This is a genomic window from Sulfitobacter sabulilitoris (genome assembly GCF_005887615.1).
Classification (GTDB): Bacteria; Pseudomonadota; Alphaproteobacteria; order Rhodobacterales; family Rhodobacteraceae; genus Sulfitobacter_E; species Sulfitobacter_E sabulilitoris.
Genome location: NZ_VANS01000005.1, coordinates 56,644 through 166,787 on the forward strand (window position 1 = coordinate 56,644; position 110,144 = coordinate 166,787).

General features: G+C 65.2%; 117 protein-coding genes and 1 riboswitch (2 of these 118 only partly in view). Of the genes, 60 read left to right on the top strand and 57 right to left on the bottom strand.

The window, feature by feature from the left end:
• Together FDT80_RS16125 and FDT80_RS16130 are read left to right on the top strand one after the other, a co-directional pair.
• A protein-coding gene (locus tag FDT80_RS16125) for a pyrimidine 5'-nucleotidase (RefSeq protein ID WP_138663356.1) crosses the window boundary here: on the top strand, positions 1-54 show its 3' end. The gene continues 594 nt to the left of window position 1, outside the view; 54 of the gene's 648 nt are visible here — the last part of the coding sequence; the start codon falls outside the window, past its left edge; its stop codon occupies positions 52-54.
• Positions 55-119: 65 nt separating this feature from the next.
• The gene (locus tag FDT80_RS16130; protein ID WP_138663357.1) at positions 120-1,319 is read left to right on the top strand and encodes a UbiH/UbiF family hydroxylase; all 1,200 of its coding nucleotides are present in this window, start codon (positions 120-122) and stop codon (positions 1,317-1,319) included.
• Between the two features lie 70 nt (positions 1,320-1,389).
• Here the strand turns inward: FDT80_RS16130 and FDT80_RS16135 are convergent, their stop codons facing one another.
• The gene (locus FDT80_RS16135; RefSeq protein ID WP_138663358.1) at positions 1,390-2,517 is read right to left on the bottom strand and encodes an aminotransferase class V-fold PLP-dependent enzyme; all 1,128 of its coding nucleotides are present in this window, start codon (positions 2,515-2,517) and stop codon (positions 1,390-1,392) included.
• Positions 2,518-2,715: 198 nt separating this feature from the next.
• Between FDT80_RS16135 and FDT80_RS16140 the strand changes: the two genes are divergently transcribed.
• Positions 2,716-3,816 carry a Hint domain-containing protein gene (locus FDT80_RS16140; RefSeq protein ID WP_138663359.1) on the top strand — a complete coding sequence of 367 codons (1,101 nt, stop codon included), beginning with the start codon at positions 2,716-2,718 and terminating at the stop codon, positions 3,814-3,816.
• On the opposite strand, the gene FDT80_RS16145 is transcribed toward FDT80_RS16140, so the two are convergent.
• On the bottom strand, positions 3,813-4,268 hold the full coding sequence (locus tag FDT80_RS16145) for an Lrp/AsnC family transcriptional regulator (protein ID WP_138663360.1): 456 nt from the start codon (positions 4,266-4,268) through the stop codon (positions 3,813-3,815). The genes FDT80_RS16140 and FDT80_RS16145 overlap by 4 nt on opposite strands.
• On the bottom strand, positions 4,265-4,720 hold the full coding sequence (locus FDT80_RS16150; protein WP_138663361.1) for an Lrp/AsnC family transcriptional regulator: 456 nt from the start codon (positions 4,718-4,720) through the stop codon (positions 4,265-4,267). Before FDT80_RS16150 ends, FDT80_RS16145 begins: the two co-directional genes overlap by 4 nt.
• Before the next feature lie 134 nt (positions 4,721-4,854).
• On the opposite strand from FDT80_RS16150, the gene ilvC reads away from it, so the two are divergent.
• Positions 4,855-5,877 carry a ketol-acid reductoisomerase gene (gene ilvC, locus FDT80_RS16155; RefSeq protein ID WP_138663362.1) on the top strand — a complete coding sequence of 341 codons (1,023 nt, stop codon included), beginning with the start codon at positions 4,855-4,857 and terminating at the stop codon, positions 5,875-5,877.
• Between the two features lie 130 nt (positions 5,878-6,007).
• Here ilvC and FDT80_RS18925 read toward each other — a convergent pair whose 3' ends face one another.
• Positions 6,008-6,178: a hypothetical protein gene (locus FDT80_RS18925; RefSeq protein ID WP_170311907.1), complete on the bottom strand. Its 171-nt coding sequence runs from the start codon at positions 6,176-6,178 to the stop codon at positions 6,008-6,010.
• 82 nt (positions 6,179-6,260) lie between these two features.
• On the opposite strand from FDT80_RS18925, the gene FDT80_RS16160 reads away from it, so the two are divergent.
• Positions 6,261-7,211: a DMT family transporter gene (locus tag FDT80_RS16160; RefSeq protein WP_138663363.1), complete on the top strand. Its 951-nt coding sequence runs from the start codon at positions 6,261-6,263 to the stop codon at positions 7,209-7,211.
• On the opposite strand, the gene folP is transcribed toward FDT80_RS16160, so the two are convergent.
• The 8 genes from folP to FDT80_RS16200 all read right to left on the bottom strand — a co-directional run bounded on the left by folP (position 7,198) and on the right by FDT80_RS16200 (position 17,377).
• Positions 7,198-8,208 carry a dihydropteroate synthase gene (gene folP / locus FDT80_RS16165; protein ID WP_138663364.1) on the bottom strand — a complete coding sequence of 337 codons (1,011 nt, stop codon included), beginning with the start codon at positions 8,206-8,208 and terminating at the stop codon, positions 7,198-7,200. The genes FDT80_RS16160 and folP overlap by 14 nt on opposite strands.
• A complete protein-coding gene (locus tag FDT80_RS16170) occupies positions 8,208-9,131 on the bottom strand; it encodes a dihydroneopterin aldolase (protein ID WP_138663497.1) in 924 nt (307 codons plus the stop codon). The genes folP and FDT80_RS16170 overlap by 1 nt, the downstream gene beginning before the upstream one ends.
• A 100-nt stretch (positions 9,132-9,231) precedes the next feature.
• The gene (locus tag FDT80_RS16175; RefSeq protein ID WP_138663365.1) at positions 9,232-9,879 is read right to left on the bottom strand and encodes a cell wall hydrolase; all 648 of its coding nucleotides are present in this window, start codon (positions 9,877-9,879) and stop codon (positions 9,232-9,234) included.
• Between the two features lie 155 nt (positions 9,880-10,034).
• Complete coding sequence (locus tag FDT80_RS16180; protein WP_170311908.1) at positions 10,035-12,572, bottom strand: putative PEP-binding protein; 2,538 nt, start codon at positions 12,570-12,572, stop codon at positions 10,035-10,037.
• 133 nt (positions 12,573-12,705) lie between these two features.
• Positions 12,706-14,901 carry a glycine--tRNA ligase subunit beta gene (gene glyS / locus FDT80_RS16185; RefSeq protein WP_138663367.1) on the bottom strand — a complete coding sequence of 732 codons (2,196 nt, stop codon included), beginning with the start codon at positions 14,899-14,901 and terminating at the stop codon, positions 12,706-12,708.
• A gap of 91 nt (positions 14,902-14,992) precedes the next feature.
• Positions 14,993-15,817, bottom strand: a complete 825-nt coding sequence (locus tag FDT80_RS16190) for a DUF1206 domain-containing protein (RefSeq protein WP_246039984.1) — start codon at positions 15,815-15,817, stop codon at positions 14,993-14,995.
• 79 nt (positions 15,818-15,896) lie between these two features.
• Positions 15,897-16,424 carry a DUF6446 family protein gene (locus FDT80_RS16195; protein ID WP_138663368.1) on the bottom strand — a complete coding sequence of 176 codons (528 nt, stop codon included), beginning with the start codon at positions 16,422-16,424 and terminating at the stop codon, positions 15,897-15,899.
• The gene (locus FDT80_RS16200) at positions 16,421-17,377 is read right to left on the bottom strand and encodes a glycine--tRNA ligase subunit alpha (RefSeq protein ID WP_138663369.1); all 957 of its coding nucleotides are present in this window, start codon (positions 17,375-17,377) and stop codon (positions 16,421-16,423) included. Before FDT80_RS16200 ends, FDT80_RS16195 begins: the two co-directional genes overlap by 4 nt.
• Before the next feature lie 161 nt (positions 17,378-17,538).
• Here FDT80_RS16200 and FDT80_RS16205 point away from each other — a divergent pair, with 161 nt between their 5' ends.
• Complete coding sequence (locus tag FDT80_RS16205; RefSeq protein WP_138663370.1) at positions 17,539-19,338, top strand: serine protease; 1,800 nt, start codon at positions 17,539-17,541, stop codon at positions 19,336-19,338.
• A 170-nt stretch (positions 19,339-19,508) separates the two neighbouring features.
• A complete protein-coding gene (locus FDT80_RS16210) occupies positions 19,509-19,796 on the top strand; it encodes a hypothetical protein (protein ID WP_138663371.1) in 288 nt (95 codons plus the stop codon).
• Positions 19,797-19,884: 88 nt separating this feature from the next.
• Here the strand turns inward: FDT80_RS16210 and FDT80_RS16215 are convergent, their stop codons facing one another.
• The 5 genes from FDT80_RS16215 to metZ form a co-directional block, all read right to left on the bottom strand.
• Complete coding sequence (locus tag FDT80_RS16215; RefSeq protein ID WP_425472037.1) at positions 19,885-21,426, bottom strand: thiamine pyrophosphate-binding protein; 1,542 nt, start codon at positions 21,424-21,426, stop codon at positions 19,885-19,887.
• Between the two features lie 41 nt (positions 21,427-21,467).
• Positions 21,468-22,916 (bottom strand): TrkH family potassium uptake protein, encoded by a 1,449-nt coding sequence (locus tag FDT80_RS16220; protein WP_138663373.1) that lies wholly within the window; start codon positions 22,914-22,916, stop codon positions 21,468-21,470.
• Between the two features lie 82 nt (positions 22,917-22,998).
• Positions 22,999-23,238 (bottom strand): hypothetical protein, encoded by a 240-nt coding sequence (locus tag FDT80_RS16225; RefSeq protein WP_138663374.1) that lies wholly within the window; start codon positions 23,236-23,238, stop codon positions 22,999-23,001.
• A gap of 192 nt (positions 23,239-23,430) precedes the next feature.
• The gene (gene folE2, locus FDT80_RS16230) at positions 23,431-24,534 is read right to left on the bottom strand and encodes a GTP cyclohydrolase FolE2 (RefSeq protein ID WP_138663375.1); all 1,104 of its coding nucleotides are present in this window, start codon (positions 24,532-24,534) and stop codon (positions 23,431-23,433) included.
• A gap of 150 nt (positions 24,535-24,684) precedes the next feature.
• Positions 24,685-25,866, bottom strand: coding sequence for an O-succinylhomoserine sulfhydrylase (gene metZ / locus FDT80_RS16235; protein WP_138663376.1), 1,182 nt, complete (start codon positions 25,864-25,866; stop codon positions 24,685-24,687).
• A 69-nt stretch (positions 25,867-25,935) separates the two neighbouring features.
• A riboswitch (SAM riboswitch) is annotated at positions 25,936-26,012 on the bottom strand.
• 182 nt (positions 26,013-26,194) lie between these two features.
• On the opposite strand from metZ, the gene FDT80_RS16240 reads away from it, so the two are divergent.
• Complete coding sequence (locus tag FDT80_RS16240) at positions 26,195-26,899, top strand: glutathione S-transferase N-terminal domain-containing protein (protein ID WP_138663377.1); 705 nt, start codon at positions 26,195-26,197, stop codon at positions 26,897-26,899.
• 82 nt (positions 26,900-26,981) lie between these two features.
• Positions 26,982-27,719, top strand: a complete 738-nt coding sequence (locus tag FDT80_RS16245; protein ID WP_138663378.1) for a cyclic nucleotide-binding domain-containing protein — start codon at positions 26,982-26,984, stop codon at positions 27,717-27,719.
• Here the strand turns inward: FDT80_RS16245 and FDT80_RS16250 are convergent.
• Positions 27,704-28,324: an inner membrane-spanning protein YciB gene (locus FDT80_RS16250; RefSeq protein WP_138663379.1), complete on the bottom strand. Its 621-nt coding sequence runs from the start codon at positions 28,322-28,324 to the stop codon at positions 27,704-27,706. The two genes, FDT80_RS16245 and FDT80_RS16250, sit on opposite strands and share 16 nt — an antisense overlap.
• 11 nt (positions 28,325-28,335) lie before the next feature.
• Complete coding sequence (locus tag FDT80_RS16255; RefSeq protein WP_138663380.1) at positions 28,336-29,238, bottom strand: DMT family transporter; 903 nt, start codon at positions 29,236-29,238, stop codon at positions 28,336-28,338.
• Positions 29,239-29,304: 66 nt separating this feature from the next.
• Here FDT80_RS16255 and FDT80_RS16260 point away from each other — a divergent pair, with 66 nt between their 5' ends.
• Positions 29,305-29,799: an MgtC/SapB family protein gene (locus FDT80_RS16260; protein ID WP_138663381.1), complete on the top strand. Its 495-nt coding sequence runs from the start codon at positions 29,305-29,307 to the stop codon at positions 29,797-29,799.
• Positions 29,800-29,821: 22 nt separating this feature from the next.
• On the opposite strand, the gene ftsY is transcribed toward FDT80_RS16260, so the two are convergent.
• Both ftsY and FDT80_RS16270 read right to left on the bottom strand, forming a co-directional pair.
• A complete protein-coding gene (gene ftsY / locus FDT80_RS16265) occupies positions 29,822-31,171 on the bottom strand; it encodes a signal recognition particle-docking protein FtsY (protein ID WP_138663382.1) in 1,350 nt (449 codons plus the stop codon).
• 106 nt (positions 31,172-31,277) lie between these two features.
• Positions 31,278-32,978, bottom strand: a complete 1,701-nt coding sequence (locus FDT80_RS16270) for an NAD(P)H-dependent oxidoreductase subunit E (RefSeq protein ID WP_138663383.1) — start codon at positions 32,976-32,978, stop codon at positions 31,278-31,280.
• Positions 32,979-33,178: 200 nt separating this feature from the next.
• Between FDT80_RS16270 and FDT80_RS16275 the strand changes: the two genes are divergently transcribed.
• Both FDT80_RS16275 and FDT80_RS16280 read left to right on the top strand, forming a co-directional pair.
• Positions 33,179-34,237: an alkane 1-monooxygenase gene (locus tag FDT80_RS16275; protein WP_138663384.1), complete on the top strand. Its 1,059-nt coding sequence runs from the start codon at positions 33,179-33,181 to the stop codon at positions 34,235-34,237.
• A gap of 32 nt (positions 34,238-34,269) precedes the next feature.
• A complete protein-coding gene (locus tag FDT80_RS16280; protein WP_138663385.1) occupies positions 34,270-34,674 on the top strand; it encodes a hypothetical protein in 405 nt (134 codons plus the stop codon).
• A gap of 19 nt (positions 34,675-34,693) precedes the next feature.
• On the opposite strand, the gene xseA is transcribed toward FDT80_RS16280, so the two are convergent.
• The gene (xseA, locus tag FDT80_RS16285) at positions 34,694-36,277 is read right to left on the bottom strand and encodes an exodeoxyribonuclease VII large subunit (RefSeq protein ID WP_138663386.1); all 1,584 of its coding nucleotides are present in this window, start codon (positions 36,275-36,277) and stop codon (positions 34,694-34,696) included.
• Between the two features lie 80 nt (positions 36,278-36,357).
• On the opposite strand from xseA, the gene purD reads away from it, so the two are divergent.
• Both purD and FDT80_RS16295 read left to right on the top strand, forming a co-directional pair.
• On the top strand, positions 36,358-37,623 hold the full coding sequence (gene purD / locus FDT80_RS16290; protein WP_138663387.1) for a phosphoribosylamine--glycine ligase: 1,266 nt from the start codon (positions 36,358-36,360) through the stop codon (positions 37,621-37,623).
• A 577-nt stretch (positions 37,624-38,200) separates the two neighbouring features.
• Positions 38,201-39,628: a hypothetical protein gene (locus FDT80_RS16295; protein ID WP_170311909.1), complete on the top strand. Its 1,428-nt coding sequence runs from the start codon at positions 38,201-38,203 to the stop codon at positions 39,626-39,628.
• Between the two features lie 176 nt (positions 39,629-39,804).
• Here FDT80_RS16295 and FDT80_RS16300 read toward each other — a convergent pair whose 3' ends face one another.
• The gene (locus FDT80_RS16300) at positions 39,805-40,551 is read right to left on the bottom strand and encodes an FG-GAP repeat domain-containing protein (RefSeq protein WP_138663389.1); all 747 of its coding nucleotides are present in this window, start codon (positions 40,549-40,551) and stop codon (positions 39,805-39,807) included.
• Positions 40,551-40,874 carry a 2Fe-2S iron-sulfur cluster-binding protein gene (locus tag FDT80_RS16305; RefSeq protein WP_138663390.1) on the bottom strand — a complete coding sequence of 108 codons (324 nt, stop codon included), beginning with the start codon at positions 40,872-40,874 and terminating at the stop codon, positions 40,551-40,553. The genes FDT80_RS16300 and FDT80_RS16305 overlap by 1 nt, the downstream gene beginning before the upstream one ends.
• Positions 40,875-41,015: 141 nt before the next feature.
• Between FDT80_RS16305 and FDT80_RS16310 the strand changes: the two genes are divergently transcribed.
• Together FDT80_RS16310 and FDT80_RS16315 are read left to right on the top strand one after the other, a co-directional pair.
• Positions 41,016-41,399, top strand: a complete 384-nt coding sequence (locus FDT80_RS16310) for an OB-fold nucleic acid binding domain-containing protein (protein ID WP_138663391.1) — start codon at positions 41,016-41,018, stop codon at positions 41,397-41,399.
• Between the two features lie 63 nt (positions 41,400-41,462).
• Positions 41,463-42,014: a peptidoglycan-binding domain-containing protein gene (locus FDT80_RS16315; protein WP_246039985.1), complete on the top strand. Its 552-nt coding sequence runs from the start codon at positions 41,463-41,465 to the stop codon at positions 42,012-42,014.
• 239 nt (positions 42,015-42,253) lie between these two features.
• On the opposite strand, the gene FDT80_RS16320 is transcribed toward FDT80_RS16315, so the two are convergent.
• The 8 genes from FDT80_RS16320 to FDT80_RS18930 all read right to left on the bottom strand — a co-directional run bounded on the left by FDT80_RS16320 (position 42,254) and on the right by FDT80_RS18930 (position 49,543).
• A complete protein-coding gene (locus FDT80_RS16320; RefSeq protein WP_138663392.1) occupies positions 42,254-43,735 on the bottom strand; it encodes a Do family serine endopeptidase in 1,482 nt (493 codons plus the stop codon).
• A 262-nt stretch (positions 43,736-43,997) separates the two neighbouring features.
• Entirely contained in the window at positions 43,998-44,195 is a 198-nt protein-coding gene (locus FDT80_RS16325) for a DUF2065 domain-containing protein (protein WP_138663393.1), read from the bottom strand.
• On the bottom strand, positions 44,192-45,082 hold the full coding sequence (hflC, locus tag FDT80_RS16330; protein WP_138663394.1) for a protease modulator HflC: 891 nt from the start codon (positions 45,080-45,082) through the stop codon (positions 44,192-44,194). The genes FDT80_RS16325 and hflC overlap by 4 nt, the downstream gene beginning before the upstream one ends.
• 2 nt (positions 45,083-45,084) lie before the next feature.
• A complete protein-coding gene (hflK, locus tag FDT80_RS16335) occupies positions 45,085-46,278 on the bottom strand; it encodes an FtsH protease activity modulator HflK (protein WP_138663395.1) in 1,194 nt (397 codons plus the stop codon).
• Between the two features lie 77 nt (positions 46,279-46,355).
• Positions 46,356-47,831: an FAD-dependent oxidoreductase gene (locus tag FDT80_RS16340; protein ID WP_138663396.1), complete on the bottom strand. Its 1,476-nt coding sequence runs from the start codon at positions 47,829-47,831 to the stop codon at positions 46,356-46,358.
• Positions 47,832-47,915: 84 nt separating this feature from the next.
• Positions 47,916-48,485: a hypothetical protein gene (locus FDT80_RS16345; protein ID WP_138663397.1), complete on the bottom strand. Its 570-nt coding sequence runs from the start codon at positions 48,483-48,485 to the stop codon at positions 47,916-47,918.
• 13 nt (positions 48,486-48,498) lie between these two features.
• Positions 48,499-49,287, bottom strand: a complete 789-nt coding sequence (gene rpiA, locus FDT80_RS16350; RefSeq protein WP_138663398.1) for a ribose-5-phosphate isomerase RpiA — start codon at positions 49,285-49,287, stop codon at positions 48,499-48,501.
• A 100-nt stretch (positions 49,288-49,387) separates the two neighbouring features.
• Positions 49,388-49,543, bottom strand: a complete 156-nt coding sequence (locus FDT80_RS18930) for a hypothetical protein (RefSeq protein WP_170311910.1) — start codon at positions 49,541-49,543, stop codon at positions 49,388-49,390.
• Positions 49,544-49,944: 401 nt separating this feature from the next.
• Here FDT80_RS18930 and FDT80_RS16355 point away from each other — a divergent pair, with 401 nt between their 5' ends.
• Positions 49,945-51,318: an L-serine ammonia-lyase gene (locus FDT80_RS16355; protein ID WP_138663399.1), complete on the top strand. Its 1,374-nt coding sequence runs from the start codon at positions 49,945-49,947 to the stop codon at positions 51,316-51,318.
• A 6-nt stretch (positions 51,319-51,324) separates the two neighbouring features.
• Here FDT80_RS16355 and FDT80_RS16360 read toward each other — a convergent pair whose 3' ends face one another.
• Entirely contained in the window at positions 51,325-52,023 is a 699-nt protein-coding gene (locus FDT80_RS16360; RefSeq protein WP_138663400.1) for a thiamine diphosphokinase, read from the bottom strand.
• A 138-nt stretch (positions 52,024-52,161) separates the two neighbouring features.
• On the opposite strand from FDT80_RS16360, the gene FDT80_RS18935 reads away from it, so the two are divergent.
• Positions 52,162-54,588: a coiled-coil domain-containing protein gene (locus FDT80_RS18935; RefSeq protein WP_170311911.1), complete on the top strand. Its 2,427-nt coding sequence runs from the start codon at positions 52,162-52,164 to the stop codon at positions 54,586-54,588.
• A 105-nt stretch (positions 54,589-54,693) separates the two neighbouring features.
• Here the strand turns inward: FDT80_RS18935 and FDT80_RS16370 are convergent, their stop codons facing one another.
• Both FDT80_RS16370 and FDT80_RS16375 read right to left on the bottom strand, forming a co-directional pair.
• A complete protein-coding gene (locus tag FDT80_RS16370; RefSeq protein WP_138663401.1) occupies positions 54,694-54,915 on the bottom strand; it encodes a DUF2842 domain-containing protein in 222 nt (73 codons plus the stop codon).
• Between the two features lie 31 nt (positions 54,916-54,946).
• A complete protein-coding gene (locus tag FDT80_RS16375; RefSeq protein WP_138663402.1) occupies positions 54,947-56,239 on the bottom strand; it encodes an adenylosuccinate synthase in 1,293 nt (430 codons plus the stop codon).
• 210 nt (positions 56,240-56,449) lie between these two features.
• Between FDT80_RS16375 and FDT80_RS16380 the strand changes: the two genes are divergently transcribed.
• Both FDT80_RS16380 and FDT80_RS16385 read left to right on the top strand, forming a co-directional pair.
• On the top strand, positions 56,450-56,845 hold the full coding sequence (locus tag FDT80_RS16380; RefSeq protein ID WP_138663403.1) for a DUF6524 family protein: 396 nt from the start codon (positions 56,450-56,452) through the stop codon (positions 56,843-56,845).
• Positions 56,846-56,891: 46 nt separating this feature from the next.
• Positions 56,892-57,110: a hypothetical protein gene (locus tag FDT80_RS16385; RefSeq protein ID WP_138663404.1), complete on the top strand. Its 219-nt coding sequence runs from the start codon at positions 56,892-56,894 to the stop codon at positions 57,108-57,110.
• Here the strand turns inward: FDT80_RS16385 and FDT80_RS16390 are convergent.
• From FDT80_RS16390 to nthA, 3 genes are read right to left on the bottom strand one after another with little or no spacing between them, the layout of a single operon-like run.
• Positions 57,107-57,436, bottom strand: coding sequence for a nitrile hydratase accessory protein (locus FDT80_RS16390; RefSeq protein ID WP_246039986.1), 330 nt, complete (start codon positions 57,434-57,436; stop codon positions 57,107-57,109). The genes FDT80_RS16385 and FDT80_RS16390 overlap by 4 nt on opposite strands.
• Positions 57,433-58,110 (bottom strand): nitrile hydratase subunit beta, encoded by a 678-nt coding sequence (gene nthB, locus FDT80_RS16395; RefSeq protein WP_138663406.1) that lies wholly within the window; start codon positions 58,108-58,110, stop codon positions 57,433-57,435. The genes FDT80_RS16390 and nthB overlap by 4 nt, the downstream gene beginning before the upstream one ends.
• Complete coding sequence (gene nthA / locus FDT80_RS16400; protein ID WP_138663407.1) at positions 58,107-58,730, bottom strand: nitrile hydratase subunit alpha; 624 nt, start codon at positions 58,728-58,730, stop codon at positions 58,107-58,109. The genes nthB and nthA overlap by 4 nt, the downstream gene beginning before the upstream one ends.
• Positions 58,731-58,862: 132 nt before the next feature.
• Here nthA and secG point away from each other — a divergent pair, with 132 nt between their 5' ends.
• The 17 genes from secG (at position 58,863) to FDT80_RS16485 (ending at position 74,378) form a co-directional block, all read left to right on the top strand.
• Positions 58,863-59,231, top strand: coding sequence for a preprotein translocase subunit SecG (gene secG / locus FDT80_RS16405; protein ID WP_138663408.1), 369 nt, complete (start codon positions 58,863-58,865; stop codon positions 59,229-59,231).
• Positions 59,232-59,421: 190 nt separating this feature from the next.
• Entirely contained in the window at positions 59,422-61,065 is a 1,644-nt protein-coding gene (locus tag FDT80_RS16410; RefSeq protein WP_138663409.1) for a CTP synthase, read from the top strand.
• A 138-nt stretch (positions 61,066-61,203) separates the two neighbouring features.
• A complete protein-coding gene (gene rlmJ / locus FDT80_RS16415; protein ID WP_138663410.1) occupies positions 61,204-61,983 on the top strand; it encodes a 23S rRNA (adenine(2030)-N(6))-methyltransferase RlmJ in 780 nt (259 codons plus the stop codon).
• Between the two features lie 29 nt (positions 61,984-62,012).
• Positions 62,013-62,306: a DUF1330 domain-containing protein gene (locus FDT80_RS16420; RefSeq protein WP_138663411.1), complete on the top strand. Its 294-nt coding sequence runs from the start codon at positions 62,013-62,015 to the stop codon at positions 62,304-62,306.
• A gap of 22 nt (positions 62,307-62,328) precedes the next feature.
• The gene (locus FDT80_RS16425) at positions 62,329-62,979 is read left to right on the top strand and encodes a hypothetical protein (RefSeq protein WP_138663412.1); all 651 of its coding nucleotides are present in this window, start codon (positions 62,329-62,331) and stop codon (positions 62,977-62,979) included.
• A gap of 21 nt (positions 62,980-63,000) precedes the next feature.
• Positions 63,001-63,438 carry a tellurite resistance TerB family protein gene (locus FDT80_RS16430; RefSeq protein ID WP_138663413.1) on the top strand — a complete coding sequence of 146 codons (438 nt, stop codon included), beginning with the start codon at positions 63,001-63,003 and terminating at the stop codon, positions 63,436-63,438.
• Between the two features lie 49 nt (positions 63,439-63,487).
• Positions 63,488-63,928 carry a tellurite resistance TerB family protein gene (locus FDT80_RS16435; protein ID WP_138663414.1) on the top strand — a complete coding sequence of 147 codons (441 nt, stop codon included), beginning with the start codon at positions 63,488-63,490 and terminating at the stop codon, positions 63,926-63,928.
• Complete coding sequence (locus tag FDT80_RS16440) at positions 63,925-64,680, top strand: phosphate/phosphite/phosphonate ABC transporter substrate-binding protein (RefSeq protein ID WP_138663415.1); 756 nt, start codon at positions 63,925-63,927, stop codon at positions 64,678-64,680. The genes FDT80_RS16435 and FDT80_RS16440 overlap by 4 nt, the downstream gene beginning before the upstream one ends.
• Positions 64,681-64,800: 120 nt before the next feature.
• Entirely contained in the window at positions 64,801-65,580 is a 780-nt protein-coding gene (locus FDT80_RS16445) for an ABC transporter ATP-binding protein (protein WP_138663416.1), read from the top strand.
• Between the two features lie 29 nt (positions 65,581-65,609).
• Entirely contained in the window at positions 65,610-66,344 is a 735-nt protein-coding gene (locus FDT80_RS16450; RefSeq protein WP_138663417.1) for a transporter substrate-binding domain-containing protein, read from the top strand.
• A 96-nt stretch (positions 66,345-66,440) separates the two neighbouring features.
• A complete protein-coding gene (locus FDT80_RS16455; protein ID WP_138663418.1) occupies positions 66,441-67,328 on the top strand; it encodes an ABC transporter permease in 888 nt (295 codons plus the stop codon).
• The gene (locus FDT80_RS16460) at positions 67,325-68,131 is read left to right on the top strand and encodes an ABC transporter permease (protein WP_138663419.1); all 807 of its coding nucleotides are present in this window, start codon (positions 67,325-67,327) and stop codon (positions 68,129-68,131) included. The genes FDT80_RS16455 and FDT80_RS16460 overlap by 4 nt, the downstream gene beginning before the upstream one ends.
• 172 nt (positions 68,132-68,303) lie before the next feature.
• Positions 68,304-69,638 carry a glutamine synthetase family protein gene (locus FDT80_RS16465; RefSeq protein ID WP_138663420.1) on the top strand — a complete coding sequence of 445 codons (1,335 nt, stop codon included), beginning with the start codon at positions 68,304-68,306 and terminating at the stop codon, positions 69,636-69,638.
• Between the two features lie 21 nt (positions 69,639-69,659).
• On the top strand, positions 69,660-70,340 hold the full coding sequence (locus FDT80_RS16470; RefSeq protein ID WP_138663421.1) for a type 1 glutamine amidotransferase: 681 nt from the start codon (positions 69,660-69,662) through the stop codon (positions 70,338-70,340).
• A complete protein-coding gene (locus FDT80_RS16475) occupies positions 70,340-71,698 on the top strand; it encodes a glutamine synthetase family protein (RefSeq protein ID WP_138663422.1) in 1,359 nt (452 codons plus the stop codon). The genes FDT80_RS16470 and FDT80_RS16475 overlap by 1 nt, the downstream gene beginning before the upstream one ends.
• A gap of 69 nt (positions 71,699-71,767) precedes the next feature.
• Complete coding sequence (locus FDT80_RS16480) at positions 71,768-73,072, top strand: NAD(P)/FAD-dependent oxidoreductase (RefSeq protein WP_138663423.1); 1,305 nt, start codon at positions 71,768-71,770, stop codon at positions 73,070-73,072.
• 118 nt (positions 73,073-73,190) lie between these two features.
• Entirely contained in the window at positions 73,191-74,378 is a 1,188-nt protein-coding gene (locus tag FDT80_RS16485) for a DegT/DnrJ/EryC1/StrS family aminotransferase (RefSeq protein ID WP_138663424.1), read from the top strand.
• Between the two features lie 47 nt (positions 74,379-74,425).
• On the opposite strand, the gene phaR is transcribed toward FDT80_RS16485, so the two are convergent.
• The 3 genes from phaR to FDT80_RS16500 form a co-directional block, all read right to left on the bottom strand.
• Positions 74,426-74,995, bottom strand: coding sequence for a polyhydroxyalkanoate synthesis repressor PhaR (phaR, locus tag FDT80_RS16490; protein ID WP_138663425.1), 570 nt, complete (start codon positions 74,993-74,995; stop codon positions 74,426-74,428).
• Between the two features lie 133 nt (positions 74,996-75,128).
• Complete coding sequence (locus FDT80_RS16495; protein ID WP_138663426.1) at positions 75,129-75,572, bottom strand: phasin family protein; 444 nt, start codon at positions 75,570-75,572, stop codon at positions 75,129-75,131.
• 140 nt (positions 75,573-75,712) lie between these two features.
• Positions 75,713-77,518: a PHA/PHB synthase family protein gene (locus FDT80_RS16500; RefSeq protein WP_138663427.1), complete on the bottom strand. Its 1,806-nt coding sequence runs from the start codon at positions 77,516-77,518 to the stop codon at positions 75,713-75,715.
• A gap of 106 nt (positions 77,519-77,624) precedes the next feature.
• Between FDT80_RS16500 and phaZ the strand changes: the two genes are divergently transcribed.
• Both phaZ and FDT80_RS16510 read left to right on the top strand, forming a co-directional pair.
• On the top strand, positions 77,625-78,932 hold the full coding sequence (gene phaZ / locus FDT80_RS16505) for a polyhydroxyalkanoate depolymerase (protein WP_138663428.1): 1,308 nt from the start codon (positions 77,625-77,627) through the stop codon (positions 78,930-78,932).
• Between the two features lie 4 nt (positions 78,933-78,936).
• A complete protein-coding gene (locus FDT80_RS16510) occupies positions 78,937-79,515 on the top strand; it encodes a DUF6151 family protein (protein ID WP_138663429.1) in 579 nt (192 codons plus the stop codon).
• Positions 79,516-79,546: 31 nt separating this feature from the next.
• Here the strand turns inward: FDT80_RS16510 and FDT80_RS16515 are convergent, their stop codons facing one another.
• The 5 genes from FDT80_RS16515 to FDT80_RS16535 form a co-directional block, all read right to left on the bottom strand.
• A complete protein-coding gene (locus FDT80_RS16515; RefSeq protein WP_138663430.1) occupies positions 79,547-80,257 on the bottom strand; it encodes an alpha/beta fold hydrolase in 711 nt (236 codons plus the stop codon).
• A 144-nt stretch (positions 80,258-80,401) separates the two neighbouring features.
• Positions 80,402-81,016 carry a hypothetical protein gene (locus FDT80_RS16520; protein ID WP_138663500.1) on the bottom strand — a complete coding sequence of 205 codons (615 nt, stop codon included), beginning with the start codon at positions 81,014-81,016 and terminating at the stop codon, positions 80,402-80,404.
• A gap of 22 nt (positions 81,017-81,038) precedes the next feature.
• Positions 81,039-82,019, bottom strand: coding sequence for an alpha/beta hydrolase (locus FDT80_RS16525; protein WP_138663431.1), 981 nt, complete (start codon positions 82,017-82,019; stop codon positions 81,039-81,041).
• Positions 82,016-82,771: an alpha/beta hydrolase gene (locus FDT80_RS16530; protein ID WP_138663432.1), complete on the bottom strand. Its 756-nt coding sequence runs from the start codon at positions 82,769-82,771 to the stop codon at positions 82,016-82,018. The genes FDT80_RS16525 and FDT80_RS16530 overlap by 4 nt, the downstream gene beginning before the upstream one ends.
• A 152-nt stretch (positions 82,772-82,923) precedes the next feature.
• Complete coding sequence (locus FDT80_RS16535) at positions 82,924-83,157, bottom strand: hypothetical protein (RefSeq protein WP_138663433.1); 234 nt, start codon at positions 83,155-83,157, stop codon at positions 82,924-82,926.
• Positions 83,158-83,284: 127 nt separating this feature from the next.
• Between FDT80_RS16535 and FDT80_RS16540 the strand changes: the two genes are divergently transcribed.
• Complete coding sequence (locus FDT80_RS16540) at positions 83,285-84,460, top strand: MFS transporter (RefSeq protein WP_170311912.1); 1,176 nt, start codon at positions 83,285-83,287, stop codon at positions 84,458-84,460.
• Between the two features lie 4 nt (positions 84,461-84,464).
• On the opposite strand, the gene FDT80_RS16545 is transcribed toward FDT80_RS16540, so the two are convergent.
• Entirely contained in the window at positions 84,465-85,754 is a 1,290-nt protein-coding gene (locus FDT80_RS16545; RefSeq protein WP_138663435.1) for an MFS transporter, read from the bottom strand.
• 119 nt (positions 85,755-85,873) lie between these two features.
• Here FDT80_RS16545 and thrS point away from each other — a divergent pair, with 119 nt between their 5' ends.
• The 5 genes from thrS to FDT80_RS16570 all read left to right on the top strand — a co-directional run bounded on the left by thrS (position 85,874) and on the right by FDT80_RS16570 (position 90,609).
• The gene (thrS, locus tag FDT80_RS16550) at positions 85,874-87,820 is read left to right on the top strand and encodes a threonine--tRNA ligase (RefSeq protein ID WP_138663436.1); all 1,947 of its coding nucleotides are present in this window, start codon (positions 85,874-85,876) and stop codon (positions 87,818-87,820) included.
• 194 nt (positions 87,821-88,014) lie between these two features.
• Entirely contained in the window at positions 88,015-88,317 is a 303-nt protein-coding gene (locus FDT80_RS16555; protein WP_138663437.1) for a BufA1 family periplasmic bufferin-type metallophore, read from the top strand.
• A 129-nt stretch (positions 88,318-88,446) separates the two neighbouring features.
• Positions 88,447-89,304 (top strand): MNIO family bufferin maturase, encoded by an 858-nt coding sequence (gene bufB / locus FDT80_RS16560; protein WP_138663438.1) that lies wholly within the window; start codon positions 88,447-88,449, stop codon positions 89,302-89,304.
• Positions 89,301-90,068 carry an HvfC/BufC N-terminal domain-containing protein gene (locus FDT80_RS16565; RefSeq protein ID WP_138663439.1) on the top strand — a complete coding sequence of 256 codons (768 nt, stop codon included), beginning with the start codon at positions 89,301-89,303 and terminating at the stop codon, positions 90,066-90,068. The genes bufB and FDT80_RS16565 overlap by 4 nt, the downstream gene beginning before the upstream one ends.
• Positions 90,061-90,609 (top strand): DoxX family protein, encoded by a 549-nt coding sequence (locus FDT80_RS16570; RefSeq protein ID WP_138663440.1) that lies wholly within the window; start codon positions 90,061-90,063, stop codon positions 90,607-90,609. The genes FDT80_RS16565 and FDT80_RS16570 overlap by 8 nt, the downstream gene beginning before the upstream one ends.
• Here the strand turns inward: FDT80_RS16570 and FDT80_RS16575 are convergent.
• Positions 90,606-90,917, bottom strand: a complete 312-nt coding sequence (locus FDT80_RS16575; RefSeq protein ID WP_138663441.1) for an arsenate reductase family protein — start codon at positions 90,915-90,917, stop codon at positions 90,606-90,608. The two genes, FDT80_RS16570 and FDT80_RS16575, sit on opposite strands and share 4 nt — an antisense overlap.
• Positions 90,918-91,114: 197 nt before the next feature.
• Here FDT80_RS16575 and FDT80_RS16580 point away from each other — a divergent pair, with 197 nt between their 5' ends.
• Positions 91,115-91,321, top strand: coding sequence for a cold-shock protein (locus tag FDT80_RS16580; protein WP_138663442.1), 207 nt, complete (start codon positions 91,115-91,117; stop codon positions 91,319-91,321).
• An 87-nt stretch (positions 91,322-91,408) separates the two neighbouring features.
• Here FDT80_RS16580 and FDT80_RS16585 read toward each other — a convergent pair whose 3' ends face one another.
• Positions 91,409-91,690 (bottom strand): hypothetical protein, encoded by a 282-nt coding sequence (locus FDT80_RS16585; protein ID WP_170311913.1) that lies wholly within the window; start codon positions 91,688-91,690, stop codon positions 91,409-91,411.
• Between the two features lie 107 nt (positions 91,691-91,797).
• A complete protein-coding gene (locus FDT80_RS16590) occupies positions 91,798-92,991 on the bottom strand; it encodes a cytochrome P450 (protein WP_138663443.1) in 1,194 nt (397 codons plus the stop codon).
• A 651-nt stretch (positions 92,992-93,642) separates the two neighbouring features.
• Between FDT80_RS16590 and FDT80_RS16595 the strand changes: the two genes are divergently transcribed.
• The gene (locus FDT80_RS16595) at positions 93,643-93,810 is read left to right on the top strand and encodes a YodC family protein (protein ID WP_281278399.1); all 168 of its coding nucleotides are present in this window, start codon (positions 93,643-93,645) and stop codon (positions 93,808-93,810) included.
• Positions 93,811-93,846: 36 nt separating this feature from the next.
• On the opposite strand, the gene FDT80_RS16600 is transcribed toward FDT80_RS16595, so the two are convergent.
• Both FDT80_RS16600 and thyX read right to left on the bottom strand, forming a co-directional pair.
• Positions 93,847-94,653 (bottom strand): hypothetical protein, encoded by an 807-nt coding sequence (locus FDT80_RS16600; protein ID WP_138663444.1) that lies wholly within the window; start codon positions 94,651-94,653, stop codon positions 93,847-93,849.
• Positions 94,650-95,570, bottom strand: a complete 921-nt coding sequence (thyX, locus tag FDT80_RS16605; RefSeq protein ID WP_138663445.1) for an FAD-dependent thymidylate synthase — start codon at positions 95,568-95,570, stop codon at positions 94,650-94,652. Before thyX ends, FDT80_RS16600 begins: the two co-directional genes overlap by 4 nt.
• 190 nt (positions 95,571-95,760) lie before the next feature.
• On the opposite strand from thyX, the gene FDT80_RS16610 reads away from it, so the two are divergent.
• From FDT80_RS16610 to FDT80_RS16630, 5 genes are all read left to right on the top strand, one after another.
• On the top strand, positions 95,761-96,852 hold the full coding sequence (locus tag FDT80_RS16610) for a hypothetical protein (protein ID WP_138663446.1): 1,092 nt from the start codon (positions 95,761-95,763) through the stop codon (positions 96,850-96,852).
• Entirely contained in the window at positions 96,849-98,243 is a 1,395-nt protein-coding gene (locus FDT80_RS16615; protein WP_138663447.1) for a surface lipoprotein assembly modifier, read from the top strand. Before FDT80_RS16610 ends, FDT80_RS16615 begins: the two co-directional genes overlap by 4 nt.
• Before the next feature lie 97 nt (positions 98,244-98,340).
• Positions 98,341-98,775: a VOC family protein gene (locus FDT80_RS16620; protein WP_138663448.1), complete on the top strand. Its 435-nt coding sequence runs from the start codon at positions 98,341-98,343 to the stop codon at positions 98,773-98,775.
• A 9-nt stretch (positions 98,776-98,784) separates the two neighbouring features.
• Positions 98,785-99,510, top strand: coding sequence for a DUF1194 domain-containing protein (locus FDT80_RS16625; RefSeq protein ID WP_425472035.1), 726 nt, complete (start codon positions 98,785-98,787; stop codon positions 99,508-99,510).
• Complete coding sequence (locus FDT80_RS16630) at positions 99,507-100,226, top strand: DUF1194 domain-containing protein (protein WP_138663449.1); 720 nt, start codon at positions 99,507-99,509, stop codon at positions 100,224-100,226. Before FDT80_RS16625 ends, FDT80_RS16630 begins: the two co-directional genes overlap by 4 nt.
• A 35-nt stretch (positions 100,227-100,261) precedes the next feature.
• On the opposite strand, the gene FDT80_RS16635 is transcribed toward FDT80_RS16630, so the two are convergent.
• From FDT80_RS16635 to FDT80_RS16645, 3 genes are all read right to left on the bottom strand, one after another.
• Positions 100,262-100,759 carry a MarR family winged helix-turn-helix transcriptional regulator gene (locus FDT80_RS16635; protein ID WP_138663450.1) on the bottom strand — a complete coding sequence of 166 codons (498 nt, stop codon included), beginning with the start codon at positions 100,757-100,759 and terminating at the stop codon, positions 100,262-100,264.
• A gap of 66 nt (positions 100,760-100,825) precedes the next feature.
• Complete coding sequence (locus FDT80_RS16640) at positions 100,826-101,101, bottom strand: succinate dehydrogenase assembly factor 2 (RefSeq protein ID WP_138663451.1); 276 nt, start codon at positions 101,099-101,101, stop codon at positions 100,826-100,828.
• A complete protein-coding gene (locus FDT80_RS16645) occupies positions 101,098-101,493 on the bottom strand; it encodes a helix-turn-helix domain-containing protein (RefSeq protein ID WP_138663504.1) in 396 nt (131 codons plus the stop codon). Before FDT80_RS16645 ends, FDT80_RS16640 begins: the two co-directional genes overlap by 4 nt.
• A 93-nt stretch (positions 101,494-101,586) precedes the next feature.
• Between FDT80_RS16645 and FDT80_RS16650 the strand changes: the two genes are divergently transcribed.
• Positions 101,587-102,789, top strand: a complete 1,203-nt coding sequence (locus FDT80_RS16650; protein ID WP_138663452.1) for a pyridoxal phosphate-dependent aminotransferase — start codon at positions 101,587-101,589, stop codon at positions 102,787-102,789.
• Between the two features lie 16 nt (positions 102,790-102,805).
• Positions 102,806-103,210: a hypothetical protein gene (locus tag FDT80_RS16655; protein WP_138663453.1), complete on the top strand. Its 405-nt coding sequence runs from the start codon at positions 102,806-102,808 to the stop codon at positions 103,208-103,210.
• On the opposite strand, the gene FDT80_RS16660 is transcribed toward FDT80_RS16655, so the two are convergent.
• Entirely contained in the window at positions 103,207-104,580 is a 1,374-nt protein-coding gene (locus FDT80_RS16660; RefSeq protein WP_138663454.1) for an MATE family efflux transporter, read from the bottom strand. The genes FDT80_RS16655 and FDT80_RS16660 overlap by 4 nt on opposite strands.
• A 51-nt stretch (positions 104,581-104,631) precedes the next feature.
• Positions 104,632-105,036 carry a DUF4260 domain-containing protein gene (locus FDT80_RS16665; protein WP_138663455.1) on the bottom strand — a complete coding sequence of 135 codons (405 nt, stop codon included), beginning with the start codon at positions 105,034-105,036 and terminating at the stop codon, positions 104,632-104,634.
• Between the two features lie 95 nt (positions 105,037-105,131).
• Here FDT80_RS16665 and FDT80_RS16670 point away from each other — a divergent pair, with 95 nt between their 5' ends.
• The 6 genes from FDT80_RS16670 to FDT80_RS16695 form a co-directional block, all read left to right on the top strand.
• Positions 105,132-105,998 (top strand): LysR family transcriptional regulator, encoded by an 867-nt coding sequence (locus FDT80_RS16670; protein ID WP_138663456.1) that lies wholly within the window; start codon positions 105,132-105,134, stop codon positions 105,996-105,998.
• Positions 105,999-106,107: 109 nt separating this feature from the next.
• A complete protein-coding gene (locus tag FDT80_RS16675) occupies positions 106,108-107,400 on the top strand; it encodes an alpha/beta hydrolase family protein (protein WP_138663457.1) in 1,293 nt (430 codons plus the stop codon).
• A 55-nt stretch (positions 107,401-107,455) separates the two neighbouring features.
• Positions 107,456-107,827 carry a hypothetical protein gene (locus FDT80_RS16680; RefSeq protein WP_138663458.1) on the top strand — a complete coding sequence of 124 codons (372 nt, stop codon included), beginning with the start codon at positions 107,456-107,458 and terminating at the stop codon, positions 107,825-107,827.
• Positions 107,828-107,853: 26 nt separating this feature from the next.
• A complete protein-coding gene (locus FDT80_RS16685) occupies positions 107,854-108,720 on the top strand; it encodes an alpha/beta fold hydrolase (protein WP_138663459.1) in 867 nt (288 codons plus the stop codon).
• A 169-nt stretch (positions 108,721-108,889) separates the two neighbouring features.
• On the top strand, positions 108,890-109,585 hold the full coding sequence (locus tag FDT80_RS16690; protein ID WP_138663460.1) for a hypothetical protein: 696 nt from the start codon (positions 108,890-108,892) through the stop codon (positions 109,583-109,585).
• Between the two features lie 136 nt (positions 109,586-109,721).
• On the top strand, positions 109,722-110,144 hold the 5' portion of the coding sequence (locus FDT80_RS16695) for a dimethylsulfonioproprionate lyase family protein (RefSeq protein ID WP_138663461.1). It continues 303 nt past the right edge of the window; 423 of the gene's 726 nt are visible here — the first part of the coding sequence; its start codon is at positions 109,722-109,724; its stop codon lies beyond the right edge, outside the window.

Genomic DNA, 110,144 nt, shown 5'->3' on the forward strand with positions numbered 1-110,144 from the left:
ATCCATCACCACACCGACGACCTGAGCGGTTTTCTGGCCCGGATCACGGCCTAGGACGGTTTGACGCTTGGACAGCGGGGCCCCCTGCCCCTACATCACTGTCAAAGGCGAGGTGAGAGATGAGCGATCAAACCTGTGATATCCTGATTTCGGGCGGCGGCATTGCCGGGCTGACGGCGGCGGCGGCCTTTGGCACGGCGGGCTTTCGCGTGATCTGTGTCGATCCCGCCTCCCCCATCACGGACCGCGATGTGGACGGCTCCGACATGCGCTCGACCGCGATGCTGCAACCGGCGCGCGCGGTGCTTGAGGCCGCCGGTCTGTGGGACCGCCTGGCGCCCCACGCCGCGCCGTTGCAGGTGATGCGCATCGTGGACGCGGGCGGCGAAGTTGCCGAGCCGCGGCTGACACGCGATTTCAACGCCGCCGACATCTCGGACCTGCCGTTTGGCTGGAACCTGCCGAACTGGCTCTTGCGGCGCGAAATGGTGGCGCGTCTGGGCGATCTGCCCACGGTCGATTTCCGCCCCGGCACCGGCACAAGGTCGCTGTTCACCCGCGAGGCGGAGGCACGCGTCGGGCTGAGCGACGGCAGCCGCGTCAGTGCGAGGTTGGTCATCGCCGCCGACGGGCGCGCATCGCCGATGCGGCAGGCCGCAGGGATCGGCGTGCAGACGCGGCGCTATGGGCAAAAGGCGCTGGCCTTTGCCGTGACGCATCCCATTCCGCATGACAATATCTCGACCGAAGTTCACCGCACCGGCGGGCCGTTCACGCTTGTGCCGCTGCCCGATCACGACGGGCTGCCGTCCTCCGCCGTGGTGTGGATGGACGACGGCCCCAAGGCGCAAGCCCGCCACGACTTGGACGTGGCGGCCTTCGAGGCAGAGATGTCGGAGCGCAGTTGCCATCTCTTCGGCCCGCTCACGCTGGCCTCGCGGCGCACGATCTGGCCCATCATCAGCCAGAAGGCCGACCGGTTGTCGGGCGAACGGATCGCATTGATCGCCGAGGCCGCGCATGTCGTACCGCCCATCGGCGCGCAGGGCCTGAACATGAGCCTTGCCGACACCGCCACCCTGCTGGATCTGGCCACCGCGCAGCCAGAGGATCTGGGCAGTCGGACGATGCTCGACGCCTATCACCGCGCGCGTCACAGCGACATTGCGCTGCGCGTCAGGGGCATCGACATGCTCAATCGCGCCAGCCAGGTGCGCGCACCGCTGCTGCGCGACGCGCGGGCCACGGCGCTCTCTGCGCTGTATGCGATGGGACCGGTGCGCAAGACGCTGATGCAGATGGGCCTGGGCGTCAAATAACGCAACGCCCAAGCCGCGTGGTGGCGGAAGTGTCAAAAAACCCCGGCCCGTTTTCTTTGCAAGACACCGGTTACAGTACCTTGTCGATCACCCGGGCCAACCGCGACAGCGTGCCGTCGACGTCATAAAGCTTGTCGAGCCCGAACAACCCCAGCCGGAACGTCCGGAAATCCGCGGGCTCGTCGCATTGCAGGGGCACCCCGGCCGCGATCTGCATGCCTTCGGCCATGAATTTCTTGCCGTTCTGGATATCCGGGTCATCGGTATAAGCCACCACGACGCCCGGCGCGCCGAAACCATCCGCCGCCACCGACTGCACGCCCCTGTCTTTCAGCATCGCGCGCACACCGTCGCCCAGCCGCCACTGCGCCATCTTGAGCCGCTCGAACCCATATTCCCGGGTCTCGAGCATCGTATCGCGGAAATCGCGCAGCGCGTCGGTCGGCATGGTCGCATGATAGGCATGCCCGCCGTCCTCGTAGGCCTTCATGATGCTGCGCCACTTGCCCAGGTCGATGGCGAAACTGTCCGATCGGGTCTCCGCCAGCCGCGCCTCGGCGCGTTCCGACAGCATCACGAGCCCCGCGCAGGGCGAGGCCGACCACCCCTTTTGCGGGGCCGAGATCAGAACATCGACGCCCGTCGCCTTCATGTCGACCCACGCGCAGCCCGACGCGATGCAATCGAGCACCATCAGCGCGCCCACCTCATGCGCGGCACTGGCCAGCGACACCAGGTAGTCGTCCGGCAGGATGACGCCAGCACTTGTTTCCACGTGCGGGGCAAAAACGACATCGGGTTTCTGGGTGCGGATCGCCTCCACCACCTCCTCGATCGGGGCGGGCGCAAAGGGCGACGGGCTGGCGTTGCCGGTCTGACGCGCCTTAAGAACGGTGGTGTTTCCGGTCAGGCCGCCGGTCTCGAAGATCTGCGACCAACGGTAGGAAAACCAGCCGTTGCGCACCACCAGCACCTCTGCCCCGCGCCCGAACTGGCGCGCGACAGCTTCCATGCCAAAGGTGCCGCCGCCCGGGATGATCGTCACGGCATCCGCGGCGTAGACCTCTTTCAGCATGGCCGAGATGTCGGTCATCACCGTCTGAAATGCAGCACTCATGGAATTGAGCGACCGGTCGGTGAAGACCACCGAAAATTCTTCCAATCCATTCGGATCAACAGTGTCGAGCAAGGCGGCCATAGGACTCTCCCAAAAGGTTCGCGCGATAGATAGCGCGTCTGCACGAGGCTGGCAAAGCCTCTGTGCCCGTGGCGGCAGGGTGGCCAAAGCGCCACGCACGCAGCGGGTTCGCGCAGGGTCTCTATCATTTGGCGAAAAATCGTCATAGCTTTGACATATTGAAGCAATGACGGGGACAACCCCGCACAGCGAGCAGACATGGCACAAACGACCCTGTTGCTGAACGGGTTCAGCATCATTGGCGATCCACAGACCAATTCCAACGCCGCAAACGGCGGAAATCTGTTCGTGCACAACGGCACCGCCGTGTTCGAAGCCGATGATATCATCGTCTTCACTGTCGAAGGCGCAACCGTCGATGGCGTCTTGACCGACGACAGCGTCATCACCGGCATCACCGTCTATGACAACGCCAGCGATTATTTCTACGACAGTCCGCTCTACACCTATACCGCGCTGCCCGACCTTGAGGTCGACATCGATTACGGCCGCAACACGATGGGCGACCGCTATCTGGAATTCGACGCGACGACACTGGTCTCGACCGATGCAGGCGCGCCTGTGCTTGGTGAAATGGCGCTGGTCGCGGGGGTCGACATCCTTGGCACACTGGCCACGACGACCGGCCCGCTGCGTGTTCCGACGACAGAGGCGATCGATATCGACGGCGACGGGGTGATCACCGCCGACGAGCAAGGCGACGCCTCCTTTTCAAGCGATCTGAATATCTTTGCGGTGATCTGCTTTGCCGCGGGCAGCCTGATCGAGACGCCGCAAGGGCCCCAGTTCATCGAGACGCTGGCGGTGGGCGATCTGGTCAATACGCTGGACGACGGCCCGCAACCGATCCGCTGGATCGGCGCGCAACGCGTGGCCGGACAGGGGCCCATGGCCCCGGTGGTGATCGCGCCCGGCGCACTGGGCAATATCCGGCAGTTGGTCGTGTCGCAAAACCACAGGATGCTGGTGACGGGTGCGCGGGCCGAGTTGCTATTCGGTCAGCGCGAAGTGCTGGTCGCGGCCAAGCACTTGGTGGACGGCGAAAAAATCCGAATCGAAGCCCGCGCGCAGGTGACGTATTACCACTTCCTTCTGGATGCCCACCAGATCGTCTTTGCCGAAGGCTGCCCGGCCGAAAGCCTGCTGGCGGGCGCGCAGACACTGGCCACCCTGCCCCCGGAGGACCGCGACGAAATTCTGGCGGTGTTCCCCGACCTGACGCATGACGCCGCCCCGATGGACGCCTCGCGGTATGCCCTGCGCCAGTTCGAGGCCATGGCGCTGCGCCGCATCGCCTAAAGCGGGCCGGGGCGGCGTTCCTCGCTCAGCACCACGTTGGCCTCCACCTCGCCCGCGCCGGGCAACGTCATGATGCGCCGCCGCAGAACGCGTTCGAAATCGGGGATGTCGCGCGCCACGACCCGCAACCGGTAATCGTAAAGCCCAAGGATATGCTCCACCCTCTGCACTTCTGGAATGGCGCTGACCGCGCGCTCGAAATCCTCGAGGCTGACGCGGCCCTTGGTGGCCAGTTTCACACCCAGAAAGACGGTCACCCCGAACCCCAGCGCCTCTGCGTTCAGGCGTAGGCGCCGACCCTTGATCGCGCCCGCCTCCTCCAGCCGCCGGATCCTGCGCCAGGTCGCGGGCTGCGACAGGCCAAGACGACGGCCCAACGCACTGGCGCTCTGGCTCGCGTCCACCGCCAGTGCGCGCAGCAGGGCGCGGTCGGTCGCATCGAGGTCAATCACAGCGGCAACGCCTCCACCGCCTTGATCTGCGCGATCTGCATCAACGCCTCCACCTCCGCGATATGCGGCAATGTCAGGATGCGGTCGCGGTAAATCGACTGATAATCGCCCATGTCGCGTGCGATGATGCTCAGCCGCACGTCGACCCGGCCCAGAAAGGTCTGGATTTCCGTCACCTCCGGCACCTCGCGCGCGGCGGCCAGAAACTCGTCAAAGGCGCGCGCCACGGTCTTGTCCAGCGTGACCCGCAACGACACCTCGACGCTGTACCCCAAGGCGGCCCAGTCGATCACCGCGCTCACCCCCTGCACGATCCCCGCCTCCTGCATCCGGGCGATGCGGCGCGCGGCCTTGCCCGCCGATATCGCACACAGATCCGCCAATTCGCCCGGGCTGAGGGTCGCATCGGCCTGCCAGTGACGCAATAGACGCCGATCCAGATCGTCAAGCATGATAAATCCAACTTTTTGCCATTTGGCGAATGATTATCTTCTTTAGGCGTCAAATACTCAAAGATCAACAATAGCCCTTCGCGGACCAGCCCGTATGGTGACGCCAGATCGACAGCAACCAAAGGATCCCTTCGATGCGTGTATACTATGACCGCGACTGCGACATTAACCTGATCAAGGACATGAACGTGGCCATCCTCGGCTACGGCAGCCAGGGCCACGCGCATGCGCTGAACCTGCGCGACAGCGGCGCCAAGAACGTTGTCGTCGCCCTGCGCGACGGATCGTCCTCCAAGGCCAAGGCCGAAGGCGAGGGCCTCAAGGTCATGGAGATCGCACAAGCCGCCAAGTGGGCCGACCTGATCATGTTCACCATGCCCGACGAACTGCAGGCCGACACCTATCGCAAATACGTCCACGACAACATCCGCGAAGGCGCCGCGATCGCATTCGCGCATGGCCTGAACATCCATTTCGGCCTGATCGAGCCCAAGGCGGGCGTCGACGTCATCATGATGGCGCCCAAGGGCCCCGGCCACACCGTGCGCGGCGAATACACCAAGGGCGGCGGCGTGCCCTGCCTGGTGGCCGTGGACAAGGACGCAAGCGGCAAGGCCCTTGAAATCGGCCTCAGCTATTGCTCGGCCATCGGCGGCGGGCGGTCTGGCATCATCGAAACCAACTTCCGCGAGGAATGCGAAACCGACCTCTTTGGCGAACAGGCCGTGCTCTGCGGCGGCCTGGTGGAACTGATCCGCATGGGCTTCGAGACGCTCGTCGAGGCGGGCTATGCCCCCGAGATGGCCTATTTCGAGTGCCTGCACGAGGTGAAGCTGATCGTCGATCTGATCTACGAGGGCGGCATCGCCAACATGAACTACTCGATCTCCAACACGGCCGAGTACGGCGAATATGTATCGGGTCCGCGCATCCTGCCCTACGACGAGACGAAGGCCAAGATGAAGGCGGTCCTGACCGACATCCAGAACGGCAAGTTCGTGCGTGATTTCATGTTGGAAAACGCCGTCGGACAGCCGTCGTTCAAGGCGACGCGCCGGATCAACGACGAGCACCAGATCGAACAGGTCGGCGCGAAACTGCGCGAGATGATGCCGTGGATTTCGGCGGGCAAGATGGTCGACAAGGCCAAGAACTGAGACCTGAAACTGCGCCCCGAGCATTCGCCGACGGCCCTGCATATGTTGCGGGGCCGTTTTTCGTCATGAGGTCACGCCAGCGTCACGCGGGTGCCGCTGCGTGACGGGGCGTGGGCCGGAGCCCGTGCGGTTACACGTCGGCCGGCTTGCCATCGTCCTTCTTGTCGCTGGCCAGCGTCGATTTCGGTGCGTCGGAACTGCGCAGCCTGTCCTCGATCCGCTTTTTCCCGACCAAAGCGAAGATGGTGAAGCCAAGCAGGCTCAGCAGGGCGAGGATTACGATAATATACGTGCCGTCCATTGTCTTTCTCCCAAGCGTGATACATTCAAACCCCTGTCGCCGGGTGTCGGTTCCCGTCTCGGCACCGCAACAGGGTCCTCTCATGGATAGCACACCACGGATCACCGCGGCCAGTTGGCTGATGATCGCCGTTCTTGGCCTGACCTGGGGCGGCACCTTCATGGTGACCGAAGTGGCGCTGACCGGCATCACGCCGTTCTGGCTGGCGGGGGCGCGGATCGGCTTTGCCGCCGCGCTGATGACGCTGATCTGGGGCCTGCGCGGTTTCGCCCTGTTCGAACGCCGCCCCACGCGCGGCGACTGGAGCGCGGCGATTGCCATCGGCGCGCTCAGTTCGGCCATACCCTTCATGCTGCTCGCCTGGGGCCAGCAATACGTGACCTCGGGGTTCGCGGGGGTGTCGATGGCCGCCGTGGCGTTGATCGTCCTGCCGCTGGCACATTTCCTGGTCCCCGGCGAGGCGCTGAACCTGCGCAAGACCATCGGCTTTTTCATCGGCTTCGCCGGGGTGGTCGTGCTGATCGGGGCGCAGGCGTTCGAAAGCACCGGCACCGCGCTGGAAACGCCCGGCCGCATCGCCTGCGTGTCGGCGGCGTGCTGTTATGCCACCAGTTCGATTCTCATGCGCCGTTTGCCGCCGGTGGATACCATCGGGTTGTCGACGCTGTTGCTGATCATCGCGACGGCCATCGTGGTGCCGGTGGCGCTGGTGGTCGAAGGGCTGCCGCCCCTGCCTTCGGGCACGATATTGATGGTGCTCGCGTTCCTGGGGCTTGTGCCCACGGCGGCGGCCAACCTCTTGCGGGTTTCGGTGGTGCGCACGGCGGGGCCGGTGTTCATGTCGCTGGTGAATTACCAGGTGCCCGTGTGGTCCGTGGTTCTGGGGGCGCTGATCCTCGGCGAGCCGCTGCCGCCCGCACTGATGCTGGCGATGGCGCTGATCCTGACGGGCGTCGGGCTAAGCCAGTATGGCGCGCTGACGCGGCTTTTCGCGGCCCGCCGCACCGCGCGCGCAGCCGCTACGCCCCGCTGACACAGGCCTGCCACAGGGTCAGCGCCTGGCGCGTGTCGGCCACGTCATGCACGCGCAGGATCTGGATGCCCTGCGCCACCGCCGCCAGCGCCACCGCCACCGATCCCGGCGCACGGCCCGCGCCATCGCCCCCGCCGCCCAGGGTGCCGATGAACCGCTTGCGCGACGCGCCCAGCAGGATCGGCACACCCAGGCTGTGAAACAGGCTTATCCGCGACAGCAGGGCAAGGTTGTGGTCCAGCGTCTTGCCAAAGCCGATACCGGGGTCGGCCACGATCGCGGAACGCGCGATGCCAAGACCCGCAAGCCTGTCGATCTGCGCCGCCAGCACGTCGAAGACATCCAGCAGCACATCGTCATAGCGCGGATCGTCCTGCATCGTTTCGGGATCGCCTTGCGCATGCATCGTGCAGACGGGAACGCCCCGCGCGGCACACAGGGGCGCCAGCCCCGGATCATAGGTGAAGCCCGACACGTCATTGACCAGATCGGCCCCGGCATCCAGCGCCGCTTGCGCGACCCGCGCCTTGCGGGTGTCGATCGAGATGGGCTGCACCAGCCCTGCCTTGCGCAGCTCCCCGATCACCGGCACGGTGCGTGCGATCTCGTCGTCCTCCGGCACCGTGGCGGCGCCGGGCCGGGTGGATTCACCGCCGATGTCGATGATGTCCGCGCCGCGCATCGCCTGCGCGCCCGCCACGGCATCGGCCTTTGCGAAATGCCTCCCCCCGTCGGAAAAACTGTCTGGAGTCACGTTCAGGATGCCCATCAGGCGCGGCGCGTCCAGCGCCAGCCCCGCCACCGGCGGGCGCGCGGCGGTCAGCGCGTCAAGCGCCGCGCCGGGCAGATCCGCCGCCGCACAGACGCGCGGGGCCGCTGTACGCGACAGCACCTCGACCTGGCTGAACCAGGTCCAGCCGCCCGCAAGTGTCAGCGCGCCCTCGGGGCGTGCCGGGCCGACCTGCGGCAGGGGACGATAATATTCCGCCTGCGGCATCACAGGTCGGCCTGATCCACATCGACACGGCGCAGCGGCACGGAGGCGCCGCGCGGCAAGTCGGCACCGATGACCATCATTTCCTCGGCGTCGAAAGTGGCGGCGAACCAGGCGGCCAGCGCCACCGCATCGCGCGGCTGCGCCGAGGGGCCATCGACCGCGTCCAGCACGATCTTGGAGGGCGCCCAGACGCAGGTCTGGCCATTGCGCATCGCCCAATCAAGTTCGGTGCGCGTTGCCACGACCACGCAGCGCTTGTCACGCGCAGCCAGGATCCAGGCGTTCTGCTCGATCGCGAGCAGATCGATGCGCCGCTGCGCCATCGGGTGCGTCGTCTGCGGCGCGGGCGTGTCGGCGGCTCCGACGCAAAAGATCACCGGCCGGCCGGCATGCACCAACTGGTCGATCCATCCCGTCAGATGCGGCGAGGCAATCGCGGCATTGCTCAGATACACCAGTTCGGGATGCAGCGCGTGGTAATCCTGCGGCGGGGGCCGATGGTCGGCACCGCGCGCGCGCACGATCTCGACACCCAGCGCGCCCGGCCCGCGATCCAGCTTTTCGATGCGGACAAAGACGCGCACCGCCTGCGGCTCCAGCAGGATCCGGTCGGCCACGCGTTCGGCCAGCGTCTCGAGCAGGTTGAGACGCTCGTCCGCCAACTCGTGCGCGATGGCTTCGGTCACGCGATCATAGCTCAGGATGCGGTCCACGTCGTCGTCGATGGGCGCGGCCAGCGGCTGCACTTCGACCACCACATTGAAGCAGATCCGCTGCGTCACGCCCCGCTCCGCCTGAAAGGCACCGATCTCGACCTCCACGATGTGATCGCGCAGGGAAATCCGGTCGAAGGGGGTGTCTTGGGCCGTCGCCGCGGCGCGCTCTGACGGGTGCGCGAACGCAAGGCGGATTTCGGAACTCATGGCATGGGCTTTCTTGGTCAGGGGCAGCGATGCGGCCATCATAGACCACCCGCGCCTCTTAGCAGCGCCCAAGGCGTCGGGCCAAGGCCCTAAACCGTCATCAGTTGCTCGCGGTCCGGTAGGTATGCCGGTAAAACAGGTGCACGCCAATCGCCGCCGTGCGGGTATAGACCTTGCTCCAGTTCGGCTTGACGGCGGTGGTGTGGTAATGCGTCGCCCCATCGGTCAGCTTGGGCGCGAGACCGTCGATGGCGGTGCGGGCAACCTTGGCGACCCGCTCGAACGCGCCGCGTTCGTGGATCACCTCGGAATTTCCGTCGCAGGTATAGGTGAACTGGCACTGGTACTTGCGCCCGGTTCCCTGGTTGATCACACCACAGAGCGATCCGGGAAACCGCGTGCTTTTCACCCGGTTCATGATGACCTCGGCCACTGCGAACTGGCCTTTCACGGTCTCGCCGCGGGCCTCGAAGTAGAGCGCCTCGGCAAGGCAGCGGAACTGGTCGCCGCCGCGCGCGGCGGGCTGGGCGTCGATCCAGGCCTTGGAAAAGGCGACTGGCGTGGCAGCGGCGGTCGCCTTGGGCTGGGTCACGAGGTCTTGCAGGCGCGTCTCCGACACCGCACCGAGCCCCCGCTGTTCCTTGCGCACAAGTTCGGCTGCGGGTGTGGCATGCCCGGCGCCATTGCTTGCGAATACGACGCCCGTGCCCAGCACGAGTGTCCCGATCAGTCCCCAGATCAATCTCATTCTACCCATCCCGTACGTCAATTCATTTCGAGCCCCCTTAGAGGGCCTGCGCCTTGACGTAAAGTTCACCAGGGTCAGCATGGCGGTCATGAGCGATTGCCCGCGCAACACGTCACGCGGGAAAACACTACAAATTGCAGGAAGTGCCGCGGCGGCTACCCGATCTTGTTTGCGATCGCGAGCTGTGCGGCAGCCAGTCGCGCCACGGGAACCCGGAAGGGAGAACACGAAACATAATCAAATCCCGCGTCCCGGCAAAAGGCAATCGATTCGGGGTTGCCGCCGTGTTCGCCGCAGATCGACAGGGTGATGCCGGGCTGCGCCGCACGTCCGCGCGTGGCGCCCAGCGTCAGCAATTCGCCGACCCCGTCGGTATCGAGACTGTGAAACGGATCTTCGGGGAAGACGCCCTGCTGCACGTAGTCGGACATGAAGCGCCCCGCATCGTCGCGCGACAAGCCATAGGTCATCTGCGTCAGGTCATTGGTGCCAAAGCTCAGGAACGCGCAATGCGGCGCGATTTCCGCGGCGCGCAGCGCGGCGCGCGGGGTTTCGACCATCACGCCCAACCGGAAATTGAAATCGCTGTCCCGTTCGACCCGCACGGCGGCGGCGACGGCATCGACCGAGGCTTTGATCAACTCGACCTCGCGCCGGGCGCTGACCAGCGGAATCATGATTTCGGGCACCACCGGGTCGCCATCGGCGCTGGCGTCGATCGTCGCCTCAAAGATCGCCCGCGCCTGCATTTCGTAGATTTCCGGCACCGTCACGCCAAGGCGCACCCCCCGCAGGCCCAGCATCGGATTGTATTCGCTCATCGCCTCGATCCGGCGGGTCACGTCCGACAGCGGCAGGTTCAGCGCCTCGGCCAGCGCGCGCTGGCCCGCGCGGTCGGCGGGCAGGAATTCGTGCAGCGGCGGATCGAACAGACGGATGCACACGGGCTTGCCTTCCATGATCCGGAAAAGCTGTGTGAAATCCTCGCGCTGCATGGGCAGCAACCGCTCCAGCACCGCGCGGCGATCCTCGCCGGTTTCGGCAAAGATCATCTCGCGCATCACGGTCAGGCGACCGGGTTCAAAGAACATGTGCTCGGTCCGGCACAACCCGATGCCCTGCGCATTGAAATTGCGCGCGGTCTGCGCGTCGGCGGGCGTATCGGCATTGGCGCGGATTCCGATATCGCAGGCGTCATAGGCCCATTCCATCAACCGCTGAAACGCATCGTCCTGCGCCGCCTCCTGCATGTCGGGGGCACCCACCAGCACCTGGCCCCTGGACCCGTCCACGGTGATGATATCGCCATCCGACAGGATCCGACCGTCCTTGGCGATGATCTGTTTCTTCAACAGGTTGAAGCGCATGTTCGACGCCCCCACGACACAGGGCAGCCCGATGCCGCGCCCGATCACGGCGGCGTGGCTGGTGATGCCGCCGCGTTCGGTCAGCACCGCCTGGGCCGCATGCATGCCACGAATATCCTCGGGCGAGGTTTCGCGGCGCACCAGGATGCAAGGCTCGCCGCGCGACGCGCTGGCCTGCGCTTCGGTGGAGGAAAACACGATGCGCCCCGTGGCCGCGCCGGGGCTTGCGGCGATGCCCGATCCGATCACGTCACGCGGGGCGCGCGGATCGACCTGCCGGTGCAGCAATTCGGTCAGGGTGCGCGGCGGAACGCGCATCAGCGCCTCTTCGTGGCTGATGATCCCCTCATCGGCCAGTCGCACCGCGATCCGTACCGTCGCGCGCGACGACCGGGCGACCCGCACCCCGTCGAGAATATGCACGCTGCCGTTTTCCAGCGCGAATTCAACCTGCATTTCCTCGCGCAGCCGCTGGCGCATCAGGGCGGCGTGACGCTTGAGTTCGGCAAAGGCCTCCGGCGCCAGTTCCTCCAGCGATGGGCCACGCGGATCGTGCGTCAGAAAAAGCGCCGCGGCGTCGCCCTCGAGCGCGTCGCGGCCCTGGCTTTGACTGAGGTATCGGCCGGTGATCTGCGGCAGGCCCGTCGCACTGTCGACCAGTTGCAGCACGCCCGACCCCGATTGCCCGTTGCCAAGGCCAAAGATCATCTGCTGCACCACAAGGCCCAGCCCCGCATCCGCCGGCGCGCCCTTGGCCTGCCGCAACAGCCGGGCGGAGGTGCCCTCCCAAGCGCGGGCCATGGATTGCAGCACGCCCGACAGTTGCACCGCGGGGTCCATCGGGAACGGCTCTTCGGTTTCGGCCTCGTAGGCCCGCAGCGACGCGACCAGCCCTTCGCGCCCCTCGCCCACGACGTCATCGAACATATCGGGGTCCAGCCGGGCCACGTTGATGGCATAGGACTGCACGAAGCGGGTGTAGATGGCGCGCGCGGCATCGCGGCCAAGGGTCTTGGACAACGTCTCGAACCGCGCGTCGTTCATGCCGATATTGAGCACGGCCCCCGGCCCGCCCCAATCGGGGTCCTCCGACGAAGGGCGCACGCAAAGCAGCGCGCCGTCGGGGAATTGCGCGAGCAAGGCGGTCATGTCGGGCAACTGACCCTGGGCGATCCGGTGCACCGTGTCGAACGACAGCGCCACGGTGCGGGGCACCGGCAGATCCAGACGGGTCAGCCGTTGCAGGCATTTCGCGCGGCCACCGTGGGTCGCGTTGGCAATCGCCGCGGTGGGGGTCACCAGGGTTGTATCGGGGTTATTCTGCACTGCGGCACCTTTGATGTTGGGTGCAGCATAGGCTGTCAATCAAAGCTGACAAGAGGGAGTACGCCCGCAGATACACCGAATATCCGCGTCGGCGCCGCCTGTCCGGCCATTGACCGGGGCGCGACGGCGCCGGTCAGCCGTCGATCCGGCTCAGGTCGGCCACCGTCAGACAAATCTTGCGGATGCTGCTCAGCAGGTTCAGGCGATTGCGACGGACCGTGCCGTTGTCGGAATTGACCTGCACCGCCTCGAAAAACGCATCGATGGGCCCGCGCAGGGCGGCCATCGCCGACATGGCCGTGGCGAAATCCTGCTGCGCCATCGCGGGTCCGATCCGCGCCTCCGCCGCATCCAGTGCCGCAAACAGCGCGCGCTCCTCCTCGGCCTCGCAGAACTTTATGTCGCCGCCAAAGGAATATTCCACCCCGTCCGCCGCTTCGGCCTGGCTGAGAATGTTGTTGGCGCGCTTGAACCCCTGGATCAGGTTCTCGCCATCGTCCGTCCTGAGCACCGCATCCAGCGCGCGGGCGCGCTTGACCAGAAGGCTCAGGTCGTCGCTGCCCTCCATCGCGATGCACGCGTCGATGATGTCGTGGCGGATGCCCTGTTCGCGCAGATAGACCTTGAGCCGGTCGTGCAGGAAGGACAGGAGATCACTCTGATCTATCCCGATCTTGGTGTCTTCGACGGCTTCCCGTACCTCCATAATCAGCGTTTCATCTGTCGTGCCCATTTTGAGGAGAGCGTTCGGGGCTTCTTCGATCTCCTTTTTTCGATGAATTACCAGGCGCTGAATTTCTGCCGACAGCAGTGATTTCTTGAGGAAATGGTTCATTTCGAACTTGAGATCGTTCTCCAGCACCAGCCGGATCACTCCCAGCGCGGCGCGGCGCAGCGCAAAGGGGTCTTTCGATCCGGTGGGCTTTTCGTCGATCGCCCAGAAGCCGGTCAGCGTGTCGATCTTGTCGGCCAGCGCCACGGCGACCGAAATCGGCGCGGTGGGCACCGCGTCCGAGGGGCCGAGGGGCGAATAATGCTCGGCGCAGGCCTGCGGCACGCCGTCATCGTGGCCTGCGGCCTCGGCATAGTATTTGCCCATCGTGCCCTGCAATTCGGGAAACTCGTACACCATTTCCGACGCCAGGTCGGCCTTGGCGATGCGCGCGGCCTCGGTGGCCAGATCGGGCTTGGCGCCCACCGGCACCGCGATCTCGCGCGCCAGCGCCGCGATCCGGGCCACGCGGTCGGCCTGGCTGCCCAATTTGTTGTGGAACGTGACCTCGGCCAGCGGCGCGGCCATGCCCTCCAGCCCAACGGCCTTGATGGTGCGGAGATCGTTTTCCCAAAAGAACTTGGCATCCGCCAGCCGGGCGGACAGAACCCGCTGGTTGCCGGCAAGGATGGTGGCGCCCTGATCGGCGGTGGTGCGGTTGGCCACTGTGATGAACCGTTCGATCCGACCGGTCTTGGCGGCGCGGACGCTGAAGAATTTCTGATGCTCCTTCATGCTGGTTTGCAGCACCTCGGGCGGCAGGCCCAGAAACGCGTCATCGATCTGCCCCATCAGGACGACGGGCCATTCCACCAACCCAGCGACCTCGGCCAGAAGGCCCGCGTCCTCGACGACTTCGAGCCCGCCCGCGAAGGCCAGGTTCGTGGCGTCGTGCCAGATCCCCTGCGCCCGCTCCGCCGGGTCGAGCACCACATGCGCGCGCTTGAGCCGGGCGCAATAGTCGTCGAACCCGGTCACCGAAAACGCGTCCGGCGACAAGAAACGGTGGCCGCGCGTGGTGTCGCCCGACGCGATGCCGTCCACTTCCAACGGGACAACCTCGGCCCCGTCGTCGCCCACCATGATGCACAGGATCGAATGCAGCGGCCGCACCCAGCGCAGGCTTCCCGCGCCCCAGCGCATCGCCTTGGGCCAGGGAAAGCCGCGGATCGCCTGCTCCAGCACCTCGGCGACGATGTCGGGCGCGGGTCGGCCCGGGCGTTCGATGGTCGCGAAAAGAACCGGGCCCTTGGGGGTCTCGCGCTGCTCTAGCTGGTCGCGGGTGACGCCCGCACCGCGCAGGAAGCCTTCGATGGCCTTGTCGGGCGCGTCCGCCTTGGGGCCCTTGCGCTCTTCGCGGGTGGTGGGGCTTTGGGCCAGCATCCCCTCGACCGTCAGGGTCAGCCGGCGCGGCGTGGCAAAGGCGGCGGCGGAGGCATAGGTCAGTCCCGCCTCGACCAATCCGTCAGTCACCAGCTTTTTCAGGTCGGCGGCGGCGCGCGACTGCATGCGCGCGGGAATTTCTTCGGAGAATAGTTCGATCAGCAGGTCTGGCACCGGGTCACCTCGTTCGGGCCACCCGTATCGGTGGCGCGTCAGTTTGCGGTGTGGATAGCGGGGCGGGCCGGACGCGTCCAGCCCCAGCGCCCTAGAGCGATGCCTTTTGCGCCAGCGTCCTGACGTCCGGGCCGCTGAAGCGCGGAACGACGCGGTAGCCCGCCTCGATGAAATTGTAGAGCGCGTAGCCCAGCAGCCCGACACCGGCGGCCCCCAGCGCCACCCGGCCCCAGACCATGCCGCGCAGCAGATCCAGCGCCTGGCCCAGCCCCCCTGCCCGCTGCGGATCACCGTCCAGCGCCGCGGCGCCCAGCGACAGGCCGATCAGCATGATCAGCACGCCATGCGCCGCCAGTCCGAAGGTCAGCGCGGGATCGATCCGTTCGGTCAGCGCCGTGCAGCGCAGGTGCGATTTGTAGTGCCCGGTCCAGCCCTTGTGAATGTAGTAGATCCCCGCCCCGCCGAGGATCAGCGCGGCCGCCGCCACCCAGACCCGTCCCAGCGGCTGCGACAACAGCCAGCGGGTCCAGCCCTGCGCGCCGTCGCCGCCGCCGCCAAAGCCAAAGGCAAGCCCCGCCACCGACACGCCGATCGCGCCGTGAAACACCCCCGTGACAACCTGCCCCGCGCGGCCAAGAAGGCCCTTCGCGTCGGTGCCGTGATCCTCGAGGTCGAGCGCCGCATCGACCACCCGCCAGATCAGGTAGGCGAACAGCCCCGCGGCGATCACCGCCAGCATGACCTGCCCCAGCGGGGCGCTGCGCAGGCGGCCAAGGCTGTCTTGCGTGCCGCCGACCTGCGCGCTGGTCAGGGCGGCGTAGATCGACAGCCCGCCGATGATGGTATATATCACGCCGCGCGCGCCGTAGCCGCCGCGCATGATCCATTTCAATCCGGTATGAGAGCCTGATGCCATCGGGCAGATCCTTGCATGTGCACCGGATCAGCGTTCGAGACACCCAAAGGGTTCCCGATTCATTTGTCCCGTGCGCGCTTCAGTCGCCGGCCGAGGGGGAAGAGGGGCATTCCTCGCCCACGACCGTACCGTCATAGGCCTTTTGGCCGCAATCGTTCAGTTCGTGCCAGACATAGCCGCGCCCATCCTCGGTGATGGCCACGATCCTGTCCACGCCGTATTCGATGTTCTTGGTTCCCACGAAGGCCAGCGCGCTGCCGTTCGCGAGCGACGCCCCGATCGCGGCGGCATCGAAACAGTCGAACCAGCCCGGCGCGTTGCGCGGGGTCACATCATCGATGCCGACGTAGGTTTCGCTGAGCATAGCGAGGCCTTGGGGCGTGTCGAAACATGCGCGGTAGCGGATGGGAGAGCTGTCGGCGTCGATGGCGCGGACGTTATCGGCCACGATTTGTTCCGGCAGATCGCTGACCAGCGACACAAGGCGCACTTCGGCGGCCTCGCCCGACACCTCCTCATAGAACCCGAAAAGTTGCAGGTAATAGATCGACGCACCCGCGATGGCCGCCGAGGCGAGGATGGCTGCGCCCACGATCTTGCCGTTCATGCCGTGGCCTTTTCGTCTGCCGCGTCCGGCACCCAGCCGCCCGCGCGCGTCTGCACGAAGGCATCGGCGCACATCTTGGCCAGCGTGCGCACGCGCCCGATATAAGCCTGCCGCTCGGTCACCGAAATCACGCCGCGCGCATCCAGCAGGTTGAAGATATGGCTGGCCTTGATGCACTGGTCATACGCCGGATGCGCCATCACGATGCGCTTGCCGGTCTTGGGGTCGTCATGGGCCTGACCCAGTATGCTTTTGCACTCCTGCTCGGCTTCGACAAAGTGGCGCAGCAACACCTCGGTATTGGCGACGTCGAAATTCCAGCGGGCGTATTCCTCCTCGGTCTGGCGGAACACGTCGCCATAGCTGAGCGGGATAGACGCGCCGGGATCGTTGAAGGGCATGTCCATCACGTGATCGACGCCCAGGATATACATTGCCAGCCGCTCCAGCCCATAGGTCAGCTCGCCCGAGACCGGGTGGCAGTCATAGCCGCCGACCTGCTGGAAATAGGTGAACTGGCTGACTTCCATGCCGTCGCACCAGACCTCCCATCCTAGGCCCCACGCGCCCAGCGTCGGGCTTTCCCAGTCGTCTTCGACAAAACGGATGTCGTGCAGATCCATGTCCACGCCGATGGCTTCGAGCGAGCCCAGATAGAGCGCCTGCAGGTCTGGCGGGCTGGGTTTGATCAGAACCTGATACTGGTAATAGTGCTGCAGGCGGTTGGGGTTCTCGCCATAGCGGCCATCGGTGGGCCGGCGCGAGGGCTGCACATAGGCCGCGGCCCAGGGCTGCGTACCAAGGCTGCGCAGGGTGGTGGCGGGGTGAAAGGTGCCCGCGCCCACCTCCATGTCGTAGGGTTGCAGGATCGCGCAGCCCTTTTGCGCCCAATAGGCCTGCAGCCTGAGGATGATTTCCTGAAACGATCGGGGGGTCGTGGATACGTCTGACATGAAGGCCGCCTTTGGATCTGCGCGCGCCATTCCTATGCGGCGCGGCGGATGCGGTCAATTGCGCGGATCCGCATTATTTGACGCATGCCGATATGGTCATTGGCGCGTTTTCCTGCTTATTCTGTCGCGAAATTCGACAATCGGAAACATGGGGCAGAATAATGCGGATAATTGCGGCGGCCTTGGTGCTGTTGGTGGGGCTGTCACAGGCCCTTTGGGCGCAGTCGCGCGACGATGTGGTCTGGGTCCAGGTGGAAGCACAGCCAAGCCTGAGCGAAGCGACCGCCCGCGCCCGCGCCTATGCCGCCGAGTTGCAGGACGTGAACGGATTTTCGCTGGGCACCGGATGGTATGGCATCGCCCTCGGCCCCTACACGCGCAGCGACGCCGAACAGGTCTTGCGCGTCTATCGGCGCGAAGGCGTGATCCCCTCCGACAGCTATATCGCCTTCAGCTCCTCCTACAGGCAGCAATTCTGGCCCGTGGGCGCCAACCTGCTGGACCGCGGTGTGCTGCAGGCACCGGCAGCCCCCCCTGAGACCGCACCGGAGGCAATCCCGGAGGCGACCGCCGAAGCCGCCCCCCAAGCGCCCGGCGACAGCCCGGCGGCGGCGGAACCCACGCTGACCGTCACCCCGGCGGACGAGACCCCCCGCGAAGCCCAGCAAAGCGAGCGCCTGCTGACACGTGCCGACCGCGAATCGTTGCAGATCGCGCTGCAATGGGCCGGGTTCTATGACGCGGCCATCGACGGTGCGTTCGGGCGCGGCACCCGCAATTCGATGGCGGCCTGGCAGGAGGCGAACGGCTATGACGTGACCGGAATCCTGACCACGGTGCAGCGCGCGGCGCTTTTGAAGCAGTATAACGCCGTACTCGACGGTCTGGGCCTGCAACTGGTGCGCGACGAGGCGGTCGGGATCGAAATGAAGCTGCCCACCGAGGTGGTCGCCTTTGACAGGTACGAACCGCCCTTTGCCCATTACACGGCCATCGGCGATATCGACGCCAAGGTGCTGCTGATCAGTCAGGCGGGTGACCGCGATACGCTGTTTGGCCTGTACGACATCATGCAGACATTGGAAATCGTACCCCTGAACGGCCCGCGCGAGCGGTCCAACGACAGCTTCGTGCTGATCGGAGAGGATGCGATGACCGTCAGTGAAACCCGGGTCCGGCTGCTGAACGGGCGGATCAAGGGCTTTACGCTGGTCTGGCCCGCAGGCGACGAGGATCGCCGCCGCCGGCTGATCGCGGAGATGGACAAGAGCCTCGTTCGCCTAGGCACCGTGCTGGACCCCGCGGCCGGGGCGAACGATCAGCAATCCATCGACCTGCTGGCGGGGCTGGATATTCGCAAGCCCAGGATGACGCGATCAGGCTTCTACGTCGATGCCGGGGGCACCGTCGCCACCTCGGCGGATGTGGTCGAGGGCTGCGGCCGCATCACGCTCGATGACGACCACGAAGCCCGCGTGCTGACCCAGGATGCCGCGCGCGGCCTTGCGCTGCTGCGCCCCGCCACGGCACTGGCCCCAGCCGGTGTCGCCGCCTTCAGCACCCAGACGCCGCGCCTGCAGTCCGAGGTCGCCGTATCGGGATATTCCTACGGCGGCGTGCTCAGCGCGCCATCGGTGACCTTTGGCACCTTGGCCGATCTGCGCGGACTGCAGGGCGAGGCGGGCCTGAACCGGCTTGCGTTGACCGCCCTGCCGGGTGACGCGGGAGGACCGGTGTTCGATGCCGGCGGCGGGGTTCTGGGCATGTTGCTCCCCCGCCCCGAGGGCGACCGGGCCCTGCCCGAGAACGTGAGCTTTGCGCTGGACCGCACGGCGATCGGCACGCTCATGGCCGAAACGGGGCTGAGCGCCACCAACACCGACAGCACGGCGGCCATCGCGCCGCAGGATCTGACCGACCGCGCGGTCGACATGACCGTTCTGGTCAGCTGCTGGGACTGACGCACCAAGGCATGCATGCGACAGGGTCTTGCCGGTTAGAGTAAAATCCGCACCACGTGGCGCCCGGGCGACCGGGCCCGCTTAACTTTCTGGACACCCACGCGCCGCTAGGATCGGGCGGCGCGTGGGGGCGCACCCGGCCTGCCGGGTCCATTCAGGGGTTGAACGACATGATGACACGTATCGCGGCAATGGCCGCCCTTGCCGTGGCGCTGGCCTTGCCCGCCCGCGCCGATATCTACGACCACCTGGGCCGCACCGCCCAGATGCGTCATGGCACGTCCAAGATGTTGCCACCGCCGGGGTATGACCGGCAACGCTGGCGCGCGCCCAACAAATGCGACTATTCGCGTGCGGGCCGTCCGGGCGAAACGGTGTGGTATCTGATCATCAACACATCGCACCGCGGCTGCCCCGCGCGACTGGTCGAACGGGCATTCACCGACTACAACTGGTGACGCCACCGCCATCCCGGGCCCGCCAGGCGCCGACGACCCGGAATTTTCGAAAATTCCGGACCGTTTTCCTGGCAGGAAAATGCGCCCTTCAGGCGGTAAGGCCGGGTGTCAGGTAAATCAGCGTCGGCCCATCCGCATCAAAGGCCGCGCGCACATCGGTCTGCATCTGCGACAATGTCTGCGGGGCACGTGCGCGCGCGCCAAAGGCCTGTGCCAGCTTGCAAAAGTCAGGATTGCGCGCGACGACCGCGTTGGGCGCAATCTGGCTGCGCACCATGCTGTCCTCGATCTCGCCCAGCTTGCCGTTGTCCCACAGGATGATCGGAAGGCTCAGACCCAGCTCCACCGCGACGCCAAGCTCCTGCATGGTGTAGTGAAAGCCGTAATCCCCGATGATCGCCATCGTGGGCAGGCCCCGCCGCGCCACGGCGCCGCCGATGGCCGCCGGCATCGCATAGCCCAGCGTGCCGAAACCGTAGGGGTGATGCCAATGGCCGGGGCGGTCCATCGGCCAGACTTCCTTGGCGACATAGGCGAATTGGGTCATGTCGGAATAGATCATCGTGTCGTCGGCGACCGCCGCGCGCAGGGCGTCGCAGACCGCCACGATGCCGGGGCGTTCGGCATCGGTTTCGGCCCGCCAGCGCGCGCGCGCGTCCGCCACCTCGCCGGTGCTCCAGCCGCCCGATGCCTCCTGGTGTTCCAGCCGGTCCAGCAAGCCGCGCATGAACAGCCCCCCGTCGCAGTGCAGGTTGAGCGTCCGCGGCCCCGTGCCGCCGAATTGCGCGGGGTCGATATCGACACGGATCATGGCGCCCGCGTGACCCAGATCCTTGCGCCAGATGTCCACCTCGGCCAGTTCGGAGCCGATCACGACCACCAGATCGGCGGTGCCGATGACCTCTGCACTGCCGGGTCGCGCCAGCGTTGCGCCGAAGTGCAGCGGATCGTCCGGCCCGACGATCCCGCGCCCGGCATAGGTCGTGAAACTGGCGGCGCCCAGCGCCCGCAAGACCATGCGCGTCACGCTGGGCGCGATCCGCGCGCCACCGCCCAGAACGAACAGGACACGCTCCGCCGCAAGGATCGCGTCCAGCGCCTGCGTCATCTGTGGCGCATCGGTGTTGACATAGCCGGTGGGCGCAGGCGCGGGCGGTGCCGGGTCCTGCAAGGCGGCGATGGGCACCTGGATATGCTTGGGGCGCGGGCGCTGCGCGGTGAATTCCACCAACGCGCGGTCGATCAAGGCATAGGCCGCCTCGGCGGTGCGCGCGTCCTCAGACCAGTCGCAGACCGTCTCGGCCGCCGCGCGCTGGTCCTTCATCTGGTGCAACTGGCCGCGCCGTGCCGCCGTCTCGTCCAGGCAAGACGACAGCACCAGCAACGGCACCGAATCCGAATAGGCCTGCCCCATCGGCGTCATGATGTTGCACAGCCCCGGCCCGGTGATCACATAGGCCACGCCCGGCTTGCCGGTCGCGCGGGCATAGCCGTCGGCCATGAAACCCGCGCCCTGTTCGTGCCGGGCCAGGACATGCATCAATCCCGCCTCTTCGATGCCACGGTACATTTCCTGATTGTGCACACCCGGAATGCCAAAGATCACATCGACGCTGCGATCCTTCAGCATGTGGGAAATCTGCGCGCCAAGCGGACGGATGGGATCGGTCATCATGCTCTCCAGAAGGGAACGGTAAAGATGACGAAAACCGCCAGAAGTTCAAGCCGTCCGATCAACATCGCGAGGGACAAGATCCATTTCGCCGTGTCGTTGAGGCCCTGGAAATTGCCCGCGGGTCCGATCTGCTCGCCCAGGCCGGGGCCGACGTTGGCCAGCGCGGTCGCGGCACCCGACAGCGAGGTCACGAAATCCAGCCCGGTCAGCGACAACGCCACCGCGAAAAGCCCCAGCGTCACGATGAAGAACATGAAGAACGACATCACCGAACTCAGCACATCCTCGGTCACCGGGCGGCGGTCATAGCGCAGCACGAAGACACCGTTGGGCGACCGGATCTTGCGCACCTGAAGCCGGATCGCGGCGAAGAGGAGCTGATAGCGGAACACCTTGATCGAACATGTGGTCGACCCCGCGCAGCCCCCGATCAACCCTATGAAAAAGAACACCGAAATCAGGAACGGCCCCCATTTCATGTAATCCGCGCTGGCATAGCCGGTGCCGGTGACGATCGACGTGACGTTGAACAGTGCTTCGCGCAGGGATCGTTCCCAATGATGCGGCACCACATTGACCAGCACCAGCGTCACGACCAGCACGACGATTGCGATCGTGCCCAGAAACGCGCGCACCTGCGTGTCGCGCAGCAAGGGCCGCGCGTCGCCGTTCAGGATCTGCACATATCGCACGAAGGGCAGCGCCGCGAGCAGCATGAACACGGCGGCCACATATTCAAGTCGTCCCGAAAACGTCCCAAAGGACGCATCGTAGTTGGAAAATCCACCGGTCGATACCGTGGTGAGCGCATGCACGGTGGCGTCGAAGGCGCTCATCCCCAGGGCGATGTAGGACAGGATGCACGCCATCGTGAGCGTGATGTAGATGCTGGAAATCTGGCTGGCGATCTGGCCCGCGCGGGGCAGGATCTTGCCCATCGTGTCAAACGATTCCGTGCGGAAAATCTGCATGCCGCCGACCCGCAGTTCGGGCAGGAACACCATCGCCACCACGATGATGCCGATGCCGCCCAGCCATTGCAGGATCCCGCGCCAGAGCAGCAAGCCGCGCGGCAGGTCGTCCAGCCCCGTCAACACGGTCGAACCGGTCGTGGTCAGCCCCGACATCGCCTCGAACACCGCATCGACCAGCCGCGCCTCGGTCGCGCCCAGCATGAAGGGGATCGCGCCGAACAGCGGCAGGGTGAACCACACCCCGGTGGTCAGCAGAAAGGTTTGCTGGATCGACAGGCCTTCGCGCACGCCGTTGGCACAGGCCAGCGCGATCAGCCCGCCCGCCAGGATCGTGATCAGCGCGCTTTCGGCGAAAACCGGCCAGTGGCCAAGGCCCTGCGACAGATCGACAAGCAACGGCGCCAGCATGGCAAGACCGACAACGGCCACCAGCAATCCGATCACGTATCCAACAGGGCGCAGGTCAAACATCGCGCCAGCGTTGGCGTCCCCGCGCGCCGGTGTCAAGCCGGTGATCCGGCGCGCGGGGCGGTGGGTTCAGACCGGGATCGGATCAGATGTAGTAGAGATCGCGGAACACATGCTGCACGATGTCTTCGCGCTTGATCTTCATCGCGGCCAGTTCCGCGTCGGTCTTGGCTTTCAGCGCCTCGACCTGTTGCAGGCGGGCATAACCCGCACTGTGGGTCATCATGGCATTGCCGAAATTGGTCATCGCATCGCCAAGGCGCGCGATCAGGGTCTGTGCGGCATGCGCCACGTCAAGTTGCAGGGCGGTATGTTGGTAAGCCATCGGGGCACCTATTCATTTCAACTCAGGGTCTCCTCACCCGCGCTTGATATAGGAGAGGGCTGCCAGGGCTTGAACGGCCATTTTTGCATAGCTGCTGGTCGCTGCATGCAGCGTCACGATCGCGTGTCCGGACATGCAAAAGGCGCATCCGAAGATGCGCCTTTCATGCCGATCGCAGCGGTGCAAACACCGTCACCCGACGTGGAAAAGCGTGTTGAAAAGCTTGGGATCAAGGCTGGTCGTGTCAAAGGTTTCCCCCTCGACCAGGATGCTCACGGCGTCATGGCTGTGCAGGCTTTCCTGGTGGCTGGCGATCACCCGGAAATCCCCGATCCGCACGTCCGCCTGCAACTGCTCGCAAAAGAGCCGCGCGGCGTCTTCGACGAAAATCGGGTTGGCGGCGTTCAGTTCGGCAAAGGCCTGCTCGTCCTCGCGCTTGACCATGACCTGCGTCTCGGTCGGCACAGCACGGCGACACGCCTCGATCAGATCCTCGAACCACAGGCACCCCGCATCGGGGTCAAGCTCGACCGAGATCCGGGCGACGGAGCGCTGCGAATGCGGTGTCGCCAACTGGCCGCGCGTGGCGCGGGCATGCTCCGACAATTCCAGCGAACAGGGGCAGGTCGACGAATAGACGTAATCGAGGTGCATGATCTTCTTGCGCACGCCCGCCTGCTCGACCAGCTCCAGCGCGATATCGTAGTATTGATAACCCGACAGGCCCGAGCGCAGGCTTTCCACCCGCATCGGAAAGGAAAACCGCATCTGGATGCGGGCGTCGAAGGATTCCAGGTCTGATTTGTAGTCATCCAGCGCCGCCTCGATCACCTCGAAGCTGAAGCTCGCCTCGGCGTGCTTGTAAAAGCTGCGCATGATGCGCGACATGTTGATGCCCTTCTTGTCGGCATCAAGGCTGACGGTGCCCGTCACCGAGGTTTCAAGCGTCAGGTCGCCGTTGTCGCGGGTATGCACCTGCAAAGGCAGGCGGAAATTGGAAATGCCCACATGCTGAAGGTGCTTTTTTGCGCCCCGGATCAGGCTTGCAGGGCCGTTCTGCAGGTCCGGCAAGGTGGATTTGTAGCCATCGTCCACGGCAAACCCGTCGGGATAGCTGCGCGAAAGCGCGGGGTAGTCAACACCGTCGCCACCGGGCACCAGCCGCGCCACCGACGGATCGAGTTCCAGAATATCGGTGGTCGTGGCCCGCTTCAGCCAGGCGCGCAGCAATTCCAGCGCCGCTTCGGCCTCCTCGCGGTCGGGCGTGGCGTTAAGGTCGGGTGTGTGGATGTTCATATCGCTATGTCCCTGTGACTGCAGCTACGCCGTATTTATCTAGGGCGCGGGATCGACAATTGCCAATCTCACTCACGAATACGTCACAAAATTGCGTCCGGATCAGTCTTTTCGGACATTCCGGACGCAGTCCGCGTCATCGGATCGGCGTCAGACCTGCGCCAGCGCGTTCAGGATATCCGCCTTGATGTCATCCGTGTCCTCCAGCCCGATGCTCATGCGCACCAGCCCGTGGGTAATGCCCAAGGCGTCCTTTTGCTCTTGCGGCAGGCGTTGGTGCGTGGTCGTCGCGGGGTGGGTGACGATGGTCTTGGCATCGCCGAGGTTGTTGGAAATCGTGCAGACCTCGAGCGCGTTGAGAAACCGGAACGCCGCCGCCTGACCGCCTTTTACATCCAGCGACAACACCGTGCCGCCCTGCCCCATCTGGCGCGTGACCAGATCGTGTTGCGGGTGACTGGAATGACCGGGATAGATCGCGCGCACCAGCTTGTCGTGCCCCTGCAGCGCCTGCGCCAGATCGGACGCGGTCGCCGTCTGGGCCCGCACCCGAAGATTGAGCGTTTCCAGACCCTTGAGCATGATCCAGGCGGTAAAGGGGCTCATCGATCCGCCGGTGTGTTTCAGGTAGGGTTCGACCGTCTTGCGGATGAATTCGCGCGTGCCGAGGATGACGCCGCCCAATGCGCGCCCCTGTCCGTCGATATGCTTGGTCGCGGAATAGACCACCACGTCGGCGCCCTGCGCGATGGCGTTTGAAAACACCGGGGTGGCAAAGACGTTGTCGACTATCACCGTGGCGCCATGGGCATGGGCCAGTTTCGAGACCGCCTCGATGTCGGTCACGTCCAGTGCCGGGTTCGAAATGCTCTCGAAGAACACCGCGCGCGTGTCGGGACGGATCGCCGCCTCCCATTGCGCCAGATCGGTGCCGTCGACAAAGGTCACTTCGACGCCATAGCGCGTCAGGATCTCTTCGAGCACGTACAGACACGACCCGAAGAGCGCCCGCGCCGATACAACGTGATCGCCCGCGCGCAGCATGGACGTCAGCGCGCCGTTGACCGCCGCCATGCCCGAGGCCGTGGCAAAGGCGTCCTCGGCCCCTTCCATCGCGGCGATGCGGTCCTCGAACATCGCGACGGTGGGGTTGCCGTAGCGGGCATAGATAAATTCATCCGGTCCCGCCTGGACAAAACGGGCCTCTGCGTCCTCGGCGCTGTCATAGACAAAGCCCTGCGTCAGGAAAATCGCCTCGCTCACCTCGCCGTATTGGCTGCGGCGGGTGCCGGCGTGGACGGCGCGTGTGCTCTTGTTCCAGTCTTTGCTCATTCTCAACTCCATCCGGCGCGACAGTCCGCGCGCACAAAAAAACCCCAGACGCGGTCATCGCGACGGGGGCTCCCTCGGGCGGTGACCTTTTAGCGGAATGTTTAACGTGGCCCGCAATCCGGTAACAAATCGCCACATCGCAGAGTTAAGAGATCGCGTGTTGCGCGTCAACACCGTCGCGCGGCTGACGGCGAAAATTCACACCGCTTTCGTCGGGCGCCCTGTCCCGGCCGCGCGGCAGGACGCGCGATGCTGCTTTGCCGGCGCCCCCTTGCCGATCCGGGAAAAACCCGCGAAGTTGCGCCGGCAACATCCGCGGGAGCGCGCAATGACCACGCCTGTCGATCTCTACTTCTGGCCCACGCCGAACGGCTGGAAAATATCGATCGCGCTTGAGGAAATGGCGCTGCCTTACACGACACATCTGGTCAATATCGGCGCGGGCGAGCAATTCGCCCCCGCGTTCCTCAGGATATCGCCCAACAACCGGATGCCCGCCATCGTCGATCACGATGGCCCCGACGGCGCCCCCATCTCGGTCTTTGAAAGCGGTGCGATCCTGTTGTACCTGGCGCGCAAAACCGGCCGCTTCGGCGGAAGCACCGAACGCGAGCGCGTGGCGGTGGAGGAATGGCTGATGTGGCAGATGGGCGGCCTTGGGCCGATGGCGGGGCAAGCGCATCATTTCCTGAAATACGCGCCTGCGATGGACCCACCCAACGATCTTCCCTATGCCAAGGACCGCTACCGCGCAGAGGTCGCGCGCCTCTACGGTGTGCTGGATCGCAGGCTGGCGAACAACGAATGGGTCGCGGGCGATTTCTATTCCATCGCGGACATGGCGATCTGGGGCTGGGCCTCGCTTTGGGAGGGGCAGCAGCAGACGCTGGACGACAAACCTCACATGGCGCGCTGGCTCGAAGTCATGGGCGCGCGCCCCGGCGTCCGGGCGGGCCGTGCCCTGCACGCCGACAAACGGGCGGATTTCCGTACCGACAAGGGGGCGCAGTCCACGCTTTTCAAACGCGACTGAGCGAATTTCTGATTATTCTCTTTGCGTGCTGCGGTCTTTGATCGCACAGTGGTCGGTGATTTGACTGACCAGAGCATTATCCGTGGCAAGCTATTTTCCCGACCCGCAGACCAGCGTGTTCATCGCTGGCGGATTTTTCGTCCTCGGCTACCTGATCATCAACCAGGTGATGCTTCGGGTGATGGTGCTGATCGGTACGGGGTTCTACGTTCTGTATTACGCCACCGTCGGCGCCGCGCCGCTGTGGGATGCGATCTATGCCAGCCTGATCATGGGGGTGGCCAATATCATCGGGCTGCTCGGCCTTCTGGCGCGCCGGTCGCCGCTTGCGGTGCCCCGCGCGCACAGGGACATCTATCCCCGCTTCCATGACGTGCCGCCCGGAGATTTTCGCACGCTGATGCGCCTGGGACAGCGCTATACCGTGTCCGAGCGGGTCCGCGTGACCAACGAAAGCGCGCCGGGCCGCAAGCTTTTCTACATCATCAAGGGTCACGCGCAGGCGCAAAAGAACGGTCGCCGGTTCACCCTGCCGTCGCATATCTTCATCGGCGAAGTGGCCTTCCTGACCGGGCGCAACAGCTCGGCGACCGTCTGGCTGGAGGCCGGGGCCGAGGTGATCGAGTGGCAGTCGGCCGATCTGCGCGCCGCGGCGGCCCGGCGCATGCGGTTCAAACTGGCGCTGGAGGCGGCGATTTCACTGGATCTGGCGCATAAGGTCGCGGCGGCGATCCTGCCCGTGACCCCGGACCTGCCGCCGGAACTGGCCTTTGCCACCGCACCGCTTGCCACGATGGCCAACCATCAGTCGCCGCGCTGATCAGGGTCCGACCGCTCCACGCTATAGGCCTGGAACAGCTTGCCCTGCGCCATGAAAAAGATGAACACTGCCGCCGACAGCCCGAATGTCTTGAAATAGACCCAGGCTTCCTCGCTCATGTTGCGCCAGATGACCTCGTTCAAGACCGCCAGCGCGAAGAAACACCACATCAGCCGCTTGGTCAGGATCATCCATCCCGCGTCGCGCAGCGGCATCACCTCTTCCATCACGAACTTGAGGTATGACTGCCCGCGCAGCAGCCCCACGGCCAGCAGCCCGCCGAACAGCAGGTAGATCATCGTCGGCTTCATCTTGAAGAACCGCGCATCGTTCAGCCAGACCGACAGCCCGCCAAAGATCACCACCAGCACCAGCGTGGCGACCTGCATCCGCGAGATGTGCCCCGTCAGCGCCCAAAGCGCGCCGGTGGACGCGATCAGCAGCGGAATGAACGCCGCCGTGACCACGATGAACCCATCGTATTCGGTGCCGCCGATGGTGAACACCTGCTCCTTCAGGCGCAGGTAGGCGATGAAAAAGATCACCACGGGCCCGAACTCAAGCACGGATTTCAAAAGCGGGTTGATCTTGCGGGCCTCGGCCATGTCAGTCTCTCCTATCCGCCGAATTCGACGATAACAGCCCCTATCGCAATCAGGGACATCAGTGCAATGCGGCGCGGCCCCACGGTTTCGCGCAGCACCAGCCAGCCGATCAGCGCGGCAAACACGGTTGAGGTCTCGCGCAGGACCGCCGCCTCGCCCACCTTGTCGAGCCGGGTGGCCAGCATGATCGCGCCAAAGCTCAGGAACGCGATCAGCCCGCCCAGAACGCCGCGAACCGCAAGCGGCACCAGATCGGGCCGGTCCTGCATGCCCAGCCACCGCCGGGTTGCGACGACCGGCATCACCAGGCCGTCGATCACGAAAAACCACGCCAGGAATGTAAATGGGTCCTGTGCCGCGCGAATGCCATAGGCGTCGTAGGTGGTATAAAGCGCGACGAAAAGCCCCGTCACCACGGCAATGCCCAGCGCCGCCACCAATGTATCGCGCGCATCGACCAGATTGCGCATATTGTAGATCGCCAGCCCGAAGATCCCCGACAAGAGCACCGCCACCCCGAGCCATTGCAGCGGCGCGAAGGTCTCCTCGAAGATCAGGTAGGCGCCGATGACCGTGAACAACGGCCCGGTTCCGCGCACGACCGGATAGACGACCGTATAGGCGCCCTTGGTATAGGCCCAGGCCTGAAGGCATTTGTAGACCAGATGGATCAGCCAGACCGTGGCGAAGATCATCCACATATGCGGCGCGGGCCAGGGCACCACGAACAGTGCGACAGGCAATGCCATCAGGCCGTAGGAGGCATCGATCGCCCCGCGCGACAGCCAGGGGTCGTGCCGCCCCTTTTGCAGCGCACCAAAGGCCGCGTGGGCAAAGGCCGCCACCAGCGCAAGGACCAGCGCCGCGCTGTGGCCCGCAGGCGTGCCTTCGATCGCCACGATCCAATCGGTCACCCCCGCGCCATCCTTTGCGATGCGGCACGCGGTGCTGTATCATAGCACCATTCGTCGGAGGGGGAGATGTTCGACGCCATCAGGACCGATCTGATCGACGGGTTCGCCGTCGTACCGCTGGGCGTTGCGGCCACGCGTCTGTTGGCGGCGGCGCTGTTTGCCGGGCTGATCGGGCTGGAGCGCGAATGGCGACGCAAGCCTGCGGGCCTGCGCACCCATATCCTCGTGTCGATCGCCGCCTGTCTGTTCATCATCATCGGGCAGGAACTGGGCAAGCTGCCTTTCGGCACCGCCCAGCAAATGCGCATCGACCCGCTCAGGCTGATCGAGGCGGTGACGGCGGGGGTCGCGTTTCTGGCCGCCGGATTGATCATCACCTCCGGCGGGCAGGTGCGCAACATCACCACCGGCGCGTCGATCTGGCTGGCCGGGGCGGTGGGGTTGGCCTGCGGTGCCGGGCAGATCCTGCTGGCGGCGCTGACCGCGGCCATCGTGATCGTGGTGCTGACCGTTCTGCGCCGGGTCGAGCGGGCCTTCGGCCTGCGCCAGAAAGACGACTGATCGCGGCGATAGGTTGCGCCGCTCAAGCCAGGTCCAGCCCGACCAGCGCCGCGGCGAATTCCTCCGGATCGAAGGGCGACAGGTCGTCGATCTGCTCGCCCACGCCGATGGCATGGATCGGCAGGCCGAACCTGTCGGCCAGCGCGACAAGCACGCCGCCCTTTGCGGTGCCATCAAGCTTGGTCATGACCAGCCCCGAGACATCCGATATGTCGCGAAACACCTTGACCTGATTGAGCGCATTCTGCCCGGTCGTCGCATCCAGCACCAGCAAGGTGTTGTGCGGCGCGGTCGGGTCCTTCTTGCGGATCACGCGCACGATCTTGGCCAGTTCCTCCATCAGGTCGCCACGGTTCTGCAACCGTCCCGCCGTGTCGATCAGCAAAAGGTCCGCGCCATCGGCCTGCGCCTGGGTCATCGCGTCAAAGGCGAGGCTGGCGGGGTCCGACCCTTCGGGCGCGGTCAGCACCGGTACGCCCGCGCGCTCGCCCCAGACCTGCAACTGCTCGACGGCGGCAGCGCGGAACGTGTCGCCGGCCGCGATCACGACCTTCTTTCCGGCGGCGCGGAACTGGCTTGCTAGCTTGCCGATGGTGGTGGTTTTGCCCGACCCGTTCACGCCCACAACCAGCACCACCTGCGGCGTGCGAGGATAAAGCGGCAGCGGCTTGGCCACCGGCTCCATGATGCGGGCGATCTCCTGCGACATCAGCTCCTTGATCTCCTGCACCGACAGCTTCCTGCCCAATCGGCCCTCGGCCATGTTGGCCGTGACGCGCAGCGCGGTATCGACGCCCATATCCGCCGAGATCAGCAATTCCTCGAGCTGCTCCAGCATGTCGTCGTCCAGCACCCGGCGCACCACCGGCGCGGCGCCACCGCGCCCGATCAGCCGCCCGAACAGCCCAGGCTTGGCGGGCTTCGGCGTCGTGTCGTCCAGCGTGGCGGCCACGGGGGCGGGGGTCATCGGCAGGGGCGCGGCGGGCGGCGGCGTCTCGGGCGCGGGCTCGGGCGCAGCTTTCGGTTCTGTTTTCGACTGCGGTTCCGGCGCTGGTTCGGACATCGGGTCCGGCGTAGGTTGCGGCATTGGCGCCCGGGCCGCCTCGTCCCGGGCGGGCGCGGGCGACGGCGCGGGGCGCGCATCGCGTGGCGCGGATGCAGGTTCGGGCGGCAGGGGCGCATGATCGGTCTCGACCGCCTGCGGCAGTTCCGCGGCGGCCCCGGCGGGCTGCTCCATCACGTCGTCAACCGGTGCCGCGACTTCGACGCCGGATTCCTCGACGCCGCCCTCTTCGACAATCGCCTCCAGCCCCTCGTCGATCTTCGACGACGACCTGAACATCCGGTCCTTGAGCTTTTTGAAAAACGCCATGCGCGGTCCGCCTGTCTGCCTGCCTCTTCCCCTCATCTAAGGCGTGACGGCGCCAAGGGAAAGGCCCAGCGCCGGATCACGGCGCAGGCGCCGTTGCGCCCGGGCCTCAGATTTCGTCGGCGAAATGCTTCATCACCAGCCGGATCGGGTTGGGCGCGGCCTGCCCCAGTCCGCAGATCGACGCATCGACCATCGCCTGGCTCAACTCCTCCAGCAGCGGTTGGTCCCATCGGTCGGCCTGCATCAGCTTGACCGCCTTTTCGCATCCCACCCGGCAGGGCGTGCACTGGCCGCAGCTTTCATCCTCGAAGAACCGCAGCATGTTGAGCGCCGCCGCCCGCGCGCTGTCTTGATCCGACAGCACCACAACCGCTGCCGACCCGATGAACGACCCCAAGGGTTGCAGCGTGTCGAAATCCAGCGGCACGTCGTCGATGCTGGCGGGCAACAGGCCAGAGGACGGGCCACCCGGTTGATAGGCCTTGAACACATGCCCCTGAGCCATGCCGCCCGCGGCCTCGATGATATCCGTGATGGTCGATCCAGCGGGCAGCAGGTGCACACCGGGATTGGCCACGCGGCCCGAGACCGAATAGCTCCGCAGCCCCTTGCGCCCGTTCCGTTCGGTGCCGCTCAGCACGTCCGGCCCCTCGCGGCACACCCGCGCGACCCAGTGCAGGGTTTCGACGTTATGCACCAGCGTCGGGCGGTCGAACACGCCCACCTGCGCCACGTAGGGCGGGCGGTGGCGGGGCATTCCGCGCTTGCCCTCGATCGATTCGATCATCGCGGATTCCTCGCCGCAGATATAGGCCCCGGCGCCGCGCCGCAGATCGACATAACCGGGCGCGACGATGCCCGCCTCCTCCAGCGCCCTGATCTCGCGGCGCAGGATCTCGATCACGGCGGGGTATTCGTCGCGCATGTAGATGAATGCCGTCTCGGCCTCCACCGCCCAGGCGGCGATCAGCATGCCCTCCAGAAACAGGTGCGGCACGCGCTCGAGGTAGTAGCGATCCTTGAAGGTGCCCGGCTCGCCCTCGTCGCCGTTGACGGCCAGGTAGCGCGGGCCCGGGTTGCCGCGCACGAAGCCCCACTTCTTGCCCGACGGAAAACCCGCGCCGCCAAGCCCGCGCAGCCCGGAGGCCGCGACCTTCGATTGCACCGCGTCCCAATCGCCGCCGTCGCGCAGCGATGTCAGCGTCTCGTAGCCCCCTTGGGCGGCGTAGTCGGCATAGGCCTGGTAGGCGGGGACATGCGTGTGCGTGTCACCCGTCGCGATCGCGTCGCGCACCATCTCGGGCGTGGCGAAATCAAGATGGTTGTGCCCGATCTCGAGCACCGGCGCGGTGTCGCAGCGGCCCATGCAGGGTGCGCGCAGTACGCGCACCTCCGCAGGGTCCAGCCCCTCCTCCAGCGCCGATTTCAACGCCTGCGCGCCCGCCAGTTCGCACGACAGCGAATCGCAGACCCGGATCGTCTGCGCGGGCGGCGGCGTCTCGCCTTCCTTGACCACGTCGAAATGGGCGTAGAAGGTCGCCACTTCGTAGACCTCGGCCATGCTGAGCCGCATCTCCTCGGCCAGGGCGCGCAGATGAGCGGCGGACAGGTGGCCATAGCGGTCCTGGACCAGATGCAGATATTCGATCAGCAGATCGCGGCGGCGCGGCGCATCGCCCAACAGCGCGCGCACCTGGTCCCAGGCATCGTCCTGCAACTGGCGGCCCTTGGGGTGGCGGCGTCCCTTGCCGGTGCCTGATTTCCAGACACCTTTGCCGGGGGTCTTGTCCTGGTTGTCCAATGCCATCGGGGCGGCTCCTGTCTGCGGGATCGGTGCGGTTGCGCGCACCCTAACAATATCGGCGGCCGGGATGCGATCAAAAGCGACAGTTGTCATGCGAATTGCGCGGCAAGGCCATGGCCGGCGCGGCCGCGTGCCGCCTTTTGCCGGCGGCGATTGCGCGCTATGACGTCACTGTGTCCCCCTGCCCCTGACGGAGCCGCCTCATGCCCTGGTTCGCCATTGCCAGCCTGACCCCTGCCCTTCTGCTGGCGGCGGCCGCCGTATTCGGCGGGGTCTGGCCGCTGGCGGGGGTGCTGTCGATCACGCTTGGGGTGCTGCTGGCCGACCGGGTGCGCCCGCCCGCGCCCGCCCGGCACCCTGGCGAGGGGCGGCACGTGGCGCGCGGGCTCGTGGTGGCGCATTTCGCGCTTCTGGCGCTGTGCCTGTGGGCGATGACGGCGGCGCATCTCGGGCTGGCGGACAAGGCGCTGATCTGGCTGGGTTGCGGGCTTTATGTCGGGCAGGTGTCGAATTCGAACGCGCATGAACTGATCCATGCGCGGCACCGCCTTGACCGTCGGCTTGGCGTGGCGGTCTATGTGTCGCTGCTCAACGGGCACCATGTATCGGCGCATCTGCGCGTGCATCACGTGCACGCAGCGACGCCCGAGGACCCGAATTCGGCCCGGCTGGGCGAAGGGTTCTATCGCTATGCGTTGCGGGTCGCGGCGGGGGAATTCATCGCGGGCCTGCGCGCCGACACGCGGCACCGCGCGCGGGCGGTGCCGCCGCCGCCGGGCTGGACGCATCCTTACGTCGGATACGTCTGCGGCGCGGTCGCGGCACTGGCCGCCGCCTGGGCGCTGGCAGGCGGGGCCGGGATCGCGACGCTGATCGGCCTCTCCGTCTATGCGCAGGCGCAGTTGATGCTGTCAGACTACGTCCAGCACTATGGCCTGCGCCGCGCGATCCTGCCGGGCGGCAAGCCCGAGCCGATGGGCCCGGCGCACAGCTGGAACGCCCCGCACTGGTATTCCGGCGCGATGATGCTGAACGCGCCGCGCCATTCCGATCACCACCAGAACCCCGCGCGCAGCTATCCGGCGCTGCGGCTGGACCCCGCGACGATGCCGATGCTGCCCCGGTCGCTGCCGGTGATGGCGGCGCTTGCGCTGGTGCCGCCGCTGTGGCGGCGCGTGATGGATGGCCGCGCGGCGCGCTGGCAGCGGCGCGGCGCTGGCGGCGCTTTGCCCGATGCGGTGCCGGCCACCGCCCCGGCCTAGCGTCGGCGCGCGAAATCTGTCAGTTTCGAACCATGATACGCATCCGCCTCGCCGCTCTGGCCGCCCTCGTCCTCCTGTCGCTTCCGCTGGCCGCGCAGGAGGCCATGACGGCGCAGGAATTCGATGCCTACACCCGCGGCAAGACGCTGTTCTTCGGTCAGTCGGGCCGTCCCTACGGCGCCGAGGTCTACCTGGACGACCGCCGTGTGCGATGGTCGTTTCTGGATGGCGAATGCAAAGACGGCGAATGGTACGAGGACGCGGGCCAGATCTGCTTTGTCTACGAGGACAACCCGGTGCCGCAATGCTGGACCTTCCACCGGGGCGCGGAGGGCCTGATCGCCCGGTTCGAGAACGATCCCGCCGGCACCGAGCTTTACGAGGCGAACGACATGGGCGAAGAGATGCTCTGCCTCGGTCCGCGCATCGGGGTCTGACGGCGCCGGCCGGCCCGTCCTAGAACAACGATCCCTGATCCGGCGCTTTGGCGGCTGGTCTGGCGGGCGATTTCGCCTTTGACGGGGGCGGCGTGCCGCTGTTGCCACCCGCGCCGGGGCCGCCGACCGTGATCCGCCCGTCGGCGAATTCGATCTCAAGTGACCTGGCCTTGCGGGCGGCCTCGGTGCCGGTCACGACCGCACCGTCGCCGCGCACCACGGCATAGCCGCGCCGCAACGTCGCCTTGTAGCTGAGCGTTTCGCGCAACCGGTCCATCGCGTCGATCTTTTGCCGCCAGCCACGGGTTTGCCGCTGTCCCGCATCGGACAGGCGCGCGATCACATCGGCAAAGCGATCGGCCTTGGCCTCGCGGTCCTGTGCCAGCGCCTGCGGGCGAAAGCCGCGCGCGCGGGTGGCGAAGCGGTCGCGCTTGACCGCCACGGCGCGGGCCAGCGCCGGACCAAGCCGGTCCGACAGCGCCCGGAGCCGTTTGCGATCGGCATCGACCGCGCGGCGCAGCATCGCGGGCCGCAGCGATCCCGCGACATCCGCCAGACGCACCTTGCGCCGCTGCACCCCGCCGATCAGCGCGGGACCCAGCCGTTCGGCCCCCCGGTCAAGCCGCTGCCGCGGGCCATCGAGCAGCGTGTCGGCACGCGGCAGGGCGCGGCCCACGTCGCGCAGCCGCTGATCGCGGCGCGCGAGCCCCTGGCTCAGCGCGCGCGTCATCCGGGCATCCTGCCCATCGAGCCAGGCCAGCAATTCGTGCCGCACGGGCACCGCCAGTTCGGCAGCCGCGGTCGGCGTCGGCGCGCGCTTGTCCGAGACGAAGTCGATCAGCGTCGTGTCGGTCTCGTGGCCGACGGCCGAAATCAGCGGGATCTGCGAGGCCGCCGCCGCGCGGGCCACCGATTCCTCGTTGAACCCCCAGAGATCCTCGACCGAACCCCCGCCGCGCGCCACGATCAGCAGGTCGGGGCGCGGCAGCGCACCACCCGGTGTCATGGCGTTAAAGCCCTCGATCGCGCGCACCACCTCCGGCGCGCAACGCTCGCCCTGAACGGCCACGGGCCAGATCAGCACCTTGCGCGGAAAGCGGTCGCGCAGGCGGTGCAGGATGTCGCGGATCACCGCGCCCGACGGCGAGGTGACGACGCCGATCACGTCGGGCAGATAGGGCAGCGCCCGCTTGCGCGCGGGATCAAACAGCCCCTCGCCCTCCAGCGCCTTCTTGCGTTTCTCCAGCAGTGCCATCAACGCGCCCATGCCCGCCGGTTTGATGTCTTCGATCACGATCTGGTATTTCGACTGGCCGCCGAAGGTGGTGATGCGGCCCGTGGCGACCACTTCCATGCCCTCTTCGGGCTGGGTTTGCAGGCGCCCGGCGACGCCCTTCCAGATCACACCCGAGATGACCGACCGGTCGTCCTTGAGGTCGAGGTAGATATGCCCCGACCGGGGCCGTGACACGCGCCCCACCTCGCCCCTGATCCGGACATGGCCGAATTCCGCCTCGATCACCCGTTTGATCGCCCCCGACAATTCGGTGACGGTGAATTCGGGGCTGTTGAGGCCCTCGGCGGGGTCGTCGATCAGGTCCATGGGCGGTCCGTTCTTGTGCAAGGCTGATCGGCAGCTTAGAACGCGCAGCAATCAAGGCCAAGCAGATCGGAGCGTGCACCATGAACATTCTCATCCTCGGCGGCGGCGGGCGCGAACACAGCCTGGCCTGGGCCGTGATGCAGAACCCCAAGTGCGACAAGCTGATCGTGGCGCCGGGCAACGCGGGCATCGCCGAGATCGCGGATTGCGCCAGCATCGACATTCTCGACAGCGGCACGGTTGCGACCTTTGCCGAGGAGAACGCGATCGATTTCGTCATCGTGGGGCCAGAGGCGCCACTGGCCGCGGGGGTTGCCGACCGGCTGCGCGATGCCGGGCTGCTGGTTTTCGGGCCCAGCCAGGCGGCGGCGGAGTTGGAGGCGTCCAAGGCCTTCACCAAGGAGATCTGCGACGCGGCAGGCGCGCCCACCGCGGCCTATGGGCATTTCACCGACGCCGCCGCAGCCCGCGCCTATGTCGAGGCGCAGGGCGCGCCGATCGTGATCAAGGCCGATGGGCTGGCGGCTGGCAAGGGCGTGATCATCGCCGAGACCGTGGCAGAGGCGCTGGACGCCGTGGACGCGATGTTCGAGGGCGAGTTCGGCGACGCGGGCGCCGAAGTGGTGATCGAGGAATTCATGGAGGGCGAGGAGGCCTCGTTTTTCGTGCTGTGCGACGGCACCGACGTGCTGCCCATCGGCACGGCGCAGGACCACAAGCGCGTGGGCGACGGCGACACCGGCCCCAATACCGGCGGCATGGGCGCCTATTCCCCCGCTCCTGTGCTGAGCGACGAGATCGCGGCCGCGGCGCTGGACCGGATCATCAAGCCCACGATGGCCGAAATGGCCCGCCGCGGCAGGCCCTATCAGGGTGTGCTCTATGCCGGGTTGATGATCAAGGACGGCCAGCCCCGGCTGGTGGAGTACAACGTCCGCTTCGGCGACCCGGAATGCCAGGTGCTGATGATGCGGCTGGGGGCGCAGGCCCTCGACCTGATGCAGGCCGCCGCCGAAGGGCGGCTGGCGCAGGCGCGGGTGAACTGGGCCGAGGATCACGCGCTCTGCGTCGTGATGGCGGCGCGCGGCTATCCCGGTGCCTATGACAAGGGAAGCGTCATCGGCGGGCTGGAGGCATTGCCCGAGACCAGTTTCGACATGGTGTTTCACGCAGGCACCGCGCGGCAGGACGGGCATTTCGTCGCCAATGGCGGGCGCGTCCTGACGGTCACGGCGCGCGGCGACGATCTGGCGCAGGCGCAGCAGCGGGCCTATGCCATGGTGGACGACATCGACTGGCCGCAGGGCTTTTGCCGCCGCGACATCGGGTGGCGCGCATTGGGTTGATCGCGCGCCTTTTTTTCGGGCGCGCACAAACGCCAAGGTGCCTTTTCGCCTGATCCCGGCCTTAAATAGGTCGCTGTCTGGCCGCTCCGTGGCCGTCGGTCCAGGGAAACGGGAATAAGACCATCTGGCCGCGGTTTCAAACGACGAAGCGAATCGTCGCTGTGTAGCCGCACGACATAGATTTGCCTTATTTATTGCATTGTTTCTGAAACAAGCCTGCAAACCTGAGCCGCAATACAACTTTGGGTTGCATTTACGGCCAATATTGGCAAAAAAATGTCTTTATCGTGCAAAGGTATGGCCATTTCCTCCGCTCGTGTGCCACAAATTGTGTCGGAACAGTTAACGTCGATTTGAGGAGGTAATAAGTGTCGCTTACATTGAAAACGCACATTTCTTGTCTGTTCACGTCGACCAGTTTGACGGCTCCACTCCTCACTCATGGTGCTGATCCCGGGCCATGCTGCCAGCTAATCTGGCGATGCGGGTTCGGCAAAGGCAGTCACTGCAGACCGCAGACAACGCCATAACATTACGAGTGACGGTTCACTTTACATTCAACCTACGAGGAAAATCCATGAAACTGATAAAAATTGCATTGGCGAGCACCACCGCTCTCGGCCTGTCCATGACTGCGGCGCATGCGCAAAGCAACGACGCTTACCTGTCGCAGACAGGCACAGGCAACAACGCGCTCGTCACGCAAAGCGGTGCCAACAACGACGCCGGTTCTGCCGCCAAAACGATGAAGCAGATCACAGAAGGGTCCGGGTTTGGCAATGACCTGGATATCTTGCAAAGCGGAAACGGCAACGAAATCGGTCTCAACGGCCTTGTGCAGAAAAGCCAGAACCTGTTCTCGAACACAGCCGACATCACGCAGTCGTCATCCGGCAACTCGGTGGGCAAGGTCGATCAGTTGACACGCAATAAGCGGGGCAATCTGTCTGGCAACGATCTCGTGATCCTCCAAACCGGCGGCAACAACAACGCAATCGGTTCGGTCAAGCAAGAGCGCAATGGCGCCCTGAAAGGCAACATCGCTGCAGTGACCATGGACGGCGCTGGCAACACGATTGCAGTCGTGCGGCAGGTCACCCAAGGTGATACGTCGACAGCCTATGTTGACGAGAACGAACTGACCGCGGTGATTTCAGGCGACAACAACGGCAACGGCGCCCTGAGCGGCTATGCTGCTGCCAGTTCCGCCACGACAAGCGAACTGATCCAGGGCAAATCCACCGGGATCGACAGCCCGGTCACCCAAGGCCAAAACACGATGAATCTGCTGATTACCGGCAATTCCAACCAATTCGGCGTCACCCAGTACGGGTCTCTGAACAATGTGGGCCTTCTGTCCATATCCGGTTCAAACAACCAGATGGGCGTGTACCAAGACGGGACCGACAATACGGTTGCCCTGGCTGACATCGCGGGTATCGGAAACAATGTCGGACTTGCACAATTGGGCGATCGCAATTTCGTACTGGCGATGGTTCAACAGAACGGAAATAACGTGTCCTCAAGCCAGATCGGTGACGATAACGAGACCTACATCGAAGTTGACGGCAATGGGAACGACGCGCGTGTCGCCGTCATGGGCGACAACAACTACGTCGATGCTGAGCAGCGTTTTGGCAACAGCAACGACATGGCCGTCGATATTTTTGGTAGCGGCAACAATATGGTCGGCTTCTCAGACAACTTCTCCGGTGATGCTCGCACAGCGCGCAATTTCGGGAACGGTCTTACCGGTCAAACATTCCGTCGTGGCAGCCTGTGGCAGCATGGATCGGGCAACAACCTGTCGCTGACAGTTGGCGCCGCAGGTAGCGACAGCAACAGCAATTCCTTCGCAATGCTGCAGCGTGGCAATGGCAACACCATCACCGGAGCCATCACCGACGGAAGTATGAACCAAGCGGCCGTCGCGCAGAATGGCAACGGCAACACCACCGCGTTTTCCCAAACCGGTTCCAATAACGTCATGGGCGTAATTCAATAATCGCCTAAGATCACTAAGGACGCCGCGCCCGGGCAACCGGGCGCGGCGTTTTTCGTTTCGGGGGCGGTTTTCACTTCTGGACATTCTTACGTCGCGACCGCCGGCCAATAATACGGTGCCGTCGCGGGGGCGCATTCAGGGACGACACGGCGTCCCATCGCTCACCCGCTGTCTGATCACTCCGCGCAGGCAAGCGCCGCCGCGAATCTGTGGCGGCCTTCGTGCGAACCCAGGTCTGTTTGGGTAAAGCCGTCGGCAGACCAGCGCAGCGCCACGATCCGGGTCCAGTCGGCAGTGGCAACGATCAGTTCCGGCGCGCCGGCGCAGGTGCGGATCCCGCCCGCGATGTCGCGCTCGCCGATACGGTGGTTGGTGTAGCCGGCAAGGTCGCCCACCGGCGACAGCGCCCCGGCCTCGTAACGCCACAGGCGCAGTGTCTTGGCAAGGTGGGGGCGATCGATATACGCAAGCTCCACCGTGCCGTCCCCATCAAGATCGGCCGCGCCGACCGGGGCCAGCCAGCGGTTGCTGCGCCCGATGTGGGGCGTGGCGGCGATGCGGCCCGTGACGTCGTAGACGGCAAGTCGGGCGCCTTGGGTCAGGCTGCTTTCGACCACGATCACCTCGCGTGCGCCGTCGCCGTCAAGGTCGGCCAAGCGCGGTGCGGTATCCTCGAACACCAACGTCTCCGGCAGGACCATGCGCAGGGTGGCGCCGGTGTCGAGCGTCAGCACAAGCGTGCCATGCTCGATCGCGTCGCCAAGAACACCATGCGCATAACGCGGCGTCGGATTGGCATAACGGGCCGAACTGATCTGATCGGCCGCCACGGGCGCCGCGAGCCACAGGCCCGCCACCAGCAGCGCGCGGCGGGCGGGCCGGACCCGCAGGCGGGCCAGCAGACGCCGCGCCCCTGCCGGCATCAGATCTGCTTTTCGGGCATCTGCACCACGAGGCCGTCAAGCGCGTCGCTCACCTTGATCTGGCAGGTCAGCCGCGACCGCGCGGGGTCGGGCTCAAAGGCGAAGTCGAGCATGTCTTCTTCCATGTCTTCCTTGGCGGGCAGCTTGTCGGCCCAGGCCGGGTCGACATAGACATGGCAGGTCGAACAGGCACAGGCGCCGCCGCAATCGGCTTCGATGCCGGGAATATTGTTGTCGCGCGCGCCTTCCATCACTGTGAGGCCGTTGGCAACCTCCACCACATGCTCTTTGCCGCCGTGTTCGATATAGGTGATCTTGGCCATAGGGCCCCCTTGGTATTTGTGGTCATGCTTGTGTACCGACCCCATATAGGGCGCGCCAGTCCCTTTTTCGAGCCTTGCCGCTTTGTCGCGCCTCCCGTTCTCCGGCTTGTGATACGGCGCATTTGTTCTATATTTGTTCACATGCATCGTCTGTCCTCCCCCCGCCCTCCCACGCGCCACGCGGACTGGCCGCGCCCGCCGCATTGCCTTGTGGCCGCGCGGCTGGACGAGCCGCCGGAGGGCGCGCGCATTACCGTGGCGGGGCTGGTGATCCTGCGCCAGCGCCCCGGCACTGCCAAGGGCGTCATCTTTGTCACGCTGGAAGACGAGACCGGCGTCGTCAACGTGATCGTCTGGCGCAAGATATACGAACGGTTCCGTCGCGCGGTGATCGCGGGGCGGATGTTGCGCGTGACGGGGCGATTGCAACGCGCCCACAGCGTGACCCATGTGCTGGCCGAGGATATCGAGGATATTTCCGCCATGCTCGACACGCTGGTCGCCCTCGATCCGGAAAGCCGCTAGGCAGGCCGCGCCGAACCCGCTAGGGTCGCCGCATTCTCAAAAGACCCAAGAAGGCATTGGGCCATGACACAGGCATTTTTCCGCGGCATGACGGCGCTGCCCCTGATGATGGGGCTTGCGCTTGGCGGCTGTGACATATCCGGCGCAAGCCCGGCCGCGGGGCTGAGAGAGCCCGGCGTGACGCGCAGCACCGAAATCGCCCCGCCGGGGGCCGACCCCGGCACCTGCTGGGGCAAGATCGTCAGCCCCGCCACGATCGAGACGGTGACCGTACAGGTGCTGTTGCAACCCGCCGAGGTGACAACCGAGGGCGTGATCCGGCAGCCTGCGATCTACAAGACAGAGACCCGCCAGAACATCGTGCGCCCGCGTCGGGACACCTGGTTCGAGGCGCCCTGCGATGCCGATCTGACGGTGGAATTCGTCTCAAGCCTGCAACGCGCCTTGCAGGCCCGCAGCCTGTATCGCGGCGCCATCACCGGGGTGATGGATGCCGGCACACGCGCCGCGGTGCGCCGCTACCAAGCGCCCGAGGGGCTGGACAGCGGCATCCTGTCGCTGGCCGCCGCGCGTAAGCTGGGCCTGGTCGCGGTCAGACAACCGACCGGCGGATGAGGCAAGCCCGAGATTGAGCCCGAGCCCCCGCCCGAGCAACCGCGCGCGGGCCTGCCGAACCGAAACCGTGGAATGTCGCAGGCCGGTCCCGGCCCCAACGGCTCAGGCCGCCTTGCCCCCCGGCTGCGAACATGGTTTTCCGGCTGTCCTTGGCACGCAAGGCGGCGGGCCGCGAAACAACAAAGGGCGCCACGGAGGCGCCCAATGTCGTGTCTTTTGCTCGATGTCGGCGGCAGCGACTACTCTGACAAGGTCAGCGCCACGAACCGAGGATCACCCGCCCGGCGCACCAGCAACAGCAACGACTTTCGCCCCGCATCCTCGGCGGCCTCGACCCGGGCTTCCAGATCGGCGATGTTCGAAATCTTCTGCTGACCGGCTTCGGTGATGATGTCGCCGGCGCGCAGACCTTTCTCGTAGGCCTCCGACGTCTCGTCCACATCCGTCACGGCCAAGCCGTCCATGCCGTTGTCCGCGCCCAGTTGTTCGCGCAGCTCGTCGGTGAGCGGGGTCAAGGTCAGGCCAAGCAGATCCTTGGTCGTCGGCGCCTCCTCCTCGGGGGCTTCGTCCTCCGCTGTCGCGGCGGGTGTGGCGCCTTCGGCATCCTCGCGGCGGCCCAGCGTCACCGCCAGCGTCCGGCTTTCACCATCGCGCATCACGACGACCTGAACGGTTTCGCCCACCGGGCTGTTGCCGACCTGCCGGACCAGACCGCGGGTATCCTCGACCTCCTTGCCACCGAATTCGACGATCACGTCACCCGCCTCGAGACCGGCATCGCGTGCGGGACCTTCGGGCACGTCGGTGATCAGCGCGCCGCGGGCCGCCTCGAGGCCCATCGCCTCGGCCACGTCCTCGGTCACGTCCTGAATGCGCACACCCAGCCAGCCGCGGCGGGTTTCACCGAATTCCTTGAGCTGATCGACCACGCGCGTGACCACGTTGGAGGCCATCGAGAAACCGATCCCGATCGATCCGCCGTTGGGCGACAGGATCGCGGTGTTCACGCCTATCACATCGCCGTCCATGTTGAAGAGCGGCCCGCCCGAATTGCCCCGGTTGATCGCGGCGTCGGTCTGGATGTAGTCGTCGTAGGTGCCGCTCAGGGCGCGGTTGCGCGCCGAGACGATGCCCGCCGAGACGGAAAAGCCCTGGCCCAGGGGGTTGCCCATCGCGATGACCCAATCGCCCACCCGGGCCGCATCGCTGTCGCCGAAGGACACGAAGGGCAGACCGTTTTCCGCCTCGACCTTCAGCAGCGCGATATCGGTGTTGGGGTCGGTGCCGATCACGGTGGCGGGCAGTTCCTCGCCCGAGAAGAATTCGATCAGGATTTCATCCGCGCCGTCGATGACGTGGTTGTTCGTCACGACATAGCCATCTTGCGAAATCACGAAGCCGGAACCCAGCGCCGAAGACCGGCGGGGCCGGTCGCCATTGCCACGGTTGCGGTCCTGAAACTCGCGAAAGAAATCCTCGAAGGGTGATCCTTCGGGCACGATGCCCTGCGGCCCGGTGCGCCCCGCGACGGTGGTGGTGGTGGTGATGTTGACCACCGAGGGGCTGATCTGTTCGGCCAGCGGGGCGAGGCTTTCCTGGCCTGCCTGCGCGCTCAGCGTCTGCACCAGCGCAAAGGTCAGGGCAAGCGTGCCCAGCCAAAGCGCCCGGAACGCCGCGAGGCTGGGTTTGAAAGTGGACAGGGATACTGCCTTGGGCTGCATGCGTCTTCTCCTGAGATATCAAGCGGCGGGCCAAGTAAGGCCCGACCGGCGCGCAGATGCGCGGTTTGGTATGAATGGTGCCCCCGCATCTGCGCGGCTGCAACACCAAAGATGTATCGCGCGCACAGGGTTTCAACAGCCGGTTACCAAAGCGTGAACACGAAACGGTGCGCCGATGCGCCATGCGTTTTGGGAATCTGCCCCAAACCGGCAGGTATTTCACGCCAGAGGAAACACACGCAGCACCGATGCGGGACGAAGGTCAGAGGCCCAGCTGGTAGGCCGCCCAGACCAGCAACAGCCCAGAGACCGCCGCCAGAAGGCCGATCTGGCGCAGCGCGGGTTCGGGCAGTTGCCGCAGGGCTTCAAGCATCCGTTCAATAAGCGAAGGGGCCAGCGCATAGGCCAGCCCCTCCACGATCAACACCAGCCCGAGGGCCAGAAGACCGGTCGCGATCATTGGTCGACGGGCGCTTGCCTGCCGCCCGACCGCAGGTATTCGAAGAATTCGCTGTCCGGTGTCATCACCATGGACGAATTGCTTCCCTGCAGCGCGTTCTCATAAGCCTGCATCGACCGGTAGAAGGCGAAGAATTCAGGATCCTGACCAAAGGCTTCGGCAAAGATCCCGTTGCGGCGCGCATCGGCCTCACCCCGGATCACCTGCGCTTCGCGCTCGGCCTCTGACATCGTTTCGGTCACGGTCCGGTCCGCGAGGGCCCGCACACGCTGCGCGGCCTCGTTACCCCGGGCGATCTCGTCGGCGGCTTCGCGTTCACGCTCGGCGCGCATCCGGGCGAATGTCGCCTCGAGGTTCTGCGTCGGCAGGTTCGTCTGCTTGAGCCGCACGTCCACCACGTCGAGGCCAAGACCGCGCGCACTGGCCTTGGCTTGGTCGCGGATCCGGTTCATCAGGATGCGGCGATCTTCCGACAGGATGGTGTCGGAGGTCACCTGATCGGCACCCAGAACTTCGCGGATCTGTGCGTTGAGGATCGACGACAGACGGTCTTCGGCGGCGCGCAGGCCACCGACGCCAACGGCCTGACGGAACTGCACGACATCCGAGATGCGGTAGCGCGCGAACGCGTCCACGACGAGACGGCGATCGTCCGAGGGCGTGACCTCGATCACGTCGGTATCGAGGCTCAGGATCCGGTCGTCATAGCGCACGACCTCCTGGATGAGCGGGATCTTGAAGTTCAGGCCCGGCTCTTCCTTGACCGACTTGATCTGTCCGAATTGCAGGACCAGCGCCTTTTCGCGTTCATCGACGACGAAGATGGAGGACATGCCGACGGCCAGAAGAACGACGATCAGCGGGATGAGAAATGTTGTCTTGCGCATGATCAGTTCCCCTGCTGAGTGGTTGCGGCGGTGCCGCGGTTCAGTTCGTTGAGCGGCAGGTAGGGCACGACGCCGCTGCCATTGCCGTCTCCGCCGCTGACCACGCTTTCATCCAGAATGGTCTTGTTCACCGATCCCAGCACTTTCTCCATCGTCTCGAGGTAGAGGCGCTTGCGCGTCACATCCTCGGCCTTTCTGTATTCCTCAAGCACCGAGATGAAGCGGCTTGCATCACCCAGCGCGTTGTTGACGACGCGGGCGCGGTAGCCTTCGGCATCCTCGAGGATCTGGGCCGCGTTACCACGGGCCTGGGCGAGGTTGCGGTTGGCATAGGCATCCGCCTGCCGCTGAAGCCGGTCGCGTTCCTGCTCGGCGGCCTGCACTTCGCGGAAGCTGTCGATGACCTCGTTGGGCGGGTCGGCCTTGTCGAGGTTGACGCGCACGATGGTGATCCCGCTTTCGTAGGCGTCCAGCGTGGCCTGGATGTCGGCCATCGCGGTATCGGCGATGATCCCCCGGTCGCGGTTCAGGATCGGCGCCAGCGTGCTGGCCGCGATGATCTCGCGCATCACGGATTCAGACACCGCCTGCACCGTCAGCTTGGGATCGTTGAGGTTGAACAGAAGCTTGGCCGGGTCGGAGATGTTCCAGACCACCTGAAAGTCGATGTCGACGATATTGGCGTCGGTGGTCAGCATCAGGCCGGTTTCGTTGCCGCCACGGCGCACGCCGATGTCCTCTGTCCGCTCCGACGTCACGTTGACGACTTCGGCCGTGACAAGTGGCCAGGGCGCAAAGTTGAGGCCCGGATTGCCGGTGGAGGAATATTCGCCCAGCAAAAGCTCGACCGATTGCTCCTCGGGTTTGACCGTATAGAAGCTTGCCATGCCCCAAAGGATCACGGCGGCCACGGCTGCGATGCCGATGGTGCCACGGGTGAACAACGGTCCGCCGCCGCCACCGCCGGTGCCGCGACCGCCACCGGGCCGATTGCCACCGCGGCCGCCCATCAGGACACGAAGCTGTTCTTGCCCCTTGCGCACCAGTTCGTCGATTTCAGGGATCTGCGGGCCTTCGCCATCGGGCCTGCGTCCGCCGGAGGGCGGCCGGTTGCCACCCCGCGGGCGATCGCCGCCATTGTCACCGCCACCAGAATTTCCGCCGCCACCCCAAGGGCCGCCACTGTTACCTGCCATAAAACGTCTCTTCCCCTTGTTGATCCGCGCCTTGCGCGCTCAATCATTGCCTTTAACTGTGCTCTATCCGTCGAAATTCAAGCGGTGCGCACCGGTGTCTTCATCGTCACGATTTCCTCGGACATGGTGGGATGCACGGCGACGGTGCGGTCGAAATCCTCTTTGGTGGCGCCCATCTTGATCGCGATACCGGCAAGCTGGATCATCTCGCCCGCGTTCGGTGCGACGATGTGACAGCCCAGGACCGTCCGGTTGTCGCGCGACACGACAAGCTTCATCAGCACGCGGTCGGGCTTGCCGGCAAAAGCGGTCTGCATCGGGCGGAACGAGGTGCAGTAGATCTCGACCGGTTCGCGGTCGCGGGCCTCCTCCTCGCTCAGGCCGATGGTGCCCATCTCGGGTTGGGTGAAAATCGCACTTGGGATCAGCTCGTGATCGACCGGCGTCGGGTTGCCCTTGAACACCGTCTCGACAAAGGCCATGCCTTCGCGGATGGCCACGGGCGTCAGGTTCACCCGGTCTGTCACGTCGCCGATGGCGTAAATCGACGGCACGCCCGTCTGGCTGTATTCGTCCACGACGATCTGGCCCCTGCGCCCCAGCTTCACGCCCGTGTCCTCCAGGCCCATGTCCCGGGTGTTGGGGTCACGGCCGGTGGCGAACAACACCACGTCGAATTCCTTTTCGCCGCCATTCGTGGATTTGACCCAGACCGGTCCTTCGCGGCCGCCCACGGGTGCCGTGCCTTTTTGCGCCACATCGCGGCGCTGCTCTGCACTGGCGCCCATCGCCGCGTCCGACGCGGTGCCCGCGCGGCTCATGGAATGGTCTTCGTCGGCGCGCGCCATCTCGACGATATTGGTGCCGACGTGCAGGTCGATGCCGCTCTCGCGCATGGCTTCGGCCACCAGTCCGCGCGCCTCGTCGTCAAAGCCGCGCAGGATCTGCGCACCGCGGTAGTATTGCGTGACCTCCACCCCCAGACCGTTCATGATGCAGGCGAATTCACAGGCGATATAGCCGCCGCCGATGATCAGCATCGACTTCGGCAGGTTTTCGAGGTGAAAAATGTCGTCCGACACGATGCCCAGGTCGGCGTTGGGCAGATCGGGCCGGACCGGGTGGCCGCCAGTCGCCACAAGGATATGCCGGGCGGTCTTGACCTCGCCGGTGGACAGCTCGACGGTATGCGCGTCCTTCAGGGTCGCGCGCGCATCGAAGGTATCCACGCCAGAGCCTTTGAGCAGGTTGCGGTACACGTCCTCGAGCCGGTCCAGTTCGGTGTGCAGATGCGTGCGAAAGGTTTTCCAGTCGAACGCGCCGGTGGTGAACTCCCAGCCGTAGGCCTTGGCGTCATCGACCACGCCGGCGTATTCCGAGGCAAAGACCATCAGCTTTTTCGGCACGCAGCCCCGGATCACGCAGGTCCCGCCGTACCGGCTTTCCTCGGCCAGCGCGACACGGGCGCCCGCGTCACCGGCCGCCACGCGCGCCGCGCGCACGCCGCCGGAGCCGCCGCCGATGACGAAGAGGTCATAGTCAAATTCGCTCATGGGACACCTCGCTTACAGATATGCTGCGAGGCGGTATCCCATAGCCCCGGATCAAAGGCCAGACACCCGCCCCAGAAAGTTGGTTCAGCCCGCCCCGGCCAGGATCCTGCGCTTTTCGGCAAAGACCTCGGCGCGCGGGCGCCAGGCATAGCTCTTGTCCTCGGCCGGCGGGCCCCAGTAAAGCGGCCCGCCAAAGCGCCAGGGGTCCAGCACGAGGCCCTCGTGCCAGTCCTCTCCGGCGGCGCTGGCGATCACCGTACTGTGGTCGATGCGCCAGAGCCGGCCCGCGTTGGCGATGGCCCGGTGCAGGCGCAGCGTCTGGAAATTCTCGGCGGCCAGACGGCTTTCCATGTCATCGGCCCAGTGCCAGCACAGGCCGCGGGGCCGCTGGCCGGCGTTCACCTTCATGTTGTGCACGATGGCGGAATCGGTGACGCCGTAGTCGCGGGCAAGCTGGCGCGGATAGACCAGCGCGATGCGCGCGGCACGGGCGGCCTCCTCCGGGTCAACCTGGGGGCCCAACGCCACCAGGTCGCGCGTCAGGGCGGCGATCTGCGCGTCGCCGACGGGGGCCGCGCGGTCCATCGGTGCGCCACAGGCGGCCAGACCCGCGAGCGCGCAAACCGCCAACACCTTGAGGAATGCGTTCACCATCGCGCCGCCGGGGTCAATCGCTCAGATCGGAAAACAGGTTGTCGGTCTCGACGAAGTCCAGCCGCTCGGTGGCCACGGTTCCTTCGTTGATGTCGCGCACCTCGACCCGGCCATCGCCGTAGCCGATCACGACCGCGTCGCAGATATCGATGAAAAGGCCATTCTCAACCACGCCGGGCATCTGGTTGAGCACCAGCGCCAGCTGGCGCGCGTTGCCGATGCGGTTCAGGTGCAGATCGAGGATGTGATTGCCCTCGTCGGTGATGAAGGGCCTGTCGCCGTTCATGCGCAGGGACGATTGCCGCCCCAGCACGTCCATCGAGATCAGCGTCTCTTCGACCAGCGCCTGCGTGGTCTGCCAGCCGAAGGGGATCACCTCGATCGGCAGGGGAAAGGCGCCGAGGGTTTCGACCTCCTTGCCGATGTCGGCGATCACGACCATCTGGTCGCTGGCGGTGGCGACGATCTTTTCTTGCAGCAACGCGCCGCCGCCGCCCTTGATCAGGTTCAGATCGCCGTCGAATTCATCCGCCCCGTCGATCGTCAGATCCAGCCATTTCGCCTCGTCGAGCGAAATCACCTCGATACCGACATCGCGCGCCAGTTCGGCGGTGCGGGTCGATGTCGGCACGCCCTTGATGCGCAACCCGTCCTCGCGCACCATTTCGCCAAGGCAGCGCACAAGCCAGGCGGCGGTGCTGCCGGTGCCAAGCCCGACGCGCATCCCGTCCTCGACGAACTGGGCCGCCCGCTTGGCGGCGACGAACTTGGCCTTGTCGATGGGCGACAACTCTCCGGACATATGACTTTCCCCGCAATCACGTGGCGCCCTTATACGCAGGACAGCCCTTGGGTGCGAGGGTCAATGCAGCGGAACATCCGGTTTTCTGCGCCCTGCCCGGTCATCGCCCCGCGACAGCCGGCGGCAACGCGGCAAGCGCGGACGCATGCGCGGGCGCCGAAGCGTCCGGCCCGGCCCAGACCGCCCGGAACGGCAGCAGGCACAGCACGACAAGGCCCAGGGCATTCAGCAATCTGATCGCGGCGCGTTTGGTCATGGTTTGTTCCTCCTGCCGCATACCAACACCAATCAAGGTTAATTCCGTCTTAACATCGCCGCACCTTCACCGCTCTTTTCTGTGGCTCGCGGTGCATGAAGCGTCGCAAACAGCACAGGCGTCATGCCGCGCCGGCGTTATATCGCGGGCATGACAGATCGGCCGCCCCCCGCACCAGACCCCGACACGCCGCGCCAGCGGCCCGCGCGGTGCCGCCCGCGCCCATCGCACCTGTGCCATCACAGCCGGTTTGACCTTGGCGGTCCGCCTGCCCTACACCTGAGCGCGCGGATGCCCGAGCGGCGCGCGGACACGGTCCCGCCCGCGCCTAGTCAAGGTCATGGCCGCACACCGTTCACGGCGCGTCGCGCGCCCTTGCCTCCAGAAGAAAGAGCGCCCTGATGTTTCTGTCCGTCTTCGATATGTTCAAGGTCGGCATCGGCCCGTCATCGTCGCACACGATGGGCCCGATGGTCGCCGCCGCGCGGTTCCTCGATTTGATGCGCGCCGCGCCTTTCCGGTTTGCGGGGGTGCGCGCGTCGCTGCATGGCTCGCTTGCCTTTACCGGGGTGGGCCATGCCACCGACCGCGCCACCATCCTCGGTCTGGCGGGGTATCGGCCCGATACCTACGACCACGCCGCCGCCGAAGCGACCCTGCGCGACATCGCCGAGACCCGGCAGGTGTCGCCCGAGGGGCTGCCGCCGCTGCGATTCGACCCCAAGGCGGACATGATATTCGACTATGACACCCCACTGCCCGGCCACGCCAACGGCATGATGCTGATGGCCACCGACGCCCAGGGCGACGTGACCCTGCGCGAAACCTATTATTCCATCGGCGGCGGCTTCGTGATGACGCAGGCCGAACTCGACGCTGGCAAGGACACCGACGAGGGCGCGCCGGTGCCCTATCCCTTCAAATCCGCGGCCGAGATGCTCGAGATGGCGAAATCTTCGGGCAAGACGATCGCCCAGATGAAACGCGCCAACGAGGAATCGCGCGGCGGCGCCGAAGGGCTGCGCAGCGGCACCCGGCGGTTATGGCAGGTGATGAACGACTGCATCGACCGGGGGCTGGGCACCGATGGCACGTTGCCGGGCGGCCTCAAGGTGCGCCGCCGCGCCAAGGGTATCCACGAGGCGTTGCTGGCCGAGCGCGGGATGAACCAGTCCGCGCCGCATACCATCAACGACTGGATGAGCGTCTATGCCATGGCGGTGAACGAGGAAAACGCCGCCGGCGGGCAGGTTGTGACCGCGCCCACCAACGGGGCGGCGGGCGTCTTGCCCGCGACGCTGCGCTACTACCTCGATCATGTGCCGGGTGCGTCCGAGGCGCATATCGAGGATTTTCTTCTGACCGCCGCCGCGATCGGCGGACTGGTCAAGTTCAACGCCTCCATCTCGGGTGCCGAAGCGGGGTGTCAGGCCGAAGTGGGCAGCGCCGCCGCCATGGCCGCCGCCGGTCTGTGCGCCGTGATGGGCGGCAGCCCCGAGCAGATCGAGAACGCCGCCGAGATCGCGCTGGAGCATCACCTGGGCATGACCTGCGACCCGGTGCGCGGGCTGGTGCAGGTGCCCTGCATCGAACGCAATGGCCTGGGCGCGATCAAGGCCGTGTCGGCGGCCAGCCTTGCCCTGCGCGGCGACGGCGTGCACCTGGTGCCGCTGGATGCCTGTATCGAGACGATGCGCCAGACCGGGGCCGACATGAGCGAGAAATACAAGGAAACCTCGCTTGGGGGTCTGGCGGTCAATATCCCCAACTGCTGATCGCGATCACGGCGCGGCGCGCGCCGGCCACCGCGCGGGCGGCGGCAATTGCGCCAGCCGCTGCACCATCTGCGGCATCAGCCGCCGCGGCAGGATGCACAGCATTTCGGGCCCCGCCATGCGCAGCCGCACCGGACCCTGCGCCCGGTTCGACGTTCCGACATAGCGCGCGGGATCAAAGGCCAGCCCCTCGATCGGCCAGTGCAGCCCGTCGGACCAGCCCTGCACCGCCGCCATCGGAAACAGCGATACCACATCGCCCGTGTCCGTCGGCAACAGCAGTTCGGGCGGGCAGACAAAGATGATTTCGGTCGCGCCCATCAACACGCAGGGGCGATCGGCGCGTGCCACCAGCGTATGCAATGCCGAAAGCTGATGGTCGATCCGTCCGCCCGCGAACCCCAGCGCCAGCACGACAGGGGCCGCGATGCTGCGCAGGGCCTTGTCGAAATCGGTGCTGTTCTGCTCTGAAATGCGGTGCTGGCGGTCGCTGGGGATTTGCACCAGATGCTCCGGCGCGATAGAGTCGAAATCGCCGATCACCGCTGCCAGATCGATGCCCTGCTCCAGCGCCAGCGCCGCGCCGCCATCCGCGGCCATGCAGACGGGGGCCACCCGCAACGCCTCGCGCAGGTCGGCGGCACTGGCCTGACCACCGCCCAAAAGGGTGACCGGAGTGTTGTGTTCAATGAGTGACGTGTTCACCGCGCCTTAATGCCCTTTATGGAAACTGACCACAATGTCGCCACGAAATGATACGCTTATGAGCACAGATTCGGTCCGCTTTGGTCTCGTGTGTCATGGTAAACACTGTGTCGATAGTACGCAGAGGACGAGCATCCGATGATGAACAACAATAAGATTCTTACGGTATCCTACGGGACATTTTCCTGCACGCTTGAAGGATTTGACGATTCCTTTGGCACGATGAAGGCGATCGCGGAGTATTTTCGCGATCTTGCCGCGGATGACAGGTATTTCGGCGCAGAACCCCCGCAGCCCGATGCAGAGATGCTCGCCCGCATCGCGCAACGCGAGGTGTCGCGCCGTGTCGAGGCCCGCGAACACGAGGGCCGCATCGTCCTGAGTGCGCATGAGGCGGAAACGCCCGCAGCCAAAGCGCCAACCGCCCCCGCAGCCGAAGTCGAAGCCCCCGTTGCCACCGCAGCCGAATCCACCCCCGAAGCCGACGCGCCCGTTGCCACCGCACCGGTGCCGCCCGTCGCTGCCGCGCCGTCCGAGGAGGCGCACGATATCGAAGCGCCCCGAGCGCCGGCGGCAGAGCCGACCGAAGCCGCGCATGTGTCCGAGACAGCGCAGGTCGACCCCGGCTATGTGCCCGGTGCCCAACCGCCGATGACCGAAGGCCCGGCCGCCCCGACCATGGACGAGGCCCATGCATCCGCCGCACCGCAAGAGGATGCCGCCACTGAGCACGCCGCGCCCAGCGTGGCTGAACGTGCCGACGTCCCCGACGGCGCGGAAGCCTTTTTTGCCGAAGCCAAGGCGGCGGACCACGCGGCGGAGCCTGCCGAGGAGACCGCGGAGGCGGCCCCCGCTCTGGCCCCGCGCCCCGCAACCATCCCCCACGCGGACAGCATCGCCGCCAAGCTGGAGCGTATCCGCGCCGTTGTATCGCGGCACGAAGAGATCGAGATCGAGGCCACCTACGAGGAAGACGAGGACGCGGATGTGTTCCTGTCCGGGACGCAGCAGGACGACATCGCCGACGCGCCGGTCCCGGCCAGCAGCAGCGATGTGCGGGCCCGCGCGCTTCAGGATATCGAAGGGGCGCTGGACGCCGATACCGGCAGGGACGCGAAGGACGATGACACCTCCGGGTCCGACACCGGAATGGTCTCGGACGACGACGACGATCTGAGCGCGATCATGTCGCGCCTGAACGCCGCCCCGGCCGCGACGTCGGTTGAAGTGGTCGAGGAAACGATCGTGGAACTGACCGAAGACACCGGCGAGACCGAGAGCAAAGCCCCGAAAGAGAGCGCCGGACTAGGCTTTGCCGCCTATGATCAGGACGACGACGATGACGTGACCGGCGAGAACCTGTTTGACGAGGCGGACACGGCAGACGCCGACCCCGCTGAGGAAGAGAGCCATGTTCAGGCGCAGGCCACCGAAGCCGAGGACGAGGACGAGGATGCCGACGCCCCCGCGCGCCCCCGCGCACGGGTGATCAAGGTCAAGCGGCTCGAACTGGACGATGCGATCGCCAAGGGCCTGCTGGAGCCGCAGGACGAGGACGAGAGCACCGCCGAGGCCGCGCAGGGCGAGGACCACGCCGAGGATATGGCCGAGGACGTGGCTGTGCAGGCCGAGGACGAGGACGAGGACGACAGCGGATCGTCGCTGTCCGCCCAGGACGAGGCCGAATTGCAAAAAGAATTGGACGCATTGGAGGCGGAACTGGCGACGGATGCCGCCCAGGCGGAGGATGCGACCGACGACGATCAGGCGGACGAGGCCGGCCTTGACGAAGAGGACGAGGACAGCGCCGCGCAGGACGCCGTTGCCGCCGGGGACGCCGAGGAAGACGCCGAAACGCGCCGCGCCGCCCGCGACGCGCTGCCCGACCTCGATGCCGGGCAGGACCGCGACGTCTCGCGCCTGATGCAGGAAGCCGACAGCCAGATGGGCGAGCAGGAAAGCTCGGAGCGGCGCAGTGCCTTTGCGCATCTGCGCGCCGCCGTGGCCGCCAAGAAGGCCGATCAGGCGCTGGGCGGCGACGAGGACGACGACACGCCGCAAGAGGACTATCGCAGCGATCTGGCGGAGGTCGTCAAACCGCGCCGCCCGGTGCCCGTCGGTGGATCACGCACCCCGCGCCCAAGCGACGCGCGGCCTGCGCCGCTCAAGCTTGTGGCCGAACAGCGGATCGACGTCGAGGCGGTCAAGCCGTCCGGCCCCGTGCGCCCGCGCCGCGTGGCCACGGCCGCCGAACATGACGTCACCGAAGACGACGGCGGCAGCTTTGCCGAATTTGCCGAGGAGGTGGGCGCCACGCATCTGCCCGACCTGTTGGAGGCCGCGGCCGCCTACATGGCCTTTGTCGAAGGGCGCACCCAATTTTCGCGCCCGCAACTGATGACCAAGGTGCGCCAGGTTGAACAGGACAGCTTTAGCCGCGAGGACGGCCTGCGGTCGTTCGGCCAGTTGCTGCGCGCAGGCAAGATCGAAAAGATAAAGGGCGGGCGGTTCACGGTTTCAGAGCGGATCGGGTTCAAGCCCGACGATCACCGCGCCGCCGGGTAACCGCGCGACATTCTGATGACAGATTCAGATCGGGCCGCGCCATGAAGGTGCGGCCCGGTGCGTTTGCAGGTAGGTTTGCAGGTGCGGAAATCGCAGTTTCCGCCGTCAGCGGCGCGCGTCGGGGTCGGCCTGTCCGACGCCCTTGAACACCGCCTTGAGCGGCAGCGCCCAGATCACCCCCAGCACGGCATAGACCGCAAGCTCGGCCCAGATGCCCGGCCGCCCCAGAAGATTGACGACCGTCACCGCGACCACGATATACGCCGGCACGCCCAGCACGAGAATGAGCAGCGACAGGCGGCGGCGGGCTTTGTAGGACAGGGCCATGAGATCTCCTCGGGCAGGTCGGGCGGTGGCGTCAGTCGGCGAAGGGGTCGGTCACGAGAATGGTGTCCTCGCGCTCCGGTGAGGTGGAGAGTAGCGCGACCGGGCAGTCGATCAACTCTTCCACGCGGCGCACGTATTTGATCGCCTCCGCCGGCAGGTCGGCCCAGCTGCGCGCGCCTTCGGTGGATTGCGACCAGCCGGGCATTTCCTCGAAGACGGGGGTACAGCGCGCCTGCTGGTCCGCGGCGATGGGCAGGTAATCGAGCCGCGTGCCGTCCAATTCGTAGCCGACGCAGATTTTCAGGGTCTCGAACCCGTCCAGCACATCGAGCTTGGTCAGCGCGATACCGTTGACGCCGCTGGTCGCACAGGTCTGGCGCACCAGAACCGCGTCGAACCAGCCGCAGCGGCGCTTGCGGCCCGTGACGGTGCCGAACTCGTGACCGCGCTCGCCCAGACGCTGGCCATCGTCGTCGTGCAACTCTGCCGGAAACGGCCCCTCGCCCACGCGGGTGGTATAGGCCTTGACGATACCGAGCACGAAATCGATCGATCCCGGGCCGATGCCCGTGCCTGTGGCCGCCTGCCCGGCAATCACGTTGGAGGATGTGACAAATGGGTAGGTGCCGAAATCAATGTCCAAAAGCGCCCCCTGCGCCCCTTCGAACAGGATCCGCTTGCCTGCGCGGCGCTGCTCGTTCAGCACCTTCCAGACCGGTGCCGCATACTCCAGAACCGACGGTGCGATCGCGCGCAGGTCGGCCAGCAGCGCATCGCGGTCCACCGGTTCGAGCCCGAGCCCGCGGCGCAACGCATCGTGATGCACAAGCGCGCGATCGACCCGCAATTCCAGCGTCGCGTCATCGGCAAGATCGGCCACGCGCACCGACCGGCGCCCGACCTTGTCCTCGTAGGCCGGGCCGATGCCGCGCCCGGTCGTGCCGATCTTGGCGACGCTGGCCTGCGCCTCGCGGACGCGGTCCAGTTCGCCGTGAATGGGCAGAATGAGCGGTGCGTTCTCGGCGATCATCAAGGTCTCGGGCGTGATGGTGACACCCTGGCTCCGCAAGCCCTCGATCTCCTTCTTCAGGTGCCAGGGATCAAGAACCACGCCGTTGCCGATGACGCTCAGCTTGCCGCCGCGCACGATACCGCTGGGCAGCAGGCTCAGCTTGAACACCTCGCCATCGATCACCAGCGTGTGGCCCGCGTTGTGCCCCCCCTGGAACCGCGCGATGACATCGGCGCGCTCGCTCAGCCAATCCACGATTTTGCCTTTTCCCTCATCGCCCCACTGGGCGCCGACAACGACGACATTGGCCATGGCTGGTCCTTCTGCAAATGGTTCAGACCCGCGTGTCTATAGCCGTGCTCAGGTCCGGGTGAAACCACTATTATCGCGCGGCACCCCCCTCCCGCTTCTTCTGGTTGCAAATACTCCCGCCGGAGGCACGGAAATCGCCGGCGTTGCGGCATGGACTTTGTGCCTCCGGCGGGGATATTTAGAAACAAGAGAAGCAGGGGGCAGGGCGCTATGGGGTTCGTGACGCGATGGGTATTTGCCTTTGCGCTTTTGGCGCTGACGTTTAACCCGACGCAGTACAATTACATCAACTGGGCCGCCGAGTTCGGGGCCCGCAATCTTTCGGTGGCGGTGTTGATGGGGCTGTTGCTGGTGATAGGCTATATTATCTACCTGCGCGCCACGCTGCGCTCCATCGGCGGCTTCGGCATGATGCTGGTTCTTGCGGTGGTTGGCTCGCTGCTGTGGGTGCTTTATGATTTCCGGGTGCTGCGGCTCGACAATTCCGGCGCGAATGTCTGGCTGGGGCTCGTCGCACTCAGCTTTGTGCTTGGCATCGGGCTAAGCTGGAGCCATGTACGGCGTGCCCTGTCGGGGCAGGCCGACATGGACGACGTGGACGACTAGCGCGCCGATGCGACACCGGCACCGGCCGCCAACCGAGGGAAACCGAATGCGACGCAAACCCGCGACGACGACTGATTTTCAGAGATTTTATCATGCCAAGGTCGGCCTGGGCGAAGGCTGTGGCTGCGCCGAACGGGTGATCGACCTGCATGAATTCGATCGCCTTGCCGGCAGGCCGCGCCTGCGGTTGCCGATGTTGCCCCGACGGGGCGCATGGCGGCGGTTTTTGAACAAGGCGGGGCTGACGCGACGGCCAAAGGCCTAGTCGGGCAGTCGAACGGGGGCACCGTGCGGGGTGCCGAGATAGGCGCGTTCCCAGGCCTGTTTGACCTCGGCCACGTCACCGGGCGCTGCCACGCCCGCAGTGTCCAGGATTTCCTCAAGCGTTTCGAGCCATGCCGCGAAATAATCGTCCCCGCCGTCCAGTTCGCGCTCAAGCCCGTGCCGCGCCAGCGTGGCACCAAAGCGCGCGGCCCAGTCGGGCCATGCGAAATGCCCCGCTTCGTTTAGGTGCACCGTGAGGGCAAAAACCTGCGCGTGCCAGGGCGCGTGGAACACCGGATCGGGGGCTTTGGTTTCGGCTGCGGTCATGCGGCGGGCTCCAGATAACTTTGCCACAGATCGAGGATGACCTCGTCCCGCGGATGTTCGGGGTGCGACCACAGCTCGGACGCGGGGAACGCCACCGCGTAGAGCGGCTCTGCCGCGTCGCCGAGCCTGTGGGCGGAGGCATCGGGCAGCACATGCGTGCCGTGATAGCGCAGCACGCGGCCACGGGCCCCCGCGGCATAGGCCGGCAGGCGGGTGTGGCCGCCATCGACCAGCATATTGGCGGCGATAGGGCGTGTCGCCACCGCGTCGCCGGGCGAAAAGCGGGGCGCAACGGTGCTGGCTCGGTCCGCCGGTCCGCCGGTGGCCAGAACGGTCGCGACATCAGCCGCGGCAAGGCGTTTCGCACCGAGCGGGCTGGGCGCGGGCGCGGCCTGTCCGGACAGTTCGTCACGGGTCACGGCGCCGGTCTCGACCAGCAGATCGGCAAGCGCCGCCATCCACTTTTCGTAATACGAGAACCGGGCGTAATCCTTGGCTGCGAGACATTCGCGAGCGTGGCGCGAGACGTCGATGTTCCACTTGCCCAAGGCCCCGGCGGCCAGCGTGATCGCCAGCGCCCGCTTGTGCCAGGGCGCGTGGAAAAGCGGCTGCTCCGGTTCGGGCACCACCGGCCCGTCGCCATAGCGCCCGCCCATGTCGTGCAGGCGGGTCATGGGGTTCGCGCCAGTCCGGTGCCGATCATGCTGTCGCGGGTCACCAGATCCATCAGCGCCGCCTCGTCCATGCCATCGGTGCCGGACGGGCGCTGCGGGATCACCAGATACCGGACCTCGGCCGTCGAATCCCAGACGCGCACCGCCGTGTCGGCGGGCAGGACCACCCCGAAATCGGCCAGCACCGCGCGTGGCTCGCGCACCGCGCGCGCGCGATAGGCGTCGGATTTGTACCAACCCGGTGGAATGCCCAGCAGTGGCCAAGGATAACAACTGCACAGCGTGCAGACGACCATGTTGTGCGTATCGGGCGTGTTTTCGACCGCAACCATGTGTTCGCCCTGCCGTCCGTAATATCCCAGTTCGGCGACGACCGCGGTCGCATCCTGCAGCAGCGCGGTGCGGAAACCGGGGTCGGACCAGGCGCGCGCGACCACATGCGCGCCGTTGCGCGGGCCGATCTTGCTTTCGTAGGTGTCGATGATCGCATCCAGCGCGGCCGGGTCGACAAGCCCCTTGGCGGTCAGGATCGTCTCGAGCGCCTTGACCCGCAACGCGGGTTCGGGCGGCAACAGGGCGTGCGGGTGGTCGTGGTCGTGGTCGGAGTGATCATGCGGCATGACGCCAGCATGACGCAGCGGCGCGGCGCTTGTCCAGCGTGGAAATGCCGCGCGAGGGGATGCGGCCCTTGCCCCCCCGTTCAAACTTGCCTAGATACCCCCGAAAGCCACACCCGAACTGCACAGGTATCCATGGAAAACGTCGTCCTGATCATCCACCTCTTTCTTGCGCTCGGGCTGATTGCCGTGGTGCTGTTGCAGCGTTCCGAAGGCGGGGGCCTTGGTATGGGCGGCGGGGGCGGCGGGGCGACCTCCGGCCGGGCCGCGGCGACCGCGCTGGGCAAGGTCACCTGGATTCTGGCAATCGCGTTCATCGCCACGTCGATCACGCTGACGATCATCGCGGCGCAACAATCGGCCGGCAGTTCGGTCGTGGACCGGCTGGGTGTCACTCCACCCGCGCAGAGCGGCGAGCCGCAGGCTCCGGCGGCGCCCGCGGGCGACAGCTTGCTGCCACCGGCGCAGGGCGAAAACACCCCGCTCGTTCCGAGCGCCGATTAAACCAGGCACTACAAGACCTTGAGGGCGCGCATATGACCGCAACATCATGTTGCGGCACGCCTTGCCTTTGACCACCGAATCCTTATAAGCTTAAGTCCCGTGGTGCTGTGAACTTTCTTGCGAAAGCGTGCAGCGGTTTTGGGCGGCTTTCATCCACATCCGCAAGAACGACACCAGGGGGTTTTCGACCATGGCACGCTATATTTTCATCACAGGTGGTGTGGTGTCCTCGCTGGGCAAGGGCCTTGCCTCGGCGGCCCTGGGCGCGCTGTTGCAGGCGCGCGGTTTTTCGGTGCGGCTGCGCAAGCTTGATCCCTACCTCAACGTCGATCCCGGCACCATGTCGCCCTTCGAGCATGGCGAGGTCTTTGTCACCGATGACGGCGCCGAGACGGATCTGGACCTGGGCCATTACGAGCGGTTCACCGGCGTGGCCGCACGCAATACCGATTCCGTGTCGTCGGGCCGGGTCTATTCCACCGTGCTGGAGAAGGAGCGCCGGGGTGACTATCTTGGCAAGACGATCCAGGTGATTCCGCACGTCACCAACGAAATCAAGGATTTCCTGCACATCGGCGAGGATGAGGTCGATTTCATGCTGTGCGAGATCGGCGGCACCGTGGGCGACATCGAGGGCCTGCCGTTCTTCGAGGCGATCCGCCAGTTTTCGCAGGATCAGCCGCGCGGGCAGTGCATTTTCATGCATCTGACGCTGTTGCCGTTCCTGGCCGCGAGCGGTGAGCTCAAGACCAAGCCGACGCAACACAGCGTCAAGGAACTGCGCGCCATCGGCATCGCGCCCGACGTGCTGGTCTGCCGGTCCGAGCATCCGATCCCCGACAAGGAACGCGAAAAGATCGGCCTGTTCTGCAACGTGCGCACCGAGAACGTGATCGCGGCCTATGACCTGAGCTCGATCTACGAGGCGCCGCTGGCGTATCATCGCGAGGGGCTGGATCAGGCGGTGCTGGACGCGTTCCAGATCTCGCCCGCGCCCCGGCCGGACCTTTCGGTCTGGGAGGATGTGGTGGACCGGATCCACAACACCGACGGCGAGGTCAACGTGGCCATCGTGGGCAAGTACACGCAGCTCGAGGATGCCTATAAGTCGATCAAGGAGGCGTTGGCGCATGGCGGCATGCACAACCGCGTCAAGGTCAACGTCAAATGGGTCGATGCGGAAGTCTTCGATCACGAAGATGCGGCGCCGCATCTCGAAGGGTTCGACGCCATCCTCGTGCCCGGCGGTTTCGGCGAGCGCGGCACCGAGGGCAAGATCAAGGCGGCGCAATACGCGCGCGAACACAAGATCCCCTACCTGGGGATTTGCCTTGGGATGCAGATGGCCGTGATCGAAGCCGCGCGCAATGTCGCCGGCCTTGCCACGGCGGGGTCCGAGGAATTCGACCATGAGGCGGGCAAGAAACGCTTCGAGCCGGTTGTCTATCACCTCAAGGAATGGGTGCAGGGCAATGCCAAGGTCAGCCGGAAACTGGGCGACGACAAGGGCGGGACGATGCGGCTGGGGTCTTATGACGCAAGCTTGAAGGCCGGCAGCCGCGTGGCCGAGGTCTATGGCACCACCGCGATCGACGAACGCCACCGCCACCGCTACGAGGTCGATATCGCCTACCGCGAAAAGCTGGAGCAGGCGGGCCTGTGCTTTTCGGGCATGTCGCCCGATGGCAGCCTGCCCGAGATCGTGGAATGGTCGGATCACCCGTGGTTCATCGGGGTGCAGTTTCACCCCGAACTGAAATCCAAACCTTTCAATCCGCATCCGCTGTTCAAGGATTTCGTGCGCGCGGCCAAGGAAAACTCGCGTCTGGTGTGAGGGCGCCCGGCGCGTCGCAGGGGCATGGGATTTTAGAAAATCACGGTCCGTTCTCTTGGCAGGAAAACGGCGGCAGCCCCCAGGGCACGCGCCCGGAGGGCCCTTGACACCGCCCCGCGCGCACAGTCCTGTCGGACCATGCTGAGCTATCAACACATTTATCACGCGGGCAACCTGGCGGATGTGCACAAACACGCATTGCTGGCGTGGATGCTGCGCTATCTCACCCGCAAGGACAAGCCGCTGAGCTATCTCGAGACGCATGCGGGCCGGGCGCTTTACGATCTGGCGTCGGACCCTGCGCGCAAGACCGGCGAGGCCGCGCAAGGCATTGAAAAGGTGCGTGATTGGTTCACGCCCGATCACCCCTTCGCCGAGGTGCTGGACCGGACGCGCGCCGCGCATGGTGCCGCCGGATATCCGGGTTCGCCGCTGATCGCCGCCACGCTCTTGCGCCCCGGCGATGCCCTGCATTTCGCCGAACTGCACCCGGCGGAACATGCCGCGCTGGACCTTGCGATGTCGCCCTACCCCGCCACGTGCCACCTGCGCGACGGCTTCGAGATGGCGCATGCGTTGACCCCGCCCACGCCGCGCCGCGGCCTGATGCTGATCGATCCCAGCTACGAGGTCAAAACCGATTACGACGACATTCCCGGTCACATCGCGAAAGTCCTGCGCGCGTGGAACGTCGGCATCGTGGCGCTTTGGTATCCGATCCTGACCAGCGGCGCGCACGGACCGATGCTGCGCAGCCTCACCGCCGCCCACCCCGACGCCTTGCGCCACGAGGTCCGCTTTGCGCCGGCGCGCCGCGGGCACGGTATGATCGGATCGGGCATGTTCGTCATCCGCCCCCCCTACGGCCTTGCCGAGGAAGCCGCGCGCATGACCCGCAGATTTGCCGCCTTGACCTGACCGTTGACCCTGACGAGGAGAGAGACCCGATGACCAAAGGATACTGGATCGCCCATGTCGATGTGCGCGACCCGCAGGCCTATGACGCCTACCGCGCGGCCAATGCCGCCCCCTTCAAAGCCTACGGCGCGAAATTCCTGGTCCGCGGCGGGGATCACGAAATCCGCGAAGGCCGCGCGAAACCGCGCACCGTCGTGATCGAATTTCCCAGCTACGCCGAGGCCATCGCCTGCTACGAAAGCCCCGCCTACCAGGCCGCCAAAGCGCTGCGCGACCCGGTGTCCGAGGGTGATTTGCTGATCATCGAGGGATACGACCCCTAACGATTCGTGCTACAGTGCCACCATGCGATACGTCTGGGCCCTTTGTCTGGTACTGCTGCCGCGCGCCGCGCTGGCCTGCGGCCTGCCGGTGTGCCTGACCGACCCCGACGTGCTGACCTTTGCGCATGTCATCACCTTCGAGGACACCCGGTCGAGCATGGGTCCCGGCCACCGGATCGACGGGCTGCTGGTGATGGATGGCGCGCAATTCGGCGAGAGGTTCGCGGGCCAGTCACTGGCGCCCACGGGCGACCACGATGCCGTCACCGGCGCGCCGCTGCCGCCGCTCGTGCTGATGTCGGGGCCGCCGGGCCAGAACCTGTCGGTGGTGCATATGACCGGCAACAATGTCCTGAACGGCTATGGCGCGGCCGGGTTTCCCAAGCGTCGCGCCCAGGGCGAAGGCGCGATTTCCGTGCTGTTCGACCGTGACCAGTCCGCGTTGTCGTTTCAACTGCGCGGCGGTGAGGCCGGACAGGCACAGGTTGTGTTTTTACGTCGCGATGGCAGCCTGATTTCAACGTTGGATTTGACGGACCTGGGCGAACATGCCATCGGGTTCCTGCGCAGCCAGGGCCAGGCCGATATCGCTGGTTTCGTGCTGACGAACACCGACCCCCAGGGGCTGGCGCTGGACAACCTGCGCTTTGACCGCCCCCCGAACCTAAGCTGAGCCGAGAGGGTATTCCGCCCGATGTTCGAACGACTTTTTCCGCGCCGCAAGCCTGATCCCAAGCCTTTGCCGCAACCCAATGCGCAACTGGCGCTGGGGGCGCTCTTGGTGCGCGTCGCGATGGCCGACCGTGATTACAACGCCACGGAAGTGGGACAGATCGACCGCATCCTGGCCGCGACCTTCGGGTTGAAGCCGCTGGAGGCGGCCAAGCTGCGCGCCACATGCGAAAAGCTCGAGATGCACGCCCCCGGAACCCCGGAATTCGCCGCGATCCTGCGTGACGAGGTGCCCTATGCCGACCGCAAGGCGCTGGCCGATGCGATGTGGGCGGTCGCGCTGGCCGACGGGGACCGGGCGGAGCGCGAGGAGATCACCCTGATGGCGATCGAAACCGAACTTGGCCTGACGGACGAGGACATCGTGACCGCGCGCCGCACCGCCCTGCGTCAGTCATAGCGCAAGGTAACTCTTTGCATGTCGCGCGCACCGGATTATATCCTGTGACATGTTTGCAGATTTCATAAAGCGGCTGACCCAGCCCGACCCCGTACACCTGCCCGATGACGACGCGCGATTGGCCCTCACGGCCCTTCTGGTGCGGATCGCGCGGGCCGATCAAAACTACTCGGACACGGAAAAGGAACGCATCGACCAGATCACTGCGAAACGCTACGATCTCGGCCCCGGTGCCGTGACCGCCCTGCGCGCCGAGGCCGAACTGCTGGAGGCCGAGGCCCCCGATACCGTGCGTTTCACCCGCGCGATCAAGGACGCGGTGCCGTATGACGAGCGTCTGCGCGTGGTCGAGGCGCTGTGGAAGGTCGTGCTGGCCGATGGGACCCGCGCCGAGGAGGAAGACGCGGTGGTGCGCATGGCGACCAAGTTCCTGGGTGTCAGCGATCCGGATTCGGCGATGGCGCGGCAAAAGGTCGAAGGCACGGCGTGACCGCCAGCCTTCCGATGTACGACCGGTCCACGACCCGAGGGCCCAACGACCGTCTGTGGGCGCGCGTGCGCGAGGCGCTTGGACGGGGCCCGCAGACCCTGGATCGCGACACCGATCCGCGCCTGACCTGGCACGATCCGGATCTGGTGCTGTCGCAGACCTGCGGCCTGCCTTTCCGGCTGGGGCTGAACACGCATGTGACCTATGTCGGTACGCCCGACTACGGGGTGCGCGGCTGCCTGCCGGGATATTACAAGTCCTACATCGTGGTGCGCCGCGACGACCCGCGCAAGCGTCTGTCCGAGTTCGAGAAATGCACCCTCGCGCGCAATTCGGTGCTGTCGCAGTCGGGCTGGGCCGCGATGGAGAATCACCTGGTCGACACGGGCGCGGGCTTCAGCTTTGAGCGGCACGCCATCGACACCGGATCGCACGAGGCGTCTGTCGCCGCTGTATCCGCCGGAGAAGCCGACATCGCCGCGATCGACGCCGTGACCTGGACGCTGCTGAAACGGGAGGGCGCCACCGGGGCATGCCGGGTGCTGAGCTTTACGAGGCCGACGCCGGGTCTGCCGCTGATCACCGCCGGCGGGACAGACCCCGCGCCGATGCGCAGCGCCCTTGACCGCGCCATAAAGTCCCTGTCGGGACGCGACCGCGCGCAGCTCTTGCTCAAGGGAGTGGTGCAGATACCGGTTGAGGCGTACCTCGACGAACCGGTGCCGCCCTCGTGCAAAGTGGTGACAGACTAGGCGCGGGGGCCCTTCCCCTTCGTCAACTTGGACGGATTAATTGCGTTCTTTTGTTTTGCAAGTTGCGAATCCAAGCATTTTCGCCCCTTATGGCCCCTTGAAACAGCTCAAGATGTGCCAGTGACCTCTGAAACGCCCGTCATCGAAATTCGCCATCTGCACAAAGCCTACGGGTCTTTGGAAGTCCTCAAGGGTGTGGATATCTCTGCTCCGAAGGGGCATGTGGTGTCATTGATCGGGTCATCTGGGTCGGGAAAGTCCACGCTTTTGCGCTGCTGCAACCTGCTCGAGGACAGCCAGCAGGGCGAGGTTCTCTTCAAGGGCGAGCCGGTCCGGTGGAAGGGCGAAGGTCACAATCGCCGCCCCGCCGACGCGGGCCAGGTGCTGCGCATTCGAACGAACCTCAGCATGGTGTTCCAGCAGTTCAATCTGTGGTCGCACATGACCATTCTGCAAAACGTGATGGAAGCGCCGCTGACCGTGCTGAGACGCGACCGCGCCGAGGTCGAGGCCGCTGCGCGCGCATATCTCGACAAGGTGGGGATCGGCGACAAATGCGACGCGTATCCGGCGCAACTGTCCGGTGGCCAGCAACAGCGCGCCGCGATCGCGCGCGCGCTGTGCATGGAGCCAGAGGCGCTGTTGTTCGACGAGCCGACGTCGGCGCTCGATCCCGAGTTGGAGCAGGAAGTCGTCAAGGTCATCAAGGATCTGGCGAGCGAGGGGCGCACGATGATGATCGTGACCCACGATATGAAACTGGCCGCCGATGTGTCGGACCACGTGGTGTTCCTGCATCAGGGCCTGATCGAAGAACAAGGGGCGCCCGACACGCTGTTCGGCGCACCCAAATCAGAACGACTGCGCGGGTTTTTGTCCGCAACGACCCACGCTGCGTAACCCAAAGATAAGAAACGGGAGTATCTACCATGAAAAAGACGATTCTGACGACGACCGCACTGGCGCTGAGCGCCGGTATGGTGTTCGCCGCCGCCCACGAGAAAACCATCCGCATGGGCACCGAGGGCGCCTACCCCCCCTACAACTTCATCAATGACGCGGGCGAGGTCGATGGCTTCGAGCGCGAGTTGGGCGACGAGCTTTGCCTGCGCGCCGAACTGACCTGCGAATGGGTCAAGAACGACTGGGACAGCATCATCCCCAACCTTGTGTCGTCGAACTACGACACGATCATGGCGGGCATGAGCATCACGGACGAGCGGGACGAAGTGATTGATTTCACGCAAGACTACTTCCCGCCCACTGCCTCTGCCTATGTCGCGGCCTCTGACGCGGTCGATGTGACCTCGGGCGTGATCGCGGCCCAGACGGCCACCATCCAGGCCGGCTATGTCGCGGAAAGCGGCGCCACGCTGGTCGAATTCGCCACACCCGAGGAAACCGTGGCGGCTGTGCGCAACGGCGAAGCGGACGCCGTCTTTGCCGACAAGGACTATCTTGCACCGCTGGTCGAGGATTCCGCCGGCGAGCTGATGTTCGTGGGCGAGGAAGTCGCGCTTGGCGGCGGTATCGGCATGGGCCTGCGCGAAAGCGACACGGATCTGAAGGAAAAGTTCGACGCGGCCATCACCTCGATGAAGGAAGACGGCACGCTGAACGCGATGCTGAAGAAGTGGTTCGGCGAAGAAACCGCCACCTACTGACCCCCTTAGGCCGGGCGCGCGATCCATCGGGTGCGCGCCCGGCCCCCCTGCACCGGCGCGGGGTCGCCAGCCTCGGTGCCTTAGTCCCGGACAGTCATGTTTTCCTTTTGCACCGATCCCGACACATTGGACCAAGCGCGCTGGCTGGCGTGCTACCTGACCACGGGTGTGCACCTGTCGTTCTACATGTCGTTTCTCAAGGTGCTTGGCCTGCTTGCCGTGACCGCGCCCGTCGCCCTTGGGTTCGGGTTCGCGGGGGCGATGGTGGCACGGTCGCATATCGCGCCCCTGTCGTGGATCGGCAAGGCCTATATCGCGATCGTGCGCGGCGTGCCGGACATCGCGTTTTTCCTGTTCTTCGTGATCGCGTTGGATCAGGCATTCGAATACCTGCGCCACAAGGCGCTGTGCCCCGACTGGGACGAACCCATCCGGCAGGGCCGCGATTTCGTCGTCTGCCAGGCCGCCAAGCTGCCACTGGGCAACGCGCCGCAGTGGGTGCATGAAACCTACGGGTTTTCGCTGGCCGTCATCACCTTTTCCATCGTCTTCGGGGCATTTGCCGCCAATGTCATTTTCGGCGCGATGCGCGCCGTGCCGCGCGCGCAGCTTGAAACCGCCGAAGCCTACGGCATGACCCGCCGGCAGACGTTCTGGCGGGTGCTGGTGCCGCAGATGTGGGTCTTTGCGCTGCCGGGCCTGTCGAACCTGTGGATGGTGCTGATCAAGGCGACGCCGCTGTTGTTCCTCTTGGGCGTCGAAGACATCGTCTATTGGGCGCGCGAACTTGGCGGGACCAAAACACCGCGCTTTACCGACTATCCGCATGGCGACTGGCGGATGTGGTATTTCCTGGGGTTGCTGGTGTTCTACCTCGCCTTTACCCGCGTGTCGGAAATCGCGCTGGATCGGATCATGGGGCGTCTGACGTTGGGTCAGGCCACCGCCGGTGGCGAAGCACAGCGCAAGGGGGCCGTGGCATGAGCTGCCTCCAGACCATCCAGGACTACGGCCTGCGCTCCATCGGGATCGGCGAACGCCTGTTGCCGCGCAGCGACTTCACCCTGTGCGAGCAGGTCACGCTGATCGGCTCCGGCATGATCTGGAACGTCTATTTCGGGGTCGTGGCGCTGATCAGCGGGTTCTTTCTGGCCACCGCGCTGGCCGTGGCCAAGGCGTCGCCCCGCAAGGGCCTGCGCAAGCCCGCCGAATGGTTCATCTTCATCTTCCGCGGCTCGCCGCTCTTCATCCAGTTCTTCTTCGGCTACTTCCTGTTCCTCAGCCTCAAGAGCCAATACCCGATGTTCGACGCCTTCACCTCGGCCTGGCTGGGGGCGCTGATCGTGCTCTACCTCAACACCGCCGCCTATTCGGCCGAGATCTTCTACGGGGCGCTGCTGTCGATCCCCAAGGGCGATACGGAGGCCGCCGATGCCTACGGCATGACCGGCTGGCCCCGGTTCAAGCGCGTGATCTGGCCCACGATGCTGCGTCTTGCGTGGCCCGCCTACACGAACGAGGCGATCTTTCTGTTCCACGCCACGGCGCTGGTGTTCTTTTCGGGCTTTCCCGCATGGCAGCAAAAGGGCGACGCGCTCTATTACGCCAGCTACTTTGCCGACAAGACCTTCAACCCCTTTGTGCCCTACCCCATATTGGCGGGATATTTCATTCTGCTGACGCTTTGCGTGGTGGGCGTGTTCGGGGCGGTCAATGCCCGGCTGAACCGTCATCTGCCACAGGAGGCGCGGCGCAAAATGCGCTTGCGTCCCAATCTGATACGGTAGTATCAATTTTTTGATCAAATTATTCGGGCACGCAGGGGCCACCCCCTGTCGCCACACCCGAAACGGGCCCGGACGGGCACGCCGATTTGATCAAAGGTAATGGACCAAGGGCATGGACCACGCGCCGCCGGATGCACGGCCGCCTGTCACCAGACCCCAACTAGGTGAAGTGATGAAAAACTGGCTTCGTAAGCACCCGCAAGTCCGCACGATCCGTGTGGCCGCCGCCGATCTCAACGGTCAGGCGCGGGGCAAGCGCATTCCCACCCGGTTCGCCGACAAGGTCGTGGAGGATGGCACCCGGTTTCCGATGTCGGTGCTGAACCTCGACATCTGGGGCGAAGATATCGACGACAGCCCGCTGGTGTTCGAAAGCGGCGACCGCGACGGCGTTCTGCGCCCGACCGAGCGCGGCTTCATGCCGATGCCGTGGCTGGATGCGCCCACGGCCCTGCTGCCGATCTGGATGTTCCACGAGGATGGCCGCCCCTACGAGGGCGACCCGCGCCATGCCCTGCGCGCCGTGCTGGACCGGTTCAAGGCACGCGGCCTGACACCCGTCTGCGCGGTCGAGCTTGAATTTTTCCTGATCGACGATTCGGGCCGCAGCCTGCAGGCGCCGCTCAGCCCGCGGTCGGGCAAACGCCGCAAGGCCGCCGAAACGATGTCGATCCGGGCGCTGGACCAGTTCGATATCTTCTTTACCGACCTCTACGACGCCTGCGAGGAAATGGACATTCCCGCCGACACCGCGATTTCCGAGGCGGGCCTGGGCCAGTTCGAGATCAACCTGATGCATTCCGACGATGCGCTGCGCGCCGCCGACGATGCCTGGCTGTTCAAGATGCTGGTCAAGGGACTGGCGCGCAAGCACGGCTTCGCGGCAAGCTTCATGGCCAAACCCTACGAGGATTACGCCGGCTCCGGGCTGCATGTGCATTTCTCGGTGCTGGACGCCGACGGCAACAACGTCTTCGACAACGGCGGGCCGGAGGGCACGGAAATCTTGCGGCACGCGGTCGCCGGGTGCCTGAACGCGATGGAAGGCTCGGCGCTGGTCTTTGCCCCCCATGCCAACAGCTTTGACCGGATGGTGCCGGGCGCACATGCGCCGACGGGCATTTCCTGGGCCTATGAAAACCGCACATCGGCCATCCGCATTCCCTCGGGATCGCCAGCCGCGCGGCGGATCGAACACCGGGTGTCGGGCGGCGACGTGAACCCCTATCTGATGCTCGCCGCCGTGCTGGGCGCCGCGATCAACGGCATCGAGGATGGCGCCGAGCCCCCCGCACCGATCACCGGCAACGCCTATGCCGCCGACCTGCCGCAGATCCCGACCGACTGGCAGACCGCCATCGACACCTTCGAGGCCAGCGCCGAGGTCGCGCGCATCTTCTCACCCGAACTGATCCGGAACTTCGTTCTGACCAAGCGTCAGGAGTTGCATTACATGCAGGAACTGACCCCGTCGGAACAGGTCACGATCTACCTTGATACCGTTTAACCCCCGCATATCGGTGACCCCATGAAAATCGGCATCCTGCAAACCGGCCACGCCCCCGACCCGCTGCGCGACACGCTGGGCGACTACGACCGGCTGTTCCACAAACTTCTGGACGGGCACGGCTTTAGCTACCGGACGTGGAATGTGGTGGATGGCGAATTCCCCCCCGGCGTCGATGCCGCCGACGGCTGGCTGGTGACCGGGTCCAAGCACGGCGCCTATGAGCCGCACGACTGGATTCCGCCGCTTGAGCAGTTCATCCGCGACACCCAGGCCGATGGCCGGCCGATGATCGGCGTATGTTTCGGGCACCAGATCATCGCGCAGGCGCTGGGCGGCCGGGTCGAGAAGTTCGCTGGCGGCTGGTCGGTGGGGCGCACCGAATACAGTATGCAGGGCCGGACCGTCGCCCTGAACGCCTGGCATCAGGACCAGGTCACGCAGCGGCCCGAAGGCGCGGTGGCAACGGCGCAATCGGATTTCTGCGAAAACGCGGCATTGCTGTATGGCGATCGCATCTGGACCATTCAGCCGCACCCGGAATTCGATGCGGATTTCATCGACGGGCTGATCAACACGCGCGGCGAGGGCGTGGTGCCCGACGACCAGCTCAGAGGCGCGACGGAGGCCCTGACCACCCCGACGGACCGGATGGACATCGGCGCCTTCATGGCCGAATTTTTCAAGAAAGAGAGGGCCTGATGGCCAACTGGACAGATGCGCTGCCGGCGGCGGCACAGACCTACCTGATGGACCGGCGGCTGGACGAGGTCGAATGCATCATCTCCGACCTGCCGGGGATCGCGCGTGGCAAGGCCGTGCCGGCCAGCAAATTCGCCAAGCAGGATTACTTTCACCTGCCCGACAGCATCTTTTACCAGACCATCACCGGCGATTGGGGCGAGGCCGCGGGCGACGAGGGGTTCATCGAAAAGGACATGATCCTGCGTCCCGACATGAGCACCGCGACGGCGGCCCCCTGGACCGGGGACTGGACGCTGCAGGTCATTCACGACGCCTTCGACCGGACCGGCAAGCCGGTGCCCTACAGCCCGCGCAACGTGCTGAAACGGGTGTGCGACCTGTATCGCGAACAGGGTTGGAAACCCGTGGTAGCGCCGGAAATGGAGTTTTTCCTGGTGGCGCGCAACCTCGACCCGGCGCACGAGATCAAGCCGATGATGGGCCGGTCGGGCCGCCCGGCGGCGGCGCGGCAGGCCTATTCGATGACGGCGGTCGATGAATTCGGCCCGGTGATCGACGACATCTACGATTTCGCCGAGGCGCAGGGCTTCGAGATCGACGGCATCACGCAGGAAGGCGGCGCCGGCCAGCTTGAGATCAACCTGCGGCATGGCAACCCGGTGAAGCTGGCCGACGAGGTGTTTTATTTCAAGCGGCTGATCCGCGAAGCGGCGCTGCGGCACGATTGCTTTGCCACCTTCATGGCCAAGCCGATCGCCGACGAGCCGGGGTCGGCGATGCATATCCACCACTCGGTGCTGGATCTCGAGACCGGGCGGAACATTTTCTCGGATGACGACGAGAACGAGACGCCCGAGTTCTTTCATTTCATCGCCGGGTTGCAGAACCACATGCCGGACGCGCTGGCGGTGATCGCGCCCTACGTCAACAGCTATCGGCGCTACGTCAAGGACCACGCGGCCCCGATCAACCTGGAATGGGGGCGCGACAACCGCACCACCGGCATCCGCATCCCGTTGTCCGGCCCTTCGGCGCGGCGGGTGGAAAACCGGCTGGCGGGGATGGACTGCAACCCCTACCTGGGCATCGCGGCCAGCTTGGCCTGCGGCTACCTCGGCCTGATGGAGGCCAAGCACCCCAAGCCGGAATTCAAGGGCGACGCCTATGACGGCGATGGCGATATTCCGCGCGTTCTGGGATCGGCGCTGGATCTGTTCGAGGAGGCCGCGGCGCTGCACACGGTTCTGGGGTCTGACTTTGCGCGGGTCTATTCGATCGTCAAACGCGCCGAATACGACGAGTTCCTACAAGTCATTTCCCCCTGGGAGCGTGAGCACCTCTTGATGAACGTCTGAGCGGAGGGACCCGGTGGCGCAATTGAGTATTTATGACCCAAAGAAGCCGGCAGGCGGTGCGCGCCGGTGATGGATCTGCTGTATGCCAACGACATTCGCGGGCAATATCCGCCCAGCTGGTACACGGCGACGGCCACGCCTTTGCAGGCGTTTCCGGGGCTTCGGGGCGCGCAGCGGGCGGATGTCTGCGTGATCGGCGCGGGCTATACCGGGCTGTCGGCGGCGCTCCATCTGGCGCAGGCGGGGCGCGACGTGGTGCTGATCGACGCGCAGCGCGTGGGTTTTGGCGCGTCAGGGCGCAACGGCGGGCAATTGGGCAGCGGCCAGAGGGTCGGGCAGGACGCGCTGGAGCGGATGGCGGGCCGCGATGCCGCCGCCGCGCTGTGGCGGCTGGGCGAGGACGCCAAGGCGCTGGTCAAGCGACTGATTGCCGAGCACGACATCGACTGTCATCTGACGCCAGGCGTCGCCTGGGCCGCATCGAGCGCCCGCGACGTTGCCGATCTGCACGACTACGCCGCTCTCTTGCAGGACCGATACGGATATTCCGACATCGCCGCGCTGGACGCGGAGGCGTTTGCCGCGATCTGCCCTTCGCCGGATTACCGGGGCGGCATTCTGGACATGGGGGCCGCGCATCTGCATCCGCTGAACTTTGCGCTGGGGCTGGCGCGGGCGGCGGCGGATGCGGGCGTGCGGATTTTCGAGCAATCGCGCGCGATCAGCATCGATCATGGCACCCCCGCTACGGTGCGCACCGAAAGTGGCCGGGTGTCGGCGGATCATGTCGTGCTGGCGTGCAATGGCTACCTGTCGTCGCTGGCGCCGTCGGTGTCGGCACGGGTCATGCCGATCAACAATTTCATCATCGCCACCGAGCCGCTGGGCGATGCGGCGGCGCGGGTGTTGGCGCGCGATGTGGCGGTCGCCGACAGCCGTTTCGTGGTCAACTACTTTCGTCTGAGCCACGACAAGCGGCTGCTCTTCGGGGGGGGCGAGAGCTATGGCTACCGCTTTCCGGCCGATATCGCAGCCACTGTGCGCAAGCCGATGAGCGTGGTCTTTCCGCATCTGCGGGATGTGAAAATCGACTATGCCTGGGGCGGCACGCTGGGCATCACGATGAAACGGTTTCCCTATCTTGCGCGGGTGGCGCCCAATGTCTTGTCGGCCTCGGGATATTCGGGGCACGGGGTCGGAACGGCGACGCATGCGGGTCAGCTGATGGCGCGCGCCATCGCGGGCGATGGCGACGGGTTCGACACGATGTCGGCGATCCCCACGCCCGCCTTTCCCGGTGGCGGCGCGCTGCGCACACCGCTTTTGGTGCTGGCGATGACCTGGTATGCGATGCGCGACCGGCTGGGGTTTTGAACCGGGACACGCGAATACCGCGACGGGCGAAACCTTGCCGAAGTGTGACATGTTAACGCTTGGACCACGACCGCCTTTGTTTTACCATTTCGAAAACCTTTCATAAGGAAATCGAAATATGAACAGTCCCGACATGCATGCGGCGGAACCGATTCCCGAGGCCGCCCGCGCAGAGGTTGAACGATTGCTGCAAAGCGGCGACCTGTTTCGCTATACTGCGGCTGCCGATGCGCCCGTAGCCCTGCTGGAGAGCGAGTTCGCCGAGATGATGGGCAGCGCTTTCGCGCTGGCGGTGTCGTCGTGTTCGGCGGCGCTGTTCCTGTCGCTCAAGGCGCTGGGGCTGCCGCGCGGGGCGCCTGTGATGATCCCCGGGTTCACCTTTGCCGCCGTGCCGTCATCGGTCGTGCATGCCGACTGCCGACCCGTGCTGTGCGAAGTGGGTGAGAATTACCGTGTCGATCTTGAGGATTTCGCGTCCAAACTGCCCGATGTCCAGGCCGTCATCATCAGCCACATGCGCGGCCACACGTCCGATATGGACCGGATCATGGAGATGTGCGACGCCGCCCGCATTCCGGTGATCGAGGATGCGGCCCATTCGCTGGGCACGATCTGGAAAGGCCGGAAAATCGGAACGATCGGGCGTGTGGGCTGCTTTTCGTTTCAGTCCTACAAGATGATCAACGCCGGCGAGGGCGGGATCCTGGTCACCGACGATGCCGATCTGGTGGCCCGCGCGATCATCATGTCGGGCGCCTACGAGCACAATTGGAAGAAACACCCCGTTCTGCACGATGCCTTTGCCCGCTGGCAGAACAAGCTGCCGCTGTATAACCTGCGGATGAGCAACATGTCCGCGGCGCTGATCCGACCGCAGCTTGCCGAATTGCCGCGCCGTGTGCGCGACGGGCGCGCAAACCACGATTACGTCGCCGAACGTCTGGATGCGGTGCAATATTTTTCCGTGCCTGCCCCCCTGCCCGGCGAAGACCGTGCCCCCGACAGCCTGCAATTCAACATCGACGGGCTGGATGCGGACCGGATCGTCGCGTTCGCCAAGACGGCAAAGGCCGCTGGCGTCACGGTGCAGGTCTTTGGCCAGAGCACGGATAACGCGCGCGCCTTCTGGAACTGGCAGTTCATCGAGGATCTGCCGGAATTGCCCCGGACCCGCGACATGCTGATGCGCGCCTGTGACGTGCGTCTGCCGGTGCGGCTGTCGCGTGATGAACTGGATTGGGTTGCCGATCGCCTGATCGAGGCAATGGAGACGGTGACGCGACCCGACCGAAGCCAGGTGGCCTGACCGGATGCGGAAACCGGGCGGTGCACCGGCGTACCGCCCCGGTCACGTCATTTCAGCTTGGACAACTTGTCCTGCAACTCGGCAAGCTGGCGTTTGATCGCGTCAAGATCCTCGCCTTCCTCCTCGCCGGCTTTGGCGGCGGTCTTGTCGCCCTCGGTCTTGGCCGCGCCCTTCTTGGGCATCACACCGCCGGTCATCGCCTTCATGAAGGCCTGCTGCTGAGCCTGCATCAACTCGAACCCGGGCATTTTCGCCATCGGGTTGATCGCCGACATCTGGTCAAGCATCTGGCTTTGCCCGTTGCGCAGCATCTCGAAGGAGGCCTGCAGGAATTGCGGCACCACGCTTGCACCGGGGGTCATGTAGCTGCGCACAAGATCGTTCAGCACATCCACCGGCAGAACGCTTTCGCCGCGGCTTTCGTGTTCGGCGATGATTTGCAGAAGGTACTGACGGGTCAGGTCGTCGCCGGATTTCAGATCCACGATCTGGACCTCGCGGCCCTCGCGGATGAAGCCCGCTATGTCTTCAAGCGTCACGTAGTCGCTGGTCTCGGTGTTGTAGAGCCTGCGGCTGGCGTAGCGTTTGATCAGCAACGGTTTTTGTTTGTCCGCCACGAAAATCCTCCCCAAATAACGTGCTGCATTGCAGCTTAGACAAGCGCCGGACAAAAAGAAAGGGCAGGCTTTTCAGCCTGCCCCCTTCCGATGCGCCCTCCAGGGAGGAAAAGACGCAACTTTCGGTCGCCACTTACTTGGTTGTGGCTTTTTTCGTTGCCGACTGGATGTCGCCAGTGGCTTTCTTGACAGCGGCCGACGCGTCGTCGGTCATGTCCTTGCCAGCGGCCATCATCAGCTCGACTGTGTCCATCTGAACCTTTTTCGCGATCTCGGCGAAGGCGGCCATGTTCTCGGCCGCGGTCTCGGCGGAGGCGGACGCGAAGTCGGTCATCGCCTTGGCATACTCGGCAGGCTCTGCCTTGGCTTTGGACATGTCGGCCAGCTTCGACAGCGTTTCCTGGGTCCACTTGTTGGACAGCGCGGTCGATTTCTCGGCGGCGTTCAGGGCAACGTGGCTCAGCTTCTCGTTCAGCGTGGCGGTTGTCTTGAAGGCGTCTTCCATTGCGGCGGTGTCCACCGGGAAGGAACCCATGACGTCTTTGAACATTGCGGTCATGTCAGGTGTCTTTGTCATTTCAAAATCCTTTCGAGGTTCGGCGGGGGCATCCGCCTGTGTTCGTTCTGCACCCTATGTACATGCCGCAGCGCAGCATTTCAAGTCTTTTTGCTGCACCGCAGCATTATTTATTCCGCAACGCAGAAAGAACATTGAAATCAGGGCTTTGCCTTTTTCACGACATAGGTGCCGGGCGCGTCGCACAGCACGGGATGGCTCGAATCACCGGGCGTCCGGGCAGAAATCTGCTTGCCAGACCGCTTTTTCAGCCATGTTTCCCAGCGCGGCCACCACGATCCTTCGGTGAATTTGGCCGACTCAAGCCAGTCTTTGTGGTCCAGGCCGAGGTCGCTGTTGGTGTAGTGACCGTACTTTCCCTTGCTGGGCGGGTTCACGATGCCCGCGATATGGCCCGACTGGGTCATGATGAAGGTCTTGTTGTCGGATCCCATCTGCTGGACGCCGCGATAGCTGTCTTTCCAGGCGGCGATGTGATCGGTCTCGCAGGCGATGGCGCAAACCGGTACGTCGACATCGCTCAGCTTGAGGGTATGGCTTAGCATGTCGATCCCGCCCTGCGCCAGTTCGTCGTTCTGGCACAGCTTGCGCAGATACTGCTTGGCCATTTTCGCAGGCAGGTTGGCGCCGTCGCCGTTCCAATACAGCAGATCGAAGGCGGGCGGCGTTTCACCCATCATGTAACTCTTGATCGCGGGGCTATAGACCAGGTCGTTGGAGCGCAGGAACGAAAAGGTGCGCGCCATGATCACCGATGGCAGCAGGCCCTTGTCCTCGACCTCGCGTTCGATCCCATCGATGAAATCATCTGTCAGGAAGGGCGCGAATTCGCCCTGGTCGGAAAAATCGGTGAGCGCGGTAAAGAAGGTCGCGGATTTGACCGAGGTGTCGCCGCGCTGCTTGAGCAGCGACAGCGTCATCGCCAGCGTGGTGCCCGCGATGCAGTACCCGACGGCGTTGACCTGATCCTCGTCGGTGATGGCCTTCACCTCGCGGATCGCGGCCAGATAGCCGTCTTCGATGTAATCCTCCATCCCGACATCGCGGTAGGTCTCGTCGGGGTTGACCCAACTCACCATGAAAAGCGAATAGCCCTGGTCGGTGATCCATTTCACCAGGCTGTTCTGTTCCTTGAGGTCGAGGATGTAATACTTGTTGATCCAGGGCGGAAAGACGATCAGCGGGGTCTTGTACTGCGTCTCGGTCGCGGGCTCGTACTGGATCAGCTCCATCATGCGGTTGCGATAGACGACCTTGCCCGGCGTCGTGGCGATGTTGCGCCCCAACTCGAAAGCGTCCTCGTCCGCCAGCTTGACGATCAATTCGCCGTTGTTGGCCTCGAGATCCGAAATCAGGTTCTCCAGTCCTTTGACAAGGCTCTGCCCTTCGGTCGCGACCGCACGTTCCAGGGCATCGGGGTTGGTGGCAAGGAAGTTGCTGGGCGACATCATGTCGATGATCTGCCGGGAAAAGTAATCCAGCCTGCGTTTTTCGGCCGGATCGAGGTCGCTCACCGCGTCGACCGCCTGCTGCAGGGCCTGCGCGTTGATCAGGTACTGCTGCTTGACGAAGTTGAAATAGGGGTGCGTGTCCCACAATGGGTTGGCAAAGCGGCGGTCGCGGGGGCCGTTGTCCTCGCGCTCGGGCAGTTTGCCGCGCGCCACGACCTGCTGCGCCTCTACGAAATGCTTGACCGAATTCGACCAGAAGGCGAGCTGGTGTTCGATCACCTTGGCGGGATTTTGCATCGCCTCCGACCAATAGGCCTGCGACGCCTTGGCGAAGAGGTCGTGATTCGGGGCATCCAGCGCCGCGTCATGCCCTTTACGCTGGGTCATCACGCGGGTCAGACGCTCTGAAAGCTCTTCAACTTTCTTCAAATTTTCTGTCATGCGTTCGAGGGTTTCACCCGATGGCACAGGTGTTCGCGTGTCTTCGGTTGTCATATTCAGGTTTCCCTCTTATGTTTGCAGTTGCAGCATTGTGACGTGGTCTTCAGGGGGCGAAGCGATCATAGATGCATTAACACGGTTCCGTAACAAGGAGACCCCTATGCGATACATGGCCACCTACGACATGATGGAAACCATCCGCAACACCAACCAATGGCTCGGCGCCTCTGCCCTTGCCCTTGGATCATACCCTGCATTTTCGATGGTGCCAAACCCCACGATCGAATGGATGCGTGCCTGGGGCGAAGTCACCGAGCGCACCTTTCAACGCATGATCGTGAAGCCCGACTGGAATATCCCCCCCGTGGTCGGCGAAAACGGCACCGACTGCGTCGTGACGATGGAAACCACGGTCGAGCGTGATTTCGGCGACCTGCTGCATTTCACCGTGCAGGGCCGCACGCCGCCCAAGCGCAAGGTTCTGCTTGTGGCGCCGATGTCGGGCCACTACGCCACGCTGCTGCGCTCAACCGTCATCAGCCTGCTGCCGGATGTCGATCTCTACATCACCGACTGGCACAACGCGCGCGACATTCCCGTCAGCGCCGGCAAGTTCGATATCGAGGATTACACGCTTTACCTGGTGGATTTCATGCGCGAACTGGGGCCCGATACCCATGTCATCGCCGTTTGCCAGCCCGCACCTCTGACGCTGGCCGCGACGGCCTATCTGGCCGAGGAAGACCCTGACGCGCAGCCCAAATCCCTGACACTGATCGGCGGGCCGATCGACCCCAATGCGACACCGACCGAAGTCACCGACTTTGGCCACCGGGTCACGATGGGCCAACTCGAAGAACTGATGATCCAGCGGGTCGGCTTCAAGTACAAGGGCGTGGGCCGCAAGGTCTATCCCGGCATGTTGCAGTTGAGTTCGTTCATCTCGATGAACGCCGAGACGCATATGCTGGCCTTCCGCGACCAGATCGCGCGCGTCGCCCGCGGCGAGGCCGCCGAACACGACAAGCACAACAAGTTCTACGACGAGTATCTTGCCGTCATGGACATGCCGGCGGAATTCTACCTCTCCACCGTGGACCGGATCTTCAAGAGCGGCGAAATCGCCCGCAATGAATTTACCGTCAAGGGCAAAGCGGTCGATATCGGCAAGATCACCACCGTGGCGGTCAAGACCGTCGAAGGCACGAAGGATGACATATCCGCCCCCGGTCAGTGTATCGCGGCGTTGGCCCTGTGCACCGGACTGCCCGACAGCAAGAAGGCGAGCCATCTCGAAGAGGGCGCGGGGCACTACGGTATCTTTGCGGGCAAAAGCTGGCGGACCAATATCCGGCCACTGGTGCTCGATTTCATCGATGCCAACTCCGCGCCGGAAAAAGCGACCGGGGCCAATACCGGGACCAACCCGCGCGGCGCGGCGTCCGGCAAGCCGAAGTCGGCGGCCTGATCGGGTGGCAGGCGGACGGGATATCCCTTTCGCCTGCGACTGCGGCGCCGTGACAGGAACGCTGCATGACATCAGCGCATCGCGCGGCACGCATGCGATCTGCCATTGCGCGGACTGCCGCGCGGCGGAAGTCTTTGCCGGTCAGCCGGATCCAGGACAAGACGGCGTGGATCTGTTTCAGACCACGCCCGACCGGGTCGAATTTCACACCGGGCTGGATCATATCGGCGTCTTCAGCTTCAGCCCGAACGGCCTGCTGCGGTGGTATGCCGATTGCTGTGGCGCGACCCTGTTCAACACCCTGCGCAACCCGAAAGCGGCCTTTTCCGCCATTCGCGTGCAGCGGCTTGCCGACCCTGCCGCCATCGGCCCGGTGCGGGCGCACGCCTTTGTCGGTCGCCCCGGCGGCGGGTACAAGCACACCGGCAAGGCGTGGTTTCTGCTTGGGCTGCTGCGTGGCCCGGCGTTGGCCCGGATCACCGGGCGCTGGCGCGACACACCGTTTTTCGACATCGCAAGCGGTCAGCCCGTGCGCAAGGTCCAGATCGTGGACAAGGGCGCCCGCGCAGACCTGCTCAGGTAGGCAAGGGCGCGCGCACCCTGCCCCGTCGCCATCACGTCAGAACATAGGGCTGGCTCATCCAGTCGCGCAGCGCGCGCGTCGTCTCTGCGGGCAGTTCCAGCGTCGGCAGATGGCCCGCGTGGTCCAGCACGACCAGTTTCGCATAGGGAATGAGCTCGGCCATGAAGCTGTGCCGTTTGACCGGGCACAGCGCGTCATGCGCGCCGCACAGCACCAGCGCCGGCACCTTGCAGCGGCGCAGCGTGGCCTGCTGATCCCGCCGCCGTTGCAGTGCGCGCGACTGGCGCACGAACACTTCGGGGCCCAGCGTTTCGGCCATGTCCACCACCAGGTCCAGCACCTCGTCACGCGCGGCGCCGGGGGCAAGGTAATGCGGTTTCATCTCGTCGCGCATGACCTGCGCCAGGCGCCCCGTGCGCGCGGCGACGATGTTGGGCTCTCGCGCTGCGGCGATCTGCGGCGTTTCCGCCAGCGGCGAGGTCCCCATGAGCGCGATCCGGGTGATGCGGTCGGGCGCGCGGCGCAGCAGTTCCATCGCAACGATGCCGCCCATGCTCAGCCCCGCCAGTGCAAAGCGTTGCGGCAACTGGTCGAGCAGCGATGACGCGATTTCCTCGATCCGCTCGCCGTTGGTGATCGGGGCCACCATCACGGCCGTATCGGCGGACAATTCCGCGATCTGCGGGCCATAAAGGCGCGCGTCGCACATCATGCCGGGCAGCAGGACCAGCGGTTCAGCCATGCAGGCGCACCACGCGGTCGAAAATGGGAGAAATCGAACTGCTCATATCGCTCAAACGCCTGTTTTCCCCTTGGTGTAGCAGTCTTGGGCGCTGCCACAAGCCCTTGCTTCAGCGCGGGCGAAAAACCTGCGGCTGCGTGCCGGTCATGGATGGGCGATACCGCGAAACGGCGGGAAATCGGCGTAGCGCGCGCGCCGTGCTTCCGGCGGCTCCGCCGGGGTGTCGCCCGCGCGCAGCAGCGTCCCGCGCGGCGCGATGTAGCTTGAGATCGTGCGCAGCGGTTCGGGCCGCCAGACAAGGTTGAAGGCCGCCAGCTTGGGAAAGAACCACAGGTCGGAATAGGGAAGGTGATCGTGCAGCCACCACGCAAGATCGCGCCAGTCGCGCCCGCGCGCGTAGCGGTCGGCGAACCACGGGATCACCAGCGACGTGCCCGCGATGGCCGCCGCGCCGCTGTCCCTGTCCCAGATATGGCATTCCAGCGGATTGTCGTTGCGCGCGCAATTGAGCCTGTGCGCGTTGCCATAGGCGTTCAGGTCGGGCGCGCGGTAGCCTGACCGGATCGCCAGCCGTCCAAAGGTTTCTTCGAGCGGGTCGAGCAGGTGCACGCAGAGTTCGCGGCCATGCGCGATGACCAGATCGGGGTCGCGCGGCACGTTGGGATGGCCGTGAAAGCCGGAGATCTCGGAATAGAGGAAATCGCGCATGTAGAAGTGTTTCGACAGGCGCACCCGGCCCAGGGTCTCGAGGCTCCACATGCTGCGGGGACGGCGCACCGGGTCAGAGCCCCCGCGCCCAGTCGATTATGCCCGCCACCGCGCCGTCGGTTTGACCGGGCGAGACGATATCGCCCGCGATCACGTGCCCGGACGCATCGTCGCCGGGGCCAAGGACGGGCTGCACCACGCGCACCGGCCCGCCCCAGCGCGCCGCGACATCCGCCGTCAGGTCGGGGCGGACGACCTGATCGCTATCGGAATACCAAAACAGCGCGGGCGTGGTCGCCTTGCCCGGATCGAGCTGGCCCACGGTCTTGACCAGGGCCGCCAGCGGCATGGCCGCGACACTGGGATACTCGGTGGTCCAATATCGCGCCTGCGCGTCGTTTTTCGGGGTGAACCCGCGCCGTGCCCCCGCGAGCATCGGCAACCAGTAACGCGCGGCGGGCCAGGTCAGCAGCGGCGCCAGCGGGTTGTTGATGCCGAAGTTGGGCGAGACAAAGACGATCCCCGCGACCTGCTGCATCAGCGCGGGATCCTGCGCCGCCGCCGCCATCAGCGTGCCCCCGGTCGAGGTGGAGATCACAAGCACCCTGTCGCCAAGGCTCCGCGCGGCGGCCAGCGCCTCGGCCACGTCCGCCATCCAGCCCGCAACGGTGCCTGTCGCCATCGCCTGCGCCCCGCGGCCATGCCCCTGCAACCGGGTAAAGACAAGATGCGCCCCCAGAGCCTGTGCGACGCGGTCGGGAACCGGACGGATTTCCTGGGACGTGGCGGAAAACCCGTGCACATAGACCACCGCCCAATCGGTGCGGGCTTGCCCCACGTCGGCGCGGATCACACGCTTTTCGGTGCCGGGGGTGATGTCGTCAAAGGCGGCTTCGACGGACTGGAAATAGGGTTCCACACCGGCATCGAGCCGCGATGGATCGAAGTGCGCGCGCAGCGACGACGGCTCGTAGGGGCCAAAAAGCCACAGACCGGTGACCAGCACGGCCAGCGCCAGACCGATCCGCCCCAGCCATCGCGCAAGTCGTCTCATCGTGCGGCGCCGATCACGTCGGTTATCGCCCGTTCGATCAGCCCGAGGCAGGGGCCGTCGGAAAACCGGTGGTCGGCGTCCTTGACCAGCGTCAGGTGCAGATCGGGGCAGGTCGCGTGCTCCATCAGGCGCAGGGCGGTTTGCGTGCTGACCGCGGTGTCGGCCGTGCCTTGCAGGCAGCGCACCGGGAACGGCAGATCCAGCGGGTCGCGCAGCACAAGCTGCCGCCGCCCGTCCTCGATCATCCGCTTGGTGATCACATAGGGATCCATATAGTCGGATGGCAGTTCCACCTGCCCGTCGCGCTCCAACTGCGCCTTCTGGGCCTCGGTGAATGTCGCCCAGTAACCGTCTTCGGTGAAGTCCGGCGCGGCGGCGATGGTGACCATGCCCGCGATCCGCTCGGGACAGCGGCGCGCCAGCAGCAGAGCCTGCCAGCCGCCCATCGACGACCCCACCGGCACGATGGGCCCCTGCGTCAGCGCGTGCACCACCTCGAACGTATCCTCGGCCCAGTCCCCGATGCACCCCTCCTCGAAGCTGCCCGAGGATTCGCCGTGACCGGAGTAGTCGAACCGCAGGTAGGACAGCCCCTTGGCGCGGGCCCACTCCTCGAGATGCACGGCCTTGGTGCCTTGCATGTCGGATCTAAGCCCGCCCAGGAACACGATGGTCGGGCCGTGGCCCTGTGTCAGGTGATAGGCGATGCGACGCTCCTGATGCGTCCTGATGTCGTTTGGTCCAACGGTCATGTGCGGCGCTCCCTTCGTCGCGATCATGCGCGGGGTCCGGGTGGCCTGCAACGACAATTGCGCCGCACATCGGCCGACCGCACGCGATCCGCGCCCAGGGGCGACAGATCGAAGCGCCCTTGCGCGGCGCGCAAGGCGTTCGCGGCGATGGCTTATCCGCCGACGTAGGGCTCCGCCATCGGGCGGTAGAATGTCTTTTGATTGTGCAGACGCCCCAGAAGGTCATGGATCTGGCGCAGGGGATCGTCCTCGGCGCTGTCGGGCAGATCGGGCTTCAGGCCGTCCAGCCGGTCAAAGGACAGATCGCGCTTCATGGTGCGCAGCGCTGCCTCGATCAGGTCGATGTCATTCACGGTCAGTTCGAAATTGCGGTTATGTTTGGGCATGGGGCACCTTCGGGCTGTGTGGCGGACAGCGGCAACCAGCGGTCGCTGTTGCGTGATAGATAGTCGTTTCCACGCCACAGTCCAGAGCCAGATTGCCTCGCGGGCGCCGGCACCGCATAAATCGGGGATGACCGATGCCGCCCCCAACAGACTTTTGATTCCCGTCCTGTCGGCGGCCAACTTCGTGATCGGCATGGGGGCCTTCGTCGTGGTCGGCGTGCTGGAGCCGCTGGGCCGCGATCTGGGTGTCGGCGCGGCGCAGGCCGGGTCGCTGATGACGGTCTATGCCATGGCCTACGCGGTGCTTTCGCCGCTCCTGGTGTCGCTGATGGGCGGTGTGGGGCGGCGACGGGTGCTGGCGATCGCACTGGCGCTGTTTGCGCTGGCCACCGCCCTGTCGGCGCTGGTCGGGTCGTTCTGGCTGCTGACCCTGTCTCGGGTGCTGGCCGCCGCCGGCGCGGGCATGTTCACCCCCGTGGCCGCCGCCGTCGCCGCGACGCTGTATCCGCCCGAACAGCGCGCGCGGGTTCTGGCGGCCGTGTTCTTCGGGCTGACGCTGGCGCAGGTCGCGGGCGTGCCCGGCGGCAGCTTCATCGCCTATACCTTCGGCTGGCGCTGGGCCTTTGCGACGGTGCTGCTGGTGGCAGTGCCCTGCACGGTGCTGATCTGGCGGCATGTGCCTGCGGGGTTGCGGTTTCAACCGGTCACTCTGGGCGATCTGGCACGAATCATGGGCCAGGGTCGCCTGATGCTGGCGACGCTGTTCACCGGCGCGTTTCTGGGCGCGATCTATGTGCTTTACACCTACGCGGCCCCCCTGCTCAGCCAGACGATGGGCTTTGGCCGCGACGGCATATCGCTGGCGCTGGCGGTGTTCGGGGCGGGCGCCGTGGCGGGCAATATCCTTGGCGGCGTGATGGCCGACGCACTGGGCTGGCGGCGCACGCTGATCGCGCTGACGGCGGCGCAGGTCGTGATCACGCCTGTGTTTTCGCTCCTGCCGCTTCCGGCGGGCTGGGTGTTCGTTCTGTTTTTCGTCTGGGCCGTGTCGGGCTGGTCCTTCATGGCCGGTCAGCAGTTGCGGCTGATCGCGCTTGCGGGCCCCATGGCGCCGGTTGTCCTGGCGCTGAACGCGGCGGCGATCTATCTCGGCGCCGCGGGCGGGTCGGCCATCGGGGCCATCCTGCTTCAGACCTGGGGCGTGGGCGCGCTGGGGCTCGGCGGCGGTCTGGCCGCGGCCCTTGCGCTGCTGCATCTGCTGGCGTCGATCCGGTGGGCGCCCGCCGCGCCGCGCACCGCCTGAGCGGTCAGTCGGCGGGCCGCTGCACTTCGGGCAGTCCGATGGCCACGACCGACGCGGCGACGGACATCACCGCAAAGCCCGCCAGCGTCCATTCCGCGCCCAGAAACGCGGCGCCGCCGCCCAGGCCACCCGCGATCAACAACAGCACGCCAATCACCGTATTGCTGACCGCGGCATAGGCCGAGCGCTGATCGGGCGGCGACATATCGACAAGATAGGTGGACCGGCCCTGCCGCACGCCGTGATAGGCGATCATCAGCACGAACAGCACCGCCGGCATGGCCCAGACCTCTGCGGCAAGGCCAAGGACGGCCAACACCACCGCCGCGCTCATGGCGAGGGCACCAAGAAGGCCGGTACGCATCAACACCTTGCGGCTGGATTTGTCCGCCATGCGCCCCCACACATAAGAGCTGAGCAGCGACGCGATGGCCGAGGCCAGCACCAGCGCGCCAAGCTGGCCCAAAGCCGTGAGCCCGGCCGAATTGGCCAGAACCACCAGGTAGGGCGGCGCCAGCGCGGTCGAGACCAGCAATCCGCGTACCACGATGAATCGCCACAGGTCGGGATTGTCGCGCAGCAGATCGAAACTGACGCCCTGCGCGTCCTCCACATCCTCGCTCGCGGTTTCCTCGAGCGTGGAAAACAGCGTCGCGGCCAGCAGCCAGAGGGCGGCGGCAAGCGCGATCGCCGCGATCACGATGCCCTTGGATTGAAACAGACCCGACACCAGGAACCCAGCAAAGACCAGCACGCCCACCGAACTGACCGATCCGGCCAACCCGGTGATCGCGCCGCGCCGGGTCTGGCCCACGGTCTTGCCCAGGATGTCCTTAAACGATACCGAACAGGCGGCGCGGCACACCGCCAGCAGCGCCAGCGCCCCGCAGACCGCATACCCGGCCGCCGCACCGTCGAGCGTCAGCGCCGCCAGCACGATCAACGCCGCCGCGGCCCCCTGCCCGGCCGAGCCCAGCACCCAGGCCCATTTGCGATGCGCCATCCGCTGCACCCAGCCTGCCAGCCCGATCTGCGGCAAGAGCGCGCCCGCCTCGCGGATGGGCACGAGGATGCCGGCGAAAACCGCGGGCGCACCAAGCGCCGTGAGCAGCCATGACAACACCAGCTTGGGATCGATCAGCCCGTCGGCCACCTTTGTCATGCTCAGCGATGCGGCGTGGCGCAGGCCGTTGCGCGCCTCGGCGCGTTGTGCCGCGCGGTCCAGATCCTGCGCCGTCTTGCCGTCGGCATCCGTCAGCGTGTCAAAGGCGTCCTGCGCCAGATCGTCCTGCATCGTCATCGTCCTTGGTCGGGGCCGTCTTGACTTGGCCAGTCTGCCCAGTCACATAGGGCGCGCATCAAAACCCGCAACCGGGCGTCTCGTGGGCGCCAAACCGACGAGGAGCGCCAGACATGGCCCAAATCTCTCTCACCTTTCCCGATGGCAATGCGCGCGATTACGACGCGGGCGTCACCGCGGCCGAAGTGGCCGAAAGCATCTCGAAATCCCTGGCCAAGAAGGCGATCAGCGCAACCGTGAACGGCGCGCATTACGATCTGGCCTGGCCGATCGAAGCGGATGCGCAGATCGCCATCCACACCATGGCCGACGAAGCGCAGGCCAACGAGCTGGTGCGCCACGATCTGGCGCATATCATGGCCCGCGCGGTTCAGGAAATCTGGCCCGACACCAAGGTGACCATCGGCCCGGTGATCAAGGACGGCTGGTACTACGACTTCGATCGAAAGGAGCCCTTCACCCCCGAAGACCTGGGCCTGATCGAGAAAAAGATGAAAGAGATCATCAACAAGCGCGATCCGGTCCGCACCGAGGTCTGGGACCGCGCGCGCGCGATCAAGCATTACGAGGACAACGACGAGCCCTACAAGGTCGAACTGATCGACGCCATTCCGGGCGACGAGCCGTTGCGCATGTACTGGCACGGCGACTGGCAGGACCTGTGCCGCGGCCCGCACCTGCAGCACACCGGCCAGGTGCCCGGAGACGCCTTCAAGCTGATGTCGATCGCGGGCGCCTATTGGCGCGGCGACAGCAGCCGCGCGATGCTGCAGCGCATCTACGGCGTGGCCTTCACCGGCAAGGAAAAGCTGCGCGCGCACCTCAACATGCTGGAGGAGGCCGCCAAGCGCGACCACCGCAAGCTGGGCCGCGAGATGGACCTGTTCCATATGCAGGAAGAGGCCCCCGGACAGATCTTCTGGCACCCCAACGGCTGGATGATCTACACGCAGTTGCAGGACTACATGCGCCGCAAGCAGCGCGCGGGCGGCTACCGCGAGATCAACACGCCGCAGGTCGTCGACCGCAAGCTGTGGGAAGCCTCGGGGCATTGGGACAAATACCAAGAGCACATGTTCATCGTCGAAGTCGAGGAGGAGCATGCCAAGGAAAAAGCGGTCAACGCCCTGAAACCGATGAACTGCCCCTGCCACGTGCAGGTCTTCAACCAGGGTCTGAAATCCTACCGCGATCTGCCGTTGCGGCTGGCCGAATTCGGGTCGTGCACCCGCTACGAGCCGTCCGGCGCGCTGCACGGGATCATGCGGGTGCGTGGTTTCACGCAGGATGACGCGCATATCTTCTGCACCGAGGACCAGATCGAGGCGGAATGCGCGCGCTTCATCAATTTCCTTGCCGAGATCTACGCCGATCTGGGGTTCGAGAATTTCGAGATCAAATTCGCCACCCGTCCCGAGCAGCGTGTCGGATCCGACGAAAGCTGGGATCACGTCGAGGGCGCGCTGGAAGCGGCGATCAAGGCCACCGGCCGCGCCTTCACGCTGGAGCCGGGCGATGGCGCGTTCTACGGACCCAAGCTGGACTTCTACCTGACCGATGCGATCGGGCGGGTCTGGCAATGCGGCACCTTCCAGGTTGATCCCAACCTGCCCGAACGGTTGGGGGCGACCTATATCGGCGAGGATGGGGCCAAACACCGCCCCTATATGTTGCACCGCGCGACGCTGGGCAGTTTCGAGCGGTTCATCGGCATCCTGATCGAGGAACACGCGGGCAAACTGCCGTTCTGGCTGGCCCCGCGGCAGGTCGTCGTCGCCTCCATCACGTCGGAGGCGGACGACTACGTGCATGAGGTCGCAGCCGGGCTGACCGCCGCGGGCGTACGCGCGCAGGTGGACGTGCGCAACGAAAAGATCAACTACAAGGTCCGCGAACATTCGGTCGGCAAGGTGCCGGTGATCCTGGCCGTCGGCGCGCGTGAGGTGGAAGATCGCACCGTGTCGGTGCGGCGCCTGGGCGACAAGCAGACCTCCGTTCAGCCGCTCGACGCGGTCACGGCGGCGTTGGGGCGCGAGGCGACACCGCCCGACCTTCTGTAACAAAGCGCACCGAAACCATGCGTCGGGCCCCGAAAACGGGGCCTGGCTGCAATAAACCGCCCAATTTCCGCGTCTTTCCGATGCCCCGTTCTGACATGGATGTGACACACAGGTCCGTGAATGGTATGTTACCGTCATGCAGACCTATGATTGTTTCACATCGACTGTCAGTGCATCACACAAAGGAAACCAGAATGTCTAACACGTTGAAAACCGCCGCGATTGCAGGTGCCGTAGCCGCCGCGATGACAGCACAGGCGACCCCCGCCGCCGCTGCCTCGATGGAGAAATGCTATGGCGTGTCGCTGGCGGGCGAAAATGACTGCGCGGCGGGCCCCGGCACGACCTGCGCCGGGACATCGGTGACCGACTACCAGGGCAACGCCTGGACGTTGGTCGAGGCCGGAACCTGCGAAAGCATCGAATTGCCCGAGATGGCGGACGGCTCCGAGCGCAAGGGATCGCTCGAGGCGCTGGACCGCGATCTGCCGGCCTGAGAAAACTGACGCGACCGTCTGAACAGCGACCTTCGGGGGCGAACGCGCGCCCCCGGAGCACCCAACGCCGCGACCGCCCGCGGGATGGCACGCCAACAGGCACAGCGCCCAAATCCAAGGGGATCGCGCATGCTCGACACGCCCCCACGTTTTGACCCGCTGCCCGCAGCGCCCGGAGTCGGCTACAAACCCCAGCATTACAGCGACCTGATGGCCGACCCCGGCCCCGTCGCCTGGATCGAGATTCACGCCGAGAATTACATGGGCGACGGCGGTCGGCCGATCGCACAATTGCGCCACCTGACCGAACGCTTCGCCCTGTCGGTGCATGGTGTCGGGCTGAGCATCGGCGGCGACGGCCCGCTGGACGGCGCGCATCTGGAAAGACTCAAACGGCTGATTGAATGGTCGAAACCGGCGAGTTTTTCGGAACATTTGGCGTGGTCGACCCATGGGGCCGAGTTCCTCAACGATCTGCTGCCTTTGCCCTATACCGATGACACGTTGACCCGCGTGGCCGATCACATCGACCAGGTGCAGCACACGCTGGGCCGCCGGATGCTGCTGGAAAACCCCTCGAGCTATCTGAGGTTTGCGCAAAGCACCTGGTCGGAAACCGATTTTTTGTCCGAACTGGTGCGCCGAACCGGCTGCGGCCTGCTGCTGGACGTGAACAACGTCTTTGTCTCGGCCAGTAACCTCGGCTATCGCCCGCGCGATTATATAGATGCCTATCCGCTTGATGCTGTTAGTGAAATCCATGTTGGCGGCCATGATGAGGATCACGATGCACAGGGCAATCCGCTGCTGATCGACAGCCACGGCACGCCCGTGGTCGATCTCGTCTGGGCCTTGCTCGACTACACGCTGGCCAAGACCGGGCCCAAGCCCGTTCTCGTGGAATGGGACAACGACGTGCCGCCCTGGCCGACCCTGCGGTCCGAAGCCGCCCGCGCCGCGCGCCACCTTGCCCCGACAGTGCGATGACGGTCGAGCAATCCCAGTTTCGCGCGGCCCTGCTGGACCCGCTCCAGCCCGTTCCGGACGATCTTCTTGGCCCCGACGGGCGCCCCGGAACCGACCGGTTTTCCGTCTATCGCAACACGGTCACGGTGTCGTTGCGCGACGCGCTTGGGGTGGCCTTTCCGCTGGTGGCCAAGCTGATCGGCCCGCGGAATTTCCGGCCGCTGGCACTTGACTATGCGCGGGCACACCCCCCGACGTCGCCCCTGATGATGCATTATGGCGCGTCCTTTCCCGAATATTTGGCCGGGGTCGCGGCGCTGTCGCACATCGGATACCTGCCCGATTGCGCGCGGCTGGACCTGGCGATGCGCAGATCCTACCACGCCGCCGACGCGACACCGCTGAGCCAGGCCCGGCTGGCGATCGACACACCAGGCCTGATGGCTCTGCGATTGGCCCTGATGCCCGCCACGCAGGTGATCCGGTCGCAATGGCCACTGCATGACATCTGGGCGTTCAACTTCGTGCCGGATGCGCCCAAGCCACGCGCCGTGGCGCAGGATGTGCTGATCACCCGCCCCGAATTCGACCCCGCGCCGCACCCACTGCCCCCGGGCGGGGCGGCCTGGCTTGACGCGCTGGGCCGTGGCCAGCCCTTCGGCGCGGCACATGACGCGGCCGTTGCCGACACGCCCGGTTTCGATCTTGCCCAAACGCTGGCGCTGGCGCTTTCGACCTCTGCGCTGGCGGATGCTCCCCCGCAAAAAGGACTTATGAATGAATAGCCTCGTCTCACTCCACCACGCTGTATCGGGCCGGCTCGACCGCGCCGATTGGCTGCTTTCAACGCTGGCACGTGTGGTGTTTGCCGGGGCGCTCGTGATGTATTTCTGGGTGTCGGGACTGACCAAGCTGGGCGACGGTCTGGCGGGGCTGATCAACCCGTCGGTGGGCGCATATGTGCAGATGTTTCCGCGCGTCATGGAAAGCGTCGGCTACGACAGTTCGCAACTGGGCGTGATCTACCGCCTTATTGCGATCGCGGGCACATGGGCGGAATTCATCCTGCCCGCGCTGATCGTGGTGGGGCTTTTGACGCGGCTTGCGGCGCTGGGGATGATCGGCTTTGTCGCCGTGCAGTCGCTCACCGATTATTACGGTCACGGTCAGGTCGCCGAACTCGGGGCCTGGTTCGACCGGTTTCCGAATGCGCCGATCCTGGATCAGCGCGCGTTCTGGACTTTTGTCTTGCTGGTGCTGGTGATCAAGGGGGCCGGGCCGTTGTCGTTTGATCGTGCGCTGTCGCGCAGCAGGCTCTCCGCCTAGCCAAGCGCGGCCTGCGTCTCCTTGCTCCAGCCCAAATACATCTTATCCGCGTCAACGATCAGCGGACGTTTCATCAGCGTCGGGTATCGCATCAGCAGCTCTTTTGCCGGGCGCGCACGTTCGTCGGCGTCCAGACCGCGCCACGTGGTGGACCGCGTGTTGACCAGATCGGCATCAAACCGCTGCAACGCGGCGTCCAGTACATCCTCCGGGACACCTTCGGCCCGCACGTCGACAAGGCTGGCATCAGGCAAGGATTTCAAGGCCTTGCGGCACGTATCACAGGTCTTGAGGCCGTAAAGATGCATATTATTTTCCCATTTTCAGCGGTTCGCGCTTAGGTATTTCCGCAATCCGCCTGCTTTTGCTTGATTTTTTCAACAGTTGAGCGATTCTACCATTAAGGGTCGTCACGCAGGTTCCCCCACTGCGCAAGATCCTTAACCACCCCAACCGTGTGACAATTCTTCACGCGGCAAGCAAGGCAAAAGGAGGCACGGACATTATGCCCAACGGCACCGTGAAATGGTTCAATACAACCAAAGGATATGGCTTTATCGCCCCGGAAAACGGCGGCAGTGACGTATTTGTGCACATCTCGGCGGTCGAAAGGTCGGGGCTGACAGGACTGGCGGACGATCAGAAGGTCAGCTTCGAACTTACCGAAGGGCGGGACGGTCGCCAAATGGCAGGCGACCTCAAACTGCTCTAGCTGCGACTTTATTTTAACGCGACCAGACACGTGGCTTCCGGCTCGGACAGCGCTTTCCGGGCCGGAAATCATCCCATTATCAGGCGCTTAGTCGTATGTGCAGCCCTTGGTGCCAATCGGGCACTCGGCCTGCGCCCGCGGCGCTGCGTGGCGTTTCGGCGCGGGGTGGGCCATCACCTGCTGGTAGGTCATCGACTGGTTCGGAACCCCGCAACAGATCACGCCGCCGATGGTGACCGGACGCAGGCCCGTGGGGCAATAGTTTTCCGCGCTGGGATAGGCGTAGATCTTGGCGCTTTGCGCCAGTGCGGGTGCCGTCGTGACCGTCATCAACGCCAACCCCGCCAGCGCCCCTAGTGTAATCCGCATGTGATGCCTCTTTTTTACAAATGTCCTGAATTGTGTCGAAAGAGTGGCGGCAGCACAAAGCCGAGTCCAGTGCTTTTCGAAAATGGAAACACTGTGTTTCCAGTGTATTACAGCTTTGCGCCGGACAGGGTCGCGTCAAGCGCCGCGTACCCGCGGAACCGGATGCGCCCGCCGTGGGTGCGGGCGGTGATCGCGAAATCGGGATGGCGGCGCAGGAACCGGTCGAGCGCGATGCGCCCTTCCATCCGTGCAAGGGTCAGACCGACGCAAACATGCGGGCCACCGGCAAAGGCCAGATGCCGGTTGGGATGGCGGGTGATGTCAAATTCTGTCGGGTTATCAAAGACATCCGGATCGCGATTGGCCGCGCCGATGCACAGGTGCAGGTTTGCACCCGCCGGAATGGCGACCCCGCGCAGGGTGACGGCGGCGGTGGTTTCGCGGTTGCCGAGCTGGTTGGGGGACCGGTAGCGCAAGACCTCCTCCACCGCCGCATTCATCAGGGTTGGATCGGTGACAAGCTTTTGTTTTTGCTCGGGATAATCATGCAGCAAGGCGAGGCCGCTGCCGATGAGATTGGTGGTCGTCTCGTGGCCCGCGTTGAGGATGAAGATGCAGTTCTGGATCAGCTCGATTTCCGACAGTTGGCCGGTGTCGTCACCGGCGATCAGGCGGGTCAGAACGTCGGTTTCCGGGTCGCCCGGCGCGGCACGGCGGCGTGCGATAAGGTCTTGTAAATACGACTTGAATTCGATCACGGCGGCGTGGCCAAGGGCCAGTTGGTCATCGGTCAGCGTGGGTTCGAGCGCGCCGAGAATGGCGAGGGACCAGTCGCGCAGGGGCGCGCGTTCGGACCGGGGCACATCGAGCAGGTTCCCGATGATCTGGATCGGAATTTGGGCGGCGAATTCTTCAATCAGATCAGTGTGTTGCGGCATCCGGTCGAGCAGGCGATCGACGGTGTCGATCAACCCCGGCTCCATCCTCGCCAGCGCCTTGGGAGTGAGGGCCGATGTCATGATGCGGCGCACGCGGGTGTGCAGGGGCGGATCGTTGAACACAAGGGATGTGGTGTGATGTTCAAAGAGCGGGGAGCCGGGACCGAACTTGGGTGCAAAGGATTGTTTTTTATCGGAAATATAGGTGGTCGTGTCGCGGTATACGGCACTGAGATCGGCATGTTTGGAGACCAGGAACGACCCGTCAGGCTGCGGGCAGACGGGGGCGTCGCGCAGCAGGTGGTCATAGTGCGGAAAGGGATTTTCGATGAAATCCGCAGGGGGATTGGCGAGGCTGAACATGGGGCGAGTTTAGCACCGGATCGGCGGAGCGCACGGGGTATTAAACATCGGTTTGCGGATCGGCGGCGGCGCGATGGGCGGGGAAACTGTACGCATTGGCGGGGCGATCCGTACAGATTTGGGCGCATGGATGGGGCCGGTTTCGGGGCGTTCCGCGCGGATCGGGACAAATTTGGGGTGGATTTTGTACAGATGCGCGATGCGGGCGGCGGCGCGGGGTGATCCGGGGTTAATTTCGGCCATTATGCCGCAGGGTCGCCCCCTGCCCCCGGCAACGCCCGGCAACGGATGCGGGGTCACGCGAGGGGGTGAGGACCGGTCCGGCGGAGCCGGATTGAACAGTCCGGGGGACTGTTCAAAGGTCCGAACGCGGATTGCGCAAGCAATTCGCCGGGGATGCAAAGTAAAGCCTCAATTCGGAACGCCGCGCCCGAACCGAGGGGTGGGCGAGAAGCGCCCGCCCCGTGGGGGCGGTTCGGGCGCTGCCCAATCGGAGATTGGGCATAAAAACTTAGTGATTACGAGAAGTTCAGATTCTTGCCAAACTATCCTTCTGAGCGTAGTTTTGCCCAAACCACTCTATTGCAAGTAAAACAATTAGCACGCATATTCAGAATTCAAATCAGCAAATACAACTAAGGGAACATTCGAATGCCCGATTTTTCAGAAGGTGATCGCGTTCAAATCAAATCTGGAGGTCCAATTATGACCGTCGAAAGCGTCGATGGGGATAGCGTTCACTGCATTTGGTTTCAAGGAAAATCTCCCAATCAGTCCATCGCTAGAGACACCCTTTCCAAAGCTGTAATCTCCCTTTAAAAACCTACCTCATTCATCGGCGTAGTCTGACAATCACTACTCGGGTCTATAATTTATTTTTAGAGACAACTCGGACATCGCATAGTGAACGAATTGCTGCCCAAGTGCGGTTAGTTCGTATCCCTCTTCCCTATCGAAGGCGGACACAGTCGCAGTGCCTGGCCCACCACGCTTTTTCGGCGCTTTCTTAATGAAGTTACCTTTGTAGTCAGTTTCGCGATGCTGCCGGATAATCGAACCCATAGAAAGGTCTCTGATAAGAAGCTTAAAAAGGTCGGCGTCTGCCGAGCTCTCTGGAACGCTTTCGCGCCCCACTTTTTCCCATATCTCACCTCTAGAAATTCCATCCGAATTGTATATCGCAGCGATTACCTCAAAGTGAAATGGCGAGTAAGTGCTCAGCCAATCAATAAATAAGCGGACCACATCATCGCTGCTCACCCTAGAAGAGGCAGCATTAGAAAGCAGATTTCGCAGTAGCTGTCTTTTTGTTTCACTTTCGGCTGCCGGCCACTCACGAAAGCTCTTTTTCAGCAGACTTTGGAAAGACTCTGACGTAATTCTTTTCCCAATTTCTTCATTGTGCATGTCCACTCGGGACATGATCTCGACAATGGTTTGCTCCTTTTCTCGAATTTCGTCATGAACCATTTCTATCCAACTTCGAAGGAATTCGTTGGCTTTCTGTTCCTCCTGCTCCCCCCAGTAGCCTGCTGCGGCAGAAAACAAACCACCGGCAAACGGAACAGCACCAAGCGTATTTAGTACTGCACGTCCGGCCTTTCCTCTCTTAGAGGCTGGGATTTGCGGAACAGAACCGGACTTGTCATCGTCATCATTCACCGCAATACCCCCTCAAATTCCCGCCATTCCCCCTTGCTCATCCCTGAATTCTCCTGCGTCACCTCTTCCCCCTTGAGCATCCGGCGCAGGCAGTCCAGCGCCTTGCCCGACAACGTGGCACCCCCCAACCGATAATCCTCGAACGCGCTGTAGGCGGCGGGCACCCAGTCGGCGACCACCTTGCAGATCGTGTCGGCGTAGACGCGGATCTCGTATTGGGCGTGGGCGTCGGCGCGCAGGCGCAGGAAGTGGAAGAGGTTGTGCAGATCGACCTTCCAGTACCACTGGGTGTAGATGTTGGACGGCAGGTTCATCCGCGCCAGTTCGCGCGCGAGGCCGTCCTGGGGCGCGCCGTCGGGCCCGGTTTCGCCGATCATCTGTTCGTAGTGGTCATAGGCGCGGTTGCTGTCGGCCTTGAGGATGTCGAGCACGCGGGCGGCTTCCTCGCCCTCGAGCACGCCGCCGCGGCCCTGGTTGTTGACGACCGATTGCGCGTTCACGTGTTCGGGCGCGGGAATATAGAATTCGCGGTCGAGGATCGAATAGCGGGCGGAGTATTCGTTGACGTTGGCGGTGCGGTGGCGGATCCACTGGCGGGCGACGAAGACGGGCAGTTTGACGTGCAGCTTGATCTCGCACATCTCGAAGGGGGTGGAGTGCCAGTGGCGCATGAGATAGCGGATCAGGCCTTCGTCGTTCTGGACGGATTTGGTGCCCTTGCCGTAGCTCACGCGGGCGGCCTGGCAGATGGCGGCGTCGTCGCCCATGTAGTCGATGACGCGGACGAAGCCGTGGTCGAGCACGGGATGGGCGGTGTAGAGATGCGCCTCCATCCCCGGGGCGGTGGCGCGCAGGGTCTGGACGGGGGTGCGGCGAAGTTCGTCGATTTCGGCCTGCTGCTCTGGGCTGATCGGCATGGGTGCGAATCCTCTGGGTCGGAAAGGTCAGACTCACACTTTATCTAGTGCGACGCCTCGCGTGAACCGCAATATCAGGGTTACGCATCGGCCACGGTTGTCCACTTTTCAGGATGGTTTGCGTTGACTTTGTGTGCGTTTCCCCAAAAGGTGGCGGCAATTAAGAAACCATTCATAAGGTTTGACAGGCATGACCCGATTTTATCTTTCCGTCGCCGCGCTGGCGATCGTGGCCGCATGCAGTGGCGGCAACCCCTTCGAGGACAATGCGGAGGAACCATCTGGCGGAGGGGAGACCCCCACGACGGGAACGCCGACGACCGGCACGCCGATCACCGGCGAGGGCCTGCCGCCGGGCACCACCTCGCCCACGGCGGAGCTGGGGATCTTCCGGTCCGAGGCGCGGTCCGAGGAGGATGCGACCAACGGCAACGGGTTTGCCAACGAGATCAGATACAACGCGGCGAACGACACCTTCGAGGTCAACAACCTGGCGTTCGATGGCGGCAACGTCTATCAGCGCGGCAACCCGGTGGGCAGCCTTGGGCCCTATTCGGTCTACGAGGCGGACCAGCAGTTTCCCGACAGCGTGACGGCGGATCCGATCAACCAGTTCACCCACCGCGCGATCTATGGCGTGAGCCGCGATTCCAATGCAGCCGGTGTGCCCAACACGCGGTTCGCGATCGTGCGGACGGGCGCCTATGTTCCCTACGGTTTCGGCGGGTTCATCTATCAGCGCGAAGGCGGCGTGACGCTGCCTGAAACCGGCCAGGCCCAGTTCAGGGGCAAGACGGCCGGCCTGCGCGATTTCGACGGTGCCGGCGGATTGCAGTATTCGACATCCGATATCGAGATCGCGGTGGATTTCAACGATTTCGACCAGGTGACGGGCGGACGCGGCGACGGCGTGAAGGGCACGCTGAGCAACCGGCGTGTGTTCGACATCAACGGCAACGACATCACCTCGCAGGTGGTGGGCAATATCAACAGCGAAAACACGGCGAGCCTGTCGTCGCTGCCCAACGCCTTTTTCACCGTCGGTCCGAACGTGCTGGACAACAACGGCGAGATCGTGGGCGAGTTGACCAGCACGTTCGTCAACGACCAGAACGTCGCGGTGAACTACGAGGAAGGCAAGTATTACGCGATCATATCGGGCGATACGCCGAACGAGATCGTGGGCATCCTTGTGACCACCAACACCGCCGAATTCCAGGGCGTGACCGTGCGCGACACCAGCGGTTTCATCGTTTATCGGGACACGGCGCAACTTCCATGATCGACCCGAGGGTCACGGCGGGACGTGTCGCGGCGCTTTGCTTCGGGCTGGGCGCCGCCACGCTGGTCGCGGCCCAGACGACGCAGCTTTCGCCGGATCAGATGCGGGCGGCGGCCGCCGAAACCCTGAGAAGCGGTCAGCCGGCCGTGGCGCAGGGCTATGCCGATGCGCTGGTCGCGCGGGACGCCACCGACCTGACGGCGCATCTTATCTTGTCGCGCGCGCTGCGCGATCAGGGCGATTATCCGGCGGCCAGATCGTCGGCGCGCACGGCGTGGTCGCTGGCGCAGACACCGGCGCAGAAATATTCAAGCGCGCTGGTGATGGCGCAGGCGCTGGCATCGGCGGGGCAGCGTACACGCGCGCAGCTTTGGTTGCGACGGGCGGTGCAACACGCCCCCAACGACACCCTGGCCGCCCGCGCAAAGCGCGATTTCCGCTATGTCCAGCAGCGCAACCCGTGGCGCACCGACCTCAGCTTTACGCTGGCGCCGAATTCGAACATCAACAACGGCAGCGCGCGCGATACCTCGTTCCTGAACTACCGGATCAGCGAAATCCTGTTCGGTCAGCCGGTGGAATATTCCCTGGATGGGGCGGCACAGGCGCTGTCGGGGCTGGAGTTCGGCGGCGGGCTGAGGACGCGCTATCGCTTTGACCAATCGGCCACCCATGCGCAGGATCTGACATTTTCCGCCGATTACCGCAGCTTTGCGCTGAGCGATGGCGCCAAGGCGCAGGCCCCCGGCGTGTCGGGATCGGATTTCGCCTATGGCACCGTGAGCGTCGGCTATGCCTTCGAGGCCCGCAACCTGGAGGGCAAGGGCACATTCGCGCTGGGTGCCGACCTTGGACAATCGTGGTACGGCGGCGCCCGCTACGCCAGCTTTCACCGGCTGCGCGCGGCACAGACCTTTCACCGTGAAACGGGGTCCCAGGTCCGGCTGAGCGCGGACCACGAATGGCAGACCGGTCAGGCCACGAACGACGTCGATACGCTGCGCGGAACGGCGGCGTGGATCGGGCGGCGGCCGAACGGCAATCAGGTGCTTGTGTCCTTCGGCCTTGGCGCGGCCAGTTCGCCCAATGCGGATTCGGAATATACCGGCGCCACGGTCCAGACGGCGCTGGCGCTGGCCCGGCCGGTGATGGGGGCGGCGGTGCAATTCGGTCTGGGGCTGGAGTTCCGCGACTATGACACGTCGCGCCATGATCCGTCGGGCCGCGAGGACGCCAAGATCGCCGCCGATGTGACCGCGACCTTCAAGAGCATCGATTATTACGGGTTCAACCCCAGCGTGACCTTGTCGGCAAGCCGCACGGACAGCAATATCGGGCTGTTCGACACCACCCGGTTCGGGGTCAGTCTCGGGATCCGCTCCGCCTTTTGAGGCGGCGACGGGTCGACAGCGCCGCCAGATGCATTAGCTTGCTGTCAGACTGCGGAGCGTATGCCGCACCAGAGATGACACAGACAGGAGCATCACCATGCCCATCAAATATCTTCACACCATGGTCCGCGTGAAAGACCTGGAGAAATCGAAGGCTTTTTATGAATTGCTGGGGCTGAAGGAACGGCGCCGCATCGAAAACGAGGGCGGGCGGTTCACGCTGGTGTTCATGTGCCCCCCCGGTCAGGACGACGGCCATGCGGATGTCGAGCTGACGTATAACTGGGACGGCGACGACGCCCTGCCCGACGACAGCCGCCATTTCGGGCATCTCGCCTACACGGTCGATAACATCTACGACACGTGCAAGATGCTTCAGGACAACGGCGTGACGATCAACCGTCCGCCGCGCGACGGCCGCATGGCGTTCGTGCGCTCGCCCGACAACATCTCTGTCGAGTTGTTGCAGGAAGGCGATGCCCTGCCCCCGCAGGAGCCGTGGGCGAGCATGGAAAACACCGGTCACTGGTAAGGCGCGACCTTGGGACACTCGCTTAGCATCGCAGTGGGGCTTGCCGTCGCGCTGGCCCCGACCCTGGCCCAGGCCGCGCCGCAATGCCGTCTGGCGCTGGTGATGGCGATGGATGTGTCGAGTTCGGTCGACAGCGAGGAAGACCGGCTGCAACGCGGCGGGCTTGTGGCGGCCCTGACCGCGCCGGAGGTCCGCGAGGCGTTTTTCGCCTCTGACCTGCCGGTGGCGCTGGCGATCTACGAATGGTCGGGGCGCTACAACCAGGAGCTTTTGCTGGACTGGACGATGATCGACAGCCCGCGTGCATTGGTCGAGGCGGCGGAAACGGTGGCCGCCAGCCGGCGCAGTCACAATGACTTCCCGACCGCGATGGGGTATGCGCTGGGGTATGGCGCGGGGGTTCTGTCGCGCGCGCCGCAGTGTTTGTCAAAGACGCTGGACATGGCGGGCGACGGGCAGAACAACGAAGGTTTCGGCCCGGCCGCGGCCTATGCGGAATTTCCGTTCGCCGATGTCACGGTGAACGGGCTGGTGGTGAATGCCGCCGATTACGAGGCCGAGGTCGGCCTGATCGCGTTCTACAAGGGCCAGGTGATGCGTGGCCCCGGCGCCTTCGTCGAAGTGGCGCAGGGGTTCGACGATTACGAGCGCGCGATGCGCCGCAAGCTTGAGCGGGAGCTGGCCCCGCCCGTCCTGGGCATGGACGAGGCCCCCGCGCCGGCCCCCAAGGGATGAAGCTGCGCGCGGCCCTGGCGGTGCTGCCGATGGTCATGGTGCTGGCAGCGCCCGCGCAGTCGGCCTGCCGGCAGGCGCTTGCGCTGGGTCTGGATGTCTCGGGTTCGGTTGATCTGCGCGAGTACCGCTTGCAGATCGACGGGCTGGTGGCGGCACTGGGCGCGCCCGATGTCGCGGCGGCGCTGCTGGCGACGCCCTCGGCTCCGGTGTCGATCATGGTCTATGAATGGAGCGGCCCGGCGGACCAGGCCATTCTTGTGCCCTGGACGGCCGTGACCGATGCCGCCGCACTGGCCGGCGTGCGCGACACGCTGAGCGCCACGTGGCGGCGCGAGGCGAGCCCCGGCACGGCGCTGGGGGTCGCGATGACGCTGGGCGCGCGGTATCTGGACGAGCAATCGGACTGCTGGAAGCGCACGCTGGATATTTCGGGCGACGGGACGTCGAACCTTGGGCCACGGCCCCGCGACGTCAAAGACCGGATCGGCGCGCGCGGCATCACGATCAATGCGCTGGTCATCGGGGCGGATGCGCCCGCCACCGGCGACCGCCGACAGGCCGAGATCGGCGAGTTGTCGTCGTACTTCCGCGCCGAGGTGATCGTGGGGCCGGACGCCTTTGTCGAGACCGCGCTTGGCTTCGAGGGCTACGCCGAGGCGATGACCGCCAAGCTCAAGCGCGAATTGGAGGGCATTGCGCTGTCGCTGGCGCGCTGATGCCCCCCCCACCTGCCGGTGCCGCGGCCGGCCCGTCAGTAGATATAGCGGATCTGATCGCTCCAGTAGCGTTCCATCCGTTTCAGGGAATGGGTGATTTCGCCGATCCCGTCGGGCCCCAGAACGCCCTTGTGTTCCAGCCCGTCGGCATGGCGCGAGAACAGGCCGGCGACCACATCGCGGATGCCCTGCCCCTTCGAGGTCAGTCTGACCCGTACCGACCGGCGGTCCACCTCGCAGCGCTGGTGGTGCATGTAGCCCATGTCGACCAGTTTCTTGAGGTTGTAGCTGACGTTGCTGCCCTGGTAGTAGCCGCGGCTTTTCAGTTCGCCCGCCGTGACCTCGTTGTCGCCGATGTTGAACAGCAACAGGGCCTGAACCGCGTTGATCTCCAGCACGCCGACGCGTTCGAATTCATCCTTGATCACGTCCAGCAGCAGGCGGTGCAACCGCTCCACCAACGACAAGGCTTCCAGGTAGCCCACCATGAAGCCCTTGCCGGCTGTCACGTGGATAGGGTCTTGAATGCTCATATTCATGCTCCGACTCGCTCTGCTCGAAGCAGCAAACTGGGCCGGAAAGCCAAATATTCGGTTAAATTAGGCTTTTTCCTGCGAACGGTCGCTCAATTGTCCGGAAATATCCGAAATCAGCGCGCCGTAAGGATCGGGCGCGGGCGCCTGACCGGTCACCCACAGATAGAGATCGTGGTCGTTTTCGTTCAGCAGCGCGTCATAGGTCGCAAGGCCCGTGTCCGCCATCGCGTCAAGGTTGCGGTCGGCGTAGTCCGACAGGATCAGGTCCATTTCCTTGATCCCGCGGCGCATCGACCGCATTTTCAGCCGCTTGATACGGTGGTCATGCCGTTCGGTCATTGTGCGTCTTCCTTGATCGCCGCGCGCAGTTTCTTTTCGAAGCGCGCCATCTGTTCGGCCCGTGCGACCATGTCGGCACGCATGTCGCGCAACTCGACCAGCAATTCCTTCGCCGTCTCGGGCAGGGCCGCGGTGTCTTCGGGGGCGCTCAGCCCCTGGCCCTGGCCGTTCATCAGCCATGTCATCGATACGTTGAGCAGCCCGGCCATCATCGACAGGCGGTTGGCGCGCGGCTCCGACAGGTCGTCCTCCCATCCGCGCAGGGTCGCCAGCCGCACCCCCAGCCGCTTGGCCAATTGCGCCTGGCTCATGCCCGCGGCCTCGCGCGCGGCGGCGACGCGGTCGCCGAAGGTTGCCGTTTCAGGTCCGTACCAATTGTCGCTCTCGTCCATCATTCGTGTCACTCCTGCGTCGTTGATCGTGCTTGATCGGGCGCCATGCCCATCCTATGAGGGTCGCCGTAGCCCTATCATACCGAGGCCAAGATGGAACTCCTGTCCAAGACACTTTCGCGCGTGAAACCGTCCCCGACCATTGCGGTCACCACCAAGGCGGCGGACCTCAAGGCGGCGGGGCGCGATATCATCGGCCTTGGCGCGGGCGAGCCGGATTTCGACACGCCGCAAAACATCAAGGATGCCGCCGTGGCGGCCATCGCCTCTGGAAAGACCAAGTATACCGCAGTGGACGGAATTCCAGAGCTAAAACAGGCCATCTGCGAAAAGTTCAAGCGCGACAACGGGTTGGACTATCGTCCGTCGCAGGTCAGCGTCGGCACCGGCGGCAAGCAGATCCTGTACAACGCGCTGATGGCCACGCTGAACCCCGGCGAGGAAGTGGTGATTCCCGCGCCCTATTGGGTCAGCTATCCCGACATGGTGCTGCTGGCGGGCGGCGTTCCGGTGATCGCCCCCGCGACGCTGGAGCAGGATTTCAAGCTGAGCCCCGAGGCGCTGGAGGCGGCGATCACGCCGCGCACCAAATGGCTGATCTTCAACTCGCCATCGAACCCCACGGGCGCGGGGTATTCCCGCGACGAGCTGAAGGGACTGACGGATGTGCTGATGCGCCATCCGCATGTCTGGGTGATGAGCGACGACATGTACGAACACCTGGCGTATGACGGGTTCGAATTCTGCACGCCCGCGCAGGTCGAGCCGCGGCTGTACGACCGCACGCTGACGGTCAACGGGGTCTCGAAGGCCTATGCGATGACCGGCTGGCGCATCGGCTATGCCGCCGGGCCCGAAACCCTGATCGGGGCGATGCGCAAGATCCAGTCGCAATCGACGTCGAACCCCTGCACCATCAGCCAGTGGGCGGCGGTCGAGGCGCTGAACGGCACGCAAGACTACATCGCGCCCAACAACGAGATGTTCGTGCGGCGCCGCAACCTTGTGGTGTCGATGCTCAACCAGATCGACGGCGTCGTCTGTCCCACGCCGGAGGGCGCGTTCTATGTCTATCCCTCGATCGCGGGGCTGATCGGCAAGACCTCGGCGGGGGGGGCGGCGATCACCGATGACGAGGCCTTTGCGACCGCGCTGCTGGAGGAGACCGGCGTGGCGGTGGTGTTCGGCGCGGCCTTTGGTCTGTCGCCGAACTTCCGGGTCAGCTATGCCACGTCGGACGCGGCGCTGAAGGAGGCCTGCACGCGGATCCAGACCTTCTGCGCCGGGCTGACGTGACACGGGGAGCAGGCATGTGAGCAGCGCGTTGCCAGAGTATTATTTCCGGGTCCGCGAAAACGGCGCGGCGGTGTTTCGCGTCGATACCGAAAACCGCCAGCGCCGGATCGAGATGGACCAGATCGCCATCGTCAACATCCGCAACGGCGAGATCAAGCCGCAGGGTGACCGCATATTGTCGGAGGGCGACATCGCCGCCATCCGCGACTGGATGACGGACCGGATGCGCGTGCTGGCCCACCGCGACATCGACGACATCTTTCGCGCGGTGGATTACATGAACCTGACGGCGCAGTGGGTCCAGAGTCGCGCGACGGATGATCAGCTCGAGGCGGTCACCGACCGGCTGCTGCTGGCAATGCACGATCTGCGCAGCATCCTGGTGCGCAAGAAGGCCGACAGGATCGACCGCGACAGCTAGGCCGCCGCCGCCTGCGATCCGCGCAGCCGCCGGATCGACACGCCCCAGAAGCGGCCCATCAGCAACAGCCCTGCAAAGCCCAGCCCGATGACCAGCCCCAGCCAGACGCCGATGCCGTCGAGCCCGTACCGAAAGCCCAGCACGTAAGAGGCCGGGATGCCGATCGCCCAGTAGCTGAGACCGGCGAGGATCATCGGCACGCGCGTATCCTGCACCCCGCGCAGCAGCCCGAGCGCGACCACCTGGGCGCCGTCGACAAGCTGAAACAGCGCCGCCATCGCCAGCAGCCCCACCCCGATGGCCAGGATCGCCCCCCGCGCCGGTTCATCGTCCTGCATGAAGAGCGAGATCAGCGGCTCGGGCAGCAGCACGAAGAGCGCCATCGTCGCCAGTGCCGCGATCAGCGACAGGGCGATGACCACCCGTGCGCCGCGCGTCATATGCGCCAGGTCGCGCCGTCCGTAGGCGTTGCCCGCACGGATCGTGGCGACGTTGCTCAGGCCGACGTGGATCATGAAGGTCAGCGATGTGAGCTGCATCGCGATGCCGTGGGCGGCCAGCGGAACGGTGCCGAGCCATCCCATCATCACCGCCGAGGCCGCGAACAGCCCCACTTCGCTGAGGTTGGTCAGGCCGATCGGCCAGCCCAGGCGGAACACCTGGCCCAGCATGTCCCAATCCGCGCGCCACAGCCGCACGAACATCGCATGCTGCGGCAAGGCGTAGCGCACGTAGATCGCCACGCCCAACAGCGACACGGTCTGCGTGCAGAGCGAGGCGATGGCCGCCCCCAGCAGGCCCAGTTCGGGGGCGCCCCAGTTGCCGAAGATCAGCGCGTAGTTGGCCAGCGCGTTGACCACGGCGGCCAGTACGGTGATCCACAGCACGACCTGCGTGCGCTCCAGCGCGGCCAGATAGCTTTTGAGGACCATCACCAGAAGGGCGGGCAGGATGCCGACGCCTGCGACCGTCAGGTAGCGCGCGGCGTCGGCGGCGACCTGCGCCGTCTGGCCCATCGCCAGAAACAGCGGTTCCGACCAGATCATCAGCGGCAGGACGGCGATGCCGAAGCCGATCGACAGCCACAGCCCCATGCGCGTCGCGCGGCGCAGGCCGACCTCGTCGTTCTTGGCCAGATAGGAGGCCACCATCGGCATCACGGCCCAGGCGAATCCCGATCCGAACAGGAACAGCGTGAAAAACATCGTGCTGCCCAGCGTCACGGCGGCCAGCGCGTCGATGCCGTACCAGCCCAGCATGACCGTATCGGTGATGCCGATGGCCATCTGTGCCAGGTGCCCGCCGATCAGCGGCAGGCCGAGCACCGCGATCGCGCGGGCATGGGCGGGATATGTCATCGTTGCGGTCATGGTCCTGTGCCTTAGTGCAGGCGGCGGCGCGCGAAAAGGGGGGATCGTCGATCATGCCGCGCGCCCCAGGTGCGTCACCTTGAATCCGGCGGCAAGTTTCAGCCCGTATCCCAGCGCGCGGTCGGCGCCGATATGCACCATCCAAAGGCTGGTCATGGCGATCGCCCAGGGCTGCCCCGCGGCACCGGCCAGCGCGCCCAGCACCAGCGGCGCGGTATAGCTGTGCGCGATGTTGTAGCACAGCGCCCCGACGCGGGGGCCGCGCAGATAGCCCAGCATCGCGAGATCCGGCAGCAGCAGGCACAGCGCGAACACGCCCCAGCCCGCGCCCGTCGTGGCATAGACCCAGAGCGCGCAGAGCGCGATGGCCGCGCCTTCGATCCGCAAGGCGGCGCGGATCGCGGGCGTGGCGGTGGGTGGCAGGTGGGCGGAAGGGGGCGTGGTACCGGGTGTCATGGTCAGGTCTCCTGTGGGATTTGTGATCCATAGACTAGGGGCGGTACATCCTGTAAGGAATTGCCAAAAAGTGGCCAGTCGCCTATAATATTTTTATGAGCGCGCCTCTCCCCTCGCTGGATCTGATCCGCGCGTTTCGCGGCGTGATGGAGCACGGGAGCCTGTCGGCCGCGGCGCGGGCGCTGCGGCTGTCGCAGCCGACCGTGCGCCGACAGATCGAGATGCTGGAGCGTGACCTGGCGGTCAAGCTGTTCACCCGCGCGTCAAACGGGTTGACGCCGACGCCGTCGGCGGTGCGCCTGTTGCCGATCGCACAGGCCGTCGGATCGCAGGCCGAGGCCTTTGTGCGCGCGGCGACGGGTGACGCGCGGGCGCTGTCGGGCACCGTCAGGCTGAGCGCGAGCCGGGTGATGGCGGTGCATGTGGTACCGCAGGCGCTGGCCGGGCTGCGCGATCAGGCGTCGGGCATCACGGTGGAGTTGACCGCGACGGACGCGCCCGACAACCTGCTGCGGCGGGCCGCGGATATCGCCCTGCGCACCTTTGCGCCGAACCAGGCCGCGCTGGTGGTTCGTAAATTGCCGGACGTCGAAATCGGGGCCTTTGCGGCGCCGTCGCTGCTGGCGCGCGGCGTCGTGACCGATATTGCCCGCACCCCCTTTGTCAGCGACGACCGCAACCGCCTGTCGGACCAGGCGATGACCGCGGCGGGTCTGCCCCTGCCACGCCACGTGGCGTTGCGCAGCGACGATCCGGCCGCGCAGATCGCGGCCATCGTCGCGGGGCTTGGCGTGGGTTTGTGCCAAAGCGCCCTGGCCGGCCGGCTGGGGCTGGTGCGGGTCTGGCCGGAACTGAGCCACCGGATGCCGCTTTACGTGGCGATGCACGAGGATCAGCGCGACATCGCGCGCATCCGCTGCGTGTTCGATCATCTTGTGAAGGTCCTGCCGGGGCTGACCTGACCCGCGGCACGCCAAAGGCGACGTAGGGTCAACTCTTGATCCGTTCGGCAAACCTGTCAGTCTGCGGCAGAGTATTCACGCGGTGCGCCGCGCCCAGCCGGAGACGAGAATGACCCAGATCAAGACCCTTGCCACCGCAGCGACGCTTGGATCGCTGATGGCGCTGCCCGCATTGTCCAACCCGATCGACCTGGTGCGGCCCGACGCGCCCGAGCTTGCGCCCTTTGGCACATTGCCCATCGGCGTGCAGACGATGGAATTCACCCATCCCGGCCAGATCGACATTCTCAACACCACCGAAGGCAACGCGCCCAGCTATGACCGCAAGCTGACGGTCGAGGTCTGGTATCCGGCGGCGGACGGAACCGAGCCGGGCGGCGAATACACCGCCTTTCTGCGCGATGGCGCGACCGAGGTCACGCTGACGGGTCGCGCCGCGCGCGATGCCGCCCCTGCCAGCGGGGCAAGCTATCCGCTGATCGTGATCAGCCACGGCTATCCCGGCAATCGTTACCTGATGTCGCATCTTGGTGAAAACCTGGCCTCCAAGGGGTATGTCACGGTGTCGATAGACCACACCGACAGCACGTATTCCGACCAGGCGGCGTTCGGTTCGACCTTGCTGAACCGGCCGATCGACCAGCGGTTCGTGATCGACCAGATGGCCGCGATGGACGGCGATCTGGGCGCGATCATCGACGGCGACGTGGTCGGCGTGATCGGCTATTCGATGGGCGGCTACGGCGCGCTGATCTTTGGCGGGGCGGGGGTGACGCAGGCTTCGACCGAATACAGCTGGGGCACGCCCAACGGTCTGCTGGCGCGGCATCTGGCGGGGTCCGACACGCATGAGGCGCTGATCGACGACCGCGTCAAGGCAATCATCGCCATCGGGCCCTGGGGCAAGAACGCCGGCTTTTGGGACACCGAGGGGCTGTCGGGGCTGCGCAAGCCCACGCTGCTGATGGCGGGCGGATCGGACGACGTGTCGGTCTATGCCGCGATCCGGTCGATCTTTGAGGAGGCGCGGGGTACCGACCGGCACCTGCTGACCTTCGATCACGCCAACCACAACGCCGCCGCGCCGATGCCGGCCCCGAAAGAGGCCTGGCAGCCGGTCGATACCCTGGATTTCGTGCCGTTCGAGCATTACGCCGACGCCGTCTGGGACACCACGCGCATGAACAACATCGCCCAGCATTTCGCGACCGCGTTCATGGGGCTGCATCTGAAGGGCGATACCGGGATGCGGCCCTATTTCGACCTGATCGAGGATGCCAACAATGGCGTGATCGCGTTGGACGAAGAAGCCAATCCGACCGACGATCACACCTATTGGACCGGCTTTGCGCCGCGCACCGCCGCCGGCCTGCGGTTCGAGACGCAGCCCAAGGGCGAGTGACGGTGTCCTTCGGGTTTGTTCGGCCCGTGATGCCGCCCATGACAAGGAGAGCACGATGACCCGACGCATATTCAGATCCGCGACCCGGATGGTGGCGCTGGCGCTGTCTTGCGCCGCGCCTGCCCTGGCGCAGGGGCCAGACGGTGTGACCGCGATGTGTCTTGAGCGCGAGGAGACCGCGGAGGTCTGCGACTGCGCGGTGCAAGCGTTGCGCGACCAGATCGGCGCGGAGGACTACGCGCTTTATGCCGCCATCGGGGCCGATTACGTGGCGCGGCTGGCCGAGGGGGCGGGCCGGGTCGAGGCCTGGACCGATGCGAGCCAGGCCGTCGCCGACGAAAGCGGTCAGGGGCTGACGGCGCTGATGAGCCAGACCAACGACATCGGCCAAGCCTACCGCACGGCCATCAAGGACTGCCGCGGCTGATCCGTGGCGCAACAGGCGAGGCCGCGATGCAGACCGAAACCGTCACCCTGAACGGCCATCCTTTTTTCCTGCGGCGCTGGGGCGATCCCGCATTGCCCAGGCTTTTGATGCTGCATGGGTTTCCCGAATACAGCGGCGCCTGGGCAGAGCTGGCGCCCCTGCTGGCGGACCGCTTTCACTGCATCGCGCCCGATCAACGCGGCTATGGTCAAAGCTGGGCGCCCGAGGGGGTGGAGCATTACACGACCTCCAAGCTGGTGGCGGACATGGCGGCACTGATCGGCGGGGATGGCCCGGTGACGGTGCTGGGGCACGACTGGGGCGCGTCGGTGGCCTATGGCCTTGCGATGTTCCGGCCCGAACTGGTGGATCGGCTGATCATCGTGAACGGCGTGCACCCGGTGCCGTTTCAGCGCGCGATGGCGGCGGGCGGCGCGCAGTCGGAGGCGTCGCAATACATCAACGCGCTGCGCGCGCCGGGGTCCGAGGACCGTCTGGCGGCGGATGATTTTTCCAGGATGATGAAGCTTTTTTCGGCCAAGATGGGGCTGGACTGGTTGGCGGGCGAGCGGGCGCAGGCCTACCGCGAGGCCTGGGGCGATGCGAAACGGCTCGGGGCGATGATCAACTGGTATCGCGCCTCGCCGTTGCAGGTGGCCGATCCGGGCAAGCCCATCGAGATGCCGGACCTGCCGCTTGACCGGCTGGTCGTGCGCTGTCCGCATCTGCTGATCTGGGCGGCGGGCGACACCGCGCTTCTGCCCGTCTCGACCGAGGGGCTGGAGGAGTTTGCACCCGACCTCACGCGGGTGGAGATCGACGGCGCGGATCATTGGGTCGCGCATCAAAAGCCGCAGGAGGTGGCGCGGGCGATCCTCGACTGGGTGGGCTGACGGGTGGTGGCGCCCGGGGAGTGGAGGCCGCGGAGGCGGTTGCCGCCAACCGGCGGCCAAGATCAGGAGGTCGCGGCGCAGATGCCCCGCCCGAGCACGTAAGCCAGGCGGGGCGGTTTTTCTGAAACTCGCCCCGGAACGCGGCGACAGGCAGGGACACGAGAAGACCATGAAACCGAGACTGCTGGCCGCCATGCTTTTTGCCGCGGCGTTTCATGGCTCGCCCATGTTTGCGCAGACCGCCCTGCTGAACCGCACGCTGGCCGCCTGCCTGGACGGACCGGCGGCGCAGGACGACAGGCTGGACGCATTGCGGGCCCTGGGGTGGGCGCCGATCCCCGACAGGACGGCGGGCGCAGTGACCGAGATGTTCGCCGCGACCTATGCGGGCATCGCCGTCGGCCACGGGGCCGACAGCATCCGGACCTCGGAACAGGACGCGCGGGAGGTATTTTCCGCCAGGTACACGGGACAGCAGCCGAAGATCAGGGGCAGAAAGCCCGATCAGGCGACACATCTCGGAGGGTATCTTTCGCATCGGGATGACACGGGGGGCGTCGCGGTCTGGATGGTCGGGCCAAGCGCGGGGGCGGCAGGGTCGAAGACGGGCCGGCACCGGTTTTCGTGCATGATCGCCACCGATGACGCGTCCTTTGCCGGCGGGTTGATTTCGGGGGCGCGCAAGAACTCGTGGGATCCGGTCTACCTTGGCCGGCGCGGGGACGAGACGAGCGATGGAAAGGTCGTCCGCCGGACTTTCGAAGTGAGGGATCACACCGAGGTCGATTTCCCGCCGCGGCTGCGTGGCAAGTCGCCCCGGCGCTATCTTGTCCTGTCGGATCTGTCGGCCGAGCCCGCGCAATAGGCGATGCACAGACATCGCCCCGCTGACACCGCCCCGCTTTCACTGCTCCCTGCACCTGCCCCCGACACCGGCCCCCGACACCGGCGCGCGCAGATCAGTTGCCGCTGCGTCCTTCTTTGCGTATAAGGCTTGCCTGATGTCCGATCTTTTGCCCCCGTCCCGCGCCGCCGCAGCGCCCCAGCCAGAGGAGGCCGCGCCGGCGCTGCGCGTGCTGGACTGCCCCAACTGGATCTACCTGCTGCGCGAATTCGAGGCGCTGTACCGGTATGGATCGGCGGGCGGCAGCAAGGCCATTCGCGGGCACCGCAAGCGGGTGCGCGACCGGCTGTCCGCCGTGATCGCGGCCAACGCCGAAATCACGCCGCGCCCGCCCCAGACCAAGCCGGTGACCGCCCATTTCGCCCGCGCGCTGGACCTGGGCGAACGGGCCGCGATGCAGGGCATGGCCCGCGCCCTGCGCGAGGTGCGCGAGGATCTGACCTGGGAATACGGCTATGAGCGTGTGCCCAAGGCGCTGGCGCGCAAATATGCCTATTGCGAGATCCTTGGTCCGCAGGGC

What these genes read in the sequence shown, in the direction of transcription:
- FDT80_RS16130 (WP_138663357.1), top strand. Translation starts at nt 120, where the DNA reads ATGAGCGATCAAACCTGTGATATCCTGATTTCGGGCGGCGGCATTGCC.
- FDT80_RS16135 (WP_138663358.1), bottom strand. Translation starts at nt 2,517, where the DNA reads ATGGCCGCCTTGCTCGACACTGTTGATCCGAATGGATTGGAAGAATTT.
- FDT80_RS16140 (WP_138663359.1), top strand. Translation starts at nt 2,716, where the DNA reads ATGGCACAAACGACCCTGTTGCTGAACGGGTTCAGCATCATTGGCGAT.
- FDT80_RS16150 (WP_138663361.1), bottom strand. Translation starts at nt 4,720, where the DNA reads ATGCTTGACGATCTGGATCGGCGTCTATTGCGTCACTGGCAGGCCGAT.
- ilvC (WP_138663362.1), top strand. Translation starts at nt 4,855, where the DNA reads ATGCGTGTATACTATGACCGCGACTGCGACATTAACCTGATCAAGGAC.
- FDT80_RS18925 (WP_170311907.1), bottom strand. Translation starts at nt 6,178, where the DNA reads ATGGACGGCACGTATATTATCGTAATCCTCGCCCTGCTGAGCCTGCTT.
- FDT80_RS16160 (WP_138663363.1), top strand. Translation starts at nt 6,261, where the DNA reads ATGGATAGCACACCACGGATCACCGCGGCCAGTTGGCTGATGATCGCC.
- folP (WP_138663364.1), bottom strand. Translation starts at nt 8,208, where the DNA reads ATGCCGCAGGCGGAATATTATCGTCCCCTGCCGCAGGTCGGCCCGGCA.
- FDT80_RS16170 (WP_138663497.1), bottom strand. Translation starts at nt 9,131, where the DNA reads ATGAGTTCCGAAATCCGCCTTGCGTTCGCGCACCCGTCAGAGCGCGCC.
- FDT80_RS16175 (WP_138663365.1), bottom strand. Translation starts at nt 9,879, where the DNA reads ATGAGATTGATCTGGGGACTGATCGGGACACTCGTGCTGGGCACGGGC.
- FDT80_RS16190 (WP_246039984.1), bottom strand. Translation starts at nt 15,817, where the DNA reads ATGGCATCAGGCTCTCATACCGGATTGAAATGGATCATGCGCGGCGGC.
- FDT80_RS16195 (WP_138663368.1), bottom strand. Translation starts at nt 16,424, where the DNA reads ATGAACGGCAAGATCGTGGGCGCAGCCATCCTCGCCTCGGCGGCCATC.
- FDT80_RS16200 (WP_138663369.1), bottom strand. Translation starts at nt 17,377, where the DNA reads ATGTCAGACGTATCCACGACCCCCCGATCGTTTCAGGAAATCATCCTC.
- FDT80_RS16205 (WP_138663370.1), top strand. Translation starts at nt 17,539, where the DNA reads ATGCGGATAATTGCGGCGGCCTTGGTGCTGTTGGTGGGGCTGTCACAG.
- FDT80_RS16210 (WP_138663371.1), top strand. Translation starts at nt 19,509, where the DNA reads ATGATGACACGTATCGCGGCAATGGCCGCCCTTGCCGTGGCGCTGGCC.
- FDT80_RS16215 (WP_425472037.1), bottom strand. Translation starts at nt 21,426, where the DNA reads ATGCTGAAGGATCGCAGCGTCGATGTGATCTTTGGCATTCCGGGTGTG.
- FDT80_RS16220 (WP_138663373.1), bottom strand. Translation starts at nt 22,916, where the DNA reads ATGTTTGACCTGCGCCCTGTTGGATACGTGATCGGATTGCTGGTGGCC.
- FDT80_RS16225 (WP_138663374.1), bottom strand. Translation starts at nt 23,238, where the DNA reads ATGGCTTACCAACATACCGCCCTGCAACTTGACGTGGCGCATGCCGCA.
- folE2 (WP_138663375.1), bottom strand. Translation starts at nt 24,534, where the DNA reads ATGAACATCCACACACCCGACCTTAACGCCACGCCCGACCGCGAGGAG.
- metZ (WP_138663376.1), bottom strand. Translation starts at nt 25,866, where the DNA reads ATGAGCAAAGACTGGAACAAGAGCACACGCGCCGTCCACGCCGGCACC.
- FDT80_RS16240 (WP_138663377.1), top strand. Translation starts at nt 26,195, where the DNA reads ATGACCACGCCTGTCGATCTCTACTTCTGGCCCACGCCGAACGGCTGG.
- FDT80_RS16250 (WP_138663379.1), bottom strand. Translation starts at nt 28,324, where the DNA reads ATGGCCGAGGCCCGCAAGATCAACCCGCTTTTGAAATCCGTGCTTGAG.
- FDT80_RS16260 (WP_138663381.1), top strand. Translation starts at nt 29,305, where the DNA reads ATGTTCGACGCCATCAGGACCGATCTGATCGACGGGTTCGCCGTCGTA.
- ftsY (WP_138663382.1), bottom strand. Translation starts at nt 31,171, where the DNA reads ATGGCGTTTTTCAAAAAGCTCAAGGACCGGATGTTCAGGTCGTCGTCG.
- FDT80_RS16270 (WP_138663383.1), bottom strand. Translation starts at nt 32,978, where the DNA reads ATGGCATTGGACAACCAGGACAAGACCCCCGGCAAAGGTGTCTGGAAA.
- FDT80_RS16275 (WP_138663384.1), top strand. Translation starts at nt 33,179, where the DNA reads ATGCCCTGGTTCGCCATTGCCAGCCTGACCCCTGCCCTTCTGCTGGCG.
- FDT80_RS16280 (WP_138663385.1), top strand. Translation starts at nt 34,270, where the DNA reads ATGATACGCATCCGCCTCGCCGCTCTGGCCGCCCTCGTCCTCCTGTCG.
- xseA (WP_138663386.1), bottom strand. Translation starts at nt 36,277, where the DNA reads ATGGACCTGATCGACGACCCCGCCGAGGGCCTCAACAGCCCCGAATTC.
- purD (WP_138663387.1), top strand. Translation starts at nt 36,358, where the DNA reads ATGAACATTCTCATCCTCGGCGGCGGCGGGCGCGAACACAGCCTGGCC.
- FDT80_RS16295 (WP_170311909.1), top strand. Translation starts at nt 38,201, where the DNA reads ATGAAACTGATAAAAATTGCATTGGCGAGCACCACCGCTCTCGGCCTG.
- FDT80_RS16300 (WP_138663389.1), bottom strand. Translation starts at nt 40,551, where the DNA reads ATGCCGGCAGGGGCGCGGCGTCTGCTGGCCCGCCTGCGGGTCCGGCCC.
- FDT80_RS16305 (WP_138663390.1), bottom strand. Translation starts at nt 40,874, where the DNA reads ATGGCCAAGATCACCTATATCGAACACGGCGGCAAAGAGCATGTGGTG.
- FDT80_RS16310 (WP_138663391.1), top strand. Translation starts at nt 41,016, where the DNA reads ATGCATCGTCTGTCCTCCCCCCGCCCTCCCACGCGCCACGCGGACTGG.
- FDT80_RS16315 (WP_246039985.1), top strand. Translation starts at nt 41,463, where the DNA reads ATGACACAGGCATTTTTCCGCGGCATGACGGCGCTGCCCCTGATGATG.
- FDT80_RS16320 (WP_138663392.1), bottom strand. Translation starts at nt 43,735, where the DNA reads ATGCAGCCCAAGGCAGTATCCCTGTCCACTTTCAAACCCAGCCTCGCG.
- FDT80_RS16325 (WP_138663393.1), bottom strand. Translation starts at nt 44,195, where the DNA reads ATGATCGCGACCGGTCTTCTGGCCCTCGGGCTGGTGTTGATCGTGGAG.
- hflC (WP_138663394.1), bottom strand. Translation starts at nt 45,082, where the DNA reads ATGCGCAAGACAACATTTCTCATCCCGCTGATCGTCGTTCTTCTGGCC.
- hflK (WP_138663395.1), bottom strand. Translation starts at nt 46,278, where the DNA reads ATGGCAGGTAACAGTGGCGGCCCTTGGGGTGGCGGCGGAAATTCTGGT.
- FDT80_RS16340 (WP_138663396.1), bottom strand. Translation starts at nt 47,831, where the DNA reads ATGAGCGAATTTGACTATGACCTCTTCGTCATCGGCGGCGGCTCCGGC.
- FDT80_RS16345 (WP_138663397.1), bottom strand. Translation starts at nt 48,485, where the DNA reads ATGGTGAACGCATTCCTCAAGGTGTTGGCGGTTTGCGCGCTCGCGGGT.
- rpiA (WP_138663398.1), bottom strand. Translation starts at nt 49,287, where the DNA reads ATGTCCGGAGAGTTGTCGCCCATCGACAAGGCCAAGTTCGTCGCCGCC.
- FDT80_RS18930 (WP_170311910.1), bottom strand. Translation starts at nt 49,543, where the DNA reads ATGACCAAACGCGCCGCGATCAGATTGCTGAATGCCCTGGGCCTTGTC.
- FDT80_RS16355 (WP_138663399.1), top strand. Translation starts at nt 49,945, where the DNA reads ATGTTTCTGTCCGTCTTCGATATGTTCAAGGTCGGCATCGGCCCGTCA.
- FDT80_RS18935 (WP_170311911.1), top strand. Translation starts at nt 52,162, where the DNA reads ATGATGAACAACAATAAGATTCTTACGGTATCCTACGGGACATTTTCC.
- FDT80_RS16370 (WP_138663401.1), bottom strand. Translation starts at nt 54,915, where the DNA reads ATGGCCCTGTCCTACAAAGCCCGCCGCCGCCTGTCGCTGCTCATTCTC.
- FDT80_RS16375 (WP_138663402.1), bottom strand. Translation starts at nt 56,239, where the DNA reads ATGGCCAATGTCGTCGTTGTCGGCGCCCAGTGGGGCGATGAGGGAAAA.
- FDT80_RS16380 (WP_138663403.1), top strand. Translation starts at nt 56,450, where the DNA reads ATGGGGTTCGTGACGCGATGGGTATTTGCCTTTGCGCTTTTGGCGCTG.
- FDT80_RS16385 (WP_138663404.1), top strand. Translation starts at nt 56,892, where the DNA reads ATGCGACGCAAACCCGCGACGACGACTGATTTTCAGAGATTTTATCAT.
- FDT80_RS16390 (WP_246039986.1), bottom strand. Translation starts at nt 57,436, where the DNA reads ATGACCGCAGCCGAAACCAAAGCCCCCGATCCGGTGTTCCACGCGCCC.
- nthB (WP_138663406.1), bottom strand. Translation starts at nt 58,110, where the DNA reads ATGACCCGCCTGCACGACATGGGCGGGCGCTATGGCGACGGGCCGGTG.
- nthA (WP_138663407.1), bottom strand. Translation starts at nt 58,730, where the DNA reads ATGCCGCATGATCACTCCGACCACGACCACGACCACCCGCACGCCCTG.
- secG (WP_138663408.1), top strand. Translation starts at nt 58,863, where the DNA reads ATGGAAAACGTCGTCCTGATCATCCACCTCTTTCTTGCGCTCGGGCTG.
- FDT80_RS16410 (WP_138663409.1), top strand. Translation starts at nt 59,422, where the DNA reads ATGGCACGCTATATTTTCATCACAGGTGGTGTGGTGTCCTCGCTGGGC.
- rlmJ (WP_138663410.1), top strand. Translation starts at nt 61,204, where the DNA reads ATGCTGAGCTATCAACACATTTATCACGCGGGCAACCTGGCGGATGTG.
- FDT80_RS16420 (WP_138663411.1), top strand. Translation starts at nt 62,013, where the DNA reads ATGACCAAAGGATACTGGATCGCCCATGTCGATGTGCGCGACCCGCAG.
- FDT80_RS16425 (WP_138663412.1), top strand. Translation starts at nt 62,329, where the DNA reads ATGCGATACGTCTGGGCCCTTTGTCTGGTACTGCTGCCGCGCGCCGCG.
- FDT80_RS16430 (WP_138663413.1), top strand. Translation starts at nt 63,001, where the DNA reads ATGTTCGAACGACTTTTTCCGCGCCGCAAGCCTGATCCCAAGCCTTTG.
- FDT80_RS16435 (WP_138663414.1), top strand. Translation starts at nt 63,488, where the DNA reads ATGTTTGCAGATTTCATAAAGCGGCTGACCCAGCCCGACCCCGTACAC.
- FDT80_RS16450 (WP_138663417.1), top strand. Translation starts at nt 65,610, where the DNA reads ATGAAAAAGACGATTCTGACGACGACCGCACTGGCGCTGAGCGCCGGT.
- FDT80_RS16455 (WP_138663418.1), top strand. Translation starts at nt 66,441, where the DNA reads ATGTTTTCCTTTTGCACCGATCCCGACACATTGGACCAAGCGCGCTGG.
- FDT80_RS16460 (WP_138663419.1), top strand. Translation starts at nt 67,325, where the DNA reads ATGAGCTGCCTCCAGACCATCCAGGACTACGGCCTGCGCTCCATCGGG.
- FDT80_RS16465 (WP_138663420.1), top strand. Translation starts at nt 68,304, where the DNA reads ATGAAAAACTGGCTTCGTAAGCACCCGCAAGTCCGCACGATCCGTGTG.
- FDT80_RS16470 (WP_138663421.1), top strand. Translation starts at nt 69,660, where the DNA reads ATGAAAATCGGCATCCTGCAAACCGGCCACGCCCCCGACCCGCTGCGC.
- FDT80_RS16475 (WP_138663422.1), top strand. Translation starts at nt 70,340, where the DNA reads ATGGCCAACTGGACAGATGCGCTGCCGGCGGCGGCACAGACCTACCTG.
- FDT80_RS16480 (WP_138663423.1), top strand. Translation starts at nt 71,768, where the DNA reads ATGGATCTGCTGTATGCCAACGACATTCGCGGGCAATATCCGCCCAGC.
- FDT80_RS16485 (WP_138663424.1), top strand. Translation starts at nt 73,191, where the DNA reads ATGAACAGTCCCGACATGCATGCGGCGGAACCGATTCCCGAGGCCGCC.
- FDT80_RS16495 (WP_138663426.1), bottom strand. Translation starts at nt 75,572, where the DNA reads ATGACAAAGACACCTGACATGACCGCAATGTTCAAAGACGTCATGGGT.
- FDT80_RS16500 (WP_138663427.1), bottom strand. Translation starts at nt 77,518, where the DNA reads ATGACAACCGAAGACACGCGAACACCTGTGCCATCGGGTGAAACCCTC.
- phaZ (WP_138663428.1), top strand. Translation starts at nt 77,625, where the DNA reads ATGCGATACATGGCCACCTACGACATGATGGAAACCATCCGCAACACC.
- FDT80_RS16515 (WP_138663430.1), bottom strand. Translation starts at nt 80,257, where the DNA reads ATGGCTGAACCGCTGGTCCTGCTGCCCGGCATGATGTGCGACGCGCGC.
- FDT80_RS16520 (WP_138663500.1), bottom strand. Translation starts at nt 81,016, where the DNA reads ATGTGGAGCCTCGAGACCCTGGGCCGGGTGCGCCTGTCGAAACACTTC.
- FDT80_RS16525 (WP_138663431.1), bottom strand. Translation starts at nt 82,019, where the DNA reads ATGAGACGACTTGCGCGATGGCTGGGGCGGATCGGTCTGGCGCTGGCC.
- FDT80_RS16530 (WP_138663432.1), bottom strand. Translation starts at nt 82,771, where the DNA reads ATGACCGTTGGACCAAACGACATCAGGACGCATCAGGAGCGTCGCATC.
- FDT80_RS16535 (WP_138663433.1), bottom strand. Translation starts at nt 83,157, where the DNA reads ATGCCCAAACATAACCGCAATTTCGAACTGACCGTGAATGACATCGAC.
- FDT80_RS16540 (WP_170311912.1), top strand. Translation starts at nt 83,285, where the DNA reads ATGACCGATGCCGCCCCCAACAGACTTTTGATTCCCGTCCTGTCGGCG.
- FDT80_RS16545 (WP_138663435.1), bottom strand. Translation starts at nt 85,754, where the DNA reads ATGCAGGACGATCTGGCGCAGGACGCCTTTGACACGCTGACGGATGCC.
- thrS (WP_138663436.1), top strand. Translation starts at nt 85,874, where the DNA reads ATGGCCCAAATCTCTCTCACCTTTCCCGATGGCAATGCGCGCGATTAC.
- FDT80_RS16555 (WP_138663437.1), top strand. Translation starts at nt 88,015, where the DNA reads ATGTCTAACACGTTGAAAACCGCCGCGATTGCAGGTGCCGTAGCCGCC.
- bufB (WP_138663438.1), top strand. Translation starts at nt 88,447, where the DNA reads ATGCTCGACACGCCCCCACGTTTTGACCCGCTGCCCGCAGCGCCCGGA.
- FDT80_RS16565 (WP_138663439.1), top strand. Translation starts at nt 89,301, where the DNA reads ATGACGGTCGAGCAATCCCAGTTTCGCGCGGCCCTGCTGGACCCGCTC.
- FDT80_RS16570 (WP_138663440.1), top strand. Translation starts at nt 90,061, where the DNA reads ATGAATAGCCTCGTCTCACTCCACCACGCTGTATCGGGCCGGCTCGAC.
- FDT80_RS16575 (WP_138663441.1), bottom strand. Translation starts at nt 90,917, where the DNA reads ATGCATCTTTACGGCCTCAAGACCTGTGATACGTGCCGCAAGGCCTTG.
- FDT80_RS16580 (WP_138663442.1), top strand. Translation starts at nt 91,115, where the DNA reads ATGCCCAACGGCACCGTGAAATGGTTCAATACAACCAAAGGATATGGC.
- FDT80_RS16585 (WP_170311913.1), bottom strand. Translation starts at nt 91,690, where the DNA reads ATGCGGATTACACTAGGGGCGCTGGCGGGGTTGGCGTTGATGACGGTC.
- FDT80_RS16590 (WP_138663443.1), bottom strand. Translation starts at nt 92,991, where the DNA reads ATGTTCAGCCTCGCCAATCCCCCTGCGGATTTCATCGAAAATCCCTTT.
- FDT80_RS16595 (WP_281278399.1), top strand. Translation starts at nt 93,643, where the DNA reads ATGCCCGATTTTTCAGAAGGTGATCGCGTTCAAATCAAATCTGGAGGT.
- thyX (WP_138663445.1), bottom strand. Translation starts at nt 95,570, where the DNA reads ATGCCGATCAGCCCAGAGCAGCAGGCCGAAATCGACGAACTTCGCCGC.
- FDT80_RS16610 (WP_138663446.1), top strand. Translation starts at nt 95,761, where the DNA reads ATGACCCGATTTTATCTTTCCGTCGCCGCGCTGGCGATCGTGGCCGCA.
- FDT80_RS16615 (WP_138663447.1), top strand. Translation starts at nt 96,849, where the DNA reads ATGATCGACCCGAGGGTCACGGCGGGACGTGTCGCGGCGCTTTGCTTC.
- FDT80_RS16620 (WP_138663448.1), top strand. Translation starts at nt 98,341, where the DNA reads ATGCCCATCAAATATCTTCACACCATGGTCCGCGTGAAAGACCTGGAG.
- FDT80_RS16630 (WP_138663449.1), top strand. Translation starts at nt 99,507, where the DNA reads ATGAAGCTGCGCGCGGCCCTGGCGGTGCTGCCGATGGTCATGGTGCTG.
- FDT80_RS16635 (WP_138663450.1), bottom strand. Translation starts at nt 100,759, where the DNA reads ATGAGCATTCAAGACCCTATCCACGTGACAGCCGGCAAGGGCTTCATG.
- FDT80_RS16640 (WP_138663451.1), bottom strand. Translation starts at nt 101,101, where the DNA reads ATGACCGAACGGCATGACCACCGTATCAAGCGGCTGAAAATGCGGTCG.
- FDT80_RS16645 (WP_138663504.1), bottom strand. Translation starts at nt 101,493, where the DNA reads ATGGACGAGAGCGACAATTGGTACGGACCTGAAACGGCAACCTTCGGC.
- FDT80_RS16650 (WP_138663452.1), top strand. Translation starts at nt 101,587, where the DNA reads ATGGAACTCCTGTCCAAGACACTTTCGCGCGTGAAACCGTCCCCGACC.
- FDT80_RS16660 (WP_138663454.1), bottom strand. Translation starts at nt 104,580, where the DNA reads ATGACCGCAACGATGACATATCCCGCCCATGCCCGCGCGATCGCGGTG.
- FDT80_RS16665 (WP_138663455.1), bottom strand. Translation starts at nt 105,036, where the DNA reads ATGACACCCGGTACCACGCCCCCTTCCGCCCACCTGCCACCCACCGCC.
- FDT80_RS16670 (WP_138663456.1), top strand. Translation starts at nt 105,132, where the DNA reads ATGAGCGCGCCTCTCCCCTCGCTGGATCTGATCCGCGCGTTTCGCGGC.
- FDT80_RS16675 (WP_138663457.1), top strand. Translation starts at nt 106,108, where the DNA reads ATGACCCAGATCAAGACCCTTGCCACCGCAGCGACGCTTGGATCGCTG.
- FDT80_RS16680 (WP_138663458.1), top strand. Translation starts at nt 107,456, where the DNA reads ATGACCCGACGCATATTCAGATCCGCGACCCGGATGGTGGCGCTGGCG.
- FDT80_RS16685 (WP_138663459.1), top strand. Translation starts at nt 107,854, where the DNA reads ATGCAGACCGAAACCGTCACCCTGAACGGCCATCCTTTTTTCCTGCGG.
- FDT80_RS16690 (WP_138663460.1), top strand. Translation starts at nt 108,890, where the DNA reads ATGAAACCGAGACTGCTGGCCGCCATGCTTTTTGCCGCGGCGTTTCAT.